Source organism: Streptomyces sp. NPDC043896 (genome assembly GCF_056435605.1).
Window position 1 is genome coordinate 1 of the sequence record NZ_JBWKEE010000016.1, and the last position, 100,013, is coordinate 100,013.

The window sequence follows — 100,013 nt, forward strand, 5'->3', positions numbered from 1 at the left end:
CCGCCGGCATCTGGCACAACTGGACCACCGGCGCCCCCGTCAAACGATCACTGATCGCCTACGACCACTGAAGACATCGGACTCATTCATCTAGGGGCCGGGTCAGCCCGTTCGCGGCGCGGTGTCCGGATGGGGCAGCGTGGCCGCGCCGCCGGCCCGGACGGCCAGGAGCACGGCGTCGTGCAGGGCGCGGCTGGCCTCCTCGCTGGGGCAGGGGGCGGGGCTGCCGGTCAGGGTGAACCACTCCGTCGCGCCGCTGTGCTGCACGGTGACGTGGGCCAGGCCGTCCGCCTCGGTCCAGGTCGTGTGGACGTCCAGCTCGCCGGTCAGGACCCCCGCCTCGGTGGTGCTCACTCCGCCCCGCCCGGCGAAGATGCCGCGGGTGGTCCACGATGCCCAGGTCATCCGGCCTCCAGGGTCCGTCCCGCACGGTACGGGACATCGGGTGGGGCTGGCGTGATACCCGCCCGCCATGGGACTTATGCCCGGTTCGTCACGTTATACCGGCAGGCATGGCCGCCGGCTACTCCCCGAGCCGCTCCACCACCCGCCGCGCCGCCTCGTGCTCGGCGGCCGGAGGCGACAGCTCGTCCAGGGTGTCGAGGTCGGTGTCCCGCTCCAGCTCCCGCTCCCACTCCGCGGCGAGCCGCTCCTGCTCGGCGCGCGGCCGCCCGGCCACGGCCTCCCGGTGCTCCGGGGCGAGAGCGGTGAGGAATCGTTCCACCACGTCCGAGGGCATCCCGTACTCCTTGTCACTGGGCGAGAGGGGCCGGTACGCGAAGCCCCGCGCCCAGCATGCGGAGCGCCGCCCGGCACACCGCTCAGGCACGGCCCGGCACTGCCCCGAATGGCGGCCGGGATCCCCGCCCCGCCCCCGCCGGCCCCCGTCCGGCGGGCTCAGTCCGTGGTGCGGGCCGGGGTGAGGAGGACGAAGTCGGCGTTCCACGGGTCCAGGCAGACGGCCAGGCGGCCGATGCCGTCCGCGTCCTCCGGGCCCGTCTGGACGTTGCCGCCGTTGCCGGTGACCGCCGCCACCGCCGCGTCGCAGTCGGTGACGGCGAACACGGGGTGCCAGTACGGGCGCCCGCGCGCGAGGGAGAGGTGCTCGGCGGGGAGCTCCATCAGACCGCCGTGCATCCGCTCCTCCGGGAGTCCCGCCGGGGTGACGAGGGCGTACGCGCCCCCGCCGCCCGGGAGCTCCATCTCGTCGAAGCGCCAGCCGAGGACCCCGCCGTAGAACTCCTTCGCGGCCGCCGCGTCGCTCGTGAGCAGCTCGGTCCAGCACAGCGAGCCCGGCTCGTCGACCAGCTCGACGCCCCGGTCCGAGCCCGGCTGCCAGACGGCGAACTGCCCGCCCAGCGGATCGCTGTACTGCGCCATCCGGCCCGCCCCGTCCACGTCCAGCGGCGCCACCCGGACCGTGCCGCCCGCCTCCTCCACCGCCCGGGTGGCGGCGTCCGCGTCGGCGACGCTGTAGTAGATCATCCAGGCCGAGCGCGCCCCCTGCTCGGTGAGCTTGCCGAGCCCGGCGACGATCTTCCCGTCCTTGCGGAACATCCCGCCCTGCGCCGCCTCCATGGGCTCGTACTCCCACCCCAGGACCGCCCCGTAGAAGGCCGCCGCGGCGGTGACGTCGGGGGAGCCCAGGTCGAGCCAGCAGGGCGAGCCGGGGACGAAATCGGTGGTGATCATGGTGCCGGCCTTTCGCGGGTCCGTGGGACCCCAGCCTCGCACCGCACACCCGCCCCCGCCCGTCGGCCGTCAGGAACCCCCTCGGGACGCGTCCGCGCGGACGCGGCGTCGCGGCGTCGGGCGTGCCCCCGGGGAAGGTCCGGCGGGTTCGGCTCCGCCCCGTCGCGCAGGGCCCTCGCGCGGCCCCGAAGGCCGGCGGCCCGGGCCGGGCCGCGAACTGCGGGAGCGCGCCCGCGCTGCGCGCCCGGAGGGCCGAAGCACCCACGCCGGGCTGCTGGTTGCACCCCCCGTGCGGACCCGAGGGCGGCCGGCCTGCCGACACCGGCCCGCCGCTCCTCCCGGCGGACCCGAGAGGCGGCGGGGCGGGGCTCAGCCGCCCGCGGGCGGCCGGCCCGAGGCGGAGGCGGTGAACTCGCCCGCGCGCCCGGCGCGTTCTTCGAGCAGCCGCCGGAACCCGGCGGTCGCGTACCGGTCGGCGGTGGCCGCGCCGGGCCCGGGCAGGCCCCCGAGCCGGGCCATGAGCTCCCGGGGCTGCGGCTGCCAGCCGACGACCAGGACCCGCAGGCCCCGCCGCTCCGCGCGCCGGTGCAGTTCCAGGAGGTGCAGCAGGCCGCGCGCGTCCATGTGCGGGACTCCGTGCAGATCGACCATGAGGACCCGCTCGCCGGCGGTGACGTGGTCCAGCGCCTGCCGGAGCGGCGCGCCCGCCTCCTCGTCCAGCTCTCCGGCGGCGCTGACCAGAACGGTGGTGGCGCGGTACTGGACGTCCGTGGTGATCAATACGTTCCCCTTTCCATGACCCGGGGGCGCGGGGGCCCCGCGGATCCACCATCCTGGCCCGGCGCCGGGCGGGGCGGGCGAGAGACTCGCTGACGTTCCGGTACTCGGTTGTCAGGTTTCGCTCAGGACGGCCCGGGGTGTCACGCGGCGCCGGACGTCACCGGAGGCCGCGGGGGCCCGGCGGGCGGTCAGGACGGCGGTGTCCGTGAGGTCCGTGGCGCCCGCGCCGCGGACCGAGCCGAGGACGGCGTCGTGCAGCCGCCGGCTGGCGTATCCGTTCGGGCACGGGACCGGACCGCCCGCCACGGCGTGCCACTCCGCCTCGCCGCTCCGGCGGACGGCCACGTACGCCAGCCCGTCGGCCCAGTCGGTGCGGACCTCCACTTCCCCCCGGAGGACACCCGCTTCCTCGGTCCGTACGCCGTCCCCGCCGGCGGTGACCGAGCGGGTCGTCCACGCAGCCCAGCCCATGGCGCTCGCCTTCCTTCCACTGCGGCGAACCGGACCTCGGCCGGCGCCTGCGGGGGCGGGTGCGGCATCGCCCCGTGGTGGGCGGGTGCCCCCGCCCCAGGCGGACAAACCTGGCGGAATCCCCCATTCCGTGCGCGTCCGGCCGCGTCAGCCCGCCGGGAAGCGGTCGCGGTGGGCCGCCAGCCAGGTGGCGAAGTCCTGGAGGGCCGGATTGATGCCCCGGACGGCGGCGAGGTCCCGGGCGCCCGTGAAGGAGGCCTCGCAGTCGGCGTAGAACTGGAACATGTTCCCGGCCTCGTCGGCGCCGGGGAAGCCGAGGGCGCGGTACGCGTCCGGAGTCAGCGGCCGGTAGCGGACCGGCCGGCCGAGCGACTCCGTCATGGCCGCGGCCATGTCGGCGAGCCGCAGGTGCTCGCCGGCGATGCTGATGGTGGCCGCGATGAAGTCGGCGCCCGTCCTGAAGATGGCGTGCGCCGTCCTGCCGATGTCGTCCACGGCGATGCCGGCGAGCCGCTTGTCACCCATCGGGAGGATCAGCTCCAGGCCGCCGTCCTCTGCCTCCTGCGGCGCGAAGGTGCCCAGCAGGTTCTCCCAGTAGAAGGTGGACCGCAGGAAGGTGACCGGCACCCCCGCGTCGAGGAAGTACTGGTCCGCCTCCGCCTTGCCGTCGAAGTGAGGGACCTTGTACTGGCCCTGGAGCGTCGGCATCCGGTCGTCGTCGAGCGGGATGCAGTGGCGGGTGTCCTCCAGCGTGGACCAGATCGCGTGCTGCACGCCCGCGTGACCGGCCGCCCGGGCGAGGGCCGCGGCCTGCCGCTTCTCGTGCGCGGCGTCCATGTCCTTCCAGAAGTCGGTCACCAGGAACGCCCCGTACGCCCCTTCGAGCACGGGTCCCAGGCTCGCCTCGTCGTCCATGTCGGCCCGCACCACCTCCGCGCCGAGCCGCTCCAGCTCCCGCGCCCGGTCCGAGGCGGGGTCGCGCGTCACGGCGCGCACGGCGAAATCGCCGCCCCGGTCCGCCAGCACCGACCGGGCCAGGGAGCCCCCCTGCTGCCCGGTCGCGCCGAACACGGTGATCGTCCGCTTCCCGGTCATCGCCAGCCACCCACTCCCGCACGCGCTCCGCGCCCCTACGAGGACGTCTCCGCTGCCGAACCTAAGGGCGGCGGCCCGCGAGCCTCCGGCGCCACACCCCGGCCCCGCCCGTATGGCCGCAGCCGCACCGCCCCGGGGGCACGCGTCAGCTGCCGAAGGAGCCGTGCCGTCCCGCCCCCGACGCGAAGCGCGCGGCACCCGCCAGGGTCTCGCCCGCCGACAGCGGCACCATGCCGTGCCGGAGCTCGGCCGCCAGCGCCTCGGGCTCGGACAGCCCGTGCTGCTCCCGAACGGACAGCCGGTCGTGGCGCAGGCACAGCTGCGGGAACGCGGCGATCTCCCGGGCCAGTTCCTCCGCCGCGCGCCGGGCCCGGCCCGGTGGTACGAGGCGGTTGGCCAGCCCCATCGCGCAGGCCTCGGCGGCGGGCACCGGACGGCCCGTCAGGATCAGGTCCATCGCGCGGCTCTCGCCGATCAGCCGGGGCAGCCGGACCGTGCCCCCGTCGATCAGCGGCACTCCCCACCGGCGGCAGAACACCCCGAAGACCGCGTCCTCCTCGGCCACCCGCAGATCGCACCACAGGGCCAGTTCCAGCCCGCCGGCCACCGCGTGCCCGGCCACCGCCGCGATGACCGGCTTGGTCAGCCGCAGCCGGGTCGGCCCCATGGGGCCGTCGCCGTCGGGCTCCACCCGGTTCCCGCGCGCGGTGCCGACGGCCTTGAGGTCGGCGCCCGCGCAGAAGGTGCCCCCCTCGCCCCACAGCACCGCGACGGCGGCACCGTCGTCGGCCTCGAACTCCCTGAAGGCGTCGGCCAGAAGGGCTGCGGTCGGACCGTCCACGGCATTGCGGGCGGCGGGCCGCGACAGCACCACGGTCGTCACGGGCCCCTCGCGTTCGACGCGGACGGACGGGGCGGCGGGGAAATTCGTCATGGCGGCATTCTCACGCGGCCGGACCTCGGGGGGGCCAGGCCCGGTACAGCCGGGGCGACCGCGCCACGGGCCCTGGACGCGCGGTGCGGCGGCCCGGTCCGTCGGGCCCCGGCCGTGCCGGTGGCGCCGCCCCGGGCGGCGAGGGGACGGAACGCGCTCATCGCGCGCAGGGCCGGCCGGACCCCGGTCCGGGGGTCAGCTCACTGGCCGACCCGTCCGTCCACGCACTCGCGCAGCAGGTCGGCGTGGCCGCAGTGGCGGGCGTACTCGTCGATCCGGTGCACCATGAGCTCCCGGACCGCGATGCCGTCCTTCCCCACCCGGGCACCCAGGTCCGGGAACGCGGCCAGTGCCGCGTCGGTCGCCGCCTGCTCGCGCTCCAGATCGGCGTACGCCCCGTCGACGACGGCCCGGTCGGCGACGGCCCCGTGGAAGTCCGCGTCGCGCGCGCCGTACAGCTTCGGCAGCGGTTCGCCCTCGGTGATCCAGTTGCGCCAGTCCCGCTCCACCTCGGCGAGGTGCCGCAGCAGCCCGAGGAGCGACATGGTCGACGGCGGGACCGACCGGCGGGCCAGCTGCCCGGGGTCCAGGCCCTCGCACTTCATCCGCAGCGTGAGCCGGTAGCCCGTCAGGAAGTCGAGCAGCGTCTCCAGTTCGCCGTCGGGGCTGTTGCCGCTGTTGTGGCGCGGGTCGTCGTCCGGGTCCGTCCACATGTCCGGGTACACGGTCGCCTGGGTCCATCGCTCGGGCTGATCATCCATACGGCACATGATCGTATGCCGCGCCCCGGGCCCGCCAGCGGGTTTCCGGCAGGTGAGCCGCGTCTCACCCGGACCCCGGCCCTTGTTATGCAACGAGTTGCATAGAAGGATTCGGGGCATGGCGCTCGACCACGCGATCCTCGTCTCCCTGCTGGAGAAGCCGGGCTCCGGATACGAACTGGCCCGCCGGTTCGACCGGTCCATCGGCTACTTCTGGACCGCCACCCACCAGCAGATCTACCGGGTCCTCGGCCGCATGGAACGCGACGGCCTGCTCACCGTCCGCGAGGTGCCGCAGCAGGCCCGCCCGGACAAGAAGGAGTACTCCGTCGCCGCCCCCGGCCGCGAGGCCCTCTCCCGGTGGCTGCACGAGCCGATCGAGCCCGAGAGCATGCGCCACGAGCTCGCCGTGAAGATCCGCGGCGCCGCCTTCGACGACCCGGCCGCGCTGATCCACGAGGTCGGACGCCACCACCGGGTGCACGGCGAACGGCTCGCGCACTACCTCGCCGGGGAACTGCGGGACTTCACCGGTCCCGACGCCCCCGCCCCGCTCGACGCCGGCCAGGAGCTCCAGCACGCCGTGCTGCGCGGCGGCATCGCGTACGAGCGGATGACCATCGCCTGGCTGGACGACGTCCTCGCCACCCTCCACCGTCTCGGCGCGACCCCGCCGGCGTCCGCCTGAACCCGCACCACCCACCATCCACTCCCGGAAGGCGACCCCTCATGGCCGACTCCCTGCTCTTCAACCCGCGCACCTACGATCCGGCGCACTTCGACCCGGAGACCCGCAGGCTGCTGCGCGCCACCGTCGACTGGTTCGAGGAGCGCGGCAAGCGCAAGCTGATCGAGGACTACCGCTCCCGCGCCTGGCTGGGGGAGTTCCTGGCCTTCGCCGCCAAGGAGGGCCTGTTCGCCACCTTCCTCACCCCGGCCTCCGCCGCCGGCAGCGAGGACCAGCGCTGGGACACCGCCCGGATCGCCGCCCTCAACGAGATCCTCGGCTTCTACGGCCTCGACTACTGGTACGCCTGGCAGGTCACCATCCTCGGCCTCGGCCCGGTCTGGCAGAGCGACAACGCCGCCGCCCGCGCCCGCGCCGCCGAACTCCTCACCCAGGGCGAGGTCTTCGCCTTCGGCCTGTCCGAGCGCACCCACGGCGCCGACATCTACTCCACCGACATGCTGCTGGAGCCCGACGGCGACGGCGGCTTCCTGGCCAGCGGCTCCAAGTACTACATCGGCAACGGCAACGCCGCCGGGCTCGTCTCCGTCTTCGGCCGCCGCACCGACGTCGAGGGTCCGGACGGGTACGTCTTCTTCGCCGCCGACAGCCGCCACCCGGCCTACCACCTCGTCCAGAACGTCGTCGACTCCTCCAAGTACGTCAGCGAGTTCCGCCTCGACGCCTACCCGGTGTCCCCCCAGGACGTCCTGCACACCGGACGCGCCGCCTTCGACGCCGCCCTCAACACCGTCAACGTCGGCAAGTTCAACCTCTGCACCGCCTCCATCGGCATCTGCGAGCACGCGATGTACGAGGCCGTCACCCACGCGCAGAACCGCGTCCTCTACGGCCGCCCCGTCACCGCCTTCCCGCACGTGCGCCGCGAACTGGCCGACGCCTACGTCCGCCTCGTCGGCATGAAGCTCTTCAGCGACCGCGCCGTCGACTACTTCCGCTCCGCCGGCCCCGACGACCGCCGCTACCTGCTCTTCAACCCGATGACGAAGATGAAGGTGACCACCGAGGGCGAGAAGGTCATCGACCTCATGTGGGACGTCATCGCGGCCAAGGGCTTCGAGAAGGACACCTACTTCGCCGAGGCGGCCGTCGAGATCCGCAGCCTTCCCAAGCTCGAGGGCACCGTCCACGTCAACCTCGCGCTGATCCTCAAGTTCATGCGCAACCACCTGCTGGAGCCGGTCGACTACCCGGCCGTCCCCACCCGCCTCGACGCGGCCGACGACGGCTTCCTCTTCCGGCAGGGCCCGGCCCGCGGCCTGGGCTCCGTACGCTTCCACGACTGGCGGCCCGCCTTCGACGCGTATGCCGAGGTCGCGAACGTGGCCCGGTTCCGCGAACAGGCCGACGCCCTGTGCGAGTTCGTCGCCACCATCGCCCCCGACGAGCGGCAGAGCCGCGACCTGGACTTCCTCCTCTCCGTGGGCCAGCTCTTCGCCCTGGTGGTGCACGCCCAGCTGATCCTGGAGCAGGCCCGCCTGACGGACCTGGACCCGGACGTCCTCGACGAGCTGTTCTCCGTCCTGGTCCGCGACTTCTCCGGCCACGCCGTCGAACTGCACGGCAAGGACTCCGCCACCGGGGCGCAGCAGGCCTGGGCCCTGGGCGCCGTACGCCGCCCGGTCGTGGACGAGGCCCGCGCGGCGCGGATCTGGCAGCGCGTCGAGGCGCTGTCCGGCTCGTACGAGATGGCCCCGTGACCCGGGAGCACTGAACGGGAGCGACCCGCGGCCGGCCGGACCGGCCGCGGGTCGTGCGGGGTCGTGCGGTGGGGTCGTGCGGCGGGGTACGACGTCACACGCTCCAGCGGAGCACCGCCCCCAGCCCGCCCGCCGGCCCCGGCATGCCCGCCGGTACGCGGAGCACCTCACAGCCGGCCGCCGCCGCGGAGCGCAGCAGCGCGTCGTCCGCGCGCGCCCGTACGGGCTTGCCGACGCCCAGCGCCTGCGCCTGACCGCGCTGCACCGCGACCTCGTCCACGCCGGGACCGATCCACACCTCGCGGCCCGCGTCCGAGCCCTCCGGCCCGAGCAGCAGAGTCGCCACCTGGTGGCCGCGTACGGCGTCCACCACGGCCGGCACGCCCTCGGCCGCCTGACCCGGCCCGGTGTCCACGGTGGACTCCCGGTGCTCGCCCGGCCGGCCCCGGCCGATGCGGAACCGTTCCAGGGCGGCGTCCAGCCGCTCGCGGGCGAAGCCCTCGCGCACCCGGGCGATCTCGCGGTCCAGCACCTCCCGCGAAGCCCCCGGCGAGCGGCCGCCGCCGTCGGCCTCGACCGTCACCGCCCGTAGCCGCTCGGGCAGCCCGCCGCGCACGGCACGGCGCTCCCGGGCGTCGCCGGCGAGCACCAGCAGCGCGGCGCCGCTGCCGGGCCACTGCCGGGACAGCTCGGCGGCGATGGCGTCGGCGGTCTCGTTCCAGGCGTTCTCGACCCGGTTCCGGTAGTGCCACTCGTGGCGGTCCGCCGGCACGCCGCGGTGCCCGTGGTCCGGGGCCTCGCCGCCCCGTGCCCGGCCCAGGGCCCGACGGCGGGGGCCGTCGCGCAGCTCCAGATCGGCACCGGTGCGGTCGAGGCAGGCCACCAGGCAGGCCGGCTCCTCGCCGCGCAGCCCGGCCAGCGGGGCGATGTGCGGCAGCACCGACCAGGTCGCCTCGGTGGCCGCCGGGGCCTTCGCGAGCGGGACGTCCAGCAGGACCTCGGCGCCCGAGGCGAACAGCGCCCGGCCGGGCGGCGCCCCGCTGACCTGCTCGCCGAGGAGCCGGTTCACCACGGCCCGCACGGTGTACGCGTCGGCGCCCGCGTCGATCAGCTGTGCGGCGACGGACCGCTCGCGCAGGGCCCGGATGCGCTGCGCGTCCTCGGTCGGGCGGGTGCCCTCGACGTACACGGAGGCCCACGGGCCGGGCCGGGAGAAGAGCGGTTTGAGGAAGCCGAGTTCCATGATGTCCCCCAAGGGGTTCAGGAAGGCGTGCGGGCTTGAGGGGTCCACCTCCAGGATGCGCCGCCCGCCGGGCGCGTGCCCGCCGGCCCGGGTCCCGGCCGGCGGGCGGGGCCGGCCGGGACGGCGAGGTCAGGCGAGGTCGAACCGGTCCAGGGTCATCACCTTGTCCCACGCCGCCACGAAGTCACGGACGAACTTCTCGCCCGCGTCCTGGGAGGCGTAGACCTCGCAGAGGGCGCGCAGCTGGGAGTGCGAGCCGAAGACCAGGTCGACCGCGGTCGCCGTCCACCGGACCTTGCCCGACGCGCGGTCCCTGCCTTCGAACACGTTCTCGTCCGCGGCCGAGGCCTTCCACTCCGTCCCCATGTCCAGCAGGTTCACGAAGAAGTCGGTGGTCAGCGTCTGCGGCCGGCCGGTCAGGACACCGTGCTGCGAGCCCTTGCAGCCGGTGTCCAGCGCCCGCATGCCGCCCACGAGCACCGTCATCTCGGGCGCCGTCAGCGTCAGCAGGTTGGCGCGGTCCAGCAGGAGGGTCTCCGGCGACAGCTTCTCACCCCCGCGCAGGTAGTTGCGGAAGCCGTCCGCCCGCGGCTCCAGCACGGCGAAGGACTCCACGTCCGTCTGCTCCTGCGAGGCGTCCGTACGCCCCGGGGCGAAGGGCACCGTCACCGCGTGCCCGGCGTCCTTGGCCGCCTTCTCGACGGCCGCGCAGCCGCCCAGGACGATCAGGTCGGCGAGGGAGACCTTCTTGCCGCCGCTCTGCGCGGCGTTGAAGTCCTGCCGGATCCGGTCGAGGGCCGCCACCGTCTCCGTCACCTCGGAGCCCGCGTTGGCCTCCCAGTCCTTCTGCGGAGCGAGCCGGATCCGGCCGCCGTTGGCGCCGCCCCGCATGTCGGTGCCGCGGAAGGACGCGGCGGCGGCCCACGCGGTGGCCGCCAGCTGGGACACGGACAGCCCCGAGCCGAGGACGCGGGCCTTCAGGTCGGCGCACTCGGCGTCCCCGATCAGCTCGTGGTCGACGGCCGGGACCGGGTCCTGCCACAGCTGGGGCTCGGGGATCCACGGGCCGAGGTAGCGCGAGACGGGACCCATGTCACGGTGCAGCAGCTTGTACCAGGCCCTGGCGAAGGCGTCCGCGAGCAGGGCGGGGTCCTCGTGGAAGCGCTTGGCGATCGGCGCGTAGACCGGGTCCAGCTTCAGCGAGAGGTCCGTCGTCAGCATCATGGGGGCGTGCCGCTTCGACGGGTCGTGGGCGTCCGGCACCGTGTCCCGGGCCGCGGCGTCCTTCGGGGTCCACTGCTGCGCCCCGGCCGGACTGGTCGTCAGTTCCCAGTCGTACCGGAACAGGTTGTCCAGGTAGCCGTTGTCCCACTTGGTCGGTTCGTTCGTCCAGGCACCCTCCAGCCCGCTGGTGATCGTGTCGGCGCCCACGCCGGTGCCGGACGAGTTCGTCCAGCCCAGGCCCTGCTGCTCGATCGGGCCCGCCTCGGGTTCCGGACCCACGTACTCGGGAGCGACCGCGCCGTGGCACTTGCCGAAGGTGTGGCCGCCGACGATGAGCGCGACCGTCTCCTCGTCGTTCATCGCCATGCGCCCGAAGGTCTCGCGGATGTCCCGGGCGGCGGCCACCGGGTCCGGGTTCCCGTTGGGCCCTTCCGGGTTGACGTAGATGAGCCCCATCTGCACCGCGCCGAACGGGCCGGTGAGCTGCCGGTCCCCGACGTACCGCTCGTCGCCGAGCCAGGTGTCCTCGGGCCCCCAGAAGATCTCCTCGGGCTCCCAGATGTCCTCCCGGCCGAAGCCGAACCCGAAGGTCTTGAACCCCATCGACTCCATCGCGCAGTTCCCGGCGAAGACGAGCAGGTCGGCCCACGAGATCTTCCGGCCGTACTTCTGCTTGACCGGCCACAGCAGCCGGCGCGCCTTGTCGAGGCTCGCGTTGTCCGGCCAGCTGTTCAGGGGGGCGAAGCGCTGGGCGCCGGAACCGCCGCCGCCGCGGCCGTCGGCGATCCGGTACGTCCCGGCGGCGTGCCAGCTCATCCGGATGAAGAGCGGCCCGTAGTGGCCGTAGTCGGCGGGCCACCAGTCCTGGGACGCCGTCATCACCTCGAAGACGTCCCGCTTCAGGGCCTCGACGTCCAGGTCCGCGAACTCCTTCGCGTAGTCGAAGTCCTCGCCCATCGGATTGGACCGGGGCGAGTGCTGGTGGAGAACCTGGAGGTCCAGCTGGTTCGGCCACCAGTCCCGGTTCGTCATGGGGCGGGTCGGCGTGGCGGCCGGGGAGGGGATCGCCGGGTTCTCGCTTTCGCTGCGGGACACGTCCGTCCTTCTTCCTGTCTCGGTGTCTTCACCTGCGGGTGGTTGCTCTCGGCGTCCGTATGGTCGCGCACCGTGGCGTGCGCCGCTAAGAGAACACGCAGGGCACATCCGCACGATCCGGGCACCGGTGCGGGGGACCGGGCCCGGGGCGGTTCAACTGCCGTTCACGCGCCGCTCGCCGGGCATCCCCAACCTCCCCCTGTCCATCACCCGACCGAGGGGAATCCGGTGTCCTCCACCACCGCAACAGTCCGCGCCATCGCCCTGCCCGCCGCCGTCCTGGCGGCCCTGGCCGTCCCCGCCTCGCCGGCGCACGCGGCCGGCGTGTCCGTCGCGGCCACCGTGGATACCGCACCGGCCCCGCACAGCGGCGACGCCGCCGACGACCCCCCCCATCCGGGTCCACCCGGCCGACCCGGCCAAGTCCGTGGGTCTCGGCACGGACAAGAAGGGCGCGCTGGAGGTCTGCGACATGACGGGCGCCCGGATCCAGCGGATCAGCGGCGACCACGGCAACCACGTCGACCTGCGCGGGAACATCGTCGTCTCGGCGGACGACGAGGCCGCCGGAGGTCTCGGCCCGGCCTTCCCCCAGGGCGTCTTCGTCTGCCAGGACGGCTCCAGCGGCACCCCGGGCGGCAGCGGCAACCAGAACTTCACGTTCGTACCGCTCCAGCGCGTCACCGCCCACTTCGGGTGACCGCGAGGGCGCCGGAGGGACACCCCGGCGCCCGTACCGGCGGCGGGATCAGACGATCTCGCCGCGGCGCCCGCCCTCCGGGATCACCAGCGGGGTGCCGGCGACCGGGCACTGGATGACCGCCGCGCGCAGCCCGAAGACCTCGTGGACCAGGTCCGGGGTGACGATCTCCGACGGCGGGCCGGCGGCGACGACCCGGCCCCCGCGCATGGCGACGAGGTGTCCGGCGTAGCGGCAGGCGAGGTTGAGCTCGTGCAGGACCATGACCACGGTGCGGCCCTCGGCGCGGTTGAGTTCCGCGACGAGTTCGAGGACGTCGACCTGGTGGGCGAGGTCCAGATAGGTGGTCGGCTCGTCCAGCAGCAGCACGGGCGTCTGCTGGGCCAGCGCCATCGCGATCCACACCCGCTGGCGCTGGCCCCCCGACAGCTCGTCGATGGAACGGGAGGCCAGCTCCAGCGAGCCCGTCGCCGCCAGGGCCGCGTCCACCGCGGCCTCGTCGGAGGAGGACCACTGGCGCCACCACCGCTGGTGCGGGGTGCGGCCCCGCGCCACGAGGTCGCGTACGGAGATGCCGTCCGGGGCGCTGGGGGTCTGGGGCAGCAGTGCCAGCCGCAGCGCGAACTCCCGCGCGGACAGGCCCGCGATGTCCTCGCCGTCCAGGTGGACGGCGCCGCCGGCCGGCTTGAGCAGCCGGGCCAGGGCCCGCAGGGCGGTGGACTTCCCGCAGGCGTTCGGGCCGACCAGGGCGGTGATCTGCCCGGCCGGGATGTCCAGGTCGAGGTCTTCGGAGACGATGCGGTCGCCGTACCCCAGCCGCAGCCCGGCGGCGGTGAGCGTGCCGGGGGCCGTGCCGGCCCGCGAGGTCTCGGTCAGTGGGGCGGTCATGTCAGCCTCCCTTTCCGGCCCGGTTGGTACGGGCGAGGAGCAGCAGCAGGTACGGGGCGCCGATGGCGCCGGTGAGCACGCCGACGGGCAGCTCGGTCGGGGCGAGGACGGTACGTGCCCCGAGGTCGGCCAGGATGAGCAGGACGGCTCCGGTCAGCGCGCTGGTGATCAGCGGGATCCCGGCGGTGCCGGCGAGCCGCCGGGCCATCTGGGGGGCGCCCAGCGCGATGAAGGCGATCGGTCCGGCGGCCGAGGCGGCGAGCGCGGTCAGGCAGGTGGCGAGGACCAGCAGCACGATCCGCGAGTGCCGCAGCGGGATGCCGAGGCTCCGCGCGGTGTCGTCGTCGTACTGGAGCAGCTGGTACGGGCGGGCCAGCGCGAGCGTCAGCGGCAGCAGCACGGCCAGGGCGAGCCCGGCCCACTGGACGTGCTCGTAGCCGCGCCCGTTGAGGCTGCCGGTCAGCCACACCATGGCGCGGGAGGCCTGGTCGATGTCGGCGCGGGCCAGCATCCACCGCGTCAGCGCCATCAGGGCGCCGTTCGCGGCGAGGCCCACGAGGACGAAGCGGTAGCCGGTGATGGTGCCGTCCCGGTACGCCAGCAGGTAGATGACCATCGCGGTCAGCAGGGCGCCCGCGAGGGCCCCGAACGGGACCGCCGCGAAGGTGCCGGCGCCCGCCGCGGTGACCCCGCCGACGAGGATGGCGGTGACCGCTCCGGCTCCGGAGCCGGCCGCGATGCCGATCAGGTCGGGGCTGGCCAGCGGGTTGCGGGTGACGGCCTGGAACACGGCTCCGGCCAGCCCGAACGCCGCCCCGACCAGCAGGGCCGTCAGGGCGCGCGGCAGGCGCAGCTGGTGGACGATCAGGTCTGCCGAACCGGAGCCCGTACCCAGCACGGCGGCCAGGACGTCGCCGACCGGGATCGCGAAGGTGCCCAGGGAGACGGAGGCGATCAGGCCCGCGAAGCCGACGGCCACGAGGCCGGTGACCACGAGCGCGACCCGGGGCCGCACGGCCACGCCGACGGGCCCGGCCTCGAACCTCAGCCGTCGCGGGGACTCGGGGCGGACCGTCGCGGCCGCCGGGGCGGCGGTGGTGCTCGTCGCGCTCATCGGGTGTGCTCCTTGAGCTTGCCGCGCTTGACCAGCAGCGCGAGGAACGGCGCGCCGAGCAGCGCGGTGACCACGCCCGCCTCCAGCTCGCCGGGGCGGGCGACCATGCGGCCCACCACGTCGGCGGCGAGCATCAGCGTGGCCCCGCCGAGCGCCGAACAGGGCACCAGCCAGCGGGCGTCGGGCCCGGTGAAGGCCCGTACGACGTGCGGGACGACGAGACCGACGAAGGTCACCGGACCGGCGGCGGCGACGGCCGCACCGGTCAGCAGGACCACGGCCAGCGCGCCCAGGGCCCGGGTGGAGCGGACCGGCGTGCCGAGGGAGCTGGCCAGGTCGTCACCGAGGGCGAGGGCGTTGAGGCGGCCGCTGAGACCGAGGGCGAGGACGAGTCCGACGACGACGAACGGCAGCAGTTCCATGCCCAGTTGGGCGTCGCGGCCGGCCAGTGAGCCCACCGCCCAGAACCGGTACTGGTCCAGGGTGCGGACGTCCATCAGCACCAGGGTGTTGGTGCCCGCGTCGAGCAGGACGGTCACGGCCGCGCCGGCCAGGGCGAGTTTGGCGGGGGTGGCGCCGCCGTAGCCGGTGCCGCCGACGGCGTAGGCGATGAGTCCGGCCAGCGCGCCGCCGAGGAAGGCGAACCAGATGTACTGGTACGAACTCGTCAGCCCCAGCACGCCGATGCTCGCGGCGACCGCGAACGAGCCGCCGGCGCTGATGCCGATCAGGCCGGGGTCGCCCAGCGGGTTGCGGGTGATGTCCTGCGCCACCGCGCCCGCGGCGCCCAGCGAGAGGCCGACCAGCAGGCCCAGGAAGGTTCTGGGCATGCGCAGTTCGCGGACGACGACGGCGTCGCCCTCGTCGCTGCCGCCCATCGCGGCCAGGACGTCGGAGAGCGGCACGGACTTCGTTCCGATCGCCAGCGAGGCGCACACCATGGCGGCCACGAGCACGACGAGCACCGCGAGTACGAGGGTCCGGGGGAGAACGCGTCGGGGTGGCGGGACGGTTGGGGCGGGGGCCGCGGTGGCGTTGGCGGTGACGGGCTTTAGAGACACTCACATAAGGTAAGGGATGCCTAACCGAAATTGAGACGCGGCCCCGTCTGGATTTGGTCGCGGAGACCCGCTAGTCTTCACAACGTTTTTACTCAGGCAAGCCTTACCTAAGAACATGCGTTCCCTCTGGAGAACTGAGAACCGATGAACAGCTTCACTCAGCGTCGCCGGCCGGGCCGGATCGCAGCCGCCGTTCTCACGGCGGCCATGGCCCTCTCGCTCGCCGCCTGCGGTGGCGGCAGCGATGACGCCAAGCCGGCCGCCGAGTCGTCCAAGCCGGCCGCCGCCGAGTCCGCCGGCTTCCCGCGCACCATCACCCACGACAAGGGCAAGACCGAGCTCAAGGCCAAGCCCAAGCGTGTGGTGGCGCTGGACAACAGCCTCGTCGAGGCCGTCGTCGCGCTCGACGCGCCGCTCGTCGGCGGCATCGGTGCCTACCGGGACCAGAAGGGCTTCCCGGCCTACCTGGGTGACGCGGTGAAGGAGACGAAGGACGTCGGTCCCCTCGACAACCCCAACCTCGAAGCGATCGCGGCCCTCAAGCCCGACCTCATCGTCTCGGCCACGGTCCGTCACGCCGACTTCTACGACCGGCTGAGCCAGATCGCGCCGACCGTGTTCGTCAAGACCACCGGACCGATCTGGAAGGAGAACATCACCTTCCTCGGCCAGGCGCTGGGCCAGGAGGAGAAGGCCCAGGCCAAGATGACGGCCTACCAGACGCGTGCCAAGAAGATCGGTGACGCGATCAACGCCAAGGGCGGCGGCAGCGGCGACAACGGCAAGCCCACCTTCTCGGTGGTCCGCTTCGTCGACGGACCGACGCGCATCTACCTGCCCAAGACCTTCAGCGGCATCATCCTCAACGACATGGGTCTGACGCGTCCCGAGAACCAGCGCGACGAGGCCAAGTTCAACATCGAGATCAGCGAAGAGCAGATCCAGCAGGCGGACGCCGACCACATCTTCCTGACCGCCTTCTCGGGCGGCGCGGAGCGCAAGAAGAAGTTCGAGGCCAACCCCCTGTGGCAGCGCCTGAACGCCGTCCAGAAGAACCAGGTCCACGAGGTCGACGACTCGGTCTGGATGACCTCGGTCTCCCTCCAGGGTGCGGACATGGTCCTCGACGACCTGGCGAAGGCCTTCCAGGTGGACCCCGCCAAGTAGGCGGAGCCCCTGACGCCGCGAGGGCCCCGGCCGCGTACTCCGGTACGCGGCCGGGGCCCTCGGCGTTCCGGGGCCGGTTCAGCCCTCGTCCTCGATGCGGCGCAGGCGCTCCGCGTCGCAGGTCCGGGGGCAGGTCGCGCACGCCCGGGCCCCGTCCAGCGTGTAGTACATGCAGCAGCCGAGCCGGGTGCGCGTCGGGTGCGACCGCCCGTCGCGGGCCGTGAGCCGCCTGAAGTCCGCGCCGCCGGGGAAGGGGGCGATGGCGGTGGGGAGCAGCTCGGTCGCCTCACGCACCGCCCGTTCCTCGTCGCCGAGGGTGCGGCCGAGGTACCAGATCCCGGAGACGAGGTCGTCGGCCGCCATGCCCCACAGGGCCCGGTCCCGGCGCCGGACCCGCGGGCCGATCGCGGCCAGCAGCGGCCGTACGTGGTCGGCGACCGCCGCGCGCAGTTCGGCGCGCAGCGCCTCCTCGCCGGCCACGGTCCGGGCGCCCGGAAGGTGCGCCGCCGGGTCGCCGGGCAGGCAGGCGAACCCGGTTCCGGGAGTGATCTCGAACGCCCCCGTCGAAAGGTCCACGCGTACCTCGCGGGGCCGGATGCGCGGGACGCGCCGCTCCAGGTACCAGGCGCCGCTCATCAGCAGGCTGACGGACCAGAGGTAGTCGTGCAGCGCGCGCGAGGCCGCGACGTCGGGGCGGGGTTCGTGGCCGTGACCCGACCGGATGCGGGTGGCCTCCGCTTCGACGAAGGCGCTCAGGGCCTCCTCGTCCGCCGCCAGCTCCGCGCCGCTGACCAGCAGGCCGGAAGGTGCGGAGGAAGGCCCGGCCACGCGGACGTCGAGGGCCGGGCACTGGGCCGCGAGGCGCTCGTGGGTGGCCGCGAGCGGGTTCGTGGCGTGGGGGGCGGTGGCGGTGCACGGGAGCGTGGTCATCGGCTGTCGATCATGTGAGGCACGGAAGCTCCGGTACGGAGTAGTAGGTAAGGCTTACCTTAACCCAATGGTTTACGATCGTGCTCGCTCCGTCAGTCCGCCTGGCAGGTGGGCGAGTTGAGGCTAAGGGTTGGCTAACCTAAGGTGGCTCACGCCGGCGGATGCTCAAGACGTCGGCGCCAAGGCGTGCCGGAAGACAGCCACCACGCGCACCCCCACTGTTCAGGATTCGGAAGGGGCTCCAGCCCAATGCGGTTGTACCTGCTCGCACTCAACCCGACGGACTCGGTCACCGAAGGTTTCCTCCCCGCCGCCGCCCGACTCGGCCTAGAGGTCACCCTCCTCACCGACCGGCCCGACGCCCACCGCGAGGTGGCGCCGGACGTGGAGGTCCTGGAGTGCGACGTACGAGACTTCCGCGCCGTCATCACCCGGATATCGGCCCACCACGCGCCCGACGGCATCTTCACCAACAGCGACCACCTCCAGACCCAGGCGGCCCTCGCGGCCGACTACTTCGGCCTCCCGGCCAAGGACTGGCGGGCGACCCTGAGGGTCAAGGACAAGGCCCAGATGCGCCGCCACATCGCCGCGAGCGGGCTCGACGCGGTCTGGTCCACGGAGCTGGCCCCCGGCCGGGACCCGGCCGACCTCACCGGCCTCGACGTGCCCTACCCCTGCGTGGTCAAGCCCCGGGAGGGCGTGGCCAGCGAGGACGTCGTACTGGTGGACGGACCCGCCGAACTCGTCCTGCGCTGCAAGGAGATCCAGGCCCGCCGGCCCGACGCCGCCCTCGTGGTGGAGGAGTACCTGGCCGGCGACCTGCGCAGCCTGGAGACCCTCGGCGACGGCCGGATCCGCCACGTGCTGGGCGGCTTCCGCACCCGGCTGTCCCCGCCCCCCTACTTCATCGAGGAGCGCTGCACCTTCGTCGCGGCCCACCCCGAACCGGTCGTCGCGCAGATCCTCGCCCAGCTCGACGCCCTCGGCGTCGGCTTCGGCATCTGCCACACCGAGTTCGTCGTCGACGCCGAAGGCCGGGCCCGCATCATCGAGGTCAACTACCGCGCCATCGGCGACCAGGCCGACCTGATGCTCGCCCAGCTGCTGGACATCCCGCTGTTCGAACACGTCCTCCGCACCCACCTCGGGGAGCCCCTCCCCGCGGACCTGGGCGCGCGCACCGACGGCGTCGCCCTCGTCGACAACCCCTGCGCGAAGAGCTCCGGCACCCTGACCGCCGCGCCCGAGGCCGCCGACCTCGTCGTCGACGGCGTCGAACTGACCTACCGTCCGCTGCGCGCGGTCGGGGAGCGGCACGAGCTCTACCACACCAACCGCGACTTCATCGGTGCCCTGCGCGCCCTCGGCCGCGACACCGACCAGGAGACGGTCGACCGCGTCGTCGCCGACTTCCTCGCCGCGCAGCGCTGGGAGATCACCCCGTGAGCACGACGACCCCGGCCGCCGCCCCGGCCCCCGCCGCCACCACCGAGGCGGAGCTCCTGCTCCGCGTCCTCGGCGCCCTCCTCCGCGAGGACGTCGTCGGCCTGCGCACCCGCACCACCCTCCTCGACCGCCCCGACGGCCGCTGGCTGCGGCTGCCCGCCGAGGACGGCGACGCCCTGCTCCTCCCGGTCACCGAGGACGGCTACCAGGCCGTGTACGCCGCCCGCCTGCCCCTGCTCGTCCGCGAGTCGGACGGCCGCGAACTCACCACCCACGACGAGGTCCTCGAAGCGCTCGCCGCGCTCGCCGACCCCGTCGACCGCGGCGGCTTCGACGCCTTCGCCGAGGAGTGCCGCCAGACCCTCGCCACCATGCGGCTGCACGCCGAGACCGCCGACGAGGCCGCCGCCGTGCTGACCGCCCGCCACGGCGCCGACCCCGCCGACTGGACCGGCCTGACGGGCGGGCTCGCCCACGACACCCTCGCCGCCCGCCTCGACCACCCGGTGTACCCCACCGCGCGCGGCCGCTCCGGCCTCGACGAAGGCCAACTGCGCGCCTATGCACCGGAGTTCCACCCGAGCTTCGCGCTGCGCTGGATCGCCGTCCCGCGGGACGCCCTCACGGTGGCCGGCGGACCGGACGCGCTGCCCGCGCTCTGGCCCACCCCCGCGGCGCTCGGCCTGCCCGGCCTCGACGGCAGCCACCTCGCCCTCCCCGTCCACCCGCTCACCGTCGGCGCCCCGCTCGACGAGGCCCTGAGCGCCGCCGGCCTCGCCGGGCGCGCCGTCCTCGCCGAGCGCCCGTACCTCGACGTCGTGCCCACGCTGTCCATGCGCACGGTCGCCGTCACCGAAGACCCCACCCTGCACGTCAAGGTCCCGATGGCCACCGCCACCCTGGGCCTGCGCAACCGGCGCGTCATCCGGCCCGGCTTCCTCGCCGACGGAGTCGCGGGCCAGCGCCTGGTGGGAGCCGTCGTCGCACGCGAACCGCGGTTCCAGGGCGTCGTCCTGCACGCCGACGAGACCGTCTACGCCCACGCCGGACACGAGCTCCTCGCCGCGCTCTGCCGCCGCTACCCGGCCGGCCTGGACAACGCCGTCGTCACCCCGCTCGCCGCGCTGCTCGCGCAGGCCCCCGGCGGCCGGCTGCTCATCGACCACCTCGCCGACCGCTTCTACGGCGGCGACCCGGTCGCCCTGCTCGACGCCTACCTGCGCCTGCTGTTCGACTGGCAGACCACCCTCTTCGGCTACGGCGCCGCCCTGGAGTCCCACCAGCAGAACATCTCCCTGGTCCTCGACCGGGACCCGGCCGGTGACACCCGGCTGCGGCTGCTGTTCAAGGACGACGACGGCCCGCGCGTCCACGCCGCCCGCGTCCGCGCCGCACTCGGCGCCGACGCCCCCCTCGGCTTCGACGACCCCCGCGCCTTCTGCGAGGACGACCGCCCCCTCACCGACCTGTTCACCACCATCACCCTGCACCTGTGCGCCGGCTCGTACGCCTTCGGGCTCGCCCGGCACGGACGCGCCGGTGCCGGGGCCCTGCTGGACCTCGTACGCGACCGGCTCGCCGAGGCGGCCGGGCGGCTCGGCACCGCCCCCGGCGAACCGGGCGCCGTACTGCGCGCCCGCGTCCTGGACGCCCCGGAACTGCCCGTCAAGGCGATGGTCACCGCCGGCACCCTGCTCAGCAAGGAACGCTCGGGCGCCGCCGACATCAACAAGCACTACACCACCGGACCCAACTACCTGCTGCGGCCGGAGGGTTCGCGATGAGCATCGCCACCGACCGGCGGGAGGCGGCCCCCGCCGGGCCCGAACCCCGCCCCGTCCTCGGCCGCAGACAGGTCCACGCGGTGGCCGGCTGCTACTTCGTGGCCTCCTTCGCCGCGCTCGGCCTGCCGCCCTTCCTCACCGAGATCCTCCCGGAACTCGGCGACCGCGACGCCAGCTGGGCCGGTGTGCTCTACATCGTCCCCACCATCTTCGCCGCCGTCGGCGCCCCCTTCTGGGGGCGGCTCGCCGACCGGTTCGGCCGCAAACGGCTCCTGCTGCGCGCCCAGCTGGGCCTGGCCCTGTCGTTCCTGCTCGCCGGCTGGGCCGACTCGATCGCCACCTTCACCGTCGCCCTGATCCTCCAGGGGGTGCTCGGCGGCACCTTCGCCGCCTCCAACGGCTACCTGGGAGCCTCCCTGGAGGGCCCGCAGCTGTCCAGGGCCCTGACGCTGATGCAGGGCGCCGCGCGCGCCGCGCTGGTCTTCGCCCCCATCGTGGTCGGCAGCCTCTCGCCGTGGCTCTCCCCGCACCGCCAGTACGCCCTCCTCGCCGTCCTCCCGCTGACGGCCGCGCTGCTGATCGCCGCGCTGCCGGAATCCCGCGGCATGCGGGCGGAGCCCCGCAAGCCCGGGGCCGACGGCGCCGACGCCGCAGGGGAGGACGGCGGGACGGCGGCCCCGGCCCCGGCCGCCGCCGAGAGCGGGCGCGGGCGCGCCACCTCCCTGCACGGGCTCTACGCCCTGGAGTTCGCCTTCGTCTTCTCGACGGTCATCTCCTTCCCGTACCTGATCTCCTTCGTCGAGGAGCGGATCCCCGGCACCTCGCCGCTGGTCTCCGGCATCCTCTTCGCCCTGCCCCACCTCTGCTACCTCGCCGCCGCGATGTGGGTCCACTCGGTCTTCCACCGGCGCCCCCGCCTCGGCGTGGCGCTCGGCTTCGCCTGCATAGCCCTGGGCCTCGCCGGACACGGCCTGGCCCACTCCCTCGCCACCCTGGCCGCCGTCCGCCTGCTGCTCGGCGCGGGCCTCACCCTCGGCCTGGTCTGCCTCTCCGTGATGGCCTCCGACTGCGCCAAGGGCCGCGCCCCCGGCGGGCTGTTCGGCTCGATCGAATTCTTCTCCAAGGCCGGAGCCGTCGTCGCCGGCCTCGCCGCCGCCGTCGGCAACAGCCTGTACGGGCCCTCCGCGCCCGTGCTCATCGGCACCGCCGTGGCCGTGGTCACCGTCTGCGCGACCGCCGCCCCGGCCCTCGACCTGCGTTCCCTCCGCTCTCTCCGCACCCGCTGGAGCCGTTGATGTCCCTGACCGATGCAATCGGTGCCGCCCCCGTCGCCACCCGAACCGCCGTGTCCCCGGCCGGGCTGCCCACGGCAGACGACGCGGTCGCCCACACCCTCCTGAACTGCCTGCTGCGCGAGCTGTCCGGACCGGAACACCAGACCGCCGTCGCCGACGGCCACCTCCTGCTGTGGCTGCCCCGCCGCGGGGTGCTGCTGCGCGCCGCCCTGCGCCGCACCTCCCTGCTCGGCGCCCACCGCTTCACCGGACCGGTGCGCGAGCGGCAGCAGGACGGCTGGGCCGAGGTCGGCTGGCGCCGCCTCGCCGAGTACGTCCAGGACGAACTGGCGCTGCGCACCGACGTCCACAACGAGGAGTTCCTCGGCCAGATCACCTCCAGCCACGAGGCCGTGTCGGCCGCGCTCGCCGTACGCGCCGGACGGCCCGCCACGGACACCGCGGTCGGCGACGGCGACGGGCTCGCCGCCTACCTGGAGTCCGAGCAGTCCCTCGTCCTCGGGCACCGCTTCCACCCCACCCCCAAGGCCCGCAGCGGAGACACCGCCTCCTGGCTCGCCTACGCCCCCGAGACCGGCGCCTCCTTCCGGCTGCGCCACCTCGCCGTCCGCGAGCACCTGGTCATCGAGGAGACCGCCCAGGACGGCGCGACGCGGCCGCTCGACGCGCTCCGCGACGGGGTCCCCGAGGGCTACCGGCTGCTGCCCGCGCACCCCTGGCAGTACGAGATGCTCGGCGAGCACCCCGGTCTGCGGGCGGCCCTCGAACGCGGCGACATCCTCGACCTCGGCGACGGGGGCGAACCCTTCGCCGCCACCGCCTCGGTCCGCACGCTGTACGACGGGAACACCTTCCTGAAGTTCAGCCTCAATGTCCGCATCACCAACTGCCTTCGCAAGAACGCCAGTTACGAACTGTCCGGCGCGGTCGCCCTGACCCGCCTGCTGGCCCCCGTCCTGGAGGAGCTGGAGACCCGCTTCCCCGGCACCGCCATGCTCCGCGAGCCCGCCTACCGCAGCATCGCGCTGCCCGGCCCCGAGGGCACCCCCGACCGGGCGCTCCTCGAAGGCTTCGGCGTCATCGTCCGCGAGGGCCTGCACGCCCGGCTCATGCCCGGCACCACCCCGCTGCTGGCCGCCGCCGTCGCCGACGAGTACCCCACCGGCCCCGGCCACATCTCCCGCCTCGTCGACACCACCGACCCGCAGGCCGCCCTCGACTGGTGGGCCGCGTACGTGAAGCTGCTCGTCCCGCCGGTCCTGTCCGCGTACTTCGACCACGGCCTGGTGCTGGAGCCGCACCTGCAGAACGTCGTCGTCTGCGTCGACGACGAGGGCATGCCCGCCCAGGTCCTCTTCCGCGACCTCGAAGGCACCAAGCTCGTCCCCGAGCACCACGCCGGCCTCCTCGCCACACTCCCGGCCGACGTCGCCGGCCCCATGACGTACGACGCCCAGCGCGGCTGGGACCGAGTCGTCTACTGCCTCCTGGTCAACCACATCGCCGAGATGCTCGCCGCCCTCGCCGACCTGCACCCGCAGACCGAGGCCGCCCTGTGGGACCGGGTCCGCGCCACCGTCCAGGAGCACGCCGACCGCCACGGCTGCCCGCCGCGCCTGGCCGCCCTGCTCGCCGGCGTGCCACTGCCCGCCAAGGCCAACCTGCTCACCCGCTGGGAGCGCAAGGCCGACCGCGAGGCCGGCTACGTCCGCCTCGCCTCCCCGCTCACCGAGGACGTGCTGACCCAGGTCCTGCGCGGCCACACCGAAGACGCCCACGCCGACGACACCCGGAGCACCCGTTGACCGCCCCCACCGCGGCCGTGCGCGAGCGCGCCCTCGGCCTCCCGGCCACGGAACTGCCCGCCTACCTCTACGACCTGACGGCCCTGCGGGCACACGCCGCCGCCGTACGGGCCGCCCTGCCCGAGCGCGTCGAGCTGTACTACGCGGCCAAGGCCAACCCGGAAGCGGAGGTCCTCGCCGCCCTCGCACCGTACGTCGACGGCTACGAGGTCTCCTCCGGCGGCGAACTCGCCCACGTCGCCAAGGCCGTCCCCGGACGCCCGCTGGCCTTCGGCGGCCCCGGCAAGACCCCCGCCGAGATCGTGTCCGCCCTCGAACTGGGCGTGGACCGCTTCCACGTGGAGAGCCTGTACGAGCTCCGCATGCTGGCCGACCTCGCCGCCCGCACCGCCGCCGCCGGCCCCGACGCGGCCCCGACGGGGGTGCTGCTCCGCTTCAACCTGCCCCTGGCCGCCGCCTCCCTCGAAGGCAGCTCCCTCGCCATGGGCGGCCGTCCCACCCCCTTCGGCCTGGACCCCGCCGACGCCGACACCGCCGTGCGCCTGCTCACCGACGGCACCTTCCCGCAGCTGCGCCTCCTCGGCGTCCACGCCCACCTGGCCAGCGGCCTCGACGCCCCGGAGCAGCTCGCGGTAGCCGAGTCCGTGCTCACCTGGGCGACTGGGCTCGCCGCCCGCCACGGCACCGAGTTCGCGGAGGTCAACGTGGGCGGCGGCATGAGCGTCGACTACGCCGACCCGGAATCCCGCTTCGACTGGACGGCCTACGGCCAGGGCCTGGCCCGGCTCGCGGACGCCCACCCGGGGCTGACCCTGCGCATCGAGCCCGGCCGCGCCATGACCGCGTACTGCGGCTGGTACGCCACCGACGTCCTGGACGTGAAGCACAGCCACGGCGAGGAGTTCGCCGTGGTCCGCGGCGGCACCCACCACCTGCGCACCCCCGCCACCAAGGGCCACGACCAGCCCTGCACCGTCCTGCCCGTGGAAGGGTGGGACCACCCCTGGCCCCGGCCCGCCGCAGGGGCGGAGCGGGTCAGCCTCACCGGCCAGCTGTGCACCCCGAAGGACCTGCTCGCCCGCAACGTGCCGGCGCCCGGCCTGCGCGCCGGGGACAGGGTGGCCTTCGGCCTCGCGGGCGCCTACGCGTGGAACATCTCGCACCACGACTTCCTGATGCACCCCCGCCCCGGCTTCCACTTCCTGGGAGCCGACGGAGCCTAGGCCGGGCAGGGCGGCCGGTACCGCCGGTCGGCCCGCTCGTCACCGGTCTCCCGGCGGCGCCCCCGCCCCGGATCCGTGCGTGCCCCCCGGCCCGGGATCGGGACGGGGGGCACGCCTACGGACGGCAGCGGTCAGGAGCCGTGGCGACGGCCGCGCAGGGACTCGCCGACTCCGCGCACGCGCTCGTCGGCCTCGCCCAGGGCTTCCCTGGCCTTGCCCTTCGCCTGGTCCGTCTTGCCCTCGGCCTTCAGCCGGTCGCTGCCGGACACCTTGCCGATGGCCTCCTTCGCCTTGCCCTTGGCCTGCTCCATCTTGCCCTTGGCCTTCTCAGCCATGGCGAACTCCTTTCGCGAGCCTCACAGCGGCGCCTGCCCGGCTTCCGCCGTCCGAACCCGATCGGGTGGAACCCGGCGCCGGCGCGATGGGAAGCACCGCCGACCGGTTACACGCCAGAGGCGGGGGACGACCGTCAGGAGAGGCAGGCGCCGCGGCATGGACGGCCAGGAGGCCACGCACGCGCGGATCACGCTCCACGTCAACGGCGTACGGCACGCCCTCGACCTGGACCACCGCACCACCCTGCTCGACGCGCTGCGCGAGCACCTCGGCCTCACCGGGGCGAAGAAGGGCTGCGACCACGGCCAGTGCGGGGCCTGCACCGTCCTCGTCGACGGCCGCCGCCTCAACAGCTGCCTGCTCCTCGCCGTGGCGCAGGACGGCGCGCGGATCACCACCGTCGAGGGCCTCGCCGGTGACGACGGGCGCCCGCACCCGCTCCAGGAGGCCTTCGTCGCCCGGGACGCCCTCCAGTGCGGCTACTGCACCCCCGGCCAGCTGTGCTCGGCCGTCGGGATGCTCGCCGAGGCGGCGGCGGAGGGCGCCGGGGGCGCGGAGCTGACGCGCGAGGCCATCGCCGAGCGCCTCAGCGGCAACCTGTGCCGATGCGGCGCCTACCCGCGGATCGTCGACGCGGTACGGGACGTGGTCACGTGAAGCCCTTCCGCTACGTCCGCCCCCCGAGCCTCGCCGACGCGGCCCGCGCGCACGGCGGCCGGCCCGGCTCCGCCTACCTGGCCGGCGGCACCAACCTCGTCGACCTGATGAAGCTCGGCGTCGAACGCCCCGACACCCTCGTGGACATCGCCCGCCTGCTGCCCGCGGAGGTCGAGGCCACCGGCGACGGGGGGATCCGCGTCGGCGCCGGGGTGCGCGGCACCGAACTCGCCGCGCACCCGCTGGCCGGAGCCCGCTGCCCGGTCCTCGCCCAGGCCCTGCTGTCCGGGGCCTCCGGGCAGCTGCGCAACGCCGCCACGACCGGGGGCAACCTCCTCCAGCGCACCCGCTGCGGCTACTTCCAGGACGTGTCCAAGCCCTGCAACAAACGCGACCCCGGCAGCGGCTGCTCCGCCCTCGACGGCGCCCACCGCGAACACGCCGTCCTGGGGCACTCCCCGCTGTGCGTCGCCACCCACCCCTCCGACCTCGCGGTGGCCCTGAGCGCGCTGGACGCCGAAGTGGAGGTCACCGGCGCCGACGGCGTCCGCACCGTGCCGCTCGACGGCCTCCTGCGCCTGCCCGGAGACCACCCCGAACGGGACACGACACTGCGCCACGGTGAACTCGTCACCGCCGTCCTGCTGCCGCCCGGCGCCTTCGCCGCGCCCTCCGCGTACCGCAAGGCCAGGGACCGCGCCTCCTACGCCTTCGCCCTCGTCTCGGTCGCGGCCGTCCTGGAGACCCGGCAGGACCGGGTGACCCGGATCGCGCTCGCCTTCGGCGGGCTGGCCCACCGCCCCTGGCGGGCCCGGGCGGCACAGGAGCGGCTGCTGGGCGTCCGCCCCACCGCCGACGCCGTCCGCGCCGCCGTGGACGCCGAACTGGAGGCTGCCCGCCCGCTGCGCGACAACGCCTTCAAGGTGCTCCTCGCCCGCAACCTGGCGTGCGAGGTACTGGGCCGGCTCGCCGCACCCGCACCCGCCCCCGCGCCCGGCTGATCCCGGCGGGGGAGAAGGCAGAGAGGGAGAGACACCATGGCAGGCTTCCCCGCGCTCGGCTCGCCCGCGACCCGGCGGGAAGGAGAGCAGAAGGTCACCGGCGCCGCCCGCTACGCCGCCGACCACACCCCGCCCGGCTGCCTGTACGCCTGGCCGGTGCCCGCCACCACGGCCACCGGCCGGGTGGCCCGCGTGGACACCGCCCGGGCCCGCGCGCTCCCCGGGGTGGCGGCCGTGCTCACCGCCGGCGACGCGCCCCGCCTCGGGCCCGCCGACGACCCGGAGCTCCTGGTGCTCCAGGACTCCCGGGTGCCCCACCGGGGCTGGTACGTGGCCCTGGCCGTCGCCGACACCCCGGAGCGCGCCCGCGCCGCCGCCGAGGCCGTCTCCGTGACGTACGAGGCCCCCGGCCACGCCCCCGACGTCCGGCTGTACGAGGACCACCCCGGCGCCTACGAGCCCGAGAAGGTCAACGGCGGCCACCCCGGCCGCCGCGAGCGGGGCGACGCCCTCGCCGCGTACGCCGCCGCCCCGGTGCGCGTCGACTGCCGGTACGCGGTACCCCCGCTGCACAACCACCCGATGGAGCCGCACGCCGCCACCGCCGTCTGGGAGGCGGGCCCGGAGCCGGAGGGGGGCCGGCTGACGGTGTACGACTCCAGCCAGGGCGCCGGCACCGTGCGCGCCGTACTGTCCTCCCTCTTCGGCCTGCCCGAGGAGCGGATCACCGTCCACTCTGAGCACGTGGGCGGCGGCTTCGGCTGCAAGGGAACGCCCCGACCGCACGTGGTGCTCGCCGTCATGGCCGCCCTGCACACCGGGCGGCCCGTCAAGCTCGCGCTGCCCCGGGGCGACATGCCCGCCGTGGTGGGCCACCGCGCCCCCACCCTGCACCGGGTGCGCCTCGGCGCCCGCCCCGACGGCACCCTCACCGCCCTGGCGCACGAGATCACCACCCACACCTCGCGCATCCGGGAGTTCGTCGAGCAGGCGGCCGTCCCCGCCCGGGTCATGTACGCGGCGCCGGACCTGCTGACCGTGCACCGGGTCGTCCCGCTGGACGTGCCCACCCCGTCGTGGATGCGGGCCCCCGGCGAGACCCCGGGCATGTACGCCCTGGAGTCGGCGATGGACGAGCTCGCCGACGCCGTGGGCGCGGACCCCGTGGAGCTGCGCGTACGCAACGAACCCGCCGCCGAACCGGACAGCGGGCGCCCGTACAGCAGCCGCGGCCTGGTCGCCTGCCTGCGCGAGGGCGCCCTGCGCTTCGGCTGGCCCCGGACCCGGGGACCGCGGGCCCGCGACGGCCTGCTGACGGGGGCGGGCGTGGCCGCGTCGACCTACCCGGTGTTCGTCGCCCCCTCCCAGGCACTGGCGCACGCCCTGCCGGACGGCACCTACCGGGTGGAGGTGGCCGCCACCGACATCGGCACCGGGGCGCGGACCGTACTCGCCCTGGCGGCCGCCGACGCGCTCGGCGTGCCCGCCGCCCGGGTGCGGTGCGAGATCGGGCACACCGGACTGCCCCCGGCGTCCCTGGCCGGCGGGTCCTCCGGCACCGCCTCCTGGGGGTGGGCGGTCCACGAGGCCTGCCGCGCCCTCGCGCTGAAACTGGAGCGGCACGGCGGCCGGGTCCCCGAGGGCGGGCTGTGTGCCTCCGCCGACACCACGGCCGCCGCCAAGCAGCGCTCCCCGTACGCCCGGCACGCCTTCGGGGCCCAGTTCGCGGAGGTGTCCGTCGACACGGTGTCCGGCGAGGTGCGGGTGCTGCGCATGCTGGGCGTCTTCGCCGCCGGCCGCGTCCTCAACCCGCTGACGGCCCGCTCCCAGTTCGTCGGCGGCATGGTCATGGGCCTGGGAATGGCGCTCACCGAGCACGCCCCGCTGGACCCGGTGCACGGCGACTTCACCGCGCGGGACCTGGGCTCGTACCACGTACCGGTCCACGCCGACGTCCCGGACATCGAGGCCTACTGGATCGACGAGCACGACAAGCACCTCAACCCGCTCGGCGGCAAGGGCATCGGGGAGATCGGCACGGTGGGCGCGGCCGCCGCCATCGGCAACGCCTTCGCCCGCGCGACCGGCCGCCGCGTCCGCGAGCTCCCCCTCACCCCCGACCGGGTCCTCACCGCCCTGGCCGGGCGGGGCCGGGGAGGCGGGTGACGGTTGCCCGCTCGCTGCGGGGGTAGCCGCCGGAAGAGAGCCGTCCGGGAGGAAGTCCCATGATCCAGGTCTCGATACCGCTGTTCCCCGCGGAAGACGGGGGTCTGCTGATCCCCGCCGACCACGTCACCGCCCTGCTCCGCCGTCTGGCCGAGGACTGGGTGCGGGCCACCGAGACCGGTGAGATGCCGGCCGACGAGGAGACGGTGTCCGAACTGGCCGACGTCCTCACCGAGCTCGCCGACCAGATCGACGTCGAATGCATCGGCTGCGCCTCGGACGGGAAGTAGCCCGGCACGTGCCGGAGCGAAGGGGGCGGAACGGCTGGCGCCGTTCCGCCCCCTTCCCTCCGGCACGTCGTGCCCGGTCCCGGTCCTCAGGTCCGCAGCAGGCGGTTGAAGAACGACCGGTAGTGCTGGAGCGCCATCCGCAGCTCCTCCGTGGGCACGCGGTCACCGCGCTGCCACTGCCCCTCCAGGTCCTGCTTGTGCGCGGCGAAGGTCCCGGCCAGGTTCTGCATGACCTCGGCGACCAGGCCGTCCGCCGAGGTGACGGCGTCCTTGGGGTCGTCGACGAAGCGGCCCTGGATCTCGGCCCATTCCGTGCGGTACCGCTCGGCCTCCCCGGCGGCCAGCAGCGGCTGCTCGTCCCCGGCGTCGGGTTCCGAGGGCTCCAGGGACTCCTGCGGCTCCTCCTCCACGTCCCGCGGGTCCCGTCCCTCCACGTCCCGCAGGTCCTGTGCCTCCCCGGTGTCCGCGGCGCCGGGGCCGCCGTAGGTGCCGGACTCCGCGGACGCCTCGCCCGGGTAGACGGGGGCGCCGCTCGGGTCGGGACCGGCGGGGCGCGCCAGGTCCTCCGTGCTCAGCGGCGTGCGTCCGGCCGTCGTGTTCTCGTCGTGGTTCTGCATGTCACCGGCTCCTCTGGTCCGTGAGCAGTTCCTCGAACAGAGCGCGGTAGTGCACCATCGCACCGCGCAGCTCCTCCGTCGTCGCGCGCCCGCTCGCGCTGCGCGTCTTGACGTCGTGCGCCGCCCGGTAGTGCTCCAGTGTCCGGCCGTGGTCGACCGACAGGTCGCGTACCGCGCCCTGGTACCCCTCGGTGGGGTAGCCGCGCTCCCGCATCAGCCGCGACACCAGGTCGTCGGCCTCGTCGACGGCGCCCGCCGGACGGTCCACGAAGTGCTCCTGGACGCCGGTCCACTGCTCCGAGTACTGGCGCCTGCGGTCGGCGGGGAGCTCCTTGATGTCGAGCTCGTCGTGCCGCGCTTCACGGGCACGCAGCTCGCGTTCGGCGGCCAGCGCGCCGCCCTTCTCCTCGACCGTCCGGTCGTACTCCGGTCCGAAGCGGTCGCGCAGGTGACGCCGCCGCGCCAGCAGCCACATGATCACGGCGAGCGCGATCACCACGGCAACGCCGACGGCGATGACGGCAATGAGTGTGCTTGTGGACATCCCGGGCCTCCGTCCTGGGGCCTTTCGCCTGTATGGGCGCGGCTGCCCACCCTCCGGCCGGGCAAACCAGCCCCCCGGCGAGCGGGGCTGCGGCCGACCCGGTCACCCCGACGGGGGATCGTGCCCGCCCCGCCCCACGGCCCGCGTGGCATCCTCGACGTATGGAGGGCGAGTCCGGGCTACCCGCATCCGGTGACGCCGCGTCCCCCGAGGTGCTGGCCCTGGCCAAGGTCGTGGCCAGGCTGCGCGCCGAGGTCGTCGACCTGGAGGGCGTGGCTTCGATGGCGGCCGTCCTCGAACGCGCCAGGGGCGTGGTGATGGCCCAGCGGGACGTCTCGGCGGACGCCGCCTACCAGCTCCTCCTGGAGCGCGCCGCCCAGCACCGGCGTTCCGTCCTGGAGGAGTGCTGGATCACCCTCGGACGCACCGGCCAGGGGAGCCCCGCGGCCGCCCCGCCGGCGGAGCGGCCCCCCGTGCGGCCGCGGCCGCGGGCACCGGACGACGGTACGGGCCGGCCGGGCACGGCTGACCGGGACGGCGACGGCGACGGCGCGGGCCGCGCGGCCCGCAACCGGCGGCTCCTCGCCCGGCTGGCCCGGGACCTGGCCGGCGTACGGACCCCGGAGGAGATCGCGGAGCTGCTGCGCTCCGCGCTCGGGGAACCGGAGGACGTGGACGCGGTGATGATCTACACCGTGGCCGCCGCCGGGAGCCTGGAACTGGCCGGACACGCCGGTGCCGGCGACGCCGTGGCCGAGCAGTGGAGCCACATCCCCCCGCTCGGCGGGGTCGCCGGGCTGGAGGCCGCGCAGTCCGGCGAGGCGGTGTGGCTGGAGGACCACGAGCGCGACGCCCTCCGGTACCAGCTGATCGGCGATCCCGGGCAGTGGCCCTCCCGTGCCTGGCTCCCCGTACCGGCCGCCGGGCCGGTACCGGCCGTCGTCGGCTTCTTCCGCACCCGGCAGGGCCCCTTCGACGCCACCACCCGGACGCTGCTCCGGCGGGCCGTGCGGCTGTGCGCGGGCCCGCTGCGGGAGGACCGGGGCCCCCACGGCCCGGCCCGCCCGGAGGACGACCTGGACGCCGTCCAGTCCGTCCTCGACGCCGTCTCGGGCCCCGCGGTCCTGCTGACGCCGCTGCGCTCGCCCTCGGGGGACATCGAGGACTACCGGATCGACGCGGCGGCGCCCGAGTCGCTGGACGTGGCGGGACGCAGCGGCAAGGAGCTGGTGGGGCGGCGGATCCTGGAGACCTACCCGACGGTCGCGGGCAGCGCGCTCTGGGAGGGGTACCTGGACGTGCTGGCCACGGGAACGGTGTACGAGGGCGAACCGTTCACCTACGAGGAGGTCACCGCCGGGGTGCAGCAGCAGTCCGTGTACTCGGTGCGCGCGGCCCGGCTGGGGGAGCGGCTCGTGGTGTCGTGGATCCGCCACGACACGAACGAGCGGGAGGCCCGCAGGCTGGCCGACATGCAGCGGCTGGGAAACCTGGGCTGGGCGAGCTGGAACCTGGTGACGGACACCATCACGTGGTCCGACCAGGTCTACGCGATCTTCGACCGGGACCCGGCGCTGGGCCCCCTGCGGCTGGACGAGCTGCCCGCGTACCTGTCGGCGGAGGAGCTGCCGAGGGTGGCCCAGGCGGTGCGGCGGCTGCTGGGCGACGGCGGGGCGATCGACCAGCCGTTCCGGATCGGCACCGCCCGCGGCGTGCGGCACCTGCGGCTCGTGGCGGAGGCCCAGCGGGACGCCGACGGCAGCCCGATCGAGGTGCACGGCTTCTTCCAGGACGTGACGGCCCAGCGGGCGACGGAGCAGGCCCTGCTGGAGAGCGAGCGCGCCAACCTGGTCCAGCGCGGCATGCTGACGGCCGAACGCGCCCTCGCCGCCCGCCTCCAGGACACCCTGCTGCCGATCGCCCAGCAGTCGCTTGAGCTGGCGGGCCTGTGCGTCGACGTCGCCTACGTGCCCGCCGACAGCGGGATCAACGTCGGCGGCGACTGGTACTCGGCGATCGAACTCCCCGACGGCAGCGCCCTGTTCGTCGTCGGTGACGTGGCCGGCCACGGCCTGGGAGCCGTCGGCACCATGGCCCAGCTCCGGTTCACCACCAAGGGCATGACCATCACCGGCTCCCCCCTCCCGGACGTCCTGCGCCTGCTGAACACCCTCCTGATGCACAACGCGACGGACCCGTACGGGGCGACGGCCACCATGGTGATGGGCCGCTACCGGCCCTGGGACCACCGCCTGACCTGGGTCCGGGCCGGGCACCTGCCGCCGCTGCTGCTCCGGGGCGGCGAAGCGCGCTTCCTGCCGCAGCCCGAGGGCAGCCTGCTGGGGGCCGCGTTCGACTCCTCGTACGGGCAGGACGTGATCGAACTGCTGCCCGGGGACCACCTCCTGCTGTACACGGACGGCCTGGTGGAGGACCCGGGGGAGGACATCGAGGCGGGCCTCGGCCGGCTGGCCGGGACCGCGCTCCGGCTGCTGGGCGAGGGCCGCGGCGAAACCCTGGCCCGCTCCCTCGCTGCCCTGCGCCCGGGCAACCGCGACGACATCTGCGTCCTCGACATCTGCGTCCCGGACCAGCCCTGACCCGCCACCGGAGATCCGGCCGCGGCGCGGTCGGCGCGGCGCTCACGACGGCTCGACGCGGACTCGAGGACGCCGTTCCTAGCATGGGGCCATGGGACGCGAACTTCCTCTTCTCGCCGTGGTGTTCGACCGGGGATCGGCCGGACACGTGGAGATCCTCGCCTCCGCCCGCAAGCTGTGCACCGTCGTCTTCGTCTGCGACGAGGACCTGCCGGGCTCGGCCGGCGCGGTGGCCCGGCTCGGAGAGGTCGCACGGGTGCTGGACATGACTGGGCTGTCGCCCGGGCAGCGGCGTGCCGCCCTCGTGGAACTGGGCCCCGACGGCATCACCACCTTCAGCGAGTACCGGCTCGCGGCCACGGCGGAGCTGGCCCGGGCGTGCGGACTGCCCTTCCACGCGCCCGAGGTGGCCGCCGCGCTGGTGGACAAGGAGCGGCAGCGGGCACGGCTGCGCGAGGCCGGGGTGGAGTCGACCCGGTGCGTGGCCGTCCGGACCGTCGCGGAGGTGGCGGCCGCCCTCGCCGAGACCGGCCTGCCCGCGGTCATCAAGCCGCGCAGCGGGGCGGGCAGCGTCGACACCTGCCGGGTCGACGACTTCGAGCAGGCCATGGCGGTGGCCGCCGAGTTCCTCGCGGGCGGGGAAGCGGAGTTCGTGGTGGAGGAACTGCTGACCGGCGACCCGGACGCCGCCGGGCCGGGCTTCGGGGACTACGTGTCGGTGGAGTCGGTCAGCTCGGCCGGGACCGTCCGCCACGTGTGCGTGACGGGCAAACTGCCGCTGGCCGAGCCCTTCCGGGAGACCGGCATGTTCCAGCCCGCCGGCCTTCCCGAGCCGCTGGCCGGGCAGGTCCTGGAGCTCACCGGCGCCGCCCTGCGGGCCCTCGGGATCACCGACGGCGTGACCCACGTGGAGATCAAGCTGACCCCGGACGGGCCCCGGCTGATCGAGGTCAACGGCCGGATGGGCGGCTACGTGGGTGCCCTGCTGCGCCGCTCCACCCGCTTCGACCTGCTGCGCGCCGCGCTGCGGGCCGCCCTCGGCCTCCCGCTGGATGTGCCGGAACTGAGCTTCTCCGCAGTGGAGTTCGTGTACTTCGTGACGCCGCCCGCCGATGCCGGAGCCACCCTGGCCGGGATCCGCGGGCTCGACCAGGTGGCCGGCATGGCGGAGGTGTGGCAGGTCAAGGTGGACCCCGCGGCGGGCCGCGCCCTGCACTGGCGCGCCGGTACGGAAGGCCACCTGGGCACCGTCCACGGCACCGCCGCCGATCACGACCGGCTGAGGGACGCCGTCGCCGCCATCGGCGCCGCGATCCGGCTCGACTACGCCTGACCGGCAGCCCTGCCCGCGGGCCTCGCCCTGCCCGCGGGCCCCGCCCCGCTACAGCGGGATCGTGGGGTCCAGCGGCTCCCGCAGCCGCCGTGCCACCAGGGACCGTACCGGCGCGGCGAGAGGTGACAGGTCCCACCACCGCCCCGGGAACATCAGCCGGAACAGCCGCAGGTTGCGCAGCGCCACGGCCGTCGGGCGCAGCGGCACGCACGACACCAGCAGGGCCGTGCGCAGGGCCCGCAGATGGTGCGCGGGACGCCGCGAGGCCAGCAGGGTCTGCGCGAAGGCGTTGCGGTAGGCCCACCACATCATCTCGTGGCGCTCCGCGCCGATCTGCATCCGCGTGTTCGGTTCGCCCGAGTGCGGGTCCGCCGAGTGCGCGAGGTCGGCCGCGATGTGGTGGACGTACGGGTACCGGTCCGCTACCCGCCACAGCAGGGTGCCGTCCAGGCCGAGCCCGTGGCTGAACTCGAACGGCAGGTTGCCCGGCAGCTCGTCCTGGAAGACGTCGAGCAGGTCGGCCCGGCGCATCAGTGTGCAGGAGGCGCTGACGGGCACCTGGTCCTCGACCGTCGCCGACCGCACCAGGAACTCCATCGAGGACATCCGCCCCTCGCGGTGCCGGTAGAAGGTCCGCGGCTCCTCGTAGTGCCACGTCATCGCCGTGAACACGAACCCGGCGCGCGGGGACCGGTCCAGCACCTCCACGGAACGCGCGACCGCATCCGGCGATATCCAGTCGTCGGAGAACAGGAGTTTGACGTATTCCCCCTCGCTCAATTCAAGGGCGCGGCGCCAGTTCCGGACCCGGGGCAGCAGCGAATCATTTCGGTACGCGTGCACCCGCGCATCGGATTCCGCGATTTTCGTGATGACGTCCCAGGTGTCGTCGGTACTCGCATTGTCGACGACGACGACTTCAATATCGCTATAGGTCTGTTCGAGAGCGCTGCGCACCGCACGCTCTACTTCCGCAGGCCGGTTGTACACCGGGATACAGATGCTGACCTTGGCCACCGCACGCTCCCTTTCGTCGAGACCGCACATTGAAGCACACGTTCGTCAACCCGGCGGCAGCTGAACGGAGATGGTCATTCAGGACCTCCGTGATCAACTCGTGTTGACTTCTCGTTCACCCCGTGTTTGGTTTATTCGGCGATCAGTTCAGCAAATCCCGGCCCGACTCATGCGCACAACGCAGGCGGTTATGCCGGGAGCGAGAAGCATGCTCTTGGGGGAATCTCTTTGCCGTCCGCCGACCCCGCTTTCGGCTTCGTGTTCTGCGGTGGAGGACCCGCAGCACTCGGACCGGTCATCACCGCCGCCCGCTCCGGCCGCCTCGACGAACTGCTCGACCGGGGCATCGCCCTCGTCGAACCGGGCCCCGTCGGACCCGGCGGCCTCGCCCACTACCGCATCGGCGCCAACTCCCTCGGCGGCCCCTTCCTGGAGTGCCTCGACGGCCTCGGGGACACCGGGCCCTTCGCCGCCCTGCGGGACCTGCCCGAAACCCGGCTGCTGAGGTCCCACGCCGACGACCACCCGCCGCTCTCGGTGGTCGCCCCCTTCCTGACCCGCCTCGGCGCCGTCGTGGCCGGCCTGCTGCAAGCGCACCCGCGCTGCGCCGTGCTGCGCGACCGGGCCGAGACCCTCCGGCTCACCGCCGACGGCGTCGTCGTCACCACCGGCTCCGGCCGCGAACTCACCGCCCGGCGCGCCGTCCTCGCCACCGGCGGCCGCCCGCTCGCCGGGTACGCCGACGCCGAGCTGGTGCCCGGCCTCGGACTCGCCCCCCACCGCGACAAGGTCCGCCACTCCTCGTCGCTGATCGACGCGCGCCTCACCCCGCCCCCCGTGCACGGCAAGGCCGTCGTCGTGGGCGGTTCGCACAGCGCCTGGTCGGCCGTCGACCTGCTGCTGGCGCGGGGCACCGAAGAGATCACCCTCGTCCACCGCACCGGCCTGCGGCTCTGGTACGACAGCGCCGACGAGGCCCGCGCCGACGGCTACGCCTTCGACCCGGAGCTCGACGTCTGCCCGGTCAACGGCCGCGTCAACCGCTACGGAGGCCTCCGCGGCCGCGCCCACGAGCTGGCCCGGGCCGCCCTCGGCCTGCCCGGCGCGGACCCCGCGCCCGTACGCCTCCTGCGCGCCGGCGACCTCCAGGACACCGAGGCCGCCCACAAGGCGCTCGCCGACGCCGACGTCATCGTCATGGCCAACGGCTTCGAGGCCGACCTGCCGCCCGTCACCCGCGCGGACGGCACCGCCCTCACCCCGGCCACCGGCCCCACCGGCACCGTCGTCACCGGCCGCGGCCACCTCGTCGACACCGACGGCACCGCCCATCCCCGGCTCGTCGCCTACGGGCTCGGTGCCGGCCTGGCGCCCTCCGCCGACATCGGCGGCGAACCGAGCTACACCCGCAGGGCCGACGGAGTCTGGCTCTACCAGCACGACATCGGCGAGATCGTCCTCGACGACCTGCTGAACACGACCACCACGGGGGAGATCCACACATGAACAGGCCGACCAAGGCCGTCGTCCTCGCCGCGGGGCTGGGCCGCCGCCTCGGGCTCGACCACGCCAAGCCGCTGCTCCCGGTGGCCGGCACGCCCATCCTGCTCCGCACCCTCGACAGCCTCGCCGCCGCCGGTGTGCGCGAGGCCGTGCTCGTCGTCGGCTACCTCGCCGACGAGGTGCGCGCGGCGGTCGGCGACACCCACGCGGGCCTGACCGTCACGTACGTCGAATCCGACGCCTACCGCACCACCAACAACGCCTACTCCCTGTGGCTGGCCCGCGAACAGCTCGACCAGGACGTCTACCTCGTCGAGGGCGACGTGGTGTTCGACCCCGAACTCCCCCTCGCCCTCGCCGCCTCGGACGCCGACGTGGCCACCGCCGTCGCACCCCACCGGCCCCCGATGAACGGAACCGTCGTCACCCTCGCCCCGGACGGGACCGTCTCGGAGGTGCTGCTCCCCGCCCAGCAGGGCCCGGAGATCGACCTCGGCCGCACCTTCAAGACCGCCAACGTCCACCTGCTGCGCGAACGCTACCTGCGCGAGGAGTTCACACCGGCGCTCAGCGCCCTCATCGCCGACGGCGGCCACGGCGCCTACTACGAGCTGGTCATCGCCGACACCGTCACCGCCGGCCGCTTCCGCGTCCACGGCGTCGACTGCGGGGACCTGCGCTGGTACGAGGTGGACGACCTCACCGACCACGCGGCCGCCGAGTACCTCTTCGCCGCCGACGACGACCGCCTGACCATCCTGGAGAACCTGCACGGCGGGTACTGGCGTTACGACCTCGTCGACCACCGCCTCCTGTACAACCTGTACTTCCCCCCGCCGTCCCTGGTCGACGAACTCGCCCAGGACTTCCGCGACGCCCTCGTCCACTACCCCGTGGGACACCTGCCGCTCCAGCAGCTGCTCGGCGCCGCGATCCGCCAGCCCGCCGAGCGCCTGGTCGTCGCCAACGGCGCCTCCGAGCTCATCAAGATCCTCGGCGGCCTGCTGGGCCGCGTCGGGCTCGTCGTCCCCGGCTTCAACGAATACGAGGCCGTCTTCGACGAGGCGGACATCCACCGCATCCACCTGCCCGCCCCCGCCTTCACCATGGACCCCGCCCGGGTCGCCGAGGAGGCACGGCGGGCCGGCGTCGCCGCCGTGATCATCACCTCCCCCAACAACCCCACCTCGATGGCCGTCCCGCGCGCCGACCTCGTCACCCTCGCCGGCCTCCTCGCCGAAGCCGGGATCCGGCTGGTCGTGGACGAGTCCTTCGTGGACTTCTGCGCACCGGGCCACAGCCTGGAGCCCGACCTCGCCGAACTGCGCGGCCTCACCGTCGTCAAGAGCATGAGCAAGGTCTACGGCATCGGCGGACTCCGCCTCGGCTACCTGCTCTCGGCCGACCTCGGCTTCGTCGCCGACGTCCGCGCCGCCCTGCCCATCTGGAACGTCAACGGCTTCGCCGAATCCTTCCTGCGGCTGCTGCCCCGCTACCGGGACGCCTTCGCCGCCAGCTGCGCCCAGGTCCGCCGCGACCGCGACGAACTCGCCGAGCTGCTCGGGGCCCTCCCCGGTGTCACCGTCTACCCGCCGGACGCCAACTACGTCATGCTGCGGCTGCCCGAGGGCACCTCCGCGCTCGACGTCGTCCGCCGCACCTTCTCCGGCCACGGCATCCTGGTCAAGGACTGCGGCGGCAAGTCCATGCCGGACGGCGACCGCTACCTCCGGGTGGCCTGCCGCGCCCCGCAGGAGAACGCCCGCCTCGCCGGCGCGCTGGCCGCCGTCCTCGCCGGCCGGCCCTCGCCGCTGGCCACGGGAGCCTCGTGATGGCCGCCGCGTCCCGCCGGGACGAGATCCTCGCCGCGCTGAAGTCCGTACTGCGCCCCACCGACCGCCTGGTGGTGCTGCACTCCAGCCTGTTCGCCTTCCGCACCCCCGCCGAGGGGCTGCGCGGCGACCTCCTCGCGGCCCTGCGCGCCCTGACCGCCGAGGGCATCACGGTCGCCCTGCCCGCCGTGACCTTCGAGTTCTGCCGGACGAAGGAGTACCACCACCGCACCTCCGCCCCCGGAACGGGCGTCCTCGTCGAATGGTTCCTCGGCCTGCCCGAGGTCCGCCGCACCCCCCACCCCGTGTACTCCTTCGCCGTGGCGGGTCCCCTCACCGACGAGCTGACCGCCTGCCGCCCCGACACGGCCTTCGGGGACGGCACCGTCTTCGAGGTGTTCGAACGCCACGACGCGCGGATCGTCACCCTCGGCGCCGCATGGAACTCCTGCACCCAGGTCCACCGCTACGAGGAACTCGGCAAGGTCCCGTACCGCCACCCGATGACGGTGAGCGGCACGGCCGACTTCGGCGCCGGGCCCGTCCCCGTGGACCTCGAAATGATCGTCCGGGACACGGCCCTGGACTCGGTCCTCGACTTCACCCCCGTCTTCGACCGGCTGCGCGGCGACGGCGCGGTCGCCCGCGCCGGACTCTGGGGCGCCGCGGTGGAGGCCGTCTCCACCCGGGAGCTGGCCCGCGCCTGCGACGAGCTGATCACGGAGGACCCGTACGTCCTCGTCCGTGAACCCCGGGTGATCGAGCACCGGGTCCGCCAACGGGCCGCAGAACCCGTACGGCTGGCCCTGCTGGGCACGCGCAACCTGGAGATCCTGGCCGCCGAGACCGGCGCCGAAGGGCGCCGGGCACTCGGTTCCGTCCCGCACGCGGTGTACGCGCCCGCCTACGGCACCCTCGCCCGGGAGATCCATGACCCGGCCTCGGAGCTGCGCCGGTTCGCCCCGCACGCGAGTTTCTTCACCGACCGCCTGGAAGACGTCCTCGCCGCCGACACCCTCGGCCCCGCCGACGGCGAACGGCTCGCCGACGCGATGGAGCACTACACCGGCCTGGTCCGCGCCTACGCCGCCACCACCGACCGGCCCGTCTTCGTCCTCTCCTTCGCCCCCCTCCAGCCGTCGCCGCTGTCCACCGGGCCGCTGCTGCGCGAGGCCGACCGGCTCCTCCGGGAGGCACTCGACGGCCACGAGAACGTCCACCTCGTCGAACTGTCCGAGGTCGTCGCCCGGGCCGGCGGCGGCCCCCTGGTCGACCAGCGGCTGTGGCTGGTCGGCCGCGTCCCCTTCGGCGCCGCCCTCAGCCGCGCCCTGGCCCGCAGGTTCTGGGGGCTCACGCTCTCGGTGACGGGCCGCACCGCCCGCGTCATCGTCACGGACCTCGACAACACCCTGTGGCACGGGGTCGTCGGCGAGGACGGCATCGACGGCATCCAGATCGGCACCGACCACCCCGGGAACGCGCACACCAGGCTCCAGCGCGCCCTCAAGGCCCTGCGTGACCAGGGCGTGGCCCTCGCCATCAGCAGCAAGAACGACGAGGACCTCGCCCTGCGCGCGATCCGCGAACACTCCGGAATGGTGCTGGGCGAGGACGACTTCGTGGCGACGGAGATCAGCTGGCGGCCCAAGGCCGAAGCCATCGCCGACATCGCCGAACGGCTCAACGTGGGCCTCGGCCACGTCCTGTTCCTCGACGACAACCCCGTGGAGCGGGCCCGGGTAAGGGAGTTCCTCCCCCAGGTGATCGTGCCGGAGCTGCCCGAGGACCCCGCCGGATACGCCGACGCCCTGCTGGACAGCCCCTACACCACCGTGTTCAACGTGACCGAGGCCGACCGCCGTCGCACGGAGCAGTACCGCGCCCGGGAGAAGGCCGAACGCCACCGGCGCGGCTTCGAGCGGATCGAGGACTTCTACGCCTCGCTCGGCACCGAACTGCACATCAGCCCGCTGACCGAGGGCAACACCGCCCGCGCGGAGCAACTGTGCGCGAAGACCAACCAGTTCAACACGACGACCCGCCGCCACACCCGCGCCGAACTGCGCCGCCTGGCCGCCGCACCCGATTCGGACGTGTTCGTGCTCGCCGTCGCCGACCGGTTCAGCGCCCGCGAGGACCTGGGCCTGCTGGTCCTCACCCACCAGGGCTCCGAGAGCACCGTGGACACCTACCTGCTGTCCTGCCGGGTCCTCGGACGCGGCGTCGAGGCGGGCGCGCTGCGCTGGCTCGCGGCGTCCCTGGCCGCCGCCGGACGCACCCGGCTCCACGGGCTCGTCACCCCGACCGAGCGCAACGCACCCTGCCGTTCCGTGTTCGCGGACGCCGGATTCTCACCCGGCGAGGCCGCGGGGACCTGGCGACTGGACCTGACCGGCGAGCAGCACGCCCCCGCGTGGCTGCGGATCGCCGACCACACCGAGGCGGAGAACCACCGTGCATGACGTCAAGCCGGGCGACATCGCCCACAGCAGCCACACCTTCACGGCAGCCGAGTTCACGGCCTTCGCCGCCGTCACCGGGGACCACAACCCCGTGCACCACGACCCCGCGCACGCCGCCGAGACCGAGTTCGGGACCCCGATCGTCCCCCTCGTGATGACCCTCGGCCCGGTGTCCGCGCTGATCGGCATGGTGCTGCCCGGACCCGGGGCGGTCATCCTGGGCACGGAGTTCCGCCCCGTGCGCCCGGTCGCCTTCGACCGGCCCGTCCACTACTCCCTGCGCGTCGACGCCCTCAGCGAGGCCACCGGCGTGCTCACCTGCCGGGTGCTGGCCTACCAGGACCGCGAGCCGGTCCTGGAGGGGGAGGTCCGCAGCACCGTGCGCGCCCCGCGTCCCCGCCCCGACGCGACCACCGGCGGCCTGCTCGTTCCGGCCGACGCCCCCCGTACCGCCGTCGTCACCGGCGCCGCCGGGGACATCGGCTCGGCCGTCGCCCGCGAACTGGCCCGCCGGGGCTGGGACCTCGCGCTGGTCCACCGGGGCGGCGCAGAGGACCTCGTACGGCAGTGCGAGGAGGCCGGGGTCACCGTGCGTTCCGTGACCGCGGACCTCTCCGATCCGGCCGCGCGCGCGGCGGCCGCCGCCGAACTGGCGGCCCTGGAGCCCGTGGCCCTGGTGCACGCCGCCGCCGCACCCCTGGCCGCCGGCCACGCCGAGCACCTGGAGGTCGGCTACGCGGCGCTGCGGGACCTGGCCGACGCGGTCCTCGACGGCATGCTGCTGCGCCAGCGCGGGAGCATCGTCCTGATCGGCTCGGAAGCCCTGCGCTACCACCCCCGCGGCTGGTCGGACTACGTCGCGGGCAAGGCCGCCGCCGAGAGCGTGCTGCACGGCATCGACCGCCACCACGGCGCCCACGGCATCCGCGCCGTCGTCGTGGAGCCGGGCTACGTCCAGGGCCGCTACTCGGCCGACGTCCGGCCGGACGGACTCGGCCTGCTGCCCGAGGAGGTCGCCGAGGTGGTCGCCGCCGAGGCCGCCGATACGAGGGCACCCGCGCGCCGGGTGTGGCTCACGACGGGCGGAACCACCCGCTTCGCCCTCGACGGCACCCGGGAGGACGCCGCCGCCCCGGCCCGGGACGGCGCCCCGGCCCCCCTGACGCCGGCCGCCGCCCCCGCACCCGGGCGGGGGGACCTCGCCGACCGGGTGGAGGCCGCCGTGCGCGGGGTGCTGGGACCGGGCGCCGACGTCCGGGGCGGCGGGGTGGGGCTCACCCCGGGCTGGGACTCGCTCGGCCAGCTCCAGATCGTGCTCGCGGTGGAGGCGGAGTTCGGGATCCGCCTCCCCGCCGACGCCCTGACCGGAGCCGGCCGCTTCGACCGGCTGGTCCGGGTGGTCGCCGAACAGGCCGGGGCGTGAGCGTGCGGTCAGCTCCAGCAGGGGCAGGCCGCCGGGCGGGCGGTGAACACCTTGTCCGCGTCCGGCTCGGCGGCGACCCGCCCGGCCGGCGGGACCAGGGTGAAGTCGCCCGCCGGGTCGACCTCGTCGAAGGAGGCGAACAGGTGCGTGCGCGGGAACCAGTCGCCGAACGGCGTCGTGGCCGTGCCGATGCCGATGAACTCGCTGCCCGTCGCCACGGCGGCCCGCACGTCCCACGGCCCGTCGCCCACGCACACCACCCGCTCGAAGCCGCCGCCCGCCCGTTCCACGGCCTGGTGGACGGCCTCGCGCACCAGGTGCTCGCGGAACGTGTGCTCGCTCGCGGTGGAGACCGGCCCGCCGGCCCCGCCCCCCAGCGGCGCCAGCTTGGCCGCGGTGACCTCGCGCAGGCCGCCCGTCGCGTAGGCCACCGCGTACGCGCCGTCGGCCTCCAGGGCCCGCAGGAAGGCGGCGGCCCCCGGTATCTCCTCGATGCCCTCGTGGGCCGTGGCCGCCCGGAAGTGCTCGTCCAGCAGGCCGGCGAAGCGCTGCACCTCGGCCTCGCCGGGGAGCCGGCCGGTGTTGTGGCGGAACACCTCGCGGAAGATCCACGAGTCGGTGTGGTGGGCGTAGCCGCCCCACGCCGCGTCGATGTCCGTGAGCCCGCAGTCCTTCAGGGCCGCGAGGAAGGCGGCCTGGTGGGGGGCGACGCTGCGCAGCAGCGTGCCGTCGATGTCGAAGACGATCAGGGTGGTCATGTCCTGTTCCCTCGGTCGCATGTACGGATTTTTCAAGATCGTAGGACTCAAGATCGTAGGGGAAGGGGCTGGACATGCCGTCGAGCCTGACTGAGCACACCACCCGGGTGATCCGCCTGGACGCCGAGACCGTCACCGCGGCCGGAGCGCTCGCACGGGCCGCCGGGACGACGGCCGAGCGGGTGCTCGGCACGGCCTGCGCCGCGCTGGTGGCGCGGCTGAGCCGGACCGACGTCCCCGCGCTGGCCGCCGGACCTGCCGCCGGCACCGCGCCCGAGGGGCCGTGTGCCGTACGGCTTCCGGACGGCACCGCGGAGTTCGCCCTCACCGGGGTGCCGGACGACGTCGCGGACGCCCTCGCCGACCACGCGGGCCCCTTCGTCGCCCGGGCGCTCGCCGAGCCCGGACGCCCGCTCGGCGAGCTCGACCTGACCGACGAGACGGGCTGGGAGCAGCTCGCGGCCTGGTCCGGCGAGGCCGGGCCGTCCGGGCCGTCCGGGCCGGACGCCCGGCGGGATCCGGAGCCGGTGCACGTGATGTTCGCCGCCCGGGCCGCCCGGCAGCCGGACGCCGTGGCCGTCTCCTGCGACGGCGTCACCCTGACCTACCGCGAGCTCCTGGAGTACGCCGGCGGCATCGCCCACGCGCTGCGCGAGCGGGGGATCACCCCCGGCGACACCGTCGGGCTGCTGTTCGAGCGCGGCGTGGAGTCCGTGGCGGCGACCGTCGCCGTGGCGCTGGCGGGGGCGACCGCCGTTCCCCTCGACCCGCACTACCCGGAGCCCCGGCTGCGGCTGATGCTGGAGGGCCCCGGCGTCGCCCTCACCCTGACGGCCGCCGGACCGTCCGCCGGGGCGGGAGCCCCCGTGCCCCCCGGCGCGACCCTCTCCGTCCTCGGCATCCCGCCCCGCACGGAAGCGCCGGACGCGCCCGTCCCCGAGGTCGCCACGGTGATGTACACCTCCGGCTCGACCGGGCTGCCCAAGGGCGTCCGGCTCACCCACCGGGGCATCGCCCGTCTCACCCGGGACGAACGCATCGGCTTCGGCCCCGGCGACACCGTCCTGCACCTGGCACCCGCCACCTTCGACGCCGCGCTGCTGGAAGTGTGGTGCACCCTCGCCCGGGGCGCCCGCCTGGAGATCGCACCGCCCGGCCCGCTGACCCTGACCGAGCTCGCCGACCTGATCACCTCGCGGGGCGTCACCGCGCTGTGGCTCACCGCCGGACTGTTCCACCAGCTGGCCGAGCACCGCCCCGACGCCTTCGCCGGCGTACGACGGCTGCTCACCGGCGGCGACGTGGTCTCCCCGCACCACGTGGCCGCCGTCCTCTCCCGCCACCGGGACCTCACCGTGGTCAACGGCTACGGCCCCACCGAGAACACCACCTTCACCTGCTGCCACCCGCTGCGGGAGCCTCCCGCGCCCGGCACGGCCTCCGTGCCCATCGGCACCCCCGTGCACGGCACCCGCGTCTACGTGGTCGACCGCGCCGGACACCCCGTACCGCCGGGAGTCGCGGGCGAACTGTGGGCCGCCGGGGACGGCCTCGCGGCGGGCTACCTCGACCTGCCCGAGCAGACCGCCGAGCGCTTCCCCGTCCCCGGGGCCGGCCGGCTGAGGGGCGTCCGCTGCTACCGCACCGGCGACCTCGCCCGCTTCCGGCCCGACGGCACCCTGGAGTTCCTCGGCCGCGAGGACGGCCAGGCCAAGATCAACGGCCACCGCGTCGAACCCGGCGAGATCGAACAGGCCGTCCTCGCCCAGCCCGGCGTACGCGGCGCATGCGTCCTCGTGGAGAACGACCCGCTCGGCGGGAAGCGGCTCGCCGCGTACATCGAGGGCGACGACCGGAACCTGGCCAAGGCCGTGCGCGCGGGCCTGCGCGCCGTCCTGCCGGCCTACCTGGTCCCCGCCCGCTACATCGTCATCGACAGGCTTCCGTTGACCGCCAACGGAAAGACCGACAGGAACCGGCTGCGCGCCGGAGAGAGCGAGTCCCGATGAGCACGCCCGTACGGGAGACCGTGGAGCGGATCTGGTCCGAGGTCCTCGGTACCCCCGTCGACGAGGAGTCCGACTTCTTCCTCCTCGGCGGCCACTCGCTGCTGGCCACCCAGATGGTCGCCCGGCTGGAGGCCGCCCTCGGCGTCAAGGTCACCATGCGAGAGGTCCTCGAGTACCCCGAACTCGGCGAGTTCGCCGACCTGGTGGCCGAGCGCGCCGACAGCGCCGCCACTGACCTCCCCACCGCCTAGGAGCACACGCACATGTCCGCACCACTGTCCCTGCCGACCCTGAGCTACCAGGAGGGCAGGCTGCTGATGGACGAGCGCAGCCGCGCCCTCGGCGTGCCCTCCGTCCGTACGATCTCCCAGGCCTACCGGGTCGGCGGACCGCTGGAGCTGCCCCTGCTCGACCAGGCCCTGGCCCGGCTGGCGGAGCGCCACGAGGCGCTGCGCACCCGGTTCGACGGTCCCCGCCGGCAAACCGTGTACCCCGCCGTCATCCTGCGCGCCGAGGTGCACGACGCCCGTGGCGACGAGGCCGCGGCGGTCACCCTGGTGAGGGAGGCGGCGGACCGCCCGCTCCCCGCCGAAGGGGACGAGCGCCTGCGGGTCAGCGTGGTGCGGGTCGGGGACGAGGACCACTTCGTGGTCCTCGTCTTCGACCACCTCGTCGTCGACGGCTGGGCCCGCGGGGTCCTCACCGACGAACTCTCCGCCCTCTACACCGAGCTGGCGGGCGGCCCCGAGGCGAAGCTGCCGGAGGTCGCCTACGCCTACCGGGACCACGTGCGCGAGCAGAACGGTCTGCTGGCCGGACCCGACGGCGAGCGCATGACGGCCTTCTGGCGCGAGCGCCTGGCCGGCACCGGCGCGATACCCCGTCTGGACGTCCCCAAGCGGGAGCCCGGAGCCCGCCCGGAGGGCGGCTACCAGGCCCGCCGGCTCACCCCGGAACTCGCCCGGGAGATCCGCCGGTTCGCGGCACGGGAGCGGGTCACCCTCTTCATGCTCGTGCTGTGCGCCCTCGACGTCGCCCTGCGCGAGCACACCGGCAGGGACGACCAGGCCGTCGCGGTCAACGTCTACAACCGCGAGACCGAGGGCCGCGAGAACCTGGTCGCCCCCCTCGCCGAACTCCTCGTCGTACGCAGCGACCTGGCCGGAGCCGGCACGTTCCGGGACGCACTGCGCCGCGTGCGCACCGACAGCCTCGACGCCCAGGAGAACGCCGCCGTCCCCTTCGCCGAACTGGTGAAGGCCTTCAACCCGGACGAGTACGCCGACCCGGACGCGCCCATCGGCGTGGTCCTCAACATGCTCTACTCCCAGCTCCACGGCGGCGGCCTCGACCTCGCGCCCGCCACGACCACCCCGTTCCCCCTGTCGGACGAGGGCTTCCGGCCGCGCAGCGAGCTGATGCTCGTCGGGGAAGCGGGCGGCGACGAGCTGTCCCTGGCCGCCTACTACCAGGCCGACCGGCTCCCCGGCGCGTTCGTCACCACCCTGCTGGACCGGCTGACCGGCCTCCTGGAGGCCGTCGTGGTGGACCCGCTGCTGCCGCTGGACGGCGGCCGTGTCTGACCGCCGGGACGAGACCCTGCTGCGCGCCGCCTTCATCGTCTCCACCTGTGGGGACTGGGTGTTCCGCTTCGCGCTGCCGCTGCTCGTGCTCCAGCTGACCGGCTCGGCGTTCCTGGCCGCGTTCACCTACGCGCTGGAGTTCGTGCCGTACGTCCTGGTCGGACTGTTCAGCGGTGTGGTCGCCGACCGGGTCGACCGGCGCCGCCTGATGACCGGCTGCGACCTGTGCTCGGCCGCGGTGGTCGGCGGGATCGGCCTGCTGTGCCTGCTGGACAGCCCGCCCGTGCCGGTGGTGTACGTCGCCGCCTTCGTGCTGGCCTGCATGCGGCCGCTGTACTTCCCGGCCTTCCAGGGCTTCCTGATGGACCGGGTGCCGCAGGAGCGGCGTGCCGTGATGAACGCCTGGGTCCAGGGATCGGAGAGCCTGCTGAACATGCTCGGCCCGATCGCCGGCATCAGCGTGGTCGCCTTCCTCGGGCCCGCGGCGGCCAGCGGGGTCAACGCCGTCTCCTTCGCCCTGTCCGCCCTGCTGATCTTCCTCACGACGGCCTCCCCGGCGACGGCCGCCACGGCCCCGCTGCGCGAGGCGGTGCGCGGCATGGGACCCGACCTGCTGACCGGCTTCCGGCTGCTGTTCGGGGAACCGGTGCTCCGGCAGGGGACCATCCTGCTGACCCTGACCAACTTCGCGGTGCACGCCGTCGAGGCGAACCTGGTGTACGTGGTCACGGACGCCACCGGCCAGTCGAGCTTCGTCCTCGGACTGGTCGTCGCCGCCCAGGGCGCGGGCGCGGTGGCCGGCGCCGCCTACGTGCCCCGGCTGCTGGACCGCTTCAGCGAGGGCCGGCTGCTGTCCGTCGGAATGGGCGCCCTCGCCGTGGCCCTGCTGGCGCCCGCCGTCACCGCGGACGTCCGGCTGCTGGCCCCGGCCTGGGCCGTGGCGGGAGCGGCGACCTCGCTCATCGTGGTCGGCTGGTTCACGTACCGGCAGAAGGTGGTCGACGCGGAGTTCATGGGCCGGGTGGTCGCGGTGAACCGGGCCGTCTCCTTCGCCGCGATCCTGCCGGCCGCCCTGCTGGGCGGCTGGGTGGCCGCCGCGTTCGCGCCGGCCGCCCTGTTCGCCACCGCCGGTGTGGTGCAGGCCGTGGCCTGGATCGCGACGGCGGCGGGCCTGGTCGGCAAGGCGGGCAGGACATCCGCCCCGGTGATCATGAAGACCGGATGATGGGGGAGAATCCCACCCATCGGACATGATCGACGAACAAGGACAGGAGCACGCCCGTTGAACGAGGAGAGGCGCCAACAGGCCCGGCAGTTCCTCCAGTCGGGGGAGCACCTCATAGCCGCCTGCTCCCACGAGCTCGGGCCGGGCGTGCCCACCCCTCCCGAGGCCATGCTCGCGCCGCCGGACCCGTCCGACCTCCAGCGGCGGATCGAGGCGCGGCTGCCCCGCCCGCTGCGGCAGCTGGCGAGGTCCAAGGTGATCGACCCCCTCCGGTCGAGGCCGGCAGCCGCCGCGTCCGCCGTCGACCGGATGCCCGACGCGCTGGACGACCTGGGCACGCGCGTGATGCACGGCAAGAGCATGGAGGGCGGCTGGCAGAGCAGCGCCGGACACTTCGTCATCAGCCGCGCCAACGCACGTGGTTCGCTGACCGGCGTGCTGGCCCTCACCGACCGGCGCTGGTTCGGGCTCAGCGACGTCTCGCCGCTCTGGCAGGCCGCGCCGGTGATGAAGCAGTACTGGGAGGTGCCCCGGTCGGCCGTGGCCGCCGTACGAGCCAACCCGTCCGGCGTGCTCCAGAAGGGCCGGATGGAGATCGAGTTCACCGACGGCTCGTGGGTCGCCCTCCTCGCGACGGTGCCCGCGCACGCCACGCCCTTCGCGGCGGCCTCCGCCCGGTACCGCTGAACCCCGTTACGGGGCGGGGCAGTCGTCCTGCCGCTCCAGCGGCACGGTGACGCAGTACGCGCCCCCGCCGGCGCCCGCCGTCTGCTTGACGACCGCGTCGGGGACGGTGAAGACGGCCGTCCTCGACCGGGGCATCACGACCGTCCCGATCCGCCCGGCCAGGGAGGCCTTCCGGGAGGAGGCGTCGACGGTGTACAGCCCGACGGGCAGCCGCATCCCGGGCTGGAAGCCGTGGACCAGGAGCCGGTGACCGCCCTGGTCCACCATCAGGCGTCCCGGCCGGTCGGGGAGTTCGGCCGGATGGGCGTGCCGGGCCGTCAGGGCACCCTGGGTGGCCTCGATCACGACCTCGCCCCCGCCGGCGAGGTCCTCCCGCACCGTCTCCGGCGGCACGAACCACCACGTCCCGCTCTGGCTCACGCCGTTGCCCAGCTCGCGCACCGCGAGCTCGCCCTCGTCGAACAGCGAGTCCGGCGGTTCGGCTTCCGTGAGGGCCAGGCCGGAGGCGGCGGGCCGCGCCGTGGACGGGTACTTCTTGCCGCCGGCCGTCACGGTCACCTCGACCGGCTCACCGGGTGCGAAGCCGCTCAGGCACAGCACCACCTCCTCCGGGGTCAGCACCCGGTCCCTCCCCGAGGCGTTCCCGATCCACACCGCGGGCCCCTGGCCGGCCCCCACGATCCGGCCGAGGTCGGCGGTGCAGTCCGGGGCGGGCCCGCCGCCCGCCGCCAGAACCGTGATCTGCGGCGCCAGCAGCAGGTCGGTGGCCGGATCGGCGCTCTTCGCCGGAGGCGGGCCCGGCACCCCGGCCGCGTGCCCGGAGCCGTGCCCGTGGTGGTGCCCGGAGCCGTGCTCGGCGCCGTGCCCGGAGTGCTGCCCGGCCGTGCCGCCGGCGCGGTCGCCGGTCACCGCGGGGACGGCGTCCTCGGCGGTGCCGTCCGGGGTGCCCGCCGGCGGCGTCGAGCCGCAGCCGGCGACGAGCCAGCCCAGCAGCACGACGCCCAGGAGCAGGAAACGTGGCCTCACGTGTATCACGGTCCTTTCGACGGCCGGCCGCCCGTCGCGCCCCCGGAGCACGGCCCCGAAGGCCGCGCCCCGCGACCCGTGCCGGGGCCGGCCCCCACGGCGGGTTGCCGGAACCTGTGCCCACCATGGGGGCACCGCGTACCCGCCACCCGGTGGCGCGCCCCGCCGCCCGCCCACTCCGCACGTTCGGGCGAGCGCCCGGCGGCCCCGGCAGCGCAGGGCCCCCCGGGGAAACGGTGGGATAATCCAGGGGAGGGGGACCGGTGCGGCGCATCCGGTACGCGCTCGGGCGACTCGAAGGAGGCGCGTGGTGAGCACCATCGCCGCTCGCATCGAAGACCTGCTGGAAGGCGCCACGACGCCGGCCAATCCCCGGCCCGCCCCGTACTCCCCTCCGGCTCCCGCCCCGCCACCGCCCGTTGATGGTCCAACCGTCAACATCACCGTGGTCTGGGGCGACCTGGTGGAGGTGGCCGCCGACCTCCACGTCACCGGTCACTACCAGTCGCTCCTGCCCGACGCGGCGGAACTCTCACTGGACCGGGCCATATCCGCCGCCGGTCCCCGCCCGCTGATCACCGAGCACAGCCGGCTCGGCTGGATCGACGCCCAGCTCGGCGAGGTCACCTACTTCCCGTGCAAGGAAGGCGGAACCGTACGTTCGGCCGCCGTGGTCGGCATGGGCCCGATGGGCACCCTCAGCGAATACCGCGCAGCCCAGCTGTACGCCTCCCTCCTGCGCGAGGCCATCGCCGTCGGCCACTTCAAGACCGTGGCGACCGTCCTCATCGGCGCGGGCCCGGGGAACCTCTCCGTCGGCGCCGCGGTCCGGGCCCTCGTACGGGGCTTCGCCACCGCGCTGGCGTCCACGGGCCCCTCGGCGCCCGCCCCCGGGCTCACCGAGGTGCTCGTCGTGGAGGTCGACCGGCTGCGCGCCGAACAGCTGCTGCTCGCCCTGACCGCGGCCGCCGCGGGCCAGCAGCGGCTGCGCGTCGGCCCGGAGCTGCGCGAGGAGAGCAGCGGCGTGCTCTTCGTCCCGTCCGCCGCCGTCTACGCCCTGAAGGCGCTGTCCGGACTCGCAAGCCCGCCGGACGCGTCCCCGGCCGCCGGCGCCGCACCGCCCGACGGCCCGGATCCGCCCGCCGCGGAAGAGGCGCTGCGCACCGTACTGGCCGGTTTCGAGCCCGGCATCCGCGAACAGGTCCGCGAGCAGCTGGCCCAGCTCGCCCAAGTGGCCCGCACCGACCTGTCCCTGAAGGTGCTCCGAGGCCCTGTCGAGGCCGGGGACGACAAGGCCCCCGTCCGGATGTCCGTCCTGTCGGGCACCAACGCCCTGCGCTGGGCCGCCCTGAGCGGGCGCGCCACCGTACCGGAACGGCACCTGCCGGTGGACACGGACCTGCTGCGCGAACTCGTGGAGCGGCTGACGGAACCCACCGTGGACGACTCGCTCGGCCTGCCCGACCTGCTCTCCCGTTTCATGGTCCCCGATGACTTCCAGAAGCTCCTCGCCGACGATGCCACCGTGCTGCTGGAACTGGACCGCGACACCGCCTCCGTGCCCTGGGAGTTCCTGGCGGAGGTCCAGCAGAGCGGCGGCGAGCGGAACGAGCCCCTGGCGATCCGCGCCCAGCTCTCCCGCCAACTGCGCACCACCTACGCGCGCGTGATGTCCGAGGGGCCGGGGGCCGGCCGGCTGCGCGCCCTGGTCATCGGCGACCCGGGCGACCCCGAGAAGGGCCTCCAGCTGCCGGGCGCCCGCAGCGAGGCCCTCGCCGTCGCCTCCCGGCTCTCGGCCCTGGGCGTCGGCGTCACCCTCTTCGTCGGCGCGGCGAACTCCACCCGCCAGCCGGGCGTGGAACCCGCCAGGCGGCTCGACGTCCTGCGGGCCCTGCTGTGCGGGCGCAACGACATCGTCCACTACTGCGGCCACAGCGACTTCGACCTCTCCGGGACCGGACGGCGCTCCGGCTGGGTCTTCGCAGACGGCCTGCTGACCGCCCAGGAACTGGGCCGGCTGGAGCACCCGCCGCTGATCGTCGTGGCCAACGCCTGCCACACCGCCCGCCTGGGCGCCGCCGCCGCACCGGAGGGCGCGCCCGGCCCCACCCCGTGGGGGAACCCGCAGGCCGCCCTCGTCCCCAGCCTCGCCGACGAGTTCCTGCGCATCGGCGTCGGACACTACATCGGGGCGGCCTGGCGGATCCCCGACGACCACGGCATCGGCTTCGCCGACGCGCTCTACACCCACCTGTTCACGTCCAGCCCCAGCGACGCCACGCCCACCGTGGGCGCGGCCGTCCGCGCGGCGCGCAAGATGCTCTACGAGCAGCGGCACCGGGACGGGCCGGCGGACGGCACGCAGGACCCGCAGCGGTGGAGTTCCTGGGCCGCCTACCAGCACTACGGGGACGCGTCCGACCCCTTCGTCCTGCCCGGGAACCCGCCGGACCACGACGAGGACGGCTAACCAGGAGGTCAGCTCATGGCCAGGATTCCGATGGGCGACGTGGTCGTACTGCTCCCCGGCATCACCGGCAGCGTACTCAAGCGGGACGGCAAGGACGTGTGGGCGCCCTCGGCCTCGGCGGTGCTGGGCGCCCTGACGAGCCTGGGCCGCTCGCTGGAGGAACTGGAACTGCCCGAGGGCCGGGACGACTGGCGGCAGGACGACCTCGGCGACGGCGTCGTCGCCGACCGGCTGGTGCAAGACCTGCACACCCTGCCCGGCCTGTGGAAGATCGACGGCTACACCGCCATCGAGAGGTTCCTGCTGGAGCGCTTCGACCTGACGCGGGGCCAGAACTACTTCCCCTTCCCCTACGACTGGCGGCGCGACAACCGGGCCGCCGCCCGGCAGCTCGCCGAGCGGAGCGCCGGCTGGCTGCGGAACTGGCGAGAGACCAGCGGCAACAGCGCCGCCCAGCTCGTCCTGGTCGGCCACTCGATGGGCGGTCTCGTCTCCCGCTACTTCGTCGAGGTCCTCGGCGGCTGGAAGGACACCCGGGCCATCGTGACCTTCGGCACCCCCTTCTACGGCTCCCTCAACGCCGTCGACTTCCTCTGCAACGGCTTCAGCAAGCGGATCGGCCCCTTCGAACACGACCTCACCCGCCTCCTGCGCTCCCTCACCGGCCTGCACCAGCTCGTGCCCGTCTACCGCTGCGTGTACGGGCCGGACGGCGAGGCCACCACCCCCGCCAAGGCCGGACTGCCCGGCTGGGAGACCCGGTGGACCAGCAACCTCACCACGTTCCACGAGGAGATGGAGACCGCGGCCGCCGAGAACCGGAAGGACCCCGCCTGGGAGTCCCACCAGGTCGTCTACCACCCCATCGTCGGCATGGACCAGCCCACCCGGCAGTCCGCCAGGATCATCGGGGACAAGGTGGAGACCCTGCTGACCCGCGGGGAGGACGACGAGGGCGGAGACGGGACCGTGCCCAAGCTCTCCGCCGCCCTCTCCGGCACCGTGGAAGCCAGCACCTTCGTCCCGCAGAAGCACGCCGGCCTGCAGAACCACGGCGCGATGCTCGACCATCTGAAGGGCATCCTGCGGTCCCTGCACGACATCCGCGTCGACGACCTGCGCGACGCCGTGACCGCCTGGTTCAGCTACCTCGGCGACGACCTCTACCTCGCCGGTGAACCAGTGGTCTGCGAGATCGGCGCCGAGAGCAACCTGGGCGAGGGCCAGCTGCCCGAGGTGCCGGCCCGGCTCTCGGTGACCAGCCGGACCACGGGACTGGCGGTGGTCGAGCGTGCCGTCACCGTCCCGCGCGAGCGGCAGCGCTTCGACCTCGGCACCCTGCCCCCCGACACCTACGACCTGCTGATCAGCGCCAGTGCCGACACCTCCCCGCTGTCCGACGTCTTCGTCGTCTCCGGCCCGGAGGACGCGGTGGCAGAATGACGGAACGTGACCGGACCCCTCACCCCCGTCCTCATCGTCGACGCGGCGAACGTCGTCGGCTCCGTGCCCGACGGCTGGTGGCGCGACCGCAAGGGCGCCGCCGAGCGGCTGCGCGACCGGCTCGCGGCACGGGACGCCGGCGAGGAGGTCATCCTCGTCGTCGAGGGCGCCGCCCGGGGCGTCGAGTCCGTCCCCGGCGTCCGGGTCGACTCCGCCCCGGGCTGCGGCGACGACCGCATCGTGGAGCTCGCCGCCGCTCACGCCGGCCGGCCCTGCGTGGTGGTCACCGCCGACCGCGCGCTCCGCGAACGGGTACGGGCGTACGGAGCCCTCTGCCAGGGCCCCCGCACCGTGCGGCCCGCGTAGGCCCTGCCGTCGGCGTTCCGCCCGGCCCAGGCCGCCGGCGGACACCCTTCCGGCCACGCCCGCGGCTTCGCCGGGAAAATCCCCGGCGGCGGACTAGGCTGGTGGGTTGTTTGCCGCCGGACCGGAACAACCCGGGCAGACCCGGGCTCCACCGGCGCCCCGGACCTGTCCGGGAGCGAGACGTGAGGGCCTATGGCAGCCACACCCGAACACGGTGACCTCACTCTGACGGCCGACGGGGCCGCACCCGACGAGCCCGTCCCCGCCGAAGGGGAGCCACCCCGGCCCGCCCGGGACGACCCCGACCCCGGCAAGACCGCCCGGTTCTCCGCCGGCCCCGCCGCCCCCGCCCGCACCCTCCTCGACGTCTTCGAGGCCACCGTACGGACCCACCCCGACGAACCAGCCCTGGACGACGGCACCTCCCGGCTCACCTACCGGGCCCTGGCCGCCCGCGTCGAACGCCGCCGCCGCGCCCTCGCCGCCGCCGGAGTGGGACTCGGCGACCGGGTCGGCGTACGCGTCCCCTCCGGGACCAACGAGCTGTACGTGGCCGTCCTCGCCGTCCTCGCCGCGGGCGCCGCCTACGTCCCGGTCGACGCCGAGGACCCCGACGAACGGGCCCGGCTGGTCTTCGGCGAGGCCGGCGTACGCGCGGTCCTGGGCCCCGGCCGCCGCATCGACCTCACCGGGGACCGCCCCGCGGGCCCCGCGCCCGCCGCCCGGCCCGGCCCCGGGGACGACGCCTGGATCATCTTCACCTCCGGCTCCACCGGCCGCCCCAAGGGCGTCGCCGTCAGCCACCGCAGCGCCGCCGCCTTCGTCGACGCCGAGGCCGCGCTGTTCCTCGCCGACGAGCCGATCGGCCCCGGGGACCGGGTCATGGCCGGCCTCTCCGTCGCCTTCGACGCCTCCTGCGAGGAGATGTGGCTGGCATGGCGGCACGGCGCCTGCCTCGTCCCCGTCCCCCGCCACCGGGTCCGCAGCGGCGCCGACCTCGGCCCCTGGCTGGTGGAACAGGAGATCACCGTGGTCTCCACCGTGCCGACCCTGGCCGCGCTCTGGGAACCCGCCGCCCTCGACGAGGTCCGCCTGCTGATCTTCGGCGGCGAGGCCTGCCCGCCCGACCTCGCGGCCCGCCTGGTCACCGAGGGCCGCGAGGTGTGGAACACCTACGGCCCCACCGAGGCCACCGTCGTCGCCTGCGCCTGCCTGCTCACCGGCGAGGAGCCCGTCAGGATCGGCCTGCCGCTCGCCGGCTGGGAACTGGCCGTGGTCGACGCGGCCGGCGAACCCGTCCCCATGGGCGGCAGCGGCCAGCTCGTGATCGGCGGCGCCGGCCTCGCCCGCTACCTCGACCCCGCCAAGGACGCCGAGAAGTACGCCCCGCTGGAATACCTCGGCTGGCCGCGCGCCTACCGCAGCGGCGACCTCGTCCGCGCCGACCCGCAGGGGCTGGTCTTCCTCGGCCGCGCCGACGAGCAGGTCAAGCTCGGCGGCCGGCGCATCGAACTGGGCGAGGTCGACGCCGCCCTCCAGGCCCTGCCCGGGGTCGCCGGCGCGGCCGCCGCCGTACGCACCGCCCGCGGCGGCAACCAGCTGCTCGTCGGCTACCTCGTCACCCAGGACGGCTGGGACCGTGACGAAGCCGTCGCACGGCTGCGCGCCGCCCTGCCCGCCCCCCTCGTGCCCCTCCTCGCACCCGTCGAGGCCCTGCCCACCCGCACCTCCGGCAAGGTCGACCGCGACGCCCTGCCGTGGCCCCTGCCCGAGCTGGAGACCACCGGTCCCGCCGAACGCCTCCACGGCACCGAGGCCTGGCTCGCCGAACAGTGGGCCGAAACCCTGGGCGTGCCCGTGACCGGCCCCGGCGACGACTTCTTCGCCACCGGCGGCAACAGCCTCGCCGCCGCGCAGCTCACCACCCGGCTGCGCACCCGCTACCCCGCGGTGGCCGTCCTCGACGTCTACCAGAACCCGACGCTGCGGAAACTGGCCCGGCGGCTGGAGCGGTCCGTGACCGACGGCGGCGCGGCCCGCACCGTCACCCCCGTCCCGCCGCACTCCAGGGCCGCCCAGTGCCTCCTGCTGCTCCCGCTCTTCACCCTCGTCGGCCTGCGCTGGACCGTGGCCCTGCTGGCCCTGGGCAACCTGCTGCACCGGCTCGGACCGTACTCGTGGGCGCCGACCGCCTCCTGGTGGTACGTCGCCGCCGGCGCGGTCCTGCTCTTCAGCCCGCCCGGCCGCCTCGCCATCGCCGCCGGCGGCGCCCGTCTCCTGCTGCGCGGGGTCCGGCCCGGGCACCACCCGCGCGGCGGCAGCGTGCACCTGCGGCTGTGGACCGCCGAGCGGCTCGCCGAGTGCTCCGGCGCCACCTCCCTCACGGGCCCCTGGCTCCAGCGCTACGCCCGGGCCCTCGGCGCCCGCGTCGGACCCGAGGTGGACCTGCACTCCCTGCCCCCGGTCACCGGCATGCTCCGGCTCGGCCGCGGCTGCGCCGTGGAGTCGGAGGTCGACCTCTGCGGGCACTGGCTGGACGGCGACCGGCTGGAGATCGGCCCCGTCCGCATCGGCGCGGGCGCCGTCGTCGGCACCCGCAGCATGCTCTTCCCCGGCGCCCGCGTCGGAAAGCGGGCCGAGGTGGCACCCGGCTCCGCCGTCGCCGGACACGTCCCGAGCGGCCAGCGCTGGGCCGGCGCCCCCGCCGTCCGCATCGGCCGCGCCAAACACAACTGGCCCGGGGAACGCCCGCCGCGCGCCCTCCACTGGCGGGCCATGTACGGGGCGACCGGCTTCTGCCTGACGGCCCTGCCCCTGCTCGCCGCCCTGCCCGCCCTCCTCGTGGCCGGCCGCTTCGTGCCCGCCGGAGCCGGACCCGCCGCGGCCCTGCGCGGAGCGCTGCTCGCCGTCGTGCCCGGGGCGCTCGCCTTCGCCCTCGCGTACGCCCTGCTCCTGCTGGCCGCCGTACGCCTGCTCAGCCTCGGCCTGCGCACCGGCAACCACCCCACCCACAGCCGCGTCGGCTGGCAGGCCTGGGCGGTCGTCCAGCTGATGGACCTGGCCCGCGGGGCGCTGTTCCCGCTGTACGCCGGGCTGGTCACCCCGGTGTGGCTGCGGCTGCTCGGCATGCGCGTCGGCCGGGGCGCCGAGGTGTCCACCGTCCTCGCCCTGCCCAGCCTCACCACCGTCGGCGACGGCGCGTTCCTCGCCGACGACACCCTCACCGCCCCCTGCGAACGCGGCGGCGGATGGATGCGGATCGGCCGCTCCGAGATCGGCCGCCGGGCCTTCCTCGGCAACTCCGGGATGACCGCGCCCGGCCGCAGCGTGCCCGACGGAGGGCTGGTCGGCGTGCTGTCCGCCACCCCGAAGAAGGCCAAGAAGGGCAGCTCGTACCTGGGCCTGCCACCGGTCAGGCTGCCGCGGTCCGCGGCGGCCGCCGACCGCAGCCGCACCTACGACCCGCCCGCGCGGCTGCTGTGGGCGCGCGGCCTGGTGGAGCTGTGCCGGCTCGTCCCCGTGTTCTGCTCGGCCGCCCTCACCGTCCTCACCCTGGCGGCGCTCTGCGCGCTCGGCTCCCGGGTGGGGCTGCCGGGCGCCGCCCTGCTGTCCGGAGCGGTGCTGCTCACCGCGGGGACGGCCGCCTGCGCGGTCACCGTCGCGGCGAAGTGGCTGCTGGTGGGCCGGCACCGGCGCGCGGAACACCCGCTGTGGAGCGGCTTCGTATGGCGGGGCGAGCTGGCCGACACCTTCGTGGAGGTCCTGGCCGTGCCCTGGCTCGCCGGATCCGTCCCCGGCACCCCGCTGCTGGTGCTGTGGCTGCGCGGCCTCGGGGCGCGGATCGGCCGGGGCGTGTGGTGCGAGAGCCACTGGCTGCCCGAGACGGACCTGGTGACCCTCGGCGACGGGGTCAGCGTGAACCGTGGCTGCGTGTTGCAGACGCACCTCTTCCACGACCGGATCTTGCGGACGGATACTGTGGTCCTCCGCGAGGGCGCCACCCTGGGCCCCGGCGGAATCGTCCTGCCCGGGAGCACGGTCGGGGCGCGCAGCACCCTGGGTCCCGCCTCCCTCGTGATGGCCGGGGAGTCCGTCCCCGCCGACACCCGCTGGCTGGGCAATCCGATCGAGGCGTGGCGGTCCTGAGCGGACCCGGGCACAGAGCGGGGAACGGAACCGGCGATGAGTGGCCAGACAGCGGCGGCGGACCCCTACTTCCCCGACAACGGCGACCCCCGCTACCGGGTGCACCGCTACGAACTCGCCCTGGAGTACCGGCCCGGCCCCAACCGGCTGGCCGGCACGGCGCGGCTCAGCGCCATCGCCGGCCCGGCCGCGCTCGCCGAGTTCCATCTGAACCTGGCCGCGTTCCGGATCGGCCGCGTCCTGGTCGACGGCCGGGCCCCGCACCACACGCACCGGGCCGGCCGGCTCCGGATCCGGCCGGCCAAAGTGCTGCCCCCCGGCGCCGCCTTCACCGTCGAGGTCCACTGGGCGGGCAACCCGAAGCCCGTGCGCAGCCCTTGGGGCGGCCTCGGCTGGGAGGAGCTGACCGACGGGGCGCTGGTGGCCAGCCAGCCCGTCGGCGCGCCCTCCTGGTACCCGTGCAACGACCGGCCCGCCGACAAGGCCGGCTACCACATCTCCCTGAACGTCCCGTCCCCCTACACGGTGGCCGCCGTCGGCCGCCTCCTCACCCGGACCACCAGGGCCAGCACCACCACCTGGGTGTACGAGCAGTCCGCGCCCACCCCCAGTTACCTGGTCGGCCTGGCCGTCGGCCACTACCGGACGGTCCTGCTCGGCGACGGAGAGCCGGGGCCCGGCGGGGTGCCGCAGAGCGCCCACGTGCCCGACCGCCTGCTGCCCCGGTTCTCCCGCGACTTCGCCCGCCAGCCGGCCATGATGCGGCTCTTCGAGGAGCTCTTCGGCCCCTACCCGTTCGGCGAGTACACGGTGGTCGTCGCCGACGAGGAACTGGACGTTCCGGTGGAGGCCCAGGGCCTCTCCCTGTTCGGGACCAACCACGTGGACGGTGTGCGCGGCTCGGAGCGCCTCGTCGCCCACGAACTGGCCCACCAGTGGTTCGGCAACAGCGTGGGCATCGCCGACTGGCGGCACATCTGGCTCAACGAGGGCTTCGCGAAGTACGCCGAATGGCTGTGGTCGGAGCGCTCCGGCGGCCGTCCCGCGCACGTACACGCGAGCGCCGCGCACCGGCTGCTGGCCGCGCTGCCGCAGGACCTGAGGCTCGCCGACCCGGGCCGCAAGCTGATGTTCGACGACCGCCTCTACCAGCGCGGCGGCCTCGCCGTGCACGCCGTCCGCTGCGCCCTGGGCGACGCGGCGTTCTTCCGGATGCTGCGCGACTGGGCGGCCCTGCACCGGCACGGCGTGGTGACCACCGCCGCCTTCACCGCCCACGCGGCCGGGTACGCCGCCGGGCCGCTCGACGGCCTGTTCCGGGCCTGGCTGCGCGAACCGGCCCTGCCGCCGCTGCCCCCGCCGCCCGGCGGGACCCCCACCGCCTGACCGGGCTCCGGGGAGCCCGGCCGGGCGGTCCGCGTCACCTTCCGGCGCGGCCGCGCGCCAGGGGCCACTCGCGGTGCAGGGCGCCCAGCGGGATGCGGCGCTCGACGACCGGGGTGCCGAACACGGCCAGCTGGAGCTGGAGCTGCCCGTTCAGGTCGAAGCCGCCGTACAGCGCCCAGGCGCCGTTCGCAGAGGTCTTGCCGTCGGTGGACGCGCTCGCGGTGGCGTCGCCCTCGCCGCGCAGGTAGGGGGCGAAGTCGGCGGTGACGCCGACGGCCCCGTACAGGCCGACGGAGGCCTCGGCGCCGAGGGCGCCCCTGACCCGCCCGGCGGTGGTGACGGTCGCCTTCACCGGGGTGCTGCGCACGGCCGAGGTGCTGACCGGGGTCCAGCCCTTGCCGGTCGCGTAGCCGCCGCCGACGCGGAAGTCGCCCTTCACGTCCTGCCGGACGTCGAGGGTGACCCGGCCGTCGGCCTCCACCTGGACGTAGCAGGTCAGTTCGAGATTGACGACGACGGGTACCGGGCCGACCTGGATGACGGGGTTGCCGCGCAGCTTCGCGAACGGGATCCGCTTGGGCGCGCCCGTGCTCGCGGCGGCGCGGCCCTTGAGTGCCCACTGGGAGGACCAGTCGCCGCTCATGCCGAGGAAGGCCGTGCTCGGGCCGTGACCGCCGCCCTTGGAGCCGTCGTAGGAGAACTCCACCCGGGGGGCGAGCTGGACGAAGCCGGACACCGAGGCCGCGGCCGAGGCGGGGGCGTCCTCGGCGGTGTCGACCGCGGCGTCCACGTCGAGCCGCAGGTTCCCCAGGGGCAGCTTGGCGCCCTCCGGGCCGAAGTGCGCGCCCTGGCCCTTCGCCCAGGAGAAGGTGACGCCCTTCATCAGGGGTTCGACGACCACGGACGCCGGGTCGACCGGGACCTTGCCGTCGGCCTTGTCGTCGCCGAGCGCGGCGGCCAGTGTCGCGGGGGCGGTCTTCACCTCGGTGCCGCGGTCGGTCTTCCCGACGACCTCGGTGACCTTCGCGAGGAGGCCGTCGGGGGCGCCGGGCGCGGGGGCGCTGGCGATGACGTCGCCCACCGCGACGGGCTTGGCGGGCGCGGCGGAGGAACCCGAGGAGGGTCCGGCGGAGGGGCCGGCGGAGCGCTTCGGAGGGGCGTCGCCGCCCTGCGGGGCCGCGGATATGACGGCGCGTCCGCTCGCCTTGTCGTAGGAGGCGACCTTCAGGGGGGCCTTCTCAGGGCCCTGGCCGCCGCGGGTGCGGGTGACGGCGGTGGGGGCGGAGGACCCCTGCGGCGCGGCGTCCACGTCCAGCCGCCGGGAGCCGTCGGCGGCGGAGGGGAGGGCGGCCGGGCTGCCCGGACCGGCGGCGTCCGTGGGGGCGGGGGAGGAGCAGCCGGAGGCGGCGAGCGCGAGGGTGGTCAGGCCGGGCAGCAGGAGGCGTCTGGCGAGCGTACGCACGTGGGTGTGACCTTCGAAATCGGGGGGAACTGTCGTTACTGGTAGGTAACGTGAAGGTTGATCATGCCACGCGCGTACGGCGCCGGTCATATGGGGCAGCCGCCAACTCACCAACGCAGCAAGGTCGTTGAAGGTTCACTCATGAAGGGTGCTCACACCCGCCAGATCTTCCGGTACGCCTCCCGGTAGCCGGGCGGGTCCCAGGAGGAGGAGCCCCGGCTGTTGCCCGCCGTGGCGATGTGGACGGGGGCGACGTAGCCGCTGGCGGGCTGCCCGGCGAAGGCGCGGTTGAACTCGTCGACGATCTGCCAGCCCTGCTGGGACAGCGGCTCGGGCACGGTGGCGGCCTGGAACTGCCCGCTGTTGACGCGCTGGAAGGCCGACGGGTCGCCGTCGCCCGCGCCGATGTTCAGGGGCGGCCCCGCGCCCGGCCGGCCCGCCGCCCGCAGGGCCGGGGCCGCGTCGGCGAAGTAGAGGTCGTTGATGGCGACCGAGTGCGTCCAGTCCTTCCCGAAGCGGGACAGCAGGGAGGAGACCGCCTGCGGGGTGCGGCTGCTCGCGTCCGGGATCGGGATGTTCTCGTACGACAGGAGCCGCACCCCGGGGCAGCTCGCCAGCTCCCGTTTGATCAGGGCGGCCTTGTTCCTGGCGAAGGGGATCGAGTCGTCCGTGAACAGGACGACCCCGGCGTCACCCCCGGACCCGGAGATGATCCAGTCCGCGCTGATCCGCGCCACGTCCTCCACCTTGGTGGTGACGTTGGTGAAGAGCGCCGGGTCCTCGATGGGGCCGGGGGAGTCCACCGCGTGCCAGCCGATGACCGGGATGCCCGCGTCCCGGGCCCGCCGCATCTGCTGCGCCGCCTGGCGGGGGTCGAAGCCGCCGATCACGATGCCCGAGGGCTTCAGGGTGACGGCCTGGCCGAGCGCGGCCTGGATGCCCGCCGGGGTGCCGTCCCCGTCGATCACCCGGACCGTCCAGCCGATGGCCTCCGCCGCCTCCCGGACCCCCTTCGCGACCCCCGCGACCCCCGGGTTGGTCATGGTCTGGGCGACGTAGACGATGCTCTTGCCGGGCACCGCCGCCGGGCCGCCGGTCGGGCCGGTCCACGAGGCGTCGGCGGTCTCGGCCCGCCGCACGGCCGCCTCGGCCCGCGCGTGCGCCTCGGGACAGCCGGCCCCCGCCGGGCCGCCACCGGACACCGGGCCGCCCCCGCAGCCGGCCAGCAGCACGGCGGCCGCCGCGAGCAGGGCCGCGGTGGCGAGGGGCCTCCTCGGGTTCGGCCGCTTCGGGTACTCGGGGTGCTTCGGGTGCACGGTGCTCCTGGCGTGGGGGCGTACGGGGTTCCCGGGCGCGCGGACGGGGCCGGGTCTAAGGGGTGTTCTGTGCCGGTGCGGCCGGAGCGTGATCGGGCGGGCGCCCGGACGCGGCCGCTCCGGCCCGCAGCCGGCGCCTGGCCGTGTAGCCGGCCAGGCCGACGGCGATGAGCAGGGTCCCGCCGTTGAACAGCGGGGTGGCCCAGAACTGGGCCCCGAGCTGGCCGATCCCGGCCAGCCCGACGGCGAGCACGGCGACGGCCACGACGGTGCCGAGGGCATTGGCCCGCCCGGGCCGGATCGTGGTGGCCCCGAGCAGGGCGCCGACGAACGCCGGGAGCAGGTAGTCCAGCCCGGTGCTCGGATTGCCGGTCTGCTGCTGGGCGGCGAGCAGCACCCCGGCGAAGGCGGTGACCAGGCCCGAGGCGGCGAAGGCGGCCACGCAGTAGGCGTGGGTGGGGATGCCGATCGCGGCGGCGGCCCGCGGGTTCGAGCCGATGACGTACAGGTAGCGGCCGGCCGGCAGCCGCTCCAGCACGACCCACAGGACGGCGGCGACGGCGGCGACGTAGAAGGCCGGCAGCGGCAGCCCGAGGAAGCGCGCGTCGTACAGGGCGGTGAAGGAGGCCGGCAGCCCCTCCGGGCCGGGGACGATCCGGGCGCCGTCGGTGATCCAGCCGGTGACGGCGTACATCATGCTGCCGGTGCCGAGCGTGGCGATGAACGAGTCGATCCGTCCGAACTCGACGATCACCCCGGTCAGCGCACCCGCCACCGCGCCCCCGCACACCACCACGAGACAGGCCCACGGCCACGGCCAGCCCTCGGTCACGACGAGCCGCATCACCATCACGTGCGCGAGGCCCAGCCCGTAGCCGATGGAGAGGTCGAACCTGCCGGTCGCGATCGGGATCGTCGCGCCGAGCGCGAGGACCGCCGGGATCGACTGGTTCGAGAGGATCGCGGAGACGTTGTCGCGGGTGGGGAAGGTCTGCGGCAGGACGAGGGAGAACACCAGGAACAGCAGCGCGGCCAGCACCGGCAGCCCGCAGCCGCCGATGTGGTGCCCCCGCAGCCGCTCCGGTGAGGGGGTCATGGGCCCGTCGCGGTTCCGGTCACGGCCGGCAGGGCCGAGGCGGTCCGGGTCAGGGCGGCCACGGTCAGCTCCCGCCCGGCGAGCTCGGCGCCCACCGCCCCCCGGACGAAGACCAGGGCACGGTGGCACAGGTCCGCGACCTCCTCGAAGTCGGTGGAGACGAGCAGCACCCCCACCCCGGAGGCCGCGGCCTCGTCCAGCAGCCGGTGGACCACCGCCTTGGCTCCCACGTCCACACTGGCCGTCGGCTCCTCCAGGACCAGCAGCCGCAGCCCGCCGCTCAGCCACCGCCCGACCATGACCTTCTGCTGGTTGCCGCCGGACAGGGTGGCGATCGGCACCTCGCTGTCGCGGGGCCGTACGGAGAACCGGTCGATCAGCGCGGCCGCCTCGGCCCGCTCGCGCCGGGGCGGGGTCCAGCGCCACGCGGGCACCCCGGCGGCACGCGGGTTCGCCAGGAAGTTCTCCCGTACCGTCAGCTCCGGGGCGCAGCCCTCCTCCTGACGGTCCCCGGCCACGAAGCCGACCCCCGCGCCGAGGGCGCCGGCGACCGTGCGCGGCCGGTACGGGCGGCCCCCGAGCAGCACCCGCCCGCCGAGGTCCCGCCGGACCCCGGCCAGGGCGCGGCCCAGCTCACGGTGGCCGGCGCCGGTCAGGCCGACCATGCCGAGGATCTCCCCGGGGCGCAGCTCCAGCGAGACCGGCCCGGCGTGCGCGGTCCGCGCCCCGTCGAGGCGCAGCAGGGGCGTTCCGGCGGCGGGGGAGGCCGGGGCGGCGGCGGGGGCGCGCCGGGCCGGTTCGTGCCCCACGACGGCGCGCACCAGCCGGGCGGGCGCGTACCCGGCGAGCGGACCGTGCTCCACCAGCCGGCCGTCGCGCAGGACGGCGAAGGCGTCGGCGACCCGGTACACCTCGTCCAGCCGGTGGCTGACGTAGAGGATCCCGTGCCCCCGGTCGCGCAGGGCGTGCAGTACGCCGAACAGCCGGGCACAGTCGGCGGCGGGCAGGGTGGCGGTCGGCTCGTCGAGCACGATGACCTCGGCCCGGGTGGCGAGGGCGCGGGCGATGGCCACCAGCGAGCGCTCGGCCGGGGCGAGAGCGGCGACAGGGGCGCCGGGGTCGAGGTGCCCGGCCACGGTCGACAGGGCCTCCTCGCAGGTCTCCCGGGCCCGCCTCCAGGAGATGAGCCCGCCGCGGCGCGGGTAGCCGGTGCCCAGGGCGACGTTCTCGGCCACCGTCATCCACTCGACCAGCCCGAGGTCCTGGTGGATGAAGGACAGGTGCCGGGAGGCCCCGTGCGAGCCGAGCGGCCGCCCGGCCACCGTCACCTCGCCCGCGTCCGCGTGGTGCACCCCGGCGAGCACCTTGATGAGGGTGGACTTCCCGGCGCCGTTGGGCCCGAGCAGGGCGAGGACCGTGCCGCCGTACAGGTCGAGGTCGACCGAGTCCAGCGCAAGGGTGCCGCCGAAGCACTTGCGCAGCCCGCGCACGCGGACGAGCGGTGGCGCGCCGGCGAGGGGTTCTCCGCCGACGGGAGGTTCTCCACCGGAGCGCGGAGGTGGGCTCATTCCTCGACTCTAGATGACCTCGCCGTCAGGACCGGGTCACGCCGCGTCGAGGGCGCATTCGGCCCATATGACCTTCCCGTCGGGGGTGTAGCGGGTTCCCCAGGCCTGGGCGAGCTGCGCCACGAGGAACAGGCCCCGGCCGCCCTCGTCGGTGTTGGCGGCCTGGCGCATGCGGGGTGCGGTGCTGCTGGCGTCGTACACCTCGCAGATCAGGGTGCGGTCGTGGATGAGGCGTACCCGGATGGGTTCGCCGCCGTACCGGATGCCGTTCGTGACCAGTTCGCTGAGCAGCAGCTCCGTGGCGAAGGCGGACTCCTCCAGCCCCCACCGGGCGAGCTGGGCCGTGGCGGCGGCGCGGACCTCGCCGACGCGGGCCGGATCGGCGGGCAGCTCCCAGGTGGCGATCCGGTCGGGGGGCGTGGCGTGGGTGCGGGCGACCAGGAGCGCGATGTCGTCGGCGGGGTGCTCGGGGGCCAGGGCGTCGAGGACGTCCCGGCAGGTGTCCTCGGGGGAGCGGTCGGGGTGGGAGGTCAGGGTGCGGTGCAGCTCCTGGAGGGCCACGTCGATGTCGCGGTGGCGGTCCTCGATGAGCCCGTCGGTGTAGAGGATCAGCCGGCTGCCCTCGGGGAGGTGGACCTCGGCGGATTCGAACGGCAGGCCGCCCAGGCCCAGCGGCGGGCCGGCGGGCAGGTCGGGGAAGGTCACGGTGCCGTGGGGCAGGACCAGTGCGGGCGGCGGGTGGCCGGCGCGGGCCATCGTGCAGTGCTGCGTGGTCGGGTCGTAGACGGCGTACAGGCAGGTGGCGCCGACGATGGCGGTGCTGCCGAGGGCGGGGTCGTCCCCGCCCTCCTCCCGGTCCAGGCGGACCATGAGGTTGTCCAGGTGGGTGAGCAGCTCGTCGGGGGCCAGTTCCAGCTCGGCGAAGTTGCGGGCGGCGGTGCGCAGCCGGCCCATGGTCGCCGCCGCGTGGAGTCCGTGGCCGACGACGTCGCCGACGAGGAGGGCGACGCGGGTCCCCGAGAGCGGGATGACGTCGAACCAGTCGCCGCCCACTCCGGACTCGGCGGGCAGGTAGCGGTGGGCGACCTCGACGGCGCTCTGTTCGGGCAGGCCGTGGGGGAGCAGGCTGCGCTGGAGGCTCAGGGCCAGGGTGTGCTCACGGGTGTAGCGGCGGGCGTTGTCGATGCACAGGGCCGCGCGGGCGGCGAGTTCCTGGGCCAGCGAGCGGTCGTCGTCGCCGTAGGGGGCCGGGTTGCGGGAACGGTAGAAGGCGGCGACGCCGAGGACGACGCCCCGCGCGAGCAGGGGGACGGTGATCAGGGAGTGGATGTTGTGGGCGAGGAGCAGCTCGGCGTGCTCCGGGTCCTGGGCGATCCAGCCGAAGGCGGCCTTCAGATCGGGTTCCAGCACCGGCTGCCCGGTGGCCAGGCACCGCATGTGCGGGGTGGTCGGACGCAGGTCCATGCGCTCGCCGACCGGGTAGAAGGGGCAGTCGTCGCGGATGCCGTGCACCACCGTGCGGTGCAGTTCCCCGGTCGGCTCGCCCGACTCCTCGCCGCGCAGCACGGATGCGGGTACGTCGACGGTGACGAAGTCCGCCAGTCGCGGGACGGCCGTCTCGGCCAGCTCCCAGGCGGTGCGGTCCACGTCCAGGGTGGTGCCGATGCGGGTGCTCGCCTCGGCCAGCAGCTCCAGCCGCCGCCGCGCCGCGACGGCGTACTTGCCCACCTCGGGCTCGCCCACCAGCACCAGCCCCCGCACCGATCCCCGGGCGGAGCCGCCGGCGGCGGGGACGGGAGCCCCGGCCGGGACCGCGGCGGGCGGCGGAGCGGCGTGCGCGTGAGCGTGCGCCGGGGCGGGGGCGTGGTGCTCCTCCTCGTCGGGCAGCAGCGCCTCGACGACGATCCCCTCCACCCCGGCGGGGCTGGTCACGGGCCGGCTGACGAGGGTGACCCGGCGCCCGTGGGACAGCCGTACCTCGGCGGCGGCCCGGCGGGCGCCGGACAGCAGCTCGGTGGCCTTCTCCTTGAGGGTGGTGTGGTCGCTCTGCTCCAGCTCGCTCAGGAGCAGTTCGGCCAGGGTGACCGGGTGCCCGTCGAGGCTGTCGCCGTGGGCCCGGGCGCGGTTGCCGGCGTCCAGGTAGGCCTGGAGCAGGCCGCGTTCGCGCGCCGTACTCTGCTCCATCAGCCGCCGTTCGATGGCCTCGGCGGCCTTGCGCACCACCGGGGCGAGCGCCGGGTCGGCGTCGGTGTAGGGGTAGCCGAGGCACAGCACGCCCTCGATGTGCCCGCTGAGCCGGTCGCGGATCGGTACCGCGGTGCAGGCGCTCGCCTGGGACCGCTCGGCGAAGTGCTCGGCGCCGTTGACCTGGACGAGCCGGCGTTCCGCGAGGGTGAGGCCTATCCCGTTCGTGCCGGCGACCCGTTCGGAGAAGACGAAGCCGGGCTGGGTCTGGATCGCCGGCAGCCGGGCCGGGAGGGACTTGTCGCCGAATCGGCGTTCGAGCACGATGCCGTTGCCGTCGGCGAGGCAGATGTTCATCCGGCTGCCCGCGAAGATCGACTCCAGGCGGTCGAGCACGGGAGCGGCGGCGCGGACGACCGGGCCCTCCGCGTCGAAGTCCTGGGTGAACGGCAGCTCGGTCTGGTCCGGGGACAGCCCCAGCAGCACGCTGCGCTGCCACGAACTCAGGATCGGACTGCGCACGTCCCGCAGAACCGATTCGGCCGACCCGCCGTGCAGGAACCGGTCACGGGACCGCACGGGGCCGATGCGGGCGTCCACGACCCCCATGTGCACCACTTCCCTCGCCGGATTCCCTCGCCGGATTCCCTCGCCGGAGCGGACTCGATGGCCCGGTTTGAGTATATTCCTCCGGTTTTCAAGTGGCGTGGGGGCGGAGACGCCCCGGGGCGAGGGCTCACAGCACCGCGACCGGATTGACGGGGGAGCCCGTCCCGCCCGGCACGTTCAGCGGGGTCACGACGAGCATGAACGCGTAGCGGCCCGCCCCGGCGCAGGCCTCGGAGAGCGCCTCCAGGTCGAGGTTGTCCAGGAGGGGCACCCCCATCGCCGTGATGGCGAGCGTGTGGACGGGGGAGTGCAGCCCCTCCACCGGCGAGGGCCGTACGTCGCTGTCCCCGTCGGCCCCCAGCAGTGCGACCGAACGCCCGGCCAGCAGCGGCAGCGCCTCCACGTGCCAGCCGGCACTGCCCGTCCCGGGGTCCCAGGCGCCGCGCTCGCGGCGGCGCCGGAAACGCCCGGAGCGCAGCAGGACCGCGTCCCCGTCCCCGACCGTCACACCGAGCGCCTCCTCCGCCGCGAGGACGTCCCGGGCCCGCACCGCGTGCCCCGGTTCCAGCCACTCCACGCCCAGGACGGCGGGCAGGTCCAGCAGGACGCCCCGGGTGACCAGCGGCCCGAGGGCCGCCACCGAGCCGAAGCGGGCACCCCCGGCGCCGACCTCCTCGCGGGCCGGGCGGCCGTCGTACAGCCGCCCCCGGTAGCCGATGTGCGACAGCGCGTCGAGGTGGCTGACCGCCTTGCCGTGGTAGTCCGCGCCGAGGAAGTCCTTGTAGGCCGACGGCTCCGGGCTCTCCACGTCGCCGAGGTCGGTCATGTGGTGCAGCGCGGGCCGCGCGTTGTCCGGCCCCGGGGCGGTGTCCCAGGGCCGCCCCAGCGGCACCGCCGTCCCCGACCGGACCAGCGCGGCGGCCGCGCGCACGTGGTCCGCCGTCACCCCGTTCCAGGCACCCCGGTCGGGCACCTCCCAGCGGCCCCACGTACGGACCTCCTCGAACAGGGCGTCGAACTCCCGCCGGGACACGGGGGCGGCACCGGCGCCGGGGACGGCCGCACCGGGCTCCTCCGGCGGGGGAGCGGGGGTGTCGGCGGTGCTGCGGCTCATGGGCACTCCGGGGCTCGTACGACCGTCGCCCGTCCTCATGCCCGCCGCCGCCCGCCCTCTACCGGGCCCGCCCCGGCTCCCCCTCCACCGGCTCAGGCCGGGCGGGCCGCCAGCTGCGCCCACAGCGGGAGGAGCAGCAGCGCCACGACCGAGCTCTTGATGACGAGGGAGGCCGACAGGTCGACCCCGACGTCGTACCGCTGGGCGAAGACGAACAGATTCTGCGGCGCCGGCATCGCCGCGATCAGGACGAGGTAGCCCAGCCACTCGCCCTCCACCCCGAAGACGAAACGGCACACCACGTAAGTGATCAGCGGCAGCGCCACGCACTTGAAGCCGATGATCCAGATCTCCTCCCGGGTCGTGCCCCGTACCTTCAGGCCGCTGCCGCCCAGGTGCAGCCCGAGGGCGAACAGCGCCACGGGCGAGGCGCTGTCCCCGACGAAGGCGAAGCCGTCCAGGACGACGCCGGGCACCGTGACCGGCAGCAGGTTGAGCACGATGCCCGCGTTGCAGGCGACCACGACGGGGGTCGCCAGCGAGGCGGCGACGGCCGCTCCGAGCCGCCGCGCAGGGGTCCCGGCCCGGTCCGGCCGCCCCAGCTCCATGACCGAGATGACGATCAGGGACAGCACGCAGACCTGGAACAGCAGCACCGGGAAGATCGGCGCCGCGTTCCCGAACAGCATGATGAACACCGGCACGGCGAAGTACGCCGTGTTGACCTGGACGGCGGCCATGACGCGCAGCGCCACCCCGCGCGGATCGCGCACTCCCGCGACCCGGGCCAGTACCCCGACCAGCACGGCCGCCGCGCACGCGGCGGCCGCGTACCCGCCGATGGCCCGCCCGTCGAACAGGGCGCCCAGATCGCTGCGGTAGATGTTCCCGAAGAGGAAGCAGGGCACCGCGAAGAGGAACGCGTAATCCGCGAACGCCTTGGAACTCCCCGCCGGCACCACCTTCCGCCGCGCGAGGACGACCCCGCACCCGAAGGCCAGCACCACCGGTGCGAGTTTCTCCAGAGCATCCACCGCTCCCATGCCCACGCCCCCTCGTGCCGCCCCCCCCCGCAAGGGGGCCCGTCTCCCCGTCACGACGGGATTCCGCTCCCGCCCGCGGTACCGATCATCGCCCGGAGGGTTCGCCGGCCCTTCGCCGGGCAGTCGCAGGGGTGGACGCAGGGGGCGGACGAGGGAGGCCGCATGGCGCGGGAAAGCTCACACGGACGCGACGAGAGCCCGGAGGAACGGGCGGACCGCCAGTGGCAGGAACTGATCCAGGAGATCCGCGTCGCCCAGACCGGTGTGCAGATCCTCTTCGGATTCCTGCTCACGGTCGTCTTCACCGAGCATTTCCAGGGCCTGGGCGGAACCGACAAGGGGATCTACATCGCCACGGTCGTCCTCGGCGCGCTGGCCACCGGCGCGCTCGTCGGCCCCGTGTCCTTCCACCGCATCGTCTCGGGCCGCCGCATCAAACCGGAGGCCGTGGTCTGGGCCTCCCGCCTGACCTTCACAGGCCTCGTCCTGCTGCTGCTCACCTGCACCTCCGCCCTGTTCCTCGTCCTGCGGCTCGCGGCCCCGCACGCCCTCGTGCCCTGGCTGGTCTCCGCCGTCGTCGCCTGGTACCTGCTGTGCTGGTTCGTCCTCCCGCTGTGGGCCCGCGTCCGCTACACCTCCGCGGACGAGGAAGGAGCGCCATGAGCGAGCACAGGCAGCACCGCTGGTCACGGACCCCGCCCTCGCGGGCGGCGGCCGGCGAGGGCGTCGTCGGGCGTGACGCCCCGCGGGCACCGGCCGGGCAGGACAGCGCCGGCCCCGCCGCCGGCCCCGATAAGCGCGGCGGCGGACACACCGCGAAGCGGCAACGCCCCGGCGTCGGCCGCGAGGAACAGGTCCGCCCCCAGCCGGAGGGATCCCGGCTCGAGCGGGAGAGCGACGACCGCTGACCGGATCCCCCAGCTGGCGGGCCCGCCGCCCCCCTTCCGGGTGACACCCCTGCCGGGCCTCGACCTCCGGCGGCGGGCGCGGGCCCACGATCTCCAGCGGCCGTACCCGCACCGGCCGCCGACCGCCGGGTTCCGGACGCTTGGGAGATCACGTGCACGTCCTGCTCGTCGCCAGCGCCTTCAACAGCCTCACCCAGCGCGTCCACGCCGAGCTGCGCGACCACGGGCACAGCGTGGCGTTCGAGCTCGCCCTGCCCGGCGCCGACCTCACCGCGACCGTCCGCCGCCACGACCCGGACCTCGTCGTGGCGCCCATGCTCAAGACGGCCCTCCCGCGCGCGGTCTGGTCCGCGTACACCTGCCTGATCGTGCACCCCGGACCCGTCGGCGACCGGGGCCCCTCCGCCCTGGACTGGGCCCTCACCGAGGGCACCGCCCACTGGGGCGTCACCGTCCTGCAGGCCGGCGAGGAGATGGACGCCGGGGACGTCTGGGCCAGTGCCGCCTGCGTGCTCCCCCCGGCCGGCAAGAGCGACGCCTACCGCGGCGAGGTCGCCGACGCGGCCCTGACCGCCGTCCTCCAAGCGGTCGCGCGCTTCGCCTCCGGCACCCACCGCCCCACCCCGCAGACCACCGCCACCACCCGCCCCTACCTGCGCCAGGAGCACCGCCGGATCGACTGGGACCACGACACCACCGAGAGCGTCGTACGGGCCCTGCGGGCCGCCGACTCCCGGCCGGGCGTCCTGGACGACCTCCTCGGCGGCCAGTGGTTCCTGCACGGCGGCCACCCCGAGGACACGCTCCGCGGCCGGCCCGGCCGCCTCCTGGCCACCCGCGCAGGGGCGATCTGCCGGGCCACCCGCGACGGAGCCGTCTGGATCCCCGAACTGCGCGCCCAGCGCGCCCCCGGCGAGCCCGCCCCCGTCAAGCTCCCCGCCGTCCTCGCCCTCGGCGACCGGCTGCCCGGCCTCCCCGAGCTCCCGGCCCCCCGGGACGAGACCCCCGGCGCCCCCCGGACCTGGGCCGACATCCGCTACCGGGAACAGGGCGGGGCCGGCTTCCTCGGCTTCTCCTTCCCCGGCGGCGCGATGGGCACCGACCACTGCCGACGCCTGCTGGCCGCCTACCGCGCGGCCTGCTCCCGGCCGACCTCCGTCCTCGTCCTCGGCGGCGGCCGCGACTTCTTCTCCAACGGCATCCACCTCGGCGTCATCGAGGCCGCCCCCGACCCCGCGGCCGAGTCCTGGGCCAACATCACCGCCATGGACGACCTCGTGGAGGCGGTCCTGACCACCACCGACCGGCTCGTGGTCGCCGCGGTCGGCGGCAACGCCGCCGCCGGCGGGGCCATGCTCGCCCTCGCCGCCGACGAGGTCTGGTGCCGGGCGGGCACCGTGCTGAACCCGCACTACCGGCTCATGGGGCTGTACGGATCCGAGTACTGGACCCACACCCTGCCCCGCCGGACCGGCACCGGCGTCGCCGAACGGCTGATGGCCGAGGCCCTGCCGGTCAGCGCCGCCGCCGCCCGCCGGCTCGGCCTGAGCGACCGGACCGTCGAGTGCGGCCCCCGGGAGTTCGCGGACGAGACCACCCGCCTGGCGGTCCGCCTCGCGGCCTCGCCCGCCACCCAGTCCGCCATCGCCCGCAAGAAGGCCCGGCGCGACCGGGAGGAAGCCGTCACCCCGCTCGCCGCACACCGGGAGGCGGAGCTGGCCCGGATGCGGGAGACCTTCCAGGACCCCTACGCCCCCTACCACGCGCTGCGCCGCGCCTTCGCGCGCAGGGAGCCCGCCGAGCGGACCCCGCCGCACCTGACGCGCGCCGTGCCCGGCCGGCACACCGCGCCCCTGCCCTCGCGACGGCTCCCCGTCACCGGACCGGCCCCCCATGACAGGGCGGAGGGACCGGGGTCCTGCTAGCAAGAAGGGTGGGGCCGCCCCGGCCCCGGCCCACCCCTCCCGCATCCCTCCCCGAGGAGCACCCCACATGGACGCAGCAACGCCCAGCGCGGTAGAGGACCCCCCGATCCACATCCTCTGGATCAACGCCGGACTCAGCTGCGACGGCGACTCCGTCTCCCTGACCGCCGCGATGCAGCCCAGCATCGAGGAGATCGTCACCGGAGTGCTCCCCGGCCTTCCGAAGATCGCCGTGCACTGGCCGCTGATCGACTTCGAATGCGGTCCGGTCGGCGGGGCCGACACCTTCATCGAATGGTTCTTCAAGGGCGAGCGCGGGGAGATCGACCCGTTCGTCCTGGTCGTCGAGGGCTCGATCCCCAACGAGAAGATCAAGCCCGAGGGCTACTGGTGCGGCTTCGGCGACGACCCCGAGACCGGCCAGCCCATCACGACCAGCGAGTGGATCGACCGGCTCGCCCCCAAGGCCCTCGCCGTCGTCGCCATCGGGACCTGCGCCACGTACGGCGGCATCCACGCGATGGAGGGCAACCCCACCGGCGCCATGGGCGTCCCCGACTACCTCGGCTGGGACTGGAAGTCCAAGGCCGGCATCCCCATCGTCTGCGTGCCGGGCTGCCCCATCCAGCCCGACAACTTCTCCGAGACCCTCACCTACCTGCTCTACCAGGCAGCCGGATCCGCCCCCATGATCCCGCTGGACGACAAGCTGCGCCCCACCTGGCTGTTCGGCGCCACCGTCCACGAGGGCTGCGACCGGGCCGGCTACTACGAGCAGGGCGACTTCGCCCACACCTACGACTCGCCCAAGTGCCTGGTGAAACTCGGCTGCTGGGGTCCCGTCGTCAAGTGCAACGTCCCCAAGCGCGGCTGGATGAACGGCATCGGAGGCTGCCCCAACGTCGGCGGCATCTGCATCGCCTGCACCATGCCCGGCTTCCCCGACAAGTTCATGCCGTTCATGGACAAGCCGCCCGGCGCGACCCTGTCCACCACGGCCAGCGGGGCCTACGGAGCCCTGATCCGCAAGCTCAGGGCCGTCACCACCCACACCGTGGACCAGGAGCCCAAGTGGCGCCAGAAGGGCCGCCGGCTGGTCACCGGCTACCGCCCGCCCTGGTGACGGCACCCCCGCACCCGCCCCGCTCCGTTCCGCCGCACAGAACGACCAGCTCCCGCTCACACGAAGGGCCACGGCAGACACGATGACACCGAAGACGAAGGCGGCCGGAGACGGCGGCGGGCTGGTCGAGATGGCCTGGGATCCGATCACCCGGATCGTGGGCAGCCTCGGCATCCACACGAAGATCGACTTCAAGCAGAAGCGGGTCGCCGAGTGCTACAGCACCTCGTCGGTCTTCCGCGGGTACAGCGTCTTCATGCGCGGCAAGGACCCCCGCGACGCGCACTTCATCACCAGCCGCATCTGCGGGATCTGCGGCGACAACCACGCCACCTGCTCGGTGTACGCGCAGAACATGGCCTACGGGGTGAAGCCCCCGCACCTCGGCGAGTGGATCATCAACCTCGGCGAGTCCGCCGAGTACATGTTCGACCACAACATCTTCCAGGAGAACCTGGTCGGGGTCGACTACTGCGAGAAGATGGTCCGCGAGACCAACCCGGGCGTCCTCGAACTCGCCGAGCGCACCGAGGCCCCGCACGCCGCCGAGCACGGCTACCGCACCATCGCCGACATCATGCGCTCCCTCAACCCCATCGAGGGCGAGTTCTACCGCGAGGCACTCCAGGTCAGCCGCTACACCCGGGAGATGTTCTGCCTGATGGAGGGCCGCCACGTGCACCCCTCCACCCTCTACCCGGGCGGCGTCGGCACCATCGCCTCCGTCCAGCTCTTCACCGACTACATGAGCCGCCTCATGCGGTACGTCGAGTTCATGAAGCGCGTCGTCCCCCTCCACGACGACCTCTTCGACTTCTTCTACGAGGCCCTGCCCGGCTACGAGGAGGTCGGCCGCCGCCGGGTCCTGCTCGGCTGCTGGGGCGCCCTCAACGACCCCGAGTACTGCGACTTCACGTACGCCAACATGACCGACTGGGGACGGAAGATGTTCGTCACCCCGGGTGTCGTCGTCGACGGCAAGCTGGTCACCAACGACCTCACCCGGATCAACCTCGGCATCCGGATCCTCCTCGGCAGCTCCTACTACGACGACTGGGAGGGCCAGGAGAAGTTCGTCACCCACGACCCCCTCGGCAACCCCGTCGACGCCCGCCACCCCTGGAACCAGCACACCATCCCCGCCCCGCAGAAGCGGGCCTTCGACGACAAGTACAGCTGGGTGATGTCCCCCCGCTGGTTCGACGGCAAGGAGCACCTCGCCCTCGACACCGGCGGCGGCCCCATCGCCCGGCTCTGGTCCACCGCCCTGTCCGGGCTCGTCGACGTCGGCTACGTCAAGGCCACCGGACACAGCGTGGTCATCAACCTGCCCCGCACCATGACCAAGCCGGAGACCACCTTCGAGTGGCGCATCCCGAAGTGGAGCAACGCCCTGGAGCGCAACCGCGCCCGCACCTACTTCCAGGCGTACGCGGCCGGCATCGCCCTGCACTGCGCCGAGAAGGGGCTGGCCGAGGTCCGCGCCGGACGCAGCCAGACCTGGGAGAAGTTCGAGGTCCCGGACGAGTCCATCGGCTGCGGCTTCACCGAGGCCGTACGTGGCGTCCTCTCGCACCACATGGTCATCCGCGACGGCAAGATCGCCAACTACCACCCGTACCCGCCGACCCCCTGGAACGCCAGCGTCCGCGACAGCTACGGAACCCCCGGCCCCTACGAGGACGCCGTCCAGAACACCCCGATCTTCGAGGAGAACCCCCCGGAGAACTTCAAGGGCATCGACATCATGCGCGCCGTGCGCAGCTTCGACCCCTGCCTGCCCTGCGGCGTCCACATGTACGTCGGCGGCGGCAAGACGGTGAAGTCGATGCACGTCCCCACCGGACTGAGCGGACTGGGCGGATGAGCGCCGCGACCCCCGACGGCCTCCAGGCCGGCCGCCGCGTCGAAGAGGTCCTCGACCGGCTCGCAGCCACCGGAGACCGGCGCACCCACGAGGCCGCCGAGGAACTGGTCCGCGTCCTCATGGACTTCTACGGAGCCGGGCTCGCCCGCATCGTCGACCGGCTCACCGCACTCGAACCCGGCGCCGCCCCCCTCACCGCGCTCCTCGACGACGAGCTGACGGCGAGCCTGCTGACCCTGCACGACCTCCACCCGGAGGACGTCCACACCCGCATCGCCCGCGCCCTGGACGCCCTCCCCGAAACCGAACTGGCCGGCTTCGACGAGAGCGACGGCACCCTGAGACTGCGCACCGCCCCCGCGACGGGCTGCGGCTGCGGATCCCCCGCCGAGGACACCCGGCGCCGCGTCGAGGACGTCGTGGCCGCCTTCGCCCCCGAGGTCACCTCCGTCGAACTGGCCCCCGCCGCCCCGCGGACGCCGCTGCTCCAGATCACCGCCCGGCCCCACGACCCGGCGCGGGTCCCGTGAGCCCGGACCGGCCGCCGGCCGCCCCCGGACAAGGTCTGCGGCGCTTCACCCGGCCCCGCGCCCCCCGCCCCGAGACCTGCGAACTGTGCGGGGCCCCCGTGGCCCCGGACGGCCACCGCCACCTCGTGGAGACCGAGAAGCGCTCCCTGGTCTGCGCCTGCGCCCCCTGCGCCCTGCTCTTCGACCGGCCCGGCGCCGCCACGGGACGCTTCCGCACCGTCCCCGACCGGTACCTGAGCGACCCCGGCCACCGCTGGGACGACCAGGCGTGGGAGCTCCTGCGGATCCCCGTCGGCGTCGCCTTCCTCTTCCGCAACGCCGCCCTCGACCGCCTCGTCGCTCTGTACCCCAGCCCGGCCGGCGCCACCGAGAGCGAACTCGACCCCGCCACCTGGCAGCGCGTCCTGGACAGCGTCCCCCTGGCCGCGCTGCTGCGGCCCGACGTGGAGGCACTGCTGCTGCGCCGCGAGCACGGCCGCACCGGCTGCCACCTCGTCCCCGTCGACATCTGCTACGAACTGGTGGGCCGCATGAGACTGCTCTGGCAGGGCTTCGACGGGGGCGCCGAAGCACGCGCCGCCCTCGACGCCTTCTTCGCCGACGTCGAACGGCGCGCCGTACCCGCCGGCCCGCAGCCCGCCACCGCACCGGCCGGAGAACGCCCGTGACCGACCTGACCTTCACCTGTACCGGGGTGCGCGCCGACCCGTACGCCGCCGGACCCACCCTCCTGCTGCGGCTGCGCGTCACCGCACCCACCGCCACCCGCGTCCACGCCCTCGCCCTGCGCTGCCAGCTGCGCATCGAACCGGCCCGGCGCGGCTACGGCCACGGCGAGGCCGCCGCCCTCCAGGACCTGTTCGGGGAACGGTCCCGCTGGGGCACCACCCTCCAGCCCGTCCAGTTCGCCCAGGTCGCGGTCATGGTCCCCGGCTTCACCGGGGAGACCGAGACCGAGGTCGCCGTGCCCTGCACCTACGACATGGACATCGCCGCAACCCGCTACTTCGACGCCCTGGAGGACGGCGACGTCCCGCTGCTGATGCTGTTCTCCGGCACGGCCTTCACCGGCTCCGGCGGCTTCCGCGTCGAGCCCGTGCCCTGGGACCGCGAGGCCACGTACCGGATGCCCGTGTCCGTGTGGCGGGAGATGATCGAACAGCACTTCCCCGGCTGCGGCTGGCTCCGGCTGCCCCGCGACACCATGGACGAGCTCCTCGCCTTCCGCTCGCGCCACGCGCTGGCCTCCTGGGAGTCGACCGTACGGCTCCTCCTGGACGCCGCCGCCTCCCCGGGACCCCCGGCCCCCGAACCCCGGGTCCTCCGGGCCGCCGCCCCGTCCACCCGGCTGGCCGGGAGGACGGCGCCGTGACCATCGCCTCCCCGCCGGACGCCCGCTTCGCCGCCGCCCGGCAGCTGGCCGACGCCGTCCTCTTCGAGGGGTACGTGCTCTACCCCTACCGGGCCTCCGCCGCCAAGAACCGGATGCGCTGGCAGTTCGGCGTCCTCGTACCGCCCGCCTGGGGCCCCTCACACGGCGAACACTCCTTCCAGCGCACCGAGCTGGTGATGGAGCCCCGGGGCGGCGAAGCCGTCCTCCACCTCGAACTGCGCTTCCTCCAGGCATGGCACCGCACCGTCGAAGAGGCCCGCGACGACGGCTCGTTCACGCCCGTGCCCGAACTGCACCTGCCCGACCGGGTCCTGGTCCCCTGGGACGAGGGCACCGAGGAGCGGGCCGAACTGGTTGTGCCCGTCGCCGAACTGACGGCCACCGAAGTGGTCCTGCCCGTCGTCCGCCCGGCCCGCGAGGAGACCGAACCGGTGACGGACGCCGACGGCCGCGCACGCGGCCGGCTGGTCCGGCGCGCCGAGCGGATCGACGCCCGGATCCGGCTGCGCGCCGAGGAACTGGACGTCCCCTACCGGGCACTGAGACTCACCGCCACCGTCGAGAACACCGGGACGTGGACCCCGCCGCCCGGCGCCGCCCGGGACAGCGCCCTGCCGAGGTCCCTGGTCGCCGCCCACCTCCTGCTGGGCCTCAGCGCCGGCTCCTTCCTGTCCATGACCGACCCGCCCGAATGGGCCTTGCCCGCCGTCCGCGACTGCGACAACCGGCACACCTGGCCCGTGCTCGCCGGGGAGGACGGCCGGGCCGACGTGGTCCTCTCCTCCCCGATCATCCTGGAGGACCACGCCGCGATCGCCCCCGAGAGCGCCGGCGCCATGTACGACGCCCTGGAGATCGACGAGATCCTCGCCCTGCGCACCGCCGCCCTCACCGACCGGGAGAAACGCGAGGCCCGCGGCACCGACCCCCGCGCGGCGGCCGTCGTCGACCTGGCGGAATCCATGCCCCCCGAGGTACTGGAACGCCTGCACGGCGCGGTCCGCGCGCTGCGCGAGGTCACCGGCCCGGACCGGCCGGAGCCGCCCCCGGACGTGTTCACCCCCGACACCCCCTGGTGGGACCCCGCCCACGGGGCCGCCGCCGAACCGGCCCCGGAGCGGATCCTGATCGACGGCCGCTCCGTCGGACCGGGCAGCCGCGTCCGGCTGCGGCCCGGCGCCCGCCGCACCGACGCCCAGGACCTGTTCCTGCGGGACAGCGCCGCGCTGGTCGAGGCCGTCCTCCACGACGTCGACGGCGGAGTCCACCTCGCCGTCACCGTCGACGGCGACCCCGGCGCGGACATCCGCCGGGAACAGGGCCGGTTCCTGTACTTCCAGCCCGACGAGGTCACCCCCCTGGAGGACGCGTGAACGGCCGGACCCTGGTCGCCGGCATCGGCAACGTCTTCCTCGGCGACGACGGCTTCGGCGTCGAAACGGTCCGCGCCCTGGCCGAGCAGCCGCTGCCGGACGGCGTGGAGGCCGTCGACTTCGGCGTGCGCGGGGTCCACCTCGCGTACCGGCTCCTCGACGGCTACGACACCCTCGTCCTCGTCGACGCGACTGCCCGGGGAGCCGCACCGGGCACCCTCCACCTCATCGAGGCCGACGGAACCGGCCCCGTCGCCCCCGGGGACGCCGTCCTCGACGGACACGGCATGACCCCCGACACGGTCCTCGCCCTGCTCGACACCCTCTGCGCGGGCACCGGAGCCACCCCGCCCCGCCGCACCCTGGTCGTCGGCTGCGAACCCGCCACCGTCGAGGAGGGCATCGGCCTGAGCCCGCCCGTGGCGGCCGCCGTACCCCACGCCGTACGCATGGTGCAGGAACTGCTCCCGAGGAGAACCCCATGAAGAAGGTCCTCGCGTTCACCGTGGCCGCCGCCCTCGGCGCCGTCCTGGTGACCGTGCTCCCCGACGTCAGGCGCTACCTGCGCATTCGCCGCATGTGACCGCCGCCGTCCGCCCCGCCGGGGGCGGGAGCCCGAATGGCCCAGCGGCCCCCGGCACTTCGGCGCGCCCGCCCGCCCGGCAGGCGGCCCGCCGGTCTAATGAGCCGGGGCAGGACGGAGTCCGATGCACGAGATGTCGATCGCCATGGCCGTAGTGGACCAGGTGGCGGAAGCGGCCGAGGCCGGAGCGGCACGCTCCGTGAGCCGCGTGGAGCTGGAGGTCGGGGAACTGGCCGGGGTCGTCCCGGACGCCATGGCCTTCTCCTTCGAACTCGCCTGCACGGCGACACTCCTGGAAGGCGCCGAGCTCGTCACGCACACCGTGACGGCCCGCGCCGGCTGCGGAGCCTGCGCGGGGGAGTGGGCGGTCGGCATGCCCCCCGACCTCCGCTGCCCCGGCTGCGGGAGCACCGCCGCCGTGCGGCTCCTGACGGGGCGTGAGCTGCGGATCCGCAGCGTGGTCTGGGAAGACGCCCTCGAACCGATCCCCGAGGAGGCCTGAGCCGTGTGCCGAGTGGTCGACCTGCGACAGGCGGTGCTCGCCAAGAACGACGGGGCCGCGCAGGCCCTGCGCGCCGAACTCGCCGCGCGCGCGGTGGTGGTGGTCAACCTGCTGTCCAGCCCGGGCAGCGGCAAGACCGCCCTGCTGGAACGCGAACTGCTGCTCGCCCGGGAGCGCGGCGTGTCCGTGGCCGCCCTGACGGCCGACCTGGCGACGGAGAACGACGCGACGCGGCTGGCCCGTTCGGGCGCCCCCGTCAAACAGGTCCTCACGGACGGCCTGTGCCACCTGGAGGCGCCCATGCTGGGCCGCCACCTCGACGGCTGGCTGCCCGAGGACACCCGTCTGCTCTTCGTGGAGAACGTGGGCAACCTGGTCTGCCCCGCCTCGTACGACCTCGGGGAATCGCTGCGCGTGGTCCTCGCGTCGGTGACGGAGGGCGAGGACAAGCCGCTGAAGTACCCGACGGCCTTCGGGTCGGCGCAGCTGGTGCTGATCACCAAGACCGACATCGCGGAGGCCGCCGAGTTCGACGAGGCCGCCTTCCGCGCCAACGTCCAGCGGGTCAACCCCGGGGTGGAGGTGCTCCGCACCTCGTCCCGCACGGGCGAGGGCGCGGGCCTCCTCCTGACCCACGCCCTCCGCGTCACGGAGGGCTCCCGCCCCCACACACCCGTCCTGTCCCCCCACACCCAGAGCCCCACCCACACCCCGGGCCACGCCCACACTGAGGGCCACTCCCACGATCCCGGCCACTCCCACACTGCGGGCCACACCCACGTTCCCGGCCACTCCCACGGCCCGGGCGACTCCCACGGCCCGGGCCACTCCCACGAGCCGGGCGACTCCCACGGTCCCGGCCACTCCCACGGCCCGGGCCACTCCCACGAGCCGGGCCACACCCATGGCCCCGGCCGCCCCCAAGCCGCCGGCCACACCCACGGCCCGGGCCACACCCGCCCCGGCCCCGGCCACGCACCCGGGCACAGCCACGGGCCCGGGCACGTTCACGGGCCCGGCGCCGGGTACGTGCACGACCCCTCGGGGTCCGGGGCGGAGCCCCGGGGAACGGTGGAAGGGCGGGTAGGGGACAGCCCCGCAGGGCCCCCGCCCCCGCCCCCGGCCCCCGCCCACCCCGCACCGGAACCCCGCTGATGGACGCCCCCGCGGAGCGCCGCCGCGTCATCGTCCGCGGCGTGGTGCAGGGCGTCGGCTTCCGCCCCTACGTGTACACCCGCGCCACCGGACTCGGCCTCGCCGGCCACGTCACCAACACCCCCGAGGGCGTCGTCGCCGAGGTCGAGGGCGCCCCGGCCGCGGTGGCCGCGTTCTGCGAGCGCCTCGCCGCCGACGCCCCGCCCCTGGCCGTCGTCGACGCCGTCGAGCACCACACCATGCCGCCCACCGGCCCGCCCACCGGCCCGCCGACCACCCCGCCCACCGCCACACCCACCGGCACGCCCGCCCCCCGCTTCGCCATCATCCCCTCCCGCTCCGGCGGCCCGGCCCGTACCCTCGTCCCCCCGGACGTGGCCACCTGCGCCGACTGCCTCGCCGAACTCGCCGACCCCGCCGACCGCCGCCACCGCCACCCGTTCATCACCTGCACCCACTGCGGACCCCGCTTCACCATCGTCACCGGCCTGCCCTACGACCGGGCCCACACCACGATGGCCGGCTTCCCCATGTGCCCCGACTGCGCCCGCGAGTACGCCGACCCCGCCGACCGGCGCTTCCACGCCCAGCCCGTCGCCTGCCCGGCCTGCGGGCCCCGGCTGCGCCTGCTCACCGGCACCCCGCCCCGCGACAGCGGCGACGCCGACCCCGTCGCGGCGGCCCGCCGGCTCCTCTCCGAGGGGGCGGTCCTCGCCGTCAAGGGCCTCGGCGGCTACCACCTCGCCTGCGACGCCGCCCGGCCCGCCGCCGTCGCCGAACTGCGCCGCCGCAAGGCCCGCGGGGACAAGCCCTTCGCCCTGATGGCCCGCTCCCTCGCCGCGGTCGGACACCTCGTGGAGATCGGCCCCGCCGAGCGGGCCCTGCTCACCGGCCCCGACCGGCCCATCGTGCTGCTGCGCCGCCGTCCCGCGTCCGCCGCCCTGCCGGCCGCCGACGTCGCCCCCCGCAGCCCCGACCTCGGCGTGATGCTCCCGTACACCCCCGTGCACCACCTGCTGCTGGGCCTGCCCGGTGACCCGCCCGGTCCCCGCCTGCTCGTGATGACCAGCGGGAACCTCTCCGGGGAGCCCATCGTCACCGACGACGCGGAGGCCCTGGAACGCCTCGGCGGCCTCGCCGACGCCTGGCTGACCCACGACCGGCCGATCCACGTGCCCTGCGACGACTCCGTGGTGCGCGTCTGCGACGGCGAGCCGCTGACCGTACGCCGCTCCCGTGGCAGCGCCCCGCTGCCGCTCGCCCTCCCGCTGGCCGTGCCCGCGACCCTGGCCGCCGGGGGAGACCTCAAGAACGTGTTCTGCCTCGGCGAGGGCCGCAAGGCCTGGCTGTCGGCGCACGTCGGGGACATGGACGACCTCGCCACCCGGTACGCCTTCGAACGTGCCGAGCGGCAGCTGGAGTCCATCACCGGGGTGACACCGGTCCTGTTCGCCGCCGACCGTCACCCCGGCTACCGCTCCACGGGCTGGGCCGCCCGGCAGGCCGGGGCGCGCCCCCTGGTCCGCGTCCAGCACCACCACGCGCACATCGCCTCCGCCATGGCCGAACACGGCCTGGACGGCGGCCGCCGGGTGATCGGGATCGCCTTCGACGGCACCGGCTACGGCGACGACGGCGCCGTGTGGGGCGGGGAGGTGCTGCTCGCCGACTACACCGGCTACACCCGCTTCGCACACCTCGCGTACGTCCCCCTCCCCGGCGGCGACGCGACCGTGCGGCGCCCTTACCGGATGGCACTGGCCCACCTGTGGGCCGCCGGCCTCGACCGGACCCCGGACCTGCCCGCCGTCGCGGCCTGTCCGCCCGGTGAACAGCCCGTACTGGAACGCCAGCTGGAGCGCGGCCTGAACTGCGTGCCCACCTCCAGCATGGGACGCCTCTTCGACGCCGTCTCCTCCCTGGCCGGGGTCTGCCACCACGCCGGGTACGAGGCCCAGGCCGCCGTCGAACTGGAGGCGGCCGCCCTCGCCGCCCCCGCCGCGGACCCGCACCCCGGGTACCGGTTCGCCCTGCGTCCCCCGCACCCCGGGCCCGGGACCGGCACCGGCACGGTGACCGCGGACCCGTTCACCGCGGACCCGTTCACCGTGGACCCCGGGCCCGTCCTGGCCGCCGTCGCCGCCGACGTACGGGCGGGCACCGCGCCCGCGCTGATCGCGGCCCGCTTCCACACCGCCGTCGCCGTCCTCGTCGCGGACGCCTGCCGCGCGGCCCGCGACCGCCACGGCCTCGACACCGTCGCCCTGACCGGCGGGGTCATGGCCAACACCCTCCTCTCCGGCGCCTGTTCACGGCTGCTGCGGGAGCAGGGCTTCACCGTGCTGCGCCAGCACCGGGTCCCCCCGAACGACGGGGGACTGGCCCTCGGCCAGCTCATGGTCGCGGCGGCCACCGCCGACCGCGCCGCGGAACAACCACAGCAAGGAGCAGCCCATGTGCCTGGCGGTACCCGGCAGGGTGATTGACATCGGGGAACGGGACGGCACCCGCATGGCCACCGTCGACTTCGGCGGCGTCGTCAAGGACGTGTGCCTGGAGTACCTGCCGGACCTCCGGGTGGGCGAGTACGCCATCGTCCACGTCGGCTTCGCCCTCCAGCGGCTCGACGAGGAGTCCGCCCTCAGGACGCTGGAACTCTTCGCGGAACTCGGCATGCTCCAGGAGGAGTTCGGCGACCCGTGGGAGCAGGCCGCCCAGGCCGGCGGTGCCCTGCGGCCCGCGACGGACGACGACCCCGCAGACGTCCCCCAGGAGGCGGCGCAGCAGTGAAGTACATCGACGAGTTCCAGGACCCCGGCCTCGCCCGGCGGCTGCTCGACGACATCCACGCCACGGTCACCCGCCCCTGGGCGCTGATGGAGGTCTGCGGCGGCCAGACCCACACCATCATCCGGCACGGCCTCGACCAGCTCCTGCCCGAACAGGTCGAGCTGATCCACGGGCCCGGCTGCCCCGTGTGCGTGACCCCGCTCGAAGTCATCGACAAGGCCCTGGAGATCGCCTCCCGCCCCGGCGTGATCTTCTGCTCCTTCGGCGACATGCTCCGCGTCCCCGGAACCGGCCGCGACCTCTTCCGGGTGCGGAGCGAGGGCGGCGACGTACGCGTCGTCTACTCCCCGCTCGACGCCCTGCGCATCGCCCGGCAGAACCCGGACCGCCAGGTGGTCTTCTTCGGCATCGGCTTCGAGACCACCGCGCCGCCCAACGCGATGACGGTGTACCAGGCGAAGAAGCACGGCATCACCAACTTCAGCCTGCTCGTCTCCCACGTCCGGGTCCCCCCGGCCATCGAGGCGATCATGAACTCCCCGAGCTGCCGGGTCCAGGCCTTCCTGGCCGCCGGTCACGTGTGCAGCGTGATGGGGACCGCCGAGTACCCCCGGCTGGCCGCCCGCCACCGCGTCCCCATCGTGGTCACCGGCTTCGAACCGCTCGACATCCTGGAGGGCGTGCGCCGCGCCGTGCGGCAGCTGGAGCGCGGCGAGCACACCGTCGACAACGCCTACGCGCGCGCCGTCCGCCCCGAGGGCAACCCCGCCGCGCTCGCGATGCTGGAGGACGTCTTCGAGGTCACCGACCGCGCCTGGCGCGGCATCGGCACCATCCCCGCCAGCGGCTGGCGGCTGTCGCCCCGCTACCGGGACTTCGACGCCGAACACCGATTCGCGGTGACGGGGATCGACACCCGCGAACCGGCCGAATGCCGCAGTGGAGAGGTCCTCCAGGGCCTCATCAAACCGCAGCAGTGCCAGGCCTTCGGCACCACCTGCACCCCGCGCACCCCGCTCGGCGCCACCATGGTCTCCAGCGAGGGCGCCTGCGCCGCGTACTACCTCTACCGGCGCCTGGACATCCCGACCGCCAAGACGGCACCGCAGGAGGCGACCCCCGTTGTCTGACACCGCACTGGACGTCACCGGCTGGACCTGTCCGGCCCCCCTGCGCGACCACCCCCGCGTGGTGATGGGCCACGGCGGCGGCGGGGCGCTCTCCGCCGAACTCGTCCGGCACGTCTTCGCCCCCGCCTTCGGCGGCGAGGTCCTCTCTCAGCTCGGCGACTCCGCGACCCTCACCCTGGGCGGGGCCCGCATGGCCTTCTCCACCGACTCGTACGTGGTGCGCCCGCTGTTCTTCCCCGGCGGCAGCATCGGGGACCTCGCGGTCAACGGCACCGTCAACGACCTGGCCATGAGCGGGGCCACGGCCGCCTACCTGTCCTGCGGGTTCATCCTGGAGGAGGGAGTCGAGACCGCCACGGTGGCCCGCGTCGCCCAGGCCCTCGGCGCGGCCGCGCGTGCGGCGGGCGTGGAGGTGGCGACCGGCGACACCAAGGTCGTGGAGGTCGGACACGGCGACGGCGTGTACATCAACACCGCCGGCATCGGTCTCGTCCCCGAGGGCGTGGACCTGCGCCCGCAGCGGGTCGTACCGGGCGACGTGGTCATCGTCAGCGGTGACATCGGGCTGCACGGGGTGGCCATCATGAGCGTCCGCGAGGGCCTCGGCTTCGAGGCGGACATCGCCAGCGACTGCGCGCCCCTGGGCGGCCTCGTCCGTTCCATGCTCGCGGTCACCCCCGACCTGCACGTGCTGCGCGACCCCACCCGGGGCGGTCTGGCCGCCGCACTCAACGAGATCGCCGCCGCTTCCGGCACGGGCGTGGTCGTCCAGGAGGGCCGGGTGCCGGTCCCCGAAGCCGTGGGCAACGCCTGCGCGATCCTCGGCCTGGACCCGTTCTACGTGGCGAACGAGGGCAAGCTCGTCGCGTTCGTCCCCCGCGAGCACGCCGACGCCGTCCTCGACGCCATGCGGGCCCACCCGCTGGGCCGGCGGGCCTCCGTGATCGGCGAGGCGGTCGAGGACCACCCCGGGCTCGTCGTCGCCCGTACCGGCCTCGGCGGCACCCGCGTCGTCGACCTCCCGATCGGGGAGCAGCTGCCGCGCATCTGCTGACGCGGGCCGGTGGCTGGTGGCCCTGGTCCGGGGGTCCGGGGCGGGCGGTCAGGGGAGCTCGGGGATGAACGGAAGGTAGTCCTCCGGGCCCTCCGACGGGACCATGACGTAGCTCGCCTCGGGCAGCTCGTTCCACACGCCCGGCAGGTTTCCGAGCGGCTCGGAGACCACCAGCCGGGTCGAGTCGGACACCTCCCGCAGGAACGGCAGTTCCGGGTACAGCTGGCGCACCGTCTCGGCCCGGCTGCTGTAGTACAGCGAACGGGACCGGCCCTGGCTGGAGTAGCGGAACGCCCACACCCGCTCGCCCTCGCTGACCGCGACCGTCATCTGGAGCGGGTCGGCCACCCCGTGCTCCTTGCCGAGCCGCTCCACCAGGCCCGCCATCCGGGCGACCGCGCCGGGCACGTCCTGGTCGAGGCCGAAGGTCACGGCGAGGTAGAACATCACCTCGGAGTCCGTCGAGCCCTCGATACAGGGGAACAGCGCCGGGTCGACGGCCATGCACAGGTCGCGCTGGAGCCGGTGGAAATCGGTGATCGCACCGTTGTGCATCCACAGCCAGCGCCCGTGCCGGAAGGGGTGGCAGTTGGTCTGCTGGATCGCCGAACCCGTGGAGGCGCGCACGTGCGCGAAGAACAGCGGCGAACGGACGTGCGAGGCCAGCTCCCGCAGGTTCCGGTTGTTCCAGGCCGGACCGATGTCCCGGAACACCGCCGGGGTGCCGTCCCCGTCCGTGCTGTACCAGCCGATACCGAAGCCGTCCCCGTTGGTGGACTCGACGCCCATCCGCGCGTGCAGGCTCTGGTCGATCAGCGAGTGCTCCGGCTTGTACAGGACCGCGTCGAGCAGCATCGGCGAGCCGGAGTAGGCGAGCCATCGACACATGTGCACCATCCCTCTCCTGGGCCGCTCCGTCCGAGCCTAACGCGCCGCACGATCACCCCGCCTGTCGTCGGTCCGGGCGGGTGGCATCGCCCGGGCCGGCCCGCGCACCGCCCTCCGCGCGCTCCGGATCCCGCGCACCTGTCCCCGCGTCCCGGGGGAGGGGGAGCCGGGTGAGGGGCAGGGTGATGTGGGCCGGGGGCGACCGGGCGCCCCAGCGCCGCTCCTCCGTCCCGGATCGCCGACTCCGGGTCCTCGTGGGCCTCGCCCTCCCTGCCCTCGTGCTCCTTCGGGAGGGCCGCGGCGATCGCGGCGCCCCAGCGCCGGACGGCGAGCTCGGCCGGCCGCTCCAAGCGGCCGGCCCGCCCCTCACCGTCGGCCTTCGTCACGCGATGCCGGAAGACCGTGCGGGGCGCCTGCCGGTGACGGCCCTCCGCGCGCACCGGACCCGGCGTCGCCCTACCTGCCCGGGCCGGAGTCGTCCGGCCAGCCGTACCCGGTGCGCGGCGCCTGCGGTACGGCTCCCAGCGCCGCCAGGTCCTTGTCCGCGGCCCGGCTCAGCTGGCCGGCCAGGTCGCGCATCGCCCGGCTCGCCGCCAGCTCGTCACCGATCGCGGGGACTTCCACGTCCTGCGGGTTGCACCGCGCCCGGCCGCGGCCGACCAGCGTCTCCTTCCCGGTTTCGAGCACCGCCCGGGCCTTCGTCGTGCCGTCCTCCTCGATGAGGTAGACGCCGACCTTCCACTCCTCGGCGTGTGACATGGCGTGCCTCCTGACCTGCCGGTGCCTCCTGCTACCAGGATCCCCCCGCCCCGGCCGGTCCGGCCACGGCAACCGGGCGCCGCGCTCACCAGGACACGTACAGCTCCTCCGGCGAGCGGTGGATCAGGGTGGGCCGTATGCGGGGCGGCCGCCGCCCGTCCAGCCGCAGCCCCGGCAGCCTGCGGACGAACAGCTCCAGCGTCAGGCGCAGCTGCTCGCGGGCCAGCCGGGAGCCGGGGCAGCCGTGGGGGCCGTGCCCGAAGGCGAGGTGGGGCCGGGCCCCGGCACCCCGACGGATGTCGAACGCGTCCGGGCGCTCGTACCGCCGTTCGTCGCGGTTGGCCGAACCGTACGCCACCAGCACGGTCGCCCCGGCCGGCAGCCTGGTCCCGGCGATCGTCACCGGGCGGGTGGCGGTACGCCGGAACACCTGCACGACCGCGTCGTGCCGCGCGGCCTCCTCCACCGCCGCCGGGACCAGCGAGGGGTCGTCGCGCAGCATCCGCCACTGCCGCCGGTCGTCCTCCAGCAGGTGCATGAGGGTGGTGGCGATGAGCGCGCCCGTGGTGAGGAAGCCGGCGATCAGCAGGTTCTGCAGGTTCGCCACCAGCTCGTGGCGCTGCTCGCCGGTCAGCTCCCCGGCCCCGGGGGCCAGCGCCGCCACCATGGCCGAGCACAGGTCGTCCCGGGGCCGCTCGCGCCGGTCGCGCACGTAGCCGTCCAGCAGCCGCTGGAGCGCGACCACGTCCTCGGCGGCCGCCACCTGCTCCTCGGGCGGCAGTGGCCGGAACAGCAGTTCCTCCGCCCGGTAGCCGCCGTGCACGGCGGCGGGCACGTCCGCAGGGTCCAGCCCGATCAGCCGCCCGATCACCTGGCCGGGCAGCTGCCGGGCGTACGCCCGCACCAGCTCGACCGGCCCGTACGCGGGCAGGCCGTCGACCAGCTCCCGCGCACAGTTCCGGGCGTGCGGGAGCAGCGCCGTCACCCGGGCGGAGGTCAGGCCCCGGTTCAGCGGGGCCCGGTGGCGGCGGTGGGCGGCGCCGTCCGAGGAGACCACGGTGGGCCGGGGGCCGAAGCCGCCCGCAAGGACCCCGAGCGCCGCGTCGGAGAGCACCACGTCGGGGGTGAGGGCGTTCGCGGAGGAGAAGTCCCCGGCGCGCAGCAGGACCTCCCGCACGTCCCGGTCGCGCGCCACCAGCCAGGCGTCGAACGCGGGCAGGTACGTCAGGCCCTCGGTCCGGCGGGCCCGGGCGTAGAGCGGGTAGGGGTCGCGGTACAGGTCGTCGCGCCATGCGTGGCCGGGTATCCGTCCGGGCGTCCGCTCCGGCGCCGGTCCGGGCTGTGTCACACGGGCCTCCCGTGGGGTGAGGGGGCTTGGGGGTGTCCGGCGGGTCAGGGGCGGACGCCCCCCAGGCGGGCCGGGGCCGGGCCGTCGGGCCGGACCGTGATGGAGTACGCCGCCCCGGTCGGGACGGAGTCGAAGACCGGGACGTGGTGCGGCAGCAGCAGCTCCAGCAGGGCGGTCGACTCGCGCAGCGCGAACTGCGTGCCGAGGCAGGCGCGCGGGCCCATCCCGAAGGGCAGGTAGGCGCCCGGCAGGGCGGGCCGGCGGCCCGGGGTGGTGAAGCGGCCGGGGTCGAAGCGCTCGGGGTCGGGCCACAGCGCCGGGTCGCGGTGCGTGAGGTACGGGCAGACCAGCAGCTCCGTCCCCGCCGCGACGGCGTGGCCGGCCAGGGTGTCGGCCTCCGCCGCGTGCCGGGGCAGGATCCACGCCGACGGGTACAGCCGCAGCGTCTCGCCGACCAGCGCCTGGACGGCCTCCCGGCGCTCCGGCGAGCCCTCGGGGCCCGCCGCGAGGGCCTCCTCGCGGGCCGCGGGGTGGCGGTCGAGGAGCAGGTACAGCCAGGTCAGGGTGGTGGCGGTGGTCTCGTGGCCCGCCACCAGCAGGGTGACGAGCTCGTCGCGCAGCAGCCGGTCCGTGTACTCGGGGTACGTCGCGGAAGCCTCCACCAGCACCCGCAGCAGCCCCGGACCCTCCGGCCCCGCCGCCGGTTCGCGGGCGGCGGCCACGGCGTGCCGGGCCACCGCGTCGATCCGGGCCAGGTCGGCGGCCACCGAGCCCCGGGCCTCCACCTCGTCGGCGGGCAGGCTCGGCAGGGCCGCCACCACGGCCGCCACGGCGGCGAGTTCGCGCTCGGTGGCGGCGTCCAGGGGGTGGCCGGTGAGCGCGCGCCAGATGGTGTCCAGGGCGAAGCGGCGCATCTCCTCCCCGACGTCGAAGACCTCCCCGGTGCGCGCGTACCCGGCCCAGCGCTCCGCCGTGGTGCGGGCCGCCGCGTCGATGCGCTGCTCGTAGCGGCGCATGCCCGGCCCGGTGAACTGTGCCTGGAGCAGCCGCCGTTGCCGCTTCCAGGCGTCCCCGGTCGCGGCCAGCATCCCGTCGCCGATCAGCAGCCGGGCGCGGTGGGAGCGTTTGACGTACCGGTCGGGGTTCCGCGCCAGCACGTGCTGCACGGCCTCCGGCCCGGTCACCAGCACGGTGGGCGCCGGTCCGATCCGGACGGCGGCGACGCCGCCGAGCCGTTCGCGCGCCAGCCCCAGCAGCTCGATCAGGCCGCCGCCTCCGGCCCGCCACCGCTCGACGTCGGCGGCGTCGAGCTCCGGCACCGGCAGGCCCTCCGCGGCGGGCTCCTCCCGGGCGGGCCGCCCGGTAACGGCGTGTGTGGCCAAGGCTGTTCTCCTGTCCGGCGGAGGGCGGGCAGCACGGACTGTACGCCTGCGCGCGACCGCGTACGAGAGCACCGCGAGCCGACATCGGGTGGCCAACACGCCGACGGTGGGGTGGGATTCCCGTGATGAGCGTTTGAGACGATTCACGGATGAACGCGAAGTCGTCCCTGAAGTCACGCGCCACGGCGGCCGTCGTCGCCGTGCTGTGCGGTGTGGTCCTGGGGGTCGTTCCCCCGCTCCTGGCCGGCGGAGCCGGCACGGCCGGGCACGTGGTGCACGTCGTGCTGTCCGCCGGCTGGGTGTGGGCGGCGTTCGCCTTCGCCGTCGGCGCCGCGCGCGAGGGCAGGGCGGAGTCCGCGGCCGTGGCCACCGTGTCGCTGTTCGCGGCGGTGACGGCGTACTACCTCACGAAGTCGGCGCACGACGAGACGGCCGGCCTGGCCCTGCCGCCGGACACCGTCCAGGTCTCCGAGTCCGTCAACTACGCGGGTCTGGTGGTGTGGGGCGTCGCGGCCTGCGTCCTCGGCCCCCTGATGGGGCTGGCCGGGAACCTGGCCAGGGAGCGCGGGCTGCGGGGGATCCCCTTCCGCCTCCTGGTCCCGGCGATCGCCGTGGTGGAGACGACCATGCGGCTGCGGGCCGAGGCCCCGCTGCAGCAAGCCGTGGTGGGCGCGACGTGGAGCGTCGTCCGCTGGGCGGCGGTCGCCGCCGCCCTGCTCCTCGTCGTGCGGGCGGTGGCCGACGCCCGGCGGTCACGGCGGCGGATCCCCGGCTGAGCCACCGGGACGGCCGGAGCGGTGGGGCGTACGACCGGTGACCGTCGCCGGCGAGGACGCCTCCCGGCAGCACGACGCCCCGGGCCCGCCGGGCCCGGGGCGTCGTGATCAGACCGTCCGGGCCGCTCAGGCCAGGTCGAACCGGTCCAGGTCCATCACCTTGCTCCACGCGGCGACGAAGTCCTCGACGAACTTCCGCTTCGCGTCGTCACTGGCGTACACCTCGGCCAGCGCCCGCAGCTCGGAGTTCGAGCCGAAGACGAGGTCGGCGCGGCTGCCGGTCCACTTGAGCTCGCCGGTGGCGGCGTCGCGGCCCTCGAAGGTGGTCTGGTCCGCCGAGGTGGACTTCCACGTCGTGCCCAGGTCGAGCAGGTTGACGAAGAAGTCGTTGGTCAGCGTGCCGGGGGTGTCGGTGAACACGCCCAGCTGGGACTGCTGGTGGTTGGCGCCCAGGACGCGCAGGCCGCCGACGAGGACGGTCAGCTCGGGGGCGGACAGGTTCAGCAGGTTCGCCCGGTCGACCAGCAGGAACTCGGCCGGAAGGCGGCTGCCCTTGCCGAGGTGGTTGCGGAAGCCGTCGGCGACGGGCTCCAGCGCGGCGAAGGACTCGACGTCGGTCTGGTCCTGGGTGGCGTCCACCCGGCCCGCGGTGAACGGCACCTCGATCTCGTGCCCGGCGTCCTTGGCGGCCTGCTCGACGGCGGCGGAGCCGGCGAGGACGATCAGGTCGGCGAGCGAGACCCGCTTGTCACCGGTCTGCGCGGAGTTGAAGGACTCCTGGATGCCTTCCAGGACGCGCAGTACCGCGGCGAGCTGTTCCGGCTCGTTGACCTCCCAGCCGGCCTGCGGCTGGAGGCGGATGCGGGCGCCGTTGGCGCCGCCGCGCTTGTCGCTGCCGCGGAAGGACGAGGCCGACGCCCAGGCCACGGAGACGAGCTGGGACACGGTCAGGTCGGAGCCGAGGATCCGCTCCTTGAGGGAGGCGATGTCCGCGGCGTCGACCAGCTCGTGCGTACGGGCCGGCAGCGGGTCCTGCCACAGCAGGGTCTCGCCCGGAACCTCGGGGCCGAGGTAGCGGGCGACCGGGCCGAGGTCACGGTGGGTGAGCTTGAACCAGGCGCGGGCGAAGGCGTCCGCGAACTGGTCCGGGTTCTCCAGGAAGCGGCGCGAGATCTGCTCGTAGGCCGGGTCGAAGCGCAGCGAGAGGTCCGTGGTCAGCATGGTCGGCGCGTGGCTCTTGGACGGGTCGTGGGCGTCCGGGATGGTGCCGGCGCCCGCGCCGTCCTTCGCGACCCACTGCTGGGCGCCGGCGGGGCTGGTGGTCAGCTCCCACTCGTAGCCGAAGAGGTTCTCGAAGAAGGTGTTGCTCCACCGGGTCGGCGTCGTGGTCCAGGTGACCTCGAGGCCGCTGGTGATGGTGTCGGCGCCCTTGCCGGAGCCGTACCCGTTCTGCCAGCCGAAGCCCTGCGCCTCCAGCGGGGCGGCCTCGGGGTCGACGCCGACGTGGTCGGCGGGGCCGGCGCCGTGCGCCTTGCCGAAGGTGTGACCGCCGGCTATGAGCGCGACCGTCTCCTCGTCGTTCATCGCCATCCGGCGGAACGTCTCACGGATGTCGCGGGCCGCGGCGAGCGGGTCCGGGTTGCCGTTCGGGCCCTCGGGGTTGACGTAGATCAGACCCATCTGGACGGCGCCGAGGGGGCTCTCCAGCTCGCGGTCGCCCGTGTAGCGCTGGTCGTCGAGCCAGGTGGTCTCGGGACCCCAGTACACGTCCTCGTCGGCCTCCCACACGTCGGCGCGGCCGCCGGCGAAGCCGAAGGTCTCGAAGCCCATCGACTCCAGCGCGACATTGCCCGCGAGGATCATGAGGTCGGCCCAGGACAGGTTCTGCCCGTACTTCTTCTTCACCGGCCACAGCAGGCGGCGGGCCTTGTCCAGGTTGGCGTTGTCCGGCCAGCTGTTGAGCGGGGCGAACCGCTGCTGGCCGGCGCCGGCGCCGCCGCGGCCGTCGCTGATCCGGTAGGTGCCGGCGCTGTGCCAGGCCATGCGGACCATCAGGGGGCCGTAGTGGCCGAAGTCGGCCGGCCACCAGTCCTGCGAAGTGGTCAGGACCTCCTCGATGTCCCGCTTCACGGCAGGGAGGTCGAGGGACTGGAACGCCGCGGCGTAGTCGAACCCCTCGCCGAGCGGGTTGGCCACGGCGGGGTTCTTGGCCAGGATCTTCAGATTGAGCCGCTCGGGCCACCACTGGCGGTTTCCGCCGCCCTGGGTGGGGTGCGGGGCGCGCCCGTGCGCGACCGGGCAGCCGCCTGCGCCCTCCGTTTCGGCGGCTACGACTGCGTCATGGTTCTCAGACATGCATTTCCTTCCGGACCAGGCGGATCACGCTGTTCAGGAACGGTTTCCTCAACCCTTGGCTATGAACGTCTCAGATCCTACGATGGACACAGTCCAAGTCAAGAAGCAGACCAAATCCGGATCCCATCGGTTCCCGGAGCCCGTCGGGGGCCCGGGCGGCCCGTCGACCCCGAGAAGGTGAGCCGACATGAGTGACCTGCTGGACCGGCTGCGCAGGCGCGGCTGGCGATTGACCTCCCAGAGACGTGTCGTGGCCGAGGTCCTGGACGGCGACCACGTGCACCTCACCGCCGACGAGGTGCACGCGCGTGCCGTGGCCCTGCTGCCCGAGATCTCCCGGGCCACCGTCTACAACGCCCTGGGCGAACTGGTCGCCCTGGGAGAGGTCGCCGAAGTATCCACCGACGGGCGGGCCAAGCGCTACGACCCCAACGCGCACCATCCGCACCACCACCTCGTCTGCTCCGGCTGCGGCCTCATCCGGGACGTCCGCCCCGCCGGGAACCCGCTGGCAGACCTGCCGACGGGGGAGCGTTTCGGCTTCTCGGTGTCCGGGGCGGAGGTCACCTACCGGGGGCTCTGTCCGGCCTGCGCGGGCTGATCCCCCAGCGGACGCCGACCGGCCGTCCAGAGTTCGTCGAGCCGATGTCCAGGCGGGCGCCCCGCCCGCCACGTCGCCGGCCCCGGTCCCCGGGGTGCCGGCGACCGCCTTCCGGGCCGCCGCGCCCGACGGGCCGAGCACGGCCGTGAGCGGGTCCGGGCCGCGGCCGCCGCCCGGACCGCGCACCGCCCCGGGCCCGCGGAGTACGCCGGGCCGTGCTCCCCCGCTCGATGCCGGCGGAGCCGGTCCGCAGGCCGTCGAAGAGCGGCACCCACCCGGTCGGAGTACCCTCCCGCCCTCCGCGCGCCGAGCCGTACGCGCCCCCGGAGAGCCTCTTTGACCTGCCGTGACCGGGTGCGCTACTCCACTGGTCAACTCGCGGGTCCCGACGGCGGACCCGGGGGACGCGTCGGCTCTCGGAAGGCCCAGGCCATGACCAGAAGGCAGTTGCGCACCAGGCTGATGACCGCGGCGACCGCGTCGGCCATACTCCTCACCCTGCTCCCGGCGATGGCCGCCGCGGCGCGGCCCGCCGCCGACGGCCCCGACGGCCCCACCGTGCGCCGCGACCCGGCCACGGGACACGCCCGGATGGTCTTCAGGTCCGGCGGATACCTCACCGAGCCCGCCGCCGGGCCTGCCGAGGAGGTGGTACTGGGCTACGTACGCGACCACCGCGAGCTCTTCGGCCTTTCGGACGGGCAGGTGGAGCAGCTCGTCGTCGCCTCCTCCTACCCGACGAAGCACAACGGCGCCCGCCAGGTGACCCTCGGCCAGGACATCGACGGCATGCGCGTCCACGGCGGCCTGCTCACCGCCACCGTCGACCGGCACGGCCGGCTGGTGATCATCGGCGGCGCGGCGGCGACCGGAGAACCCGCCGGCAGCGTCGAACTGACCGCGCAGGACGCCCTGGACGTCGCCGCCGACGCCCAGGGCGTACGCGCCCGGCTCCGGCTGAAGGGTTCCGACAACCGCGACAAGGGCCGCCAGAAGTTCGCGAACCCGTACGCCCGGAAGCTGAAGAAGCCCAACGACGTCACCGCCGAACTGGTCTGGTACCCGCGCGGACCGGGCCACGAGCTGCGGCCGGCCTGGCTCACCGACATCGAGGCCTCCGGCACCTCCTGGTACCAGACGCTGGTCGACGCCGAGGACGGCGACATCCTCGGGCGGGAGAGCCGCTACCACCACGACGGCCCCGAGGGCCGGGTCTTCACCGCGCAGCACCCCGACGCCGCCGGCGCCACCCGCACGGTCACCCCCTTCACCGGACGGGACGGCTCGTGGGTGGCGGACCGGCTCACCCAGGGCAACAACGCCAACGCCTACCGGGACGAGGACGGGGACAACGCCGTCCCCGACACCGGCAACGACGCCCTGCGGCCGCAGTCCCCGCCCGGCGGCGACCCGGCGCACCAGCACTTCGACCACCCGTTCGGCGACGTGTGGCGCACCAACGCGGCCGCGACCCAGGCCAATCTGGACGCCGACCTCAACCCCGTCGTCACCCAGCTCTTCTACTACACCAACGTGATGCACGACCACCTCTACGGCCTGGGCTTCGACGAGGCCTCCCGCAACTTCCAGGCCTCCAACTTCGGCCGCGGCGGCGCACAGGGCGACCCGGTGCTGGCCGAGGCCCAGGACGGCTGGGACTTCGGCTGCGAGGACGACGCCACCCCGCCGAACCGCATCCGCTGCCTGAACAACGCCAACTTCGGCACGCCCCCGGACGGCGCCAGCCCCCGCATGCAGATGTTCATGTGGCAGCCCGGGCGCCCGTGGCGCGACGGCTCGCTCGACGGTGACGTCATCGCCCACGAATACGGCCACGGCGTGTCCAACCGCCTGGTCGGCGGCGGCAGCATGGGCGACGGCCCGCAGACCGGGGCGCTCGGCGAAGGCTGGAGCGACACGATCTCCTTCCTCAAGTGGGGCGACGCCGTCGTCGGCGAGTACGTCACCGGCAACACCTCCCGGGGCATCCGCTCCCAGGCGTACGACACCTCCACCGAGGGCTGGGGCAGTTTCAACCCGGCCCGCGGCGTCCACCGCAACGGCGAGGTCTGGGCCGCCACCGTCTACGACATCCGTGAGGCCAAGGGCATCGCGTACACCCAGCAGATCGTCGTCGACGGCATGAAGAACACCGTCCACCGGCCGAGCTACCTCGACGCGCGCGACGGCATCCTGGCCGCCGACATGACCAACACCGGCGGCGCCAACCAGTGCCTGCTCTGGCGGGTCTTCGCGGGCCGGGGCATGGGCGAGGGCGCCGCGTCCAGCGCCGACCAGACCACCGTCACCACCTCCGGCACCGTCCCGGCCGCCTGCCGGCCCACGGCCGACGCGGGCGGCCCCTACACCACCGACGAGGGCACCGGCGTCACCCTCGACGCCTCCGCCTCGGCCGGCGGAACAGACCCGTCCGCCGGCGGCCCCACCGCGTACGCCTGGGACCTCGACAACGACGGACAGTACGACGACGCCACCGGGGTGACCACCGTCTTCGGCCGCGTCGGCCGCGACGACGTCTTCACCGTCGGCCTCCAGGTCACCGACAGCGCCGGCAACACCGACACCGCCTCCACCACGGTCACCGTGAGGAACGCCGTCCCCTCCGTGGTCCTCCAGCAGCTCCCCCCGGCGGCCGAGAACGGCGGGACCACCCTGACCGGCGAGATCACCGACCCGGGCTGGCTCGACCCGCTCACCGCCACCGTCGACTGGGGTGACGGGAACGGCCCCCAGCCCCTGGACGGCACCCTGGAGAACACCCGGCCCGACGCGACGCTGACCTTCACCGCCCCGCACACCTACGGGGACGACGGGACCTTCGGCATCGAGGTGTGCGGCACCGACGACGACACCCGCGCCTGCGCCACCACCGAAGCGGTGATCGGCAACGCCGGCCCGACCGCCGTCATCGCCCCGGACGGCCAGACCACCCACAACGGCCAGAAGGCCTACATCGCCCACGCCGGACAGCCGATCGAGGTCACCGGCTCCTCGGCCGATCCCGGCAGCGACGACCTGACCCTGACCTGGAACTGGGGCGACGGCTCCGCCGGCGAACTGCTCTCCCTCGTGAACCCGCCGGCGGCCGACCCCGACCCGAGCCCGTCGGTCCAGCCGCGCGCCGTCACCGGCACGAAGACGCACGCCTACGCGGCCGCCTGCCTGTCCACCCTCACCTTCACCAGCCAGGACGACGACGCCGGAAGGGCCTCCGACACCGCCGCCGTCATCACCACCGGCAACACCCGCCAGGCCCACAACCAGGCGTACTGGATGAAGCAGTACGACGGCCGCGCACCGGACGACTTCACGCCCGCGCAGCAGCAGTGCCTGCTGGACGTGGCCTCGTTCATGAGCACGGTGTACGGACCCCTGACCCGCGACCAGGCCCACGGCATCCTCGCCAACGGCTCGCCCGAGCCCAGGCGGCTGCTCTCCCAGCAGCTGCTCGCCGCCTGGCTCAACTTCGCCAACGGCTCCTACGACCTGACCACCCCGGTGGACACCGACGGGAACCGGCTGCCGGACTCCACCTTCGGCGCGGCGGTGGCCGCGGCCGAGGCGGTCTACAACAACCCGGCCGCCACCCGGCTCCAGCTCCAGAAGCAGGTGGACGCCCTGCTGCGGTTCAACATCCGTGACGGCGGTTGACCGCCGCCTGGCCTGCCTCGCCGCTCTCGCACTCTTCACCGGGTGCGGGAGCGGCGTGCCGGGGGCCGCGCGGACACGGACCCCGGTGACGGGCACGGGCCCCACCCCGCAGGCCCCGCCCCCGGCACGCGGCCGGGTGCTCGGCCCGGCGGACGACGGCTACACGGGACGGCTCGCCGTCGGAGAGACCGCGCTGCTGAGGATCCCGGAGCGGGAAGAGGGCCGGCCCGCCCTCGACGGCGCGTCGGTACTGCTGATCCCGGTCCAGAGCCTGGCCCGGACCGGCCACCGTGAATGGGAGGTCCGGGCGGTGCGCCCGGGCACCAGCCGGATCTCCGTCCCCCGGCCGGGCCGCCCGCCCGCCGCCCTGACCCTGATCGTCACCTGAGGGGCACAACCGGAGGAAAACGGACGGACCGCCCCTGGCCCCCGCGTAGCCCCCGGGGGGCAGGCGGCGGTGCCGGGGGGTCAGGCGGCGGTCCAGCCGCCGTCCATCGGCAGCGAGGCTCCCGTGACGTGGCCTGTGTGCGGACCGCAGAGCCACAGCACGGAGGCCGCCACCTCCTCCGGCTCGATCAGCCGCTTGACGGCGGAGCCGCGCAGCAGCACCTCCTCGACCACCCGCGAGGCGGGGATCCCGTGCGCCTCCGCCTGGGCGGCGATCTGCCGCTCCACCAGCGGGGTGCGCACGTAGCCGGGGTTCACGCAGTTGCTCGTCACCCCGTGCGGGGCGCCCTCCAGGGCGGCGACCTTGCTGAGCCCCTCCAGGGCGTGCTTGGCCGCGACGTACGCCGACTTGAAGGCACTGGCCCGCAGCCCGTGCACGCTGGAGACGTTGACCACCCGCCCCCAGCCGCGCCCGTACATGTACGGCAGGGACCGCCGCAGCAGCAGGAACGGAGCGGTCACCATCACCTTCTGGATCAGCTCGAACCGCTCGGGCGGGAAGTCCTCGATGGCCGCCACGTGCTGGAGACCGGCGTTGTTGACCAGGACGTCGACCTCGGCGGGCAGCCGGCCCACGGCGGCGGGGTCGGCGAGGTCGGCCGGATGGGCCCGCCCGCCGACGAGCTCCGCCACCTCCCCGGCGGCCCGCGCGTCGACGTCCACGACGTGTACGAGGGCCCCGGCGCCGGCCAGTGCCAGGGCGCAGGCGCGCCCGATGCCGCTGCCGCCGCCGGTCACCAGGGCCACGCGCCCCGCCAGTACGGACGCCGTTCCACCGGACCCGGTGGTGAGTGCGCTAGTCATGGCCCGAACGTTAGGTACGCGCGCCGCCCCGTGCCGATGTGCGGGGCCACCACACTCGGTGCCCCGGCCGTGGCGGGCGGCGCCACAGGTCGGCCGGCGCCACGGGGCGGGGGGGGGGGGGGGGGGGGGGGGGGGACGCTCGGACACCCACACTAGGGGGGGCAGGGAAGGGCGGGAGGCCGCACCTCGACCGTGTCCCTTATATGGCACGCGGCCT

At 74.6% G+C, this 100,013-nt stretch carries 82 protein-coding genes and 1 pseudogene; 50 read left to right on the forward strand and 33 right to left on the reverse strand.

Going from position 1 to position 100,013, the window contains the following annotated elements:
* Positions 1-102: 102 nt before the first annotated feature.
* The 8 genes from AC069X_RS22760 to AC069X_RS22795 form a co-directional block, all read right to left on the reverse strand.
* Positions 103-405 (reverse strand): hypothetical protein, encoded by a 303-nt coding sequence (locus AC069X_RS22760; protein ID WP_478730792.1) that lies wholly within the window; start codon positions 403-405, stop codon positions 103-105.
* A 118-nt stretch (positions 406-523) separates the two neighbouring features.
* Complete coding sequence (locus tag AC069X_RS22765; RefSeq protein WP_478730794.1) at positions 524-739, reverse strand: hypothetical protein; 216 nt, start codon at positions 737-739, stop codon at positions 524-526.
* 158 nt (positions 740-897) lie between these two features.
* A complete protein-coding gene (locus tag AC069X_RS22770) occupies positions 898-1,692 on the reverse strand; it encodes a VOC family protein (RefSeq protein ID WP_478730796.1) in 795 nt (264 codons plus the stop codon).
* A gap of 369 nt (positions 1,693-2,061) precedes the next feature.
* Positions 2,062-2,472: an STAS domain-containing protein gene (locus AC069X_RS22775; protein WP_478730798.1), complete on the reverse strand. Its 411-nt coding sequence runs from the start codon at positions 2,470-2,472 to the stop codon at positions 2,062-2,064.
* 111 nt (positions 2,473-2,583) lie between these two features.
* Complete coding sequence (locus tag AC069X_RS22780) at positions 2,584-2,943, reverse strand: hypothetical protein (RefSeq protein WP_478730800.1); 360 nt, start codon at positions 2,941-2,943, stop codon at positions 2,584-2,586.
* A gap of 147 nt (positions 2,944-3,090) precedes the next feature.
* Entirely contained in the window at positions 3,091-4,038 is a 948-nt protein-coding gene (locus AC069X_RS22785) for an NmrA/HSCARG family protein (RefSeq protein WP_478730802.1), read from the reverse strand.
* A gap of 145 nt (positions 4,039-4,183) precedes the next feature.
* The gene (locus AC069X_RS22790) at positions 4,184-4,972 is read right to left on the reverse strand and encodes a crotonase/enoyl-CoA hydratase family protein (protein ID WP_478730804.1); all 789 of its coding nucleotides are present in this window, start codon (positions 4,970-4,972) and stop codon (positions 4,184-4,186) included.
* Positions 4,973-5,172: 200 nt separating this feature from the next.
* Positions 5,173-5,742: a DinB family protein gene (locus AC069X_RS22795; protein ID WP_478730806.1), complete on the reverse strand. Its 570-nt coding sequence runs from the start codon at positions 5,740-5,742 to the stop codon at positions 5,173-5,175.
* Between the two features lie 109 nt (positions 5,743-5,851).
* Here AC069X_RS22795 and AC069X_RS22800 point away from each other — a divergent pair, with 109 nt between their 5' ends.
* Together AC069X_RS22800 and AC069X_RS22805 are read left to right on the forward strand one after the other, a co-directional pair.
* Positions 5,852-6,421 (forward strand): PadR family transcriptional regulator, encoded by a 570-nt coding sequence (locus AC069X_RS22800; RefSeq protein ID WP_478730808.1) that lies wholly within the window; start codon positions 5,852-5,854, stop codon positions 6,419-6,421.
* Between the two features lie 41 nt (positions 6,422-6,462).
* On the forward strand, positions 6,463-8,181 hold the full coding sequence (locus AC069X_RS22805; RefSeq protein WP_478730810.1) for an acyl-CoA dehydrogenase family protein: 1,719 nt from the start codon (positions 6,463-6,465) through the stop codon (positions 8,179-8,181).
* A gap of 94 nt (positions 8,182-8,275) precedes the next feature.
* Here AC069X_RS22805 and AC069X_RS22810 read toward each other — a convergent pair whose 3' ends face one another.
* Together AC069X_RS22810 and katG (AC069X_RS22815) are read right to left on the reverse strand one after the other, a co-directional pair.
* Positions 8,276-9,472, reverse strand: coding sequence for a baeRF2 domain-containing protein (locus AC069X_RS22810; RefSeq protein ID WP_478730812.1), 1,197 nt, complete (start codon positions 9,470-9,472; stop codon positions 8,276-8,278).
* 81 nt (positions 9,473-9,553) lie between these two features.
* Positions 9,554-11,743, reverse strand: a complete 2,190-nt coding sequence (gene katG, locus AC069X_RS22815) for a catalase/peroxidase HPI (RefSeq protein ID WP_478730813.1) — start codon at positions 11,741-11,743, stop codon at positions 9,554-9,556.
* Between the two features lie 427 nt (positions 11,744-12,170).
* Here katG (AC069X_RS22815) and AC069X_RS22820 point away from each other — a divergent pair, with 427 nt between their 5' ends.
* The gene (locus AC069X_RS22820; RefSeq protein ID WP_478730815.1) at positions 12,171-12,443 is read left to right on the forward strand and encodes a phytase; all 273 of its coding nucleotides are present in this window, start codon (positions 12,171-12,173) and stop codon (positions 12,441-12,443) included.
* A gap of 48 nt (positions 12,444-12,491) precedes the next feature.
* On the opposite strand, the gene AC069X_RS22825 is transcribed toward AC069X_RS22820, so the two are convergent.
* The 3 genes from AC069X_RS22825 to AC069X_RS22835 are packed head-to-tail and all read right to left on the reverse strand — an operon-like array spanning position 12,492 to position 15,506.
* Complete coding sequence (locus AC069X_RS22825; RefSeq protein ID WP_478730817.1) at positions 12,492-13,331, reverse strand: ABC transporter ATP-binding protein; 840 nt, start codon at positions 13,329-13,331, stop codon at positions 12,492-12,494.
* Between the two features lies 1 nt (position 13,332).
* Positions 13,333-14,445, reverse strand: a complete 1,113-nt coding sequence (locus AC069X_RS22830; RefSeq protein WP_478730819.1) for a FecCD family ABC transporter permease — start codon at positions 14,443-14,445, stop codon at positions 13,333-13,335.
* Entirely contained in the window at positions 14,442-15,506 is a 1,065-nt protein-coding gene (locus tag AC069X_RS22835) for a FecCD family ABC transporter permease (RefSeq protein ID WP_478730821.1), read from the reverse strand. The genes AC069X_RS22830 and AC069X_RS22835 overlap by 4 nt, the downstream gene beginning before the upstream one ends.
* A 144-nt stretch (positions 15,507-15,650) precedes the next feature.
* Between AC069X_RS22835 and AC069X_RS22840 the strand changes: the two genes are divergently transcribed.
* Complete coding sequence (locus AC069X_RS22840) at positions 15,651-16,673, forward strand: ABC transporter substrate-binding protein (RefSeq protein ID WP_478730823.1); 1,023 nt, start codon at positions 15,651-15,653, stop codon at positions 16,671-16,673.
* Between the two features lie 78 nt (positions 16,674-16,751).
* Here AC069X_RS22840 and AC069X_RS22845 read toward each other — a convergent pair whose 3' ends face one another.
* Positions 16,752-17,603, reverse strand: a complete 852-nt coding sequence (locus tag AC069X_RS22845; RefSeq protein ID WP_478730825.1) for a (2Fe-2S)-binding protein — start codon at positions 17,601-17,603, stop codon at positions 16,752-16,754.
* Positions 17,604-17,852: 249 nt separating this feature from the next.
* Here AC069X_RS22845 and AC069X_RS22850 point away from each other — a divergent pair, with 249 nt between their 5' ends.
* Genes AC069X_RS22850 through AC069X_RS22870 form a run of 5 tightly spaced genes read left to right on the forward strand, consistent with a single transcriptional unit; the run spans position 17,853 to position 25,159 of the window.
* Positions 17,853-19,052, forward strand: a complete 1,200-nt coding sequence (locus AC069X_RS22850) for an ATP-grasp domain-containing protein (RefSeq protein WP_478730827.1) — start codon at positions 17,853-17,855, stop codon at positions 19,050-19,052.
* Positions 19,049-20,836, forward strand: a complete 1,788-nt coding sequence (locus AC069X_RS22855; RefSeq protein ID WP_478730829.1) for an IucA/IucC family protein — start codon at positions 19,049-19,051, stop codon at positions 20,834-20,836. Before AC069X_RS22850 ends, AC069X_RS22855 begins: the two co-directional genes overlap by 4 nt.
* The gene (locus tag AC069X_RS22860) at positions 20,833-22,131 is read left to right on the forward strand and encodes an MFS transporter (RefSeq protein ID WP_478730831.1); all 1,299 of its coding nucleotides are present in this window, start codon (positions 20,833-20,835) and stop codon (positions 22,129-22,131) included. Before AC069X_RS22855 ends, AC069X_RS22860 begins: the two co-directional genes overlap by 4 nt.
* Positions 22,131-23,936 (forward strand): IucA/IucC family protein, encoded by a 1,806-nt coding sequence (locus AC069X_RS22865; protein WP_478730833.1) that lies wholly within the window; start codon positions 22,131-22,133, stop codon positions 23,934-23,936. Before AC069X_RS22860 ends, AC069X_RS22865 begins: the two co-directional genes overlap by 1 nt.
* Complete coding sequence (locus tag AC069X_RS22870; protein ID WP_478730835.1) at positions 23,933-25,159, forward strand: type III PLP-dependent enzyme; 1,227 nt, start codon at positions 23,933-23,935, stop codon at positions 25,157-25,159. The genes AC069X_RS22865 and AC069X_RS22870 overlap by 4 nt, the downstream gene beginning before the upstream one ends.
* Before the next feature lie 131 nt (positions 25,160-25,290).
* Here AC069X_RS22870 and AC069X_RS22875 read toward each other — a convergent pair whose 3' ends face one another.
* Positions 25,291-25,494 carry a CsbD family protein gene (locus AC069X_RS22875; protein ID WP_478730837.1) on the reverse strand — a complete coding sequence of 68 codons (204 nt, stop codon included), beginning with the start codon at positions 25,492-25,494 and terminating at the stop codon, positions 25,291-25,293.
* A 157-nt stretch (positions 25,495-25,651) separates the two neighbouring features.
* Between AC069X_RS22875 and AC069X_RS22880 the strand changes: the two genes are divergently transcribed.
* Genes AC069X_RS22880 through AC069X_RS22895 form a run of 4 tightly spaced genes read left to right on the forward strand, consistent with a single transcriptional unit; the run spans position 25,652 to position 29,609 of the window.
* A complete protein-coding gene (locus AC069X_RS22880) occupies positions 25,652-26,152 on the forward strand; it encodes a (2Fe-2S)-binding protein (protein ID WP_478730838.1) in 501 nt (166 codons plus the stop codon).
* Positions 26,149-27,153, forward strand: coding sequence for an FAD binding domain-containing protein (locus tag AC069X_RS22885; protein WP_478730840.1), 1,005 nt, complete (start codon positions 26,149-26,151; stop codon positions 27,151-27,153). Before AC069X_RS22880 ends, AC069X_RS22885 begins: the two co-directional genes overlap by 4 nt.
* Before the next feature lie 36 nt (positions 27,154-27,189).
* Positions 27,190-29,319 carry a xanthine dehydrogenase family protein molybdopterin-binding subunit gene (locus AC069X_RS22890; RefSeq protein WP_478730842.1) on the forward strand — a complete coding sequence of 710 codons (2,130 nt, stop codon included), beginning with the start codon at positions 27,190-27,192 and terminating at the stop codon, positions 29,317-29,319.
* A 59-nt stretch (positions 29,320-29,378) separates the two neighbouring features.
* Complete coding sequence (locus AC069X_RS22895; protein WP_478730844.1) at positions 29,379-29,609, forward strand: DUF6213 family protein; 231 nt, start codon at positions 29,379-29,381, stop codon at positions 29,607-29,609.
* 86 nt (positions 29,610-29,695) lie between these two features.
* Here AC069X_RS22895 and AC069X_RS22900 read toward each other — a convergent pair whose 3' ends face one another.
* Both AC069X_RS22900 and AC069X_RS22905 read right to left on the reverse strand, forming a co-directional pair.
* Positions 29,696-30,226 (reverse strand): hypothetical protein, encoded by a 531-nt coding sequence (locus AC069X_RS22900; protein ID WP_478730846.1) that lies wholly within the window; start codon positions 30,224-30,226, stop codon positions 29,696-29,698.
* A gap of 1 nt (position 30,227) precedes the next feature.
* Complete coding sequence (locus AC069X_RS22905; RefSeq protein ID WP_478730848.1) at positions 30,228-30,770, reverse strand: hypothetical protein; 543 nt, start codon at positions 30,768-30,770, stop codon at positions 30,228-30,230.
* Positions 30,771-30,931: 161 nt separating this feature from the next.
* On the opposite strand from AC069X_RS22905, the gene AC069X_RS22910 reads away from it, so the two are divergent.
* Both AC069X_RS22910 and AC069X_RS22915 read left to right on the forward strand, forming a co-directional pair.
* The gene (locus AC069X_RS22910; RefSeq protein ID WP_478730850.1) at positions 30,932-33,370 is read left to right on the forward strand and encodes a SpoIIE family protein phosphatase; all 2,439 of its coding nucleotides are present in this window, start codon (positions 30,932-30,934) and stop codon (positions 33,368-33,370) included.
* A gap of 91 nt (positions 33,371-33,461) precedes the next feature.
* Positions 33,462-34,703 (forward strand): ATP-grasp domain-containing protein, encoded by a 1,242-nt coding sequence (locus AC069X_RS22915; RefSeq protein ID WP_478730852.1) that lies wholly within the window; start codon positions 33,462-33,464, stop codon positions 34,701-34,703.
* 48 nt (positions 34,704-34,751) lie between these two features.
* Here AC069X_RS22915 and AC069X_RS22920 read toward each other — a convergent pair whose 3' ends face one another.
* The gene (locus AC069X_RS22920; protein WP_478730854.1) at positions 34,752-35,750 is read right to left on the reverse strand and encodes a glycosyltransferase family 2 protein; all 999 of its coding nucleotides are present in this window, start codon (positions 35,748-35,750) and stop codon (positions 34,752-34,754) included.
* Between the two features lie 198 nt (positions 35,751-35,948).
* On the opposite strand from AC069X_RS22920, the gene AC069X_RS22925 reads away from it, so the two are divergent.
* Genes AC069X_RS22925 through AC069X_RS22940 form a run of 4 tightly spaced genes read left to right on the forward strand, consistent with a single transcriptional unit; the run spans position 35,949 to position 42,940 of the window.
* Positions 35,949-37,226 carry an FAD/NAD(P)-binding protein gene (locus AC069X_RS22925; protein ID WP_478730856.1) on the forward strand — a complete coding sequence of 426 codons (1,278 nt, stop codon included), beginning with the start codon at positions 35,949-35,951 and terminating at the stop codon, positions 37,224-37,226.
* Positions 37,223-39,055 carry an aminotransferase class I/II-fold pyridoxal phosphate-dependent enzyme gene (locus AC069X_RS22930; protein ID WP_478730857.1) on the forward strand — a complete coding sequence of 611 codons (1,833 nt, stop codon included), beginning with the start codon at positions 37,223-37,225 and terminating at the stop codon, positions 39,053-39,055. The genes AC069X_RS22925 and AC069X_RS22930 overlap by 4 nt, the downstream gene beginning before the upstream one ends.
* Positions 39,055-41,517 (forward strand): HAD-IIIC family phosphatase, encoded by a 2,463-nt coding sequence (locus AC069X_RS22935; RefSeq protein WP_478730859.1) that lies wholly within the window; start codon positions 39,055-39,057, stop codon positions 41,515-41,517. Before AC069X_RS22930 ends, AC069X_RS22935 begins: the two co-directional genes overlap by 1 nt.
* Positions 41,510-42,940, forward strand: coding sequence for an SDR family NAD(P)-dependent oxidoreductase (locus tag AC069X_RS22940; protein ID WP_478730861.1), 1,431 nt, complete (start codon positions 41,510-41,512; stop codon positions 42,938-42,940). Before AC069X_RS22935 ends, AC069X_RS22940 begins: the two co-directional genes overlap by 8 nt.
* 8 nt (positions 42,941-42,948) lie before the next feature.
* On the opposite strand, the gene AC069X_RS22945 is transcribed toward AC069X_RS22940, so the two are convergent.
* Entirely contained in the window at positions 42,949-43,698 is a 750-nt protein-coding gene (locus AC069X_RS22945; RefSeq protein ID WP_478730863.1) for an HAD family hydrolase, read from the reverse strand.
* Between the two features lie 74 nt (positions 43,699-43,772).
* On the opposite strand from AC069X_RS22945, the gene AC069X_RS22950 reads away from it, so the two are divergent.
* The 5 genes from AC069X_RS22950 to AC069X_RS22970 are packed head-to-tail and all read left to right on the forward strand — an operon-like array spanning position 43,773 to position 49,202.
* Positions 43,773-45,707 carry an amino acid adenylation domain-containing protein gene (locus AC069X_RS22950; RefSeq protein WP_478730865.1) on the forward strand — a complete coding sequence of 645 codons (1,935 nt, stop codon included), beginning with the start codon at positions 43,773-43,775 and terminating at the stop codon, positions 45,705-45,707.
* Entirely contained in the window at positions 45,704-45,958 is a 255-nt protein-coding gene (locus AC069X_RS22955; protein WP_478730867.1) for a phosphopantetheine-binding protein, read from the forward strand. The genes AC069X_RS22950 and AC069X_RS22955 overlap by 4 nt, the downstream gene beginning before the upstream one ends.
* A gap of 12 nt (positions 45,959-45,970) precedes the next feature.
* Entirely contained in the window at positions 45,971-47,290 is a 1,320-nt protein-coding gene (locus AC069X_RS22960) for a condensation domain-containing protein (RefSeq protein WP_478730869.1), read from the forward strand.
* On the forward strand, positions 47,283-48,515 hold the full coding sequence (locus AC069X_RS22965; RefSeq protein WP_478730871.1) for an MFS transporter: 1,233 nt from the start codon (positions 47,283-47,285) through the stop codon (positions 48,513-48,515). Before AC069X_RS22960 ends, AC069X_RS22965 begins: the two co-directional genes overlap by 8 nt.
* Positions 48,516-48,572: 57 nt before the next feature.
* Entirely contained in the window at positions 48,573-49,202 is a 630-nt protein-coding gene (locus AC069X_RS22970; protein WP_478730873.1) for a hypothetical protein, read from the forward strand.
* Positions 49,203-49,208: 6 nt separating this feature from the next.
* On the opposite strand, the gene AC069X_RS22975 is transcribed toward AC069X_RS22970, so the two are convergent.
* Entirely contained in the window at positions 49,209-50,228 is a 1,020-nt protein-coding gene (locus tag AC069X_RS22975; RefSeq protein ID WP_478730875.1) for a hypothetical protein, read from the reverse strand.
* Between the two features lie 310 nt (positions 50,229-50,538).
* Between AC069X_RS22975 and AC069X_RS22980 the strand changes: the two genes are divergently transcribed.
* The 5 genes from AC069X_RS22980 (at position 50,539) to AC069X_RS23000 (ending at position 60,039) form a co-directional block, all read left to right on the forward strand.
* Positions 50,539-52,698: a CHAT domain-containing protein gene (locus tag AC069X_RS22980; RefSeq protein ID WP_478730877.1), complete on the forward strand. Its 2,160-nt coding sequence runs from the start codon at positions 50,539-50,541 to the stop codon at positions 52,696-52,698.
* A 15-nt stretch (positions 52,699-52,713) separates the two neighbouring features.
* A complete protein-coding gene (locus AC069X_RS22985) occupies positions 52,714-54,141 on the forward strand; it encodes an esterase/lipase family protein (RefSeq protein WP_478730879.1) in 1,428 nt (475 codons plus the stop codon).
* Positions 54,142-54,147: 6 nt separating this feature from the next.
* On the forward strand, positions 54,148-54,507 hold the full coding sequence (locus AC069X_RS22990) for an NYN domain-containing protein (RefSeq protein WP_478730881.1): 360 nt from the start codon (positions 54,148-54,150) through the stop codon (positions 54,505-54,507).
* Positions 54,508-54,699: 192 nt separating this feature from the next.
* Positions 54,700-58,653, forward strand: a complete 3,954-nt coding sequence (locus tag AC069X_RS22995; RefSeq protein WP_478730883.1) for a Pls/PosA family non-ribosomal peptide synthetase — start codon at positions 54,700-54,702, stop codon at positions 58,651-58,653.
* A gap of 36 nt (positions 58,654-58,689) precedes the next feature.
* Positions 58,690-60,039 (forward strand): M1 family metallopeptidase, encoded by a 1,350-nt coding sequence (locus AC069X_RS23000; RefSeq protein ID WP_478730885.1) that lies wholly within the window; start codon positions 58,690-58,692, stop codon positions 60,037-60,039.
* 34 nt (positions 60,040-60,073) lie between these two features.
* Here the strand turns inward: AC069X_RS23000 and AC069X_RS23005 are convergent, their stop codons facing one another.
* The 7 genes from AC069X_RS23005 to AC069X_RS23035 all read right to left on the reverse strand — a co-directional run bounded on the left by AC069X_RS23005 (position 60,074) and on the right by AC069X_RS23035 (position 70,431).
* On the reverse strand, positions 60,074-61,501 hold the full coding sequence (locus AC069X_RS23005; protein WP_478730887.1) for a hypothetical protein: 1,428 nt from the start codon (positions 61,499-61,501) through the stop codon (positions 60,074-60,076).
* Between the two features lie 152 nt (positions 61,502-61,653).
* Positions 61,654-62,751, reverse strand: coding sequence for a substrate-binding domain-containing protein (locus tag AC069X_RS23010; protein ID WP_478731129.1), 1,098 nt, complete (start codon positions 62,749-62,751; stop codon positions 61,654-61,656).
* Between the two features lie 121 nt (positions 62,752-62,872).
* Complete coding sequence (locus AC069X_RS23015; RefSeq protein ID WP_478730889.1) at positions 62,873-63,913, reverse strand: ABC transporter permease; 1,041 nt, start codon at positions 63,911-63,913, stop codon at positions 62,873-62,875.
* A complete protein-coding gene (locus tag AC069X_RS23020) occupies positions 63,910-65,481 on the reverse strand; it encodes a sugar ABC transporter ATP-binding protein (protein WP_478730891.1) in 1,572 nt (523 codons plus the stop codon). The genes AC069X_RS23015 and AC069X_RS23020 overlap by 4 nt, the downstream gene beginning before the upstream one ends.
* 36 nt (positions 65,482-65,517) lie before the next feature.
* A complete protein-coding gene (locus tag AC069X_RS23025) occupies positions 65,518-68,274 on the reverse strand; it encodes an ATP-binding SpoIIE family protein phosphatase (RefSeq protein ID WP_478730893.1) in 2,757 nt (918 codons plus the stop codon).
* A 127-nt stretch (positions 68,275-68,401) separates the two neighbouring features.
* A complete protein-coding gene (locus tag AC069X_RS23030; RefSeq protein ID WP_478730895.1) occupies positions 68,402-69,388 on the reverse strand; it encodes a cyclase family protein in 987 nt (328 codons plus the stop codon).
* Positions 69,389-69,480: 92 nt separating this feature from the next.
* Positions 69,481-70,431, reverse strand: coding sequence for an AEC family transporter (locus AC069X_RS23035; RefSeq protein ID WP_478730897.1), 951 nt, complete (start codon positions 70,429-70,431; stop codon positions 69,481-69,483).
* Positions 70,432-70,593: 162 nt separating this feature from the next.
* Here AC069X_RS23035 and AC069X_RS23040 point away from each other — a divergent pair, with 162 nt between their 5' ends.
* The 17 genes and pseudogenes from AC069X_RS23040 to hypE all read left to right on the forward strand — a co-directional run bounded on the left by AC069X_RS23040 (position 70,594) and on the right by hypE (position 86,764).
* The gene (locus AC069X_RS23040; protein ID WP_478730899.1) at positions 70,594-71,094 is read left to right on the forward strand and encodes a DUF6328 family protein; all 501 of its coding nucleotides are present in this window, start codon (positions 70,594-70,596) and stop codon (positions 71,092-71,094) included.
* Positions 71,091-71,339, forward strand: a complete 249-nt coding sequence (locus AC069X_RS23045) for a hypothetical protein (RefSeq protein WP_478730901.1) — start codon at positions 71,091-71,093, stop codon at positions 71,337-71,339. The genes AC069X_RS23040 and AC069X_RS23045 overlap by 4 nt, the downstream gene beginning before the upstream one ends.
* 152 nt (positions 71,340-71,491) lie before the next feature.
* A complete protein-coding gene (locus AC069X_RS23050) occupies positions 71,492-73,264 on the forward strand; it encodes a hydrogenase maturation protein (RefSeq protein ID WP_478730903.1) in 1,773 nt (590 codons plus the stop codon).
* A gap of 67 nt (positions 73,265-73,331) precedes the next feature.
* Positions 73,332-74,387 (forward strand): NADH-quinone oxidoreductase subunit B family protein, encoded by a 1,056-nt coding sequence (locus AC069X_RS23055; protein ID WP_478730905.1) that lies wholly within the window; start codon positions 73,332-73,334, stop codon positions 74,385-74,387.
* Positions 74,388-74,469: 82 nt separating this feature from the next.
* Positions 74,470-76,254: a nickel-dependent hydrogenase large subunit gene (locus tag AC069X_RS23060; RefSeq protein WP_478730907.1), complete on the forward strand. Its 1,785-nt coding sequence runs from the start codon at positions 74,470-74,472 to the stop codon at positions 76,252-76,254.
* Entirely contained in the window at positions 76,251-76,784 is a 534-nt protein-coding gene (locus AC069X_RS23065) for a hypothetical protein (RefSeq protein WP_478730909.1), read from the forward strand. Before AC069X_RS23060 ends, AC069X_RS23065 begins: the two co-directional genes overlap by 4 nt.
* Positions 76,781-77,452, forward strand: coding sequence for a DUF5947 family protein (locus AC069X_RS23070; protein WP_478730911.1), 672 nt, complete (start codon positions 76,781-76,783; stop codon positions 77,450-77,452). Before AC069X_RS23065 ends, AC069X_RS23070 begins: the two co-directional genes overlap by 4 nt.
* Positions 77,449-78,156, forward strand: a complete 708-nt coding sequence (locus tag AC069X_RS23075) for a DUF6084 family protein (protein ID WP_478730913.1) — start codon at positions 77,449-77,451, stop codon at positions 78,154-78,156. Before AC069X_RS23070 ends, AC069X_RS23075 begins: the two co-directional genes overlap by 4 nt.
* A complete protein-coding gene (locus AC069X_RS23080; protein WP_478730915.1) occupies positions 78,153-79,550 on the forward strand; it encodes a hypothetical protein in 1,398 nt (465 codons plus the stop codon). Before AC069X_RS23075 ends, AC069X_RS23080 begins: the two co-directional genes overlap by 4 nt.
* Complete coding sequence (locus AC069X_RS23085; RefSeq protein ID WP_478730916.1) at positions 79,547-80,035, forward strand: hydrogenase maturation protease; 489 nt, start codon at positions 79,547-79,549, stop codon at positions 80,033-80,035. The genes AC069X_RS23080 and AC069X_RS23085 overlap by 4 nt, the downstream gene beginning before the upstream one ends.
* The gene (locus AC069X_RS23090; RefSeq protein ID WP_478730918.1) at positions 80,032-80,133 is read left to right on the forward strand and encodes a DUF6893 family small protein; all 102 of its coding nucleotides are present in this window, start codon (positions 80,032-80,034) and stop codon (positions 80,131-80,133) included. The genes AC069X_RS23085 and AC069X_RS23090 overlap by 4 nt, the downstream gene beginning before the upstream one ends.
* A 124-nt stretch (positions 80,134-80,257) precedes the next feature.
* On the forward strand, positions 80,258-80,635 hold the full coding sequence (locus AC069X_RS23095) for a hydrogenase maturation nickel metallochaperone HypA/HybF (RefSeq protein WP_478730920.1): 378 nt from the start codon (positions 80,258-80,260) through the stop codon (positions 80,633-80,635).
* A gap of 3 nt (positions 80,636-80,638) precedes the next feature.
* A pseudogene (hypB, locus tag AC069X_RS23100) lies at positions 80,639-81,469 on the forward strand (hydrogenase nickel incorporation protein HypB); the annotation flags it as partial.
* A gap of 320 nt (positions 81,470-81,789) precedes the next feature.
* Positions 81,790-84,276, forward strand: coding sequence for a carbamoyltransferase HypF (hypF, locus tag AC069X_RS23105; RefSeq protein ID WP_478730922.1), 2,487 nt, complete (start codon positions 81,790-81,792; stop codon positions 84,274-84,276).
* Positions 84,245-84,580 carry a HypC/HybG/HupF family hydrogenase formation chaperone gene (locus tag AC069X_RS23110; RefSeq protein WP_478730924.1) on the forward strand — a complete coding sequence of 112 codons (336 nt, stop codon included), beginning with the start codon at positions 84,245-84,247 and terminating at the stop codon, positions 84,578-84,580. Before hypF ends, AC069X_RS23110 begins: the two co-directional genes overlap by 32 nt.
* Complete coding sequence (gene hypD / locus AC069X_RS23115; RefSeq protein ID WP_478730926.1) at positions 84,577-85,710, forward strand: hydrogenase formation protein HypD; 1,134 nt, start codon at positions 84,577-84,579, stop codon at positions 85,708-85,710. The genes AC069X_RS23110 and hypD overlap by 4 nt, the downstream gene beginning before the upstream one ends.
* Positions 85,703-86,764 (forward strand): hydrogenase expression/formation protein HypE, encoded by a 1,062-nt coding sequence (gene hypE / locus AC069X_RS23120; RefSeq protein ID WP_478730928.1) that lies wholly within the window; start codon positions 85,703-85,705, stop codon positions 86,762-86,764. The genes hypD and hypE overlap by 8 nt, the downstream gene beginning before the upstream one ends.
* Positions 86,765-86,812: 48 nt before the next feature.
* Here the strand turns inward: hypE and AC069X_RS23125 are convergent, their stop codons facing one another.
* The 4 genes from AC069X_RS23125 to AC069X_RS23140 form a co-directional block, all read right to left on the reverse strand.
* Positions 86,813-87,652 carry a class II glutamine amidotransferase gene (locus tag AC069X_RS23125; protein ID WP_478730930.1) on the reverse strand — a complete coding sequence of 280 codons (840 nt, stop codon included), beginning with the start codon at positions 87,650-87,652 and terminating at the stop codon, positions 86,813-86,815.
* A gap of 456 nt (positions 87,653-88,108) precedes the next feature.
* Complete coding sequence (locus AC069X_RS23130; RefSeq protein ID WP_478730932.1) at positions 88,109-88,411, reverse strand: DUF1876 domain-containing protein; 303 nt, start codon at positions 88,409-88,411, stop codon at positions 88,109-88,111.
* Positions 88,412-88,496: 85 nt separating this feature from the next.
* Positions 88,497-89,759 carry a cytochrome P450 gene (locus AC069X_RS23135; RefSeq protein ID WP_478730934.1) on the reverse strand — a complete coding sequence of 421 codons (1,263 nt, stop codon included), beginning with the start codon at positions 89,757-89,759 and terminating at the stop codon, positions 88,497-88,499.
* Between the two features lie 44 nt (positions 89,760-89,803).
* Positions 89,804-91,084 carry a cytochrome P450 gene (locus AC069X_RS23140; RefSeq protein WP_478731131.1) on the reverse strand — a complete coding sequence of 427 codons (1,281 nt, stop codon included), beginning with the start codon at positions 91,082-91,084 and terminating at the stop codon, positions 89,804-89,806.
* Between the two features lie 206 nt (positions 91,085-91,290).
* On the opposite strand from AC069X_RS23140, the gene AC069X_RS23145 reads away from it, so the two are divergent.
* The gene (locus AC069X_RS23145; protein WP_478730936.1) at positions 91,291-91,917 is read left to right on the forward strand and encodes a DUF6518 family protein; all 627 of its coding nucleotides are present in this window, start codon (positions 91,291-91,293) and stop codon (positions 91,915-91,917) included.
* 126 nt (positions 91,918-92,043) lie between these two features.
* On the opposite strand, the gene katG (AC069X_RS23150) is transcribed toward AC069X_RS23145, so the two are convergent.
* A complete protein-coding gene (gene katG / locus AC069X_RS23150) occupies positions 92,044-94,272 on the reverse strand; it encodes a catalase/peroxidase HPI (RefSeq protein WP_478730938.1) in 2,229 nt (742 codons plus the stop codon).
* A gap of 187 nt (positions 94,273-94,459) precedes the next feature.
* Between katG (AC069X_RS23150) and AC069X_RS23155 the strand changes: the two genes are divergently transcribed.
* The 3 genes from AC069X_RS23155 (at position 94,460) to AC069X_RS23165 (ending at position 98,933) form a co-directional block, all read left to right on the forward strand.
* On the forward strand, positions 94,460-94,873 hold the full coding sequence (locus AC069X_RS23155) for a Fur family transcriptional regulator (RefSeq protein WP_478730940.1): 414 nt from the start codon (positions 94,460-94,462) through the stop codon (positions 94,871-94,873).
* Positions 94,874-95,305: 432 nt separating this feature from the next.
* Positions 95,306-98,545, forward strand: coding sequence for a M36 family metallopeptidase (locus AC069X_RS23160; RefSeq protein ID WP_478730942.1), 3,240 nt, complete (start codon positions 95,306-95,308; stop codon positions 98,543-98,545).
* Entirely contained in the window at positions 98,532-98,933 is a 402-nt protein-coding gene (locus AC069X_RS23165) for a hypothetical protein (RefSeq protein ID WP_478730944.1), read from the forward strand. Before AC069X_RS23160 ends, AC069X_RS23165 begins: the two co-directional genes overlap by 14 nt.
* A gap of 80 nt (positions 98,934-99,013) precedes the next feature.
* Here the strand turns inward: AC069X_RS23165 and AC069X_RS23170 are convergent, their stop codons facing one another.
* A complete protein-coding gene (locus tag AC069X_RS23170; protein WP_478730946.1) occupies positions 99,014-99,796 on the reverse strand; it encodes a 3-hydroxybutyrate dehydrogenase in 783 nt (260 codons plus the stop codon).
* Positions 99,797-100,013 lie beyond the last annotated feature (217 nt).

Excerpts from the sequence above, each read along its gene's own strand:
- AC069X_RS22760 (WP_478730792.1), bottom strand. The coding sequence starts at position 405 with ATGACCTGGGCATCGTGGACCACCCGCGGCATCTTCGCCGGGCGGGGC.
- AC069X_RS22765 (WP_478730794.1), bottom strand. The coding sequence starts at position 739 with ATGCCCTCGGACGTGGTGGAACGATTCCTCACCGCTCTCGCCCCGGAG.
- AC069X_RS22770 (WP_478730796.1), bottom strand. The coding sequence starts at position 1,692 with ATGATCACCACCGATTTCGTCCCCGGCTCGCCCTGCTGGCTCGACCTG.
- AC069X_RS22780 (WP_478730800.1), bottom strand. The coding sequence starts at position 2,943 with ATGGGCTGGGCTGCGTGGACGACCCGCTCGGTCACCGCCGGCGGGGAC.
- AC069X_RS22785 (WP_478730802.1), bottom strand. The coding sequence starts at position 4,038 with ATGACCGGGAAGCGGACGATCACCGTGTTCGGCGCGACCGGGCAGCAG.
- AC069X_RS22790 (WP_478730804.1), bottom strand. The coding sequence starts at position 4,972 with ATGACGAATTTCCCCGCCGCCCCGTCCGTCCGCGTCGAACGCGAGGGG.
- AC069X_RS22795 (WP_478730806.1), bottom strand. The coding sequence starts at position 5,742 with ATGTGCCGTATGGATGATCAGCCCGAGCGATGGACCCAGGCGACCGTG.
- AC069X_RS22800 (WP_478730808.1), top strand. The coding sequence starts at position 5,852 with ATGGCGCTCGACCACGCGATCCTCGTCTCCCTGCTGGAGAAGCCGGGC.
- AC069X_RS22805 (WP_478730810.1), top strand. The coding sequence starts at position 6,463 with ATGGCCGACTCCCTGCTCTTCAACCCGCGCACCTACGATCCGGCGCAC.
- AC069X_RS22825 (WP_478730817.1), bottom strand. The coding sequence starts at position 13,331 with ATGACCGCCCCACTGACCGAGACCTCGCGGGCCGGCACGGCCCCCGGC.
- AC069X_RS22830 (WP_478730819.1), bottom strand. The coding sequence starts at position 14,445 with ATGAGCGCGACGAGCACCACCGCCGCCCCGGCGGCCGCGACGGTCCGC.
- AC069X_RS22840 (WP_478730823.1), top strand. The coding sequence starts at position 15,651 with ATGAACAGCTTCACTCAGCGTCGCCGGCCGGGCCGGATCGCAGCCGCC.
- AC069X_RS22845 (WP_478730825.1), bottom strand. The coding sequence starts at position 17,603 with ATGACCACGCTCCCGTGCACCGCCACCGCCCCCCACGCCACGAACCCG.
- AC069X_RS22850 (WP_478730827.1), top strand. The coding sequence starts at position 17,853 with ATGCGGTTGTACCTGCTCGCACTCAACCCGACGGACTCGGTCACCGAA.
- AC069X_RS22860 (WP_478730831.1), top strand. The coding sequence starts at position 20,833 with ATGAGCATCGCCACCGACCGGCGGGAGGCGGCCCCCGCCGGGCCCGAA.
- AC069X_RS22865 (WP_478730833.1), top strand. The coding sequence starts at position 22,131 with ATGTCCCTGACCGATGCAATCGGTGCCGCCCCCGTCGCCACCCGAACC.
- AC069X_RS22875 (WP_478730837.1), bottom strand. The coding sequence starts at position 25,494 with ATGGCTGAGAAGGCCAAGGGCAAGATGGAGCAGGCCAAGGGCAAGGCG.
- AC069X_RS22880 (WP_478730838.1), top strand. The coding sequence starts at position 25,652 with ATGGACGGCCAGGAGGCCACGCACGCGCGGATCACGCTCCACGTCAAC.
- AC069X_RS22890 (WP_478730842.1), top strand. The coding sequence starts at position 27,190 with ATGGCAGGCTTCCCCGCGCTCGGCTCGCCCGCGACCCGGCGGGAAGGA.
- AC069X_RS22895 (WP_478730844.1), top strand. The coding sequence starts at position 29,379 with ATGATCCAGGTCTCGATACCGCTGTTCCCCGCGGAAGACGGGGGTCTG.
- AC069X_RS22900 (WP_478730846.1), bottom strand. The coding sequence starts at position 30,226 with ATGCAGAACCACGACGAGAACACGACGGCCGGACGCACGCCGCTGAGC.
- AC069X_RS22905 (WP_478730848.1), bottom strand. The coding sequence starts at position 30,770 with ATGTCCACAAGCACACTCATTGCCGTCATCGCCGTCGGCGTTGCCGTG.
- AC069X_RS22910 (WP_478730850.1), top strand. The coding sequence starts at position 30,932 with ATGGAGGGCGAGTCCGGGCTACCCGCATCCGGTGACGCCGCGTCCCCC.
- AC069X_RS22915 (WP_478730852.1), top strand. The coding sequence starts at position 33,462 with ATGGGACGCGAACTTCCTCTTCTCGCCGTGGTGTTCGACCGGGGATCG.
- AC069X_RS22920 (WP_478730854.1), bottom strand. The coding sequence starts at position 35,750 with ATGTGCGGTCTCGACGAAAGGGAGCGTGCGGTGGCCAAGGTCAGCATC.
- AC069X_RS22930 (WP_478730857.1), top strand. The coding sequence starts at position 37,223 with ATGAACAGGCCGACCAAGGCCGTCGTCCTCGCCGCGGGGCTGGGCCGC.
- AC069X_RS22935 (WP_478730859.1), top strand. The coding sequence starts at position 39,055 with ATGGCCGCCGCGTCCCGCCGGGACGAGATCCTCGCCGCGCTGAAGTCC.
- AC069X_RS22945 (WP_478730863.1), bottom strand. The coding sequence starts at position 43,698 with ATGACCACCCTGATCGTCTTCGACATCGACGGCACGCTGCTGCGCAGC.
- AC069X_RS22950 (WP_478730865.1), top strand. The coding sequence starts at position 43,773 with ATGCCGTCGAGCCTGACTGAGCACACCACCCGGGTGATCCGCCTGGAC.
- AC069X_RS22955 (WP_478730867.1), top strand. The coding sequence starts at position 45,704 with ATGAGCACGCCCGTACGGGAGACCGTGGAGCGGATCTGGTCCGAGGTC.
- AC069X_RS22960 (WP_478730869.1), top strand. The coding sequence starts at position 45,971 with ATGTCCGCACCACTGTCCCTGCCGACCCTGAGCTACCAGGAGGGCAGG.
- AC069X_RS22985 (WP_478730879.1), top strand. The coding sequence starts at position 52,714 with ATGGCCAGGATTCCGATGGGCGACGTGGTCGTACTGCTCCCCGGCATC.
- AC069X_RS22995 (WP_478730883.1), top strand. The coding sequence starts at position 54,700 with ATGGCAGCCACACCCGAACACGGTGACCTCACTCTGACGGCCGACGGG.
- AC069X_RS23000 (WP_478730885.1), top strand. The coding sequence starts at position 58,690 with ATGAGTGGCCAGACAGCGGCGGCGGACCCCTACTTCCCCGACAACGGC.
- AC069X_RS23015 (WP_478730889.1), bottom strand. The coding sequence starts at position 63,913 with ATGACCCCCTCACCGGAGCGGCTGCGGGGGCACCACATCGGCGGCTGC.
- AC069X_RS23020 (WP_478730891.1), bottom strand. The coding sequence starts at position 65,481 with ATGAGCCCACCTCCGCGCTCCGGTGGAGAACCTCCCGTCGGCGGAGAA.
- AC069X_RS23025 (WP_478730893.1), bottom strand. The coding sequence starts at position 68,274 with ATGGGGGTCGTGGACGCCCGCATCGGCCCCGTGCGGTCCCGTGACCGG.
- AC069X_RS23030 (WP_478730895.1), bottom strand. The coding sequence starts at position 69,388 with ATGAGCCGCAGCACCGCCGACACCCCCGCTCCCCCGCCGGAGGAGCCC.
- AC069X_RS23035 (WP_478730897.1), bottom strand. The coding sequence starts at position 70,431 with ATGGGAGCGGTGGATGCTCTGGAGAAACTCGCACCGGTGGTGCTGGCC.
- AC069X_RS23040 (WP_478730899.1), top strand. The coding sequence starts at position 70,594 with ATGGCGCGGGAAAGCTCACACGGACGCGACGAGAGCCCGGAGGAACGG.
- AC069X_RS23045 (WP_478730901.1), top strand. The coding sequence starts at position 71,091 with ATGAGCGAGCACAGGCAGCACCGCTGGTCACGGACCCCGCCCTCGCGG.
- AC069X_RS23055 (WP_478730905.1), top strand. The coding sequence starts at position 73,332 with ATGGACGCAGCAACGCCCAGCGCGGTAGAGGACCCCCCGATCCACATC.
- AC069X_RS23060 (WP_478730907.1), top strand. The coding sequence starts at position 74,470 with ATGACACCGAAGACGAAGGCGGCCGGAGACGGCGGCGGGCTGGTCGAG.
- AC069X_RS23065 (WP_478730909.1), top strand. The coding sequence starts at position 76,251 with ATGAGCGCCGCGACCCCCGACGGCCTCCAGGCCGGCCGCCGCGTCGAA.
- AC069X_RS23090 (WP_478730918.1), top strand. The coding sequence starts at position 80,032 with ATGAAGAAGGTCCTCGCGTTCACCGTGGCCGCCGCCCTCGGCGCCGTC.
- AC069X_RS23095 (WP_478730920.1), top strand. The coding sequence starts at position 80,258 with ATGCACGAGATGTCGATCGCCATGGCCGTAGTGGACCAGGTGGCGGAA.
- hypF (WP_478730922.1), top strand. The coding sequence starts at position 81,790 with ATGGACGCCCCCGCGGAGCGCCGCCGCGTCATCGTCCGCGGCGTGGTG.
- AC069X_RS23110 (WP_478730924.1), top strand. The coding sequence starts at position 84,245 with ATGTGCCTGGCGGTACCCGGCAGGGTGATTGACATCGGGGAACGGGAC.
- AC069X_RS23125 (WP_478730930.1), bottom strand. The coding sequence starts at position 87,652 with ATGTGTCGATGGCTCGCCTACTCCGGCTCGCCGATGCTGCTCGACGCG.
- AC069X_RS23130 (WP_478730932.1), bottom strand. The coding sequence starts at position 88,411 with ATGTCACACGCCGAGGAGTGGAAGGTCGGCGTCTACCTCATCGAGGAG.
- AC069X_RS23145 (WP_478730936.1), top strand. The coding sequence starts at position 91,291 with ATGAACGCGAAGTCGTCCCTGAAGTCACGCGCCACGGCGGCCGTCGTC.
- katG (WP_478730938.1), bottom strand. The coding sequence starts at position 94,272 with ATGTCTGAGAACCATGACGCAGTCGTAGCCGCCGAAACGGAGGGCGCA.
- AC069X_RS23155 (WP_478730940.1), top strand. The coding sequence starts at position 94,460 with ATGAGTGACCTGCTGGACCGGCTGCGCAGGCGCGGCTGGCGATTGACC.
- AC069X_RS23160 (WP_478730942.1), top strand. The coding sequence starts at position 95,306 with ATGACCAGAAGGCAGTTGCGCACCAGGCTGATGACCGCGGCGACCGCG.
- AC069X_RS23170 (WP_478730946.1), bottom strand. The coding sequence starts at position 99,796 with ATGACTAGCGCACTCACCACCGGGTCCGGTGGAACGGCGTCCGTACTG.